Source organism: Paracoccus shanxieyensis, assembly GCF_009711265.1.
Taxonomy (GTDB): Bacteria; Pseudomonadota; Alphaproteobacteria; order Rhodobacterales; family Rhodobacteraceae; genus Paracoccus; species Paracoccus shanxieyensis.
The window spans coordinates 1-102,671 of record NZ_WMII01000016.1 but is presented as its reverse complement, the minus strand read 5'-3'; the positions used below and the strand labels follow the sequence as shown (position 1 = coordinate 102,671).

99 protein-coding genes, 1 tRNA gene and 1 other RNA gene are annotated in these 102,671 nt (G+C 64.4%); 55 read left to right on the top strand and 46 right to left on the bottom strand.

Features of this window, described 5'->3' with window-relative positions:
• The first annotated feature begins 351 nt into the window (after positions 1-351).
• The 9 genes from GL284_RS16090 (at position 352) to GL284_RS16050 (ending at position 6,750) form a co-directional block, all read left to right on the top strand.
• Positions 352-1,431: an AAA family ATPase gene (locus tag GL284_RS16090; RefSeq protein ID WP_155045666.1), complete on the top strand. Its 1,080-nt coding sequence runs from the start codon at positions 352-354 to the stop codon at positions 1,429-1,431.
• On the top strand, positions 1,428-1,679 hold the full coding sequence (locus tag GL284_RS16085; RefSeq protein ID WP_155045665.1) for a DUF2312 domain-containing protein: 252 nt from the start codon (positions 1,428-1,430) through the stop codon (positions 1,677-1,679). Before GL284_RS16090 ends, GL284_RS16085 begins: the two co-directional genes overlap by 4 nt.
• A gap of 153 nt (positions 1,680-1,832) precedes the next feature.
• The gene (locus GL284_RS16080) at positions 1,833-2,093 is read left to right on the top strand and encodes a hypothetical protein (protein ID WP_155045664.1); all 261 of its coding nucleotides are present in this window, start codon (positions 1,833-1,835) and stop codon (positions 2,091-2,093) included.
• Positions 2,094-2,199: 106 nt separating this feature from the next.
• Positions 2,200-2,883, top strand: a complete 684-nt coding sequence (locus tag GL284_RS16075) for a pentapeptide repeat-containing protein (protein ID WP_155045663.1) — start codon at positions 2,200-2,202, stop codon at positions 2,881-2,883.
• Entirely contained in the window at positions 2,880-3,278 is a 399-nt protein-coding gene (locus tag GL284_RS16070; RefSeq protein ID WP_155045662.1) for a hypothetical protein, read from the top strand. Before GL284_RS16075 ends, GL284_RS16070 begins: the two co-directional genes overlap by 4 nt.
• A 298-nt stretch (positions 3,279-3,576) precedes the next feature.
• Entirely contained in the window at positions 3,577-4,716 is a 1,140-nt protein-coding gene (locus tag GL284_RS16065) for a MazG-like family protein (RefSeq protein WP_155045661.1), read from the top strand.
• Complete coding sequence (locus GL284_RS16060; protein WP_341870537.1) at positions 4,662-5,096, top strand: DUF4326 domain-containing protein; 435 nt, start codon at positions 4,662-4,664, stop codon at positions 5,094-5,096. Before GL284_RS16065 ends, GL284_RS16060 begins: the two co-directional genes overlap by 55 nt.
• Positions 5,093-5,359 carry a hypothetical protein gene (locus GL284_RS16055; RefSeq protein WP_155045659.1) on the top strand — a complete coding sequence of 89 codons (267 nt, stop codon included), beginning with the start codon at positions 5,093-5,095 and terminating at the stop codon, positions 5,357-5,359. The genes GL284_RS16060 and GL284_RS16055 overlap by 4 nt, the downstream gene beginning before the upstream one ends.
• A 467-nt stretch (positions 5,360-5,826) precedes the next feature.
• A complete protein-coding gene (locus GL284_RS16050; RefSeq protein WP_341870468.1) occupies positions 5,827-6,750 on the top strand; it encodes a site-specific integrase in 924 nt (307 codons plus the stop codon).
• A gap of 84 nt (positions 6,751-6,834) precedes the next feature.
• Here the strand turns inward: GL284_RS16050 and GL284_RS16045 are convergent.
• Both GL284_RS16045 and GL284_RS16040 read right to left on the bottom strand, forming a co-directional pair.
• Positions 6,835-6,919, bottom strand: a tRNA-Leu gene (locus tag GL284_RS16045).
• Between the two features lie 79 nt (positions 6,920-6,998).
• Positions 6,999-8,459, bottom strand: coding sequence for an NAD(P)H-hydrate dehydratase (locus GL284_RS16040; protein ID WP_230383111.1), 1,461 nt, complete (start codon positions 8,457-8,459; stop codon positions 6,999-7,001).
• Between the two features lie 189 nt (positions 8,460-8,648).
• Here GL284_RS16040 and GL284_RS16035 point away from each other — a divergent pair, with 189 nt between their 5' ends.
• Together GL284_RS16035 and glnA are read left to right on the top strand one after the other, a co-directional pair.
• Positions 8,649-8,987 (top strand): P-II family nitrogen regulator, encoded by a 339-nt coding sequence (locus GL284_RS16035; protein ID WP_155045656.1) that lies wholly within the window; start codon positions 8,649-8,651, stop codon positions 8,985-8,987.
• Between the two features lie 73 nt (positions 8,988-9,060).
• Positions 9,061-10,467 carry a type I glutamate--ammonia ligase gene (glnA, locus tag GL284_RS16030; RefSeq protein ID WP_155045655.1) on the top strand — a complete coding sequence of 469 codons (1,407 nt, stop codon included), beginning with the start codon at positions 9,061-9,063 and terminating at the stop codon, positions 10,465-10,467.
• Positions 10,468-10,523: 56 nt separating this feature from the next.
• Here the strand turns inward: glnA and GL284_RS16025 are convergent, their stop codons facing one another.
• Positions 10,524-11,900: a GntP family permease gene (locus GL284_RS16025; RefSeq protein ID WP_155045654.1), complete on the bottom strand. Its 1,377-nt coding sequence runs from the start codon at positions 11,898-11,900 to the stop codon at positions 10,524-10,526.
• 27 nt (positions 11,901-11,927) lie between these two features.
• On the bottom strand, positions 11,928-13,313 hold the full coding sequence (locus GL284_RS16020) for a GntP family permease (RefSeq protein WP_155045653.1): 1,386 nt from the start codon (positions 13,311-13,313) through the stop codon (positions 11,928-11,930).
• Positions 13,314-13,452: 139 nt separating this feature from the next.
• Here GL284_RS16020 and purB point away from each other — a divergent pair, with 139 nt between their 5' ends.
• Positions 13,453-14,769, top strand: a complete 1,317-nt coding sequence (gene purB / locus GL284_RS16015; protein WP_155045652.1) for an adenylosuccinate lyase — start codon at positions 13,453-13,455, stop codon at positions 14,767-14,769.
• 60 nt (positions 14,770-14,829) lie between these two features.
• The gene (locus GL284_RS16010) at positions 14,830-15,870 is read left to right on the top strand and encodes a flagellar motor switch protein FliG (RefSeq protein ID WP_155045651.1); all 1,041 of its coding nucleotides are present in this window, start codon (positions 14,830-14,832) and stop codon (positions 15,868-15,870) included.
• A gap of 677 nt (positions 15,871-16,547) precedes the next feature.
• Here the strand turns inward: GL284_RS16010 and GL284_RS16005 are convergent.
• Together GL284_RS16005 and GL284_RS16000 are read right to left on the bottom strand one after the other, a co-directional pair.
• A complete protein-coding gene (locus GL284_RS16005; protein WP_155045650.1) occupies positions 16,548-16,802 on the bottom strand; it encodes a hypothetical protein in 255 nt (84 codons plus the stop codon).
• Between the two features lie 74 nt (positions 16,803-16,876).
• A complete protein-coding gene (locus GL284_RS16000) occupies positions 16,877-17,644 on the bottom strand; it encodes an SDR family oxidoreductase (RefSeq protein ID WP_155045649.1) in 768 nt (255 codons plus the stop codon).
• 107 nt (positions 17,645-17,751) lie between these two features.
• Between GL284_RS16000 and GL284_RS15995 the strand changes: the two genes are divergently transcribed.
• Positions 17,752-18,789 (top strand): lysine-2,3-aminomutase-like protein, encoded by a 1,038-nt coding sequence (locus tag GL284_RS15995; RefSeq protein ID WP_230383112.1) that lies wholly within the window; start codon positions 17,752-17,754, stop codon positions 18,787-18,789.
• Positions 18,790-18,879: 90 nt separating this feature from the next.
• On the opposite strand, the gene GL284_RS15990 is transcribed toward GL284_RS15995, so the two are convergent.
• The 7 genes from GL284_RS15990 to GL284_RS15960 form a co-directional block, all read right to left on the bottom strand.
• Positions 18,880-19,719, bottom strand: coding sequence for an ATP-binding cassette domain-containing protein (locus GL284_RS15990; RefSeq protein WP_155045648.1), 840 nt, complete (start codon positions 19,717-19,719; stop codon positions 18,880-18,882).
• Complete coding sequence (locus GL284_RS15985; RefSeq protein WP_155045647.1) at positions 19,716-20,558, bottom strand: ABC transporter ATP-binding protein; 843 nt, start codon at positions 20,556-20,558, stop codon at positions 19,716-19,718. Before GL284_RS15985 ends, GL284_RS15990 begins: the two co-directional genes overlap by 4 nt.
• A gap of 4 nt (positions 20,559-20,562) precedes the next feature.
• On the bottom strand, positions 20,563-21,465 hold the full coding sequence (locus tag GL284_RS15980) for an ABC transporter permease subunit (RefSeq protein WP_155045646.1): 903 nt from the start codon (positions 21,463-21,465) through the stop codon (positions 20,563-20,565).
• The gene (locus GL284_RS15975; protein WP_155045645.1) at positions 21,462-22,469 is read right to left on the bottom strand and encodes an ABC transporter permease subunit; all 1,008 of its coding nucleotides are present in this window, start codon (positions 22,467-22,469) and stop codon (positions 21,462-21,464) included. The genes GL284_RS15980 and GL284_RS15975 overlap by 4 nt, the downstream gene beginning before the upstream one ends.
• A 73-nt stretch (positions 22,470-22,542) precedes the next feature.
• Positions 22,543-24,147: an ABC transporter substrate-binding protein gene (locus tag GL284_RS15970; RefSeq protein WP_155045644.1), complete on the bottom strand. Its 1,605-nt coding sequence runs from the start codon at positions 24,145-24,147 to the stop codon at positions 22,543-22,545.
• Between the two features lie 366 nt (positions 24,148-24,513).
• Positions 24,514-26,349 (bottom strand): dihydroxy-acid dehydratase, encoded by a 1,836-nt coding sequence (gene ilvD, locus GL284_RS15965; protein ID WP_155045643.1) that lies wholly within the window; start codon positions 26,347-26,349, stop codon positions 24,514-24,516.
• A 94-nt stretch (positions 26,350-26,443) separates the two neighbouring features.
• Entirely contained in the window at positions 26,444-27,241 is a 798-nt protein-coding gene (locus GL284_RS15960; RefSeq protein ID WP_155045642.1) for a DUF72 domain-containing protein, read from the bottom strand.
• A 35-nt stretch (positions 27,242-27,276) separates the two neighbouring features.
• On the opposite strand from GL284_RS15960, the gene GL284_RS15955 reads away from it, so the two are divergent.
• From GL284_RS15955 to gap, 4 genes are all read left to right on the top strand, one after another.
• On the top strand, positions 27,277-27,438 hold the full coding sequence (locus tag GL284_RS15955; protein WP_155045641.1) for a hypothetical protein: 162 nt from the start codon (positions 27,277-27,279) through the stop codon (positions 27,436-27,438).
• A gap of 294 nt (positions 27,439-27,732) precedes the next feature.
• Complete coding sequence (locus GL284_RS15950; protein ID WP_155045640.1) at positions 27,733-30,282, top strand: family 16 glycosylhydrolase; 2,550 nt, start codon at positions 27,733-27,735, stop codon at positions 30,280-30,282.
• Positions 30,283-30,353: 71 nt separating this feature from the next.
• Positions 30,354-30,497 (top strand): hypothetical protein, encoded by a 144-nt coding sequence (locus GL284_RS21345; RefSeq protein ID WP_196216790.1) that lies wholly within the window; start codon positions 30,354-30,356, stop codon positions 30,495-30,497.
• A gap of 154 nt (positions 30,498-30,651) precedes the next feature.
• Entirely contained in the window at positions 30,652-31,653 is a 1,002-nt protein-coding gene (gene gap, locus GL284_RS15945) for a type I glyceraldehyde-3-phosphate dehydrogenase (RefSeq protein ID WP_155045639.1), read from the top strand.
• A gap of 95 nt (positions 31,654-31,748) precedes the next feature.
• Here gap and GL284_RS15940 read toward each other — a convergent pair whose 3' ends face one another.
• Positions 31,749-32,051, bottom strand: a complete 303-nt coding sequence (locus GL284_RS15940; protein WP_230383113.1) for an antibiotic ABC transporter — start codon at positions 32,049-32,051, stop codon at positions 31,749-31,751.
• Between the two features lie 135 nt (positions 32,052-32,186).
• Between GL284_RS15940 and pyrC the strand changes: the two genes are divergently transcribed.
• The 8 genes from pyrC to GL284_RS15900 all read left to right on the top strand — a co-directional run bounded on the left by pyrC (position 32,187) and on the right by GL284_RS15900 (position 40,884).
• Positions 32,187-33,230 carry a dihydroorotase gene (pyrC, locus tag GL284_RS15935; protein ID WP_155045637.1) on the top strand — a complete coding sequence of 348 codons (1,044 nt, stop codon included), beginning with the start codon at positions 32,187-32,189 and terminating at the stop codon, positions 33,228-33,230.
• Positions 33,227-33,898: an orotate phosphoribosyltransferase gene (locus GL284_RS15930; RefSeq protein WP_155045636.1), complete on the top strand. Its 672-nt coding sequence runs from the start codon at positions 33,227-33,229 to the stop codon at positions 33,896-33,898. Before pyrC ends, GL284_RS15930 begins: the two co-directional genes overlap by 4 nt.
• A gap of 228 nt (positions 33,899-34,126) precedes the next feature.
• Positions 34,127-35,626: a replicative DNA helicase gene (locus GL284_RS15925; RefSeq protein WP_155045635.1), complete on the top strand. Its 1,500-nt coding sequence runs from the start codon at positions 34,127-34,129 to the stop codon at positions 35,624-35,626.
• Complete coding sequence (locus GL284_RS15920) at positions 35,623-35,985, top strand: DMT family protein (RefSeq protein WP_155045634.1); 363 nt, start codon at positions 35,623-35,625, stop codon at positions 35,983-35,985. Before GL284_RS15925 ends, GL284_RS15920 begins: the two co-directional genes overlap by 4 nt.
• Positions 35,986-36,038: 53 nt before the next feature.
• Positions 36,039-37,235: a multidrug effflux MFS transporter gene (locus GL284_RS15915; RefSeq protein WP_155045633.1), complete on the top strand. Its 1,197-nt coding sequence runs from the start codon at positions 36,039-36,041 to the stop codon at positions 37,233-37,235.
• A 63-nt stretch (positions 37,236-37,298) separates the two neighbouring features.
• Positions 37,299-38,693, top strand: coding sequence for a helix-turn-helix domain-containing protein (locus tag GL284_RS15910; RefSeq protein WP_341870451.1), 1,395 nt, complete (start codon positions 37,299-37,301; stop codon positions 38,691-38,693).
• Between the two features lie 399 nt (positions 38,694-39,092).
• A complete protein-coding gene (locus GL284_RS15905) occupies positions 39,093-40,385 on the top strand; it encodes a M23 family metallopeptidase (RefSeq protein ID WP_155045631.1) in 1,293 nt (430 codons plus the stop codon).
• Positions 40,375-40,884 carry a bactofilin family protein gene (locus GL284_RS15900; RefSeq protein ID WP_155045630.1) on the top strand — a complete coding sequence of 170 codons (510 nt, stop codon included), beginning with the start codon at positions 40,375-40,377 and terminating at the stop codon, positions 40,882-40,884. The genes GL284_RS15905 and GL284_RS15900 overlap by 11 nt, the downstream gene beginning before the upstream one ends.
• 65 nt (positions 40,885-40,949) lie before the next feature.
• Here the strand turns inward: GL284_RS15900 and coaD are convergent, their stop codons facing one another.
• The 3 genes from coaD to GL284_RS15885 form a co-directional block, all read right to left on the bottom strand.
• Positions 40,950-41,444 carry a pantetheine-phosphate adenylyltransferase gene (gene coaD / locus GL284_RS15895; RefSeq protein WP_155045629.1) on the bottom strand — a complete coding sequence of 165 codons (495 nt, stop codon included), beginning with the start codon at positions 41,442-41,444 and terminating at the stop codon, positions 40,950-40,952.
• 96 nt (positions 41,445-41,540) lie between these two features.
• On the bottom strand, positions 41,541-41,978 hold the full coding sequence (locus GL284_RS15890) for a CBS domain-containing protein (protein ID WP_155045628.1): 438 nt from the start codon (positions 41,976-41,978) through the stop codon (positions 41,541-41,543).
• A 73-nt stretch (positions 41,979-42,051) separates the two neighbouring features.
• The gene (locus GL284_RS15885; RefSeq protein WP_155045627.1) at positions 42,052-42,972 is read right to left on the bottom strand and encodes a LysR family transcriptional regulator; all 921 of its coding nucleotides are present in this window, start codon (positions 42,970-42,972) and stop codon (positions 42,052-42,054) included.
• A gap of 118 nt (positions 42,973-43,090) precedes the next feature.
• Between GL284_RS15885 and GL284_RS15880 the strand changes: the two genes are divergently transcribed.
• Positions 43,091-44,590, top strand: a complete 1,500-nt coding sequence (locus GL284_RS15880; protein WP_155045626.1) for a CoA-acylating methylmalonate-semialdehyde dehydrogenase — start codon at positions 43,091-43,093, stop codon at positions 44,588-44,590.
• A 47-nt stretch (positions 44,591-44,637) separates the two neighbouring features.
• Here the strand turns inward: GL284_RS15880 and GL284_RS15875 are convergent, their stop codons facing one another.
• The gene (locus tag GL284_RS15875; RefSeq protein ID WP_155045625.1) at positions 44,638-46,092 is read right to left on the bottom strand and encodes an NCS1 family nucleobase:cation symporter-1; all 1,455 of its coding nucleotides are present in this window, start codon (positions 46,090-46,092) and stop codon (positions 44,638-44,640) included.
• A gap of 223 nt (positions 46,093-46,315) precedes the next feature.
• Between GL284_RS15875 and GL284_RS15870 the strand changes: the two genes are divergently transcribed.
• The 3 genes from GL284_RS15870 to GL284_RS15860 all read left to right on the top strand — a co-directional run bounded on the left by GL284_RS15870 (position 46,316) and on the right by GL284_RS15860 (position 48,712).
• A complete protein-coding gene (locus GL284_RS15870) occupies positions 46,316-47,323 on the top strand; it encodes an enoyl-CoA hydratase/isomerase family protein (protein WP_155045624.1) in 1,008 nt (335 codons plus the stop codon).
• Complete coding sequence (gene mmsB / locus GL284_RS15865) at positions 47,320-48,195, top strand: 3-hydroxyisobutyrate dehydrogenase (protein ID WP_341870453.1); 876 nt, start codon at positions 47,320-47,322, stop codon at positions 48,193-48,195. Before GL284_RS15870 ends, mmsB begins: the two co-directional genes overlap by 4 nt.
• A gap of 259 nt (positions 48,196-48,454) precedes the next feature.
• Positions 48,455-48,712 carry a hypothetical protein gene (locus GL284_RS15860; RefSeq protein ID WP_155045622.1) on the top strand — a complete coding sequence of 86 codons (258 nt, stop codon included), beginning with the start codon at positions 48,455-48,457 and terminating at the stop codon, positions 48,710-48,712.
• Here the strand turns inward: GL284_RS15860 and recN are convergent.
• The 14 genes from recN to GL284_RS15790 all read right to left on the bottom strand — a co-directional run bounded on the left by recN (position 48,709) and on the right by GL284_RS15790 (position 65,547).
• Entirely contained in the window at positions 48,709-50,352 is a 1,644-nt protein-coding gene (gene recN / locus GL284_RS15855) for a DNA repair protein RecN (RefSeq protein WP_155045621.1), read from the bottom strand. The genes GL284_RS15860 and recN overlap by 4 nt on opposite strands.
• Positions 50,353-50,358: 6 nt before the next feature.
• Positions 50,359-51,201 carry an outer membrane protein assembly factor BamD gene (locus GL284_RS15850; protein ID WP_155045620.1) on the bottom strand — a complete coding sequence of 281 codons (843 nt, stop codon included), beginning with the start codon at positions 51,199-51,201 and terminating at the stop codon, positions 50,359-50,361.
• Between the two features lie 152 nt (positions 51,202-51,353).
• Positions 51,354-52,283: a UDP-3-O-acyl-N-acetylglucosamine deacetylase gene (lpxC, locus tag GL284_RS15845; protein WP_155045670.1), complete on the bottom strand. Its 930-nt coding sequence runs from the start codon at positions 52,281-52,283 to the stop codon at positions 51,354-51,356.
• Between the two features lie 236 nt (positions 52,284-52,519).
• Entirely contained in the window at positions 52,520-54,163 is a 1,644-nt protein-coding gene (ftsZ, locus tag GL284_RS15840; protein ID WP_155045619.1) for a cell division protein FtsZ, read from the bottom strand.
• Positions 54,164-54,378: 215 nt separating this feature from the next.
• Positions 54,379-55,713, bottom strand: a complete 1,335-nt coding sequence (gene ftsA / locus GL284_RS15835) for a cell division protein FtsA (RefSeq protein ID WP_155045618.1) — start codon at positions 55,711-55,713, stop codon at positions 54,379-54,381.
• 24 nt (positions 55,714-55,737) lie between these two features.
• Positions 55,738-56,772 (bottom strand): cell division protein FtsQ/DivIB, encoded by a 1,035-nt coding sequence (locus GL284_RS15830; RefSeq protein ID WP_155045617.1) that lies wholly within the window; start codon positions 56,770-56,772, stop codon positions 55,738-55,740.
• Positions 56,760-57,683: a D-alanine--D-alanine ligase gene (locus tag GL284_RS15825; RefSeq protein ID WP_155045616.1), complete on the bottom strand. Its 924-nt coding sequence runs from the start codon at positions 57,681-57,683 to the stop codon at positions 56,760-56,762. Before GL284_RS15825 ends, GL284_RS15830 begins: the two co-directional genes overlap by 13 nt.
• Positions 57,684-57,806: 123 nt before the next feature.
• Positions 57,807-58,727, bottom strand: a complete 921-nt coding sequence (gene murB, locus GL284_RS15820; protein WP_155045615.1) for a UDP-N-acetylmuramate dehydrogenase — start codon at positions 58,725-58,727, stop codon at positions 57,807-57,809.
• A gap of 172 nt (positions 58,728-58,899) precedes the next feature.
• Entirely contained in the window at positions 58,900-60,354 is a 1,455-nt protein-coding gene (locus GL284_RS15815) for a hypothetical protein (protein ID WP_155045614.1), read from the bottom strand.
• 66 nt (positions 60,355-60,420) lie between these two features.
• Positions 60,421-60,681 (bottom strand): DUF2484 family protein, encoded by a 261-nt coding sequence (locus tag GL284_RS15810; RefSeq protein WP_341870458.1) that lies wholly within the window; start codon positions 60,679-60,681, stop codon positions 60,421-60,423.
• Positions 60,678-62,090: a UDP-N-acetylmuramate--L-alanine ligase gene (gene murC / locus GL284_RS15805; protein ID WP_155045612.1), complete on the bottom strand. Its 1,413-nt coding sequence runs from the start codon at positions 62,088-62,090 to the stop codon at positions 60,678-60,680. The genes GL284_RS15810 and murC overlap by 4 nt, the downstream gene beginning before the upstream one ends.
• Complete coding sequence (locus GL284_RS15800) at positions 62,087-63,175, bottom strand: UDP-N-acetylglucosamine--N-acetylmuramyl-(pentapeptide) pyrophosphoryl-undecaprenol N-acetylglucosamine transferase (protein WP_155045611.1); 1,089 nt, start codon at positions 63,173-63,175, stop codon at positions 62,087-62,089. The genes murC and GL284_RS15800 overlap by 4 nt, the downstream gene beginning before the upstream one ends.
• Positions 63,172-64,338, bottom strand: coding sequence for an FtsW/RodA/SpoVE family cell cycle protein (locus GL284_RS15795; protein WP_155045610.1), 1,167 nt, complete (start codon positions 64,336-64,338; stop codon positions 63,172-63,174). Before GL284_RS15795 ends, GL284_RS15800 begins: the two co-directional genes overlap by 4 nt.
• Positions 64,339-64,554: 216 nt before the next feature.
• Positions 64,555-65,547: a TerC family protein gene (locus GL284_RS15790; protein WP_341870459.1), complete on the bottom strand. Its 993-nt coding sequence runs from the start codon at positions 65,545-65,547 to the stop codon at positions 64,555-64,557.
• Between the two features lie 255 nt (positions 65,548-65,802).
• On the opposite strand from GL284_RS15790, the gene GL284_RS15780 reads away from it, so the two are divergent.
• The 8 genes from GL284_RS15780 to GL284_RS15745 all read left to right on the top strand — a co-directional run bounded on the left by GL284_RS15780 (position 65,803) and on the right by GL284_RS15745 (position 73,433).
• On the top strand, positions 65,803-66,666 hold the full coding sequence (locus GL284_RS15780; RefSeq protein ID WP_155045608.1) for an ATPase: 864 nt from the start codon (positions 65,803-65,805) through the stop codon (positions 66,664-66,666).
• Positions 66,666-67,592 carry a homoserine O-succinyltransferase gene (locus GL284_RS15775; protein ID WP_155045607.1) on the top strand — a complete coding sequence of 309 codons (927 nt, stop codon included), beginning with the start codon at positions 66,666-66,668 and terminating at the stop codon, positions 67,590-67,592. The genes GL284_RS15780 and GL284_RS15775 overlap by 1 nt, the downstream gene beginning before the upstream one ends.
• 1 nt (position 67,593) lies before the next feature.
• Complete coding sequence (gene ppk2 / locus GL284_RS15770) at positions 67,594-68,496, top strand: polyphosphate kinase 2 (protein WP_155045606.1); 903 nt, start codon at positions 67,594-67,596, stop codon at positions 68,494-68,496.
• 3 nt (positions 68,497-68,499) lie between these two features.
• A complete protein-coding gene (locus tag GL284_RS15765; RefSeq protein WP_155045605.1) occupies positions 68,500-69,399 on the top strand; it encodes a TPM domain-containing protein in 900 nt (299 codons plus the stop codon).
• A gap of 127 nt (positions 69,400-69,526) precedes the next feature.
• Positions 69,527-70,576 carry an ABC transporter substrate-binding protein gene (locus GL284_RS15760; protein WP_155045604.1) on the top strand — a complete coding sequence of 350 codons (1,050 nt, stop codon included), beginning with the start codon at positions 69,527-69,529 and terminating at the stop codon, positions 70,574-70,576.
• A gap of 200 nt (positions 70,577-70,776) precedes the next feature.
• Positions 70,777-71,131: a transfer-messenger RNA gene (gene ssrA, locus GL284_RS15755) on the top strand.
• Between the two features lie 82 nt (positions 71,132-71,213).
• On the top strand, positions 71,214-72,485 hold the full coding sequence (locus GL284_RS15750; RefSeq protein ID WP_155045603.1) for a glutamate-5-semialdehyde dehydrogenase: 1,272 nt from the start codon (positions 71,214-71,216) through the stop codon (positions 72,483-72,485).
• A 3-nt stretch (positions 72,486-72,488) separates the two neighbouring features.
• Positions 72,489-73,433 carry a hypothetical protein gene (locus tag GL284_RS15745; RefSeq protein WP_155045602.1) on the top strand — a complete coding sequence of 315 codons (945 nt, stop codon included), beginning with the start codon at positions 72,489-72,491 and terminating at the stop codon, positions 73,431-73,433.
• On the opposite strand, the gene GL284_RS15740 is transcribed toward GL284_RS15745, so the two are convergent.
• A complete protein-coding gene (locus tag GL284_RS15740; protein WP_155045601.1) occupies positions 73,430-74,104 on the bottom strand; it encodes a histidine phosphotransferase family protein in 675 nt (224 codons plus the stop codon). The genes GL284_RS15745 and GL284_RS15740 overlap by 4 nt on opposite strands.
• Before the next feature lie 41 nt (positions 74,105-74,145).
• Here GL284_RS15740 and GL284_RS15735 point away from each other — a divergent pair, with 41 nt between their 5' ends.
• From GL284_RS15735 to olsA, 3 genes are all read left to right on the top strand, one after another.
• Entirely contained in the window at positions 74,146-74,322 is a 177-nt protein-coding gene (locus tag GL284_RS15735; protein WP_155045600.1) for a DUF3553 domain-containing protein, read from the top strand.
• A 141-nt stretch (positions 74,323-74,463) separates the two neighbouring features.
• Positions 74,464-75,246: an L-ornithine N(alpha)-acyltransferase gene (gene olsB, locus GL284_RS15730; protein WP_155045599.1), complete on the top strand. Its 783-nt coding sequence runs from the start codon at positions 74,464-74,466 to the stop codon at positions 75,244-75,246.
• Positions 75,243-76,097, top strand: a complete 855-nt coding sequence (gene olsA, locus GL284_RS15725; RefSeq protein ID WP_155045598.1) for a lyso-ornithine lipid O-acyltransferase — start codon at positions 75,243-75,245, stop codon at positions 76,095-76,097. The genes olsB and olsA overlap by 4 nt, the downstream gene beginning before the upstream one ends.
• A 16-nt stretch (positions 76,098-76,113) precedes the next feature.
• Here olsA and GL284_RS15720 read toward each other — a convergent pair whose 3' ends face one another.
• The 4 genes from GL284_RS15720 to ubiE all read right to left on the bottom strand — a co-directional run bounded on the left by GL284_RS15720 (position 76,114) and on the right by ubiE (position 81,149).
• Positions 76,114-77,892 carry an SLC13 family permease gene (locus tag GL284_RS15720; RefSeq protein ID WP_155045597.1) on the bottom strand — a complete coding sequence of 593 codons (1,779 nt, stop codon included), beginning with the start codon at positions 77,890-77,892 and terminating at the stop codon, positions 76,114-76,116.
• Between the two features lie 99 nt (positions 77,893-77,991).
• Positions 77,992-78,810, bottom strand: a complete 819-nt coding sequence (locus GL284_RS15715; RefSeq protein WP_155045596.1) for a TIGR00282 family metallophosphoesterase — start codon at positions 78,808-78,810, stop codon at positions 77,992-77,994.
• 51 nt (positions 78,811-78,861) lie between these two features.
• A complete protein-coding gene (gene ubiB / locus GL284_RS15710) occupies positions 78,862-80,397 on the bottom strand; it encodes a 2-polyprenylphenol 6-hydroxylase (protein ID WP_155045595.1) in 1,536 nt (511 codons plus the stop codon).
• Positions 80,397-81,149 carry a bifunctional demethylmenaquinone methyltransferase/2-methoxy-6-polyprenyl-1,4-benzoquinol methylase UbiE gene (gene ubiE, locus GL284_RS15705; protein ID WP_155045594.1) on the bottom strand — a complete coding sequence of 251 codons (753 nt, stop codon included), beginning with the start codon at positions 81,147-81,149 and terminating at the stop codon, positions 80,397-80,399. The genes ubiB and ubiE overlap by 1 nt, the downstream gene beginning before the upstream one ends.
• A gap of 76 nt (positions 81,150-81,225) precedes the next feature.
• Here ubiE and mutM point away from each other — a divergent pair, with 76 nt between their 5' ends.
• The 6 genes from mutM to recF all read left to right on the top strand — a co-directional run bounded on the left by mutM (position 81,226) and on the right by recF (position 87,524).
• Complete coding sequence (gene mutM, locus GL284_RS15700) at positions 81,226-82,071, top strand: bifunctional DNA-formamidopyrimidine glycosylase/DNA-(apurinic or apyrimidinic site) lyase (RefSeq protein WP_155045593.1); 846 nt, start codon at positions 81,226-81,228, stop codon at positions 82,069-82,071.
• A 105-nt stretch (positions 82,072-82,176) separates the two neighbouring features.
• A complete protein-coding gene (locus GL284_RS15695) occupies positions 82,177-82,953 on the top strand; it encodes an enoyl-CoA hydratase-related protein (protein ID WP_155045592.1) in 777 nt (258 codons plus the stop codon).
• Positions 82,954-83,105: 152 nt separating this feature from the next.
• Complete coding sequence (rpsT, locus tag GL284_RS15690; RefSeq protein WP_155045591.1) at positions 83,106-83,375, top strand: 30S ribosomal protein S20; 270 nt, start codon at positions 83,106-83,108, stop codon at positions 83,373-83,375.
• Between the two features lie 524 nt (positions 83,376-83,899).
• Positions 83,900-85,246, top strand: a complete 1,347-nt coding sequence (dnaA, locus tag GL284_RS15685) for a chromosomal replication initiator protein DnaA (RefSeq protein WP_230383114.1) — start codon at positions 83,900-83,902, stop codon at positions 85,244-85,246.
• A 92-nt stretch (positions 85,247-85,338) separates the two neighbouring features.
• Positions 85,339-86,457, top strand: coding sequence for a DNA polymerase III subunit beta (gene dnaN / locus GL284_RS15680; protein ID WP_155045589.1), 1,119 nt, complete (start codon positions 85,339-85,341; stop codon positions 86,455-86,457).
• A complete protein-coding gene (gene recF, locus GL284_RS15675; protein WP_341870463.1) occupies positions 86,454-87,524 on the top strand; it encodes a DNA replication/repair protein RecF in 1,071 nt (356 codons plus the stop codon). The genes dnaN and recF overlap by 4 nt, the downstream gene beginning before the upstream one ends.
• A gap of 38 nt (positions 87,525-87,562) precedes the next feature.
• On the opposite strand, the gene ade is transcribed toward recF, so the two are convergent.
• Positions 87,563-89,359, bottom strand: coding sequence for an adenine deaminase (gene ade, locus GL284_RS15670; protein WP_155045588.1), 1,797 nt, complete (start codon positions 89,357-89,359; stop codon positions 87,563-87,565).
• A gap of 64 nt (positions 89,360-89,423) precedes the next feature.
• On the opposite strand from ade, the gene recO reads away from it, so the two are divergent.
• Positions 89,424-90,140, top strand: coding sequence for a DNA repair protein RecO (gene recO / locus GL284_RS15665; protein ID WP_155045667.1), 717 nt, complete (start codon positions 89,424-89,426; stop codon positions 90,138-90,140).
• Here recO and GL284_RS15660 read toward each other — a convergent pair whose 3' ends face one another.
• Complete coding sequence (locus GL284_RS15660; RefSeq protein WP_155045587.1) at positions 90,141-90,563, bottom strand: META domain-containing protein; 423 nt, start codon at positions 90,561-90,563, stop codon at positions 90,141-90,143.
• A 78-nt stretch (positions 90,564-90,641) separates the two neighbouring features.
• On the bottom strand, positions 90,642-92,294 hold the full coding sequence (locus GL284_RS15655) for an acyl-CoA dehydrogenase family protein (protein ID WP_155045586.1): 1,653 nt from the start codon (positions 92,292-92,294) through the stop codon (positions 90,642-90,644).
• A gap of 149 nt (positions 92,295-92,443) precedes the next feature.
• On the opposite strand from GL284_RS15655, the gene GL284_RS15650 reads away from it, so the two are divergent.
• From GL284_RS15650 to GL284_RS15630, 5 genes are read left to right on the top strand one after another with little or no spacing between them, the layout of a single operon-like run.
• Positions 92,444-93,217, top strand: coding sequence for a sulfite exporter TauE/SafE family protein (locus GL284_RS15650; RefSeq protein WP_155045585.1), 774 nt, complete (start codon positions 92,444-92,446; stop codon positions 93,215-93,217).
• A 24-nt stretch (positions 93,218-93,241) separates the two neighbouring features.
• Positions 93,242-94,390, top strand: coding sequence for a succinyl-diaminopimelate desuccinylase (dapE, locus tag GL284_RS15645; RefSeq protein ID WP_155045584.1), 1,149 nt, complete (start codon positions 93,242-93,244; stop codon positions 94,388-94,390).
• Complete coding sequence (locus tag GL284_RS15640; protein WP_155045583.1) at positions 94,387-94,803, top strand: GNAT family N-acetyltransferase; 417 nt, start codon at positions 94,387-94,389, stop codon at positions 94,801-94,803. The genes dapE and GL284_RS15640 overlap by 4 nt, the downstream gene beginning before the upstream one ends.
• Complete coding sequence (locus tag GL284_RS15635; protein ID WP_155045582.1) at positions 94,804-95,307, top strand: hypothetical protein; 504 nt, start codon at positions 94,804-94,806, stop codon at positions 95,305-95,307. It abuts the gene before it with no gap.
• 49 nt (positions 95,308-95,356) lie between these two features.
• Positions 95,357-96,736, top strand: a complete 1,380-nt coding sequence (locus GL284_RS15630) for a glutamate--cysteine ligase (protein ID WP_155045581.1) — start codon at positions 95,357-95,359, stop codon at positions 96,734-96,736.
• An 82-nt stretch (positions 96,737-96,818) separates the two neighbouring features.
• Here the strand turns inward: GL284_RS15630 and GL284_RS15625 are convergent, their stop codons facing one another.
• The 6 genes from GL284_RS15625 to GL284_RS15600 form a co-directional block, all read right to left on the bottom strand.
• The gene (locus tag GL284_RS15625; protein WP_155045580.1) at positions 96,819-97,229 is read right to left on the bottom strand and encodes a DUF2852 domain-containing protein; all 411 of its coding nucleotides are present in this window, start codon (positions 97,227-97,229) and stop codon (positions 96,819-96,821) included.
• A gap of 84 nt (positions 97,230-97,313) precedes the next feature.
• On the bottom strand, positions 97,314-97,925 hold the full coding sequence (locus GL284_RS15620) for a TetR/AcrR family transcriptional regulator (RefSeq protein ID WP_155045579.1): 612 nt from the start codon (positions 97,923-97,925) through the stop codon (positions 97,314-97,316).
• 11 nt (positions 97,926-97,936) lie between these two features.
• Entirely contained in the window at positions 97,937-98,227 is a 291-nt protein-coding gene (locus GL284_RS15615; RefSeq protein WP_155045578.1) for an HPr family phosphocarrier protein, read from the bottom strand.
• A complete protein-coding gene (locus GL284_RS15610) occupies positions 98,224-98,649 on the bottom strand; it encodes a PTS sugar transporter subunit IIA (protein WP_155045577.1) in 426 nt (141 codons plus the stop codon). The genes GL284_RS15615 and GL284_RS15610 overlap by 4 nt, the downstream gene beginning before the upstream one ends.
• A gap of 27 nt (positions 98,650-98,676) precedes the next feature.
• Positions 98,677-99,621 (bottom strand): RNase adapter RapZ, encoded by a 945-nt coding sequence (rapZ, locus tag GL284_RS15605; protein WP_155045576.1) that lies wholly within the window; start codon positions 99,619-99,621, stop codon positions 98,677-98,679.
• Positions 99,622-99,681: 60 nt separating this feature from the next.
• A complete protein-coding gene (locus GL284_RS15600) occupies positions 99,682-100,122 on the bottom strand; it encodes an HPr kinase/phosphorylase (protein WP_155045575.1) in 441 nt (146 codons plus the stop codon).
• Positions 100,123-100,337: 215 nt separating this feature from the next.
• On the opposite strand from GL284_RS15600, the gene GL284_RS15595 reads away from it, so the two are divergent.
• Positions 100,338-101,936 (top strand): phosphoenolpyruvate carboxykinase, encoded by a 1,599-nt coding sequence (locus GL284_RS15595; RefSeq protein WP_155045574.1) that lies wholly within the window; start codon positions 100,338-100,340, stop codon positions 101,934-101,936.
• Positions 101,937-102,318: 382 nt separating this feature from the next.
• The gene (locus tag GL284_RS15590; protein ID WP_155045573.1) at positions 102,319-102,570 is read left to right on the top strand and encodes a hypothetical protein; all 252 of its coding nucleotides are present in this window, start codon (positions 102,319-102,321) and stop codon (positions 102,568-102,570) included.
• Positions 102,571-102,671: the final 101 nt, after the last annotated feature.

The window sequence follows — 102,671 nt, the reverse complement described above, 5'->3', positions numbered from 1 at the left end:
TGAGCCTTGAAACGCTCGCCCGTGTGACCGACAATCCAACCGTCAGGCTGCCCGCCGTGGCCACCTGAACAAGCCCTGACCTCTCCGAGGGTCGGCGCTCCTACACCACGCCGCGGGGCACTATCAGCGCACAGCGCGCGCTCGCGAAATGTGGGCCCATTGCCTCCGCGTCGGCCAGTGGCCTGGATACCCCCTCGAAATTGTCCAGTTCGACCTGCCTGAATTCTATCAGGCCCGATGGCTTGAGCGCGAAACCTATGAAGCCGCAATCAAGCAGGAAACCGGACGTGACGTCCTTGAAACTGCCTATCTCTGGCAGGCCCCCGAAAATCATGGAGAAAACCCGTGGGCATGATCCGCTTTATCCCGGTAACTGAAATCCAAGACCCGCTGACGCTGTCCATCGGCCTCAGCGGCGGGTCCGGCACCGGAAAGACTTATACCGCTCTGCTCATGGCTCGAGGCATCGCCGAAACGATCACCGGCAAGCCCGGCGCCCCGATCGGCTATGTCGATACCGAGAACAAGCGCGCCTTGCATTACAAGGCCGCTTTTCCCGAGATGATGCACTACGACTTCACCGCCGTCGATGACAAAGGCGATCTGGTCGGCTTTGGCCCGGAACGCTGGATCGCGGTCATTGATGCGGCGGAGGCTGCTGAACTGCCGGTTCTCATCCTGGACAGCTTCTCGCACGCGTGGGAAGGCGTGGGGGGCGTTCTGGACCTGCACGCCACGACGCTAGAGCGGATCACCGGGGGCAAGAGCGAACTGGCCGACAAGCGCAACCAGTTGGCGTGGGCCGAGGTCAAGCCGCGCTATCGTCGCCTCATTGACCGGATCGTTCGCGCCAAGACGAACATCATCATCTGCACCCGCGCCAAGCCGGTGATGCAAAGCGGGTTCGGCAACAATGCCAAGAACGCGCGCAAGACCAAGACGCGCCGCGAGGATGTGCCGTGGGATCCCGCAAGCGATGCCGATTTGATGTTTGAGATGACAACCATGGTCATTCTCGACCCCAGCGCGCCGGGCTGCCCGGTCCACCAGATCAAGGTGGCCGACCAGTTCAAGAACCTGCTGGACCCGCGCCGCACCATGGGCGTGGAGACGGGCCGGGCCATGGCCGCGTGGGCCAAGGGTCAAGGTGATGCGCAGAAGCAGAAGGAGATCCTCGACGCTGCGCGGTCAGAAGCCCGCAAAGGAACCGATGCGTTCCGCGGCTGGTGGCAGTCGAACCCGGAGGATCGGTCGATCGCACGGTCCATCCTCGCTGAGCTGCAATCTCTGGCCGCTGACGCCGACCGGGACGCATCGCGCGACGACGAGGATCCGTTCGCCGATGACGCACCCCCGCAGATGACCCCCGATCAGCGCGCCGAAATGGAAGCCGCTGAGGCCGCATTCCGCAATGAAGGAGCCGACGCATGAGTGACGACAACGCCTATGGCATCGCAGCCGGAGAACTGCGCCAGTTCATCGAGCAGTTCGAGCAGCTGGAATCCGAAAAGAAGGACGTGGCCGAGCGCCAGAAAGAGCTGATGGCCGAGGCCAAGGCGCGCGGCTATGACACCAAGGTGATGCGCAAGGTCATCGCGCTGCGCAAGCGCGACAAGGACGACATCGCCGAGGAGGAGTCGATCCTCGAGATGTATCGCGCCGCCCTCGGCATGGGCTGACCTTCCCGGCTGGTGTTTCTGATCGTCCGCCAGCCCACTAGCCCAGCCGTCTTGCAGTGCCCGATGGCTGGGCCTTTTCCCCCGTCTTTCGGTCGGCCCACGCAGGACGCGGGCCATCCTGAACACGGATATAGCGCAGGAGGCGCTGAGATAATGACGACCACAGCAGAAATGATCGCCGTGATGCAAGCGCATGTCGAAGGGCGCACGATTGAGGAAAAGATCAATGGCGCCTGGGTGAAATGTGAAAACCCCCGTTGGGGATGGGTGTGTCACCAGTATCGCATTCGCCCTGCGCCGCGTGAGTTTTGGATCACGGTGCATGGATACGGGCTGACGGCGCACGAAACGCTGAAAGCGGCGCAGTCCGTTCATAGCAGAAGCGTCATCCATGTCGTTGAGGTGCAGAAATGACCGCGCTTGCCGACATGAAGCGCCTCGCTGACGCGGAGGCTAACCAATGACCACACAAGCAGGCGGGGCGGCTGACATGACGGCGCCCGCTCGAAAGGATCACCCAATGGGTAAATTCCAAATCAAATCCCGATGGTCCGACCGGATCTTGTTTGAGTGCGATCTGCCTGTCGGCGACAAAATGTCTTTCCGCGTCCGGATGGGCATGGCCGTCAAGGCGGCAGTTGAAGCGAAAGCCGACCTGCGCGGTGCCGTCCTGATCGGTGCCGTCCTGCGCGATGCCGACCTTAGCGGTGCCGTCCTGCGCGGTGCCGACCTGCGCGATGCCGACCTGCGCGGTGCCGTCCTGCGCGATGCCGACCTGAGCGGTGCCGTCCTGATCGGTGCCGTCCTGATCGGTGCCGTCCTGCGCGATGCCGACCTGCGCGATGCCGACCTGAGCTATGCCGACCTGCGCGGTGCCGACCTGAGCGGTGCCAACTGGATTCCCAAGATCGAAAACATCCACACTAAGGTCTATGACGCGGCTTCTCGCGATGGCGCTCTGGACATGAGATCTTGGCATCAAGACGGCTACTGCGGGACGACCCATTGCCGCGCCGGTTGGGTGTGCGTCTTGGCTGGGGAAGGTGGCAAAGTCCTTGAGGGCGCTTACGGCACCGCTGCTGCCGCTGCCCTGATCTACCAAGCCAGCGACCCGTCACTCGAAAAAGTCCCGGATTTTTATTGCGGCAACGATGCAGCGCTGGCCGACATGAAGCGCCTCGCTGACGCGGAGGATCGCCCATGACCCAGATCGAGAATGGCGGGGCGGGTGAGATGACGGCGCCGGGGCCGTGGCGCGTTAAGGCACCGCACCCCATCAACGCCTGCGCTTATGTCGGTAAGCAAGATGGATACGTCGAAGTCGCCACCTGCTATGGCGGGGACGATGACACACCCCAGCCGAAAGATGGCGAGTCTTGGGGTGATCAGCCTATCCGTGACGCCAACGCCCGCCTAATCGCCCTCGCCCCGACGATTGCCGCTGAATTGCTCGACGCTCTGACGAGGATCGCCACGTTGCAAGCGCGGGTGTCGGAGCTGGAGGGGGCGCTTAAGCGCATCGCTGAACTCTATCAAGTGACGCACTGCCACGCAGCAGCCCGCGCCGCCCTCAACACGACCGAGGGGGGCGAGGGGTGATACGGCTGCCGCAAGCTAAACCGCACAATCCAAAATGCTCATGCGTCAAAGACCAGTATGAATGCTGGCACTGCCGCAAGCCAAAGCTGGAAGCCATCGAACGAAACCTGACACCTGCACAGCGGGAATATGACCTGCTGGCTATGGCTGGATGGCGCAGAGATGACGAAGACGATGGGCGCGGGCCGGAATGCTGCTCATGCCACATCAGCGCGCCCTGCGGATATTGCACATCTCATTGCATCGACTGCGGTGAGCACAATGACGATTGCACCTGCAACCCCGAGGCAACCCAACCATGACCAATGACACCCCGCCCCGCGACGATGCGCCGGAGACGATATGGGCCACAGGAGACGGACGCAACGGATCTTGGACACATCAGGAGCCAAGCCGCTCTTGGGATGCTGACGCTGTCAAATACCGCCGCGCCGACCAGCCCGCCCGCGTGGGGGCGCTGACCCTTTCAGCGCTGCAAGCCGCCCACGCCGCGCGTCAGGATGAATGGCGCCCGGATCAAAAGCCCGACCTGTCGTTTCGGGGCAATGAACTTGGCGGTGAATGCGGCGAGGCACAGAACGTCATCAAGAAGCTGGAACGGGAACGCCACGGCTGGCGCGGATCCCGCGATACCGTCGAGCATCTGGGCGAAGAACTGGCCGATGTGATCCATTGCGCCGTTCTGGTCGCAATCACCGCAGGCATCGACATTGAGGCGGCGACAGTCGCCAAATTCAACGCGACCAGCCTGAATAACGGCCTCGCCGCACTGCTGCCGACCGAGGCGGGGGCAAAGTCGGAAGACTGGCGCAACGGCTTTGAGGTTGGTTGGGCCGAACGGCTGAAACAGGAACGCAGCAACGCAGAAGTTGCAGCATCTCGCGCCACACCACCCACCGCTTCCCCGGATGCGGCGCTGGTGGAGGCATTGGAACAGATTGCAGCAGAGGAACCCGTTCGCATCGGATACGATCAATCTGATGTTGGTTATGTCCCGCGTTTGACCCTCGCTGAAATGCAGCGGGTTGCGCGTGACGCCCTGAAAGCACAGGTGGACGCGCTGACGAAGGAAGGCGATAGGCTTGAAAATCAATGCTTCAAACAGGGCCAGCAAATCTCGGCCCTATCCGCCGCCCTAGCCCGCGAAGGCGCTGCGGCTGCGGAGGTGCGGGAGCGGTGTGCCATGGTTATTTTGCAGCCCTATCACAAAGGCGAAAAGGTAGGTCAGCCATTTGGTCTCGGGGACCAGTTCAAGCAGGCCATTCGTCGAATTGACCTCCCCACCGACGCCGCAGCCGCGCTGGAACGTGTCAAGGATGAGGTGATCGAGGAATGTGCAATGGTGCTGGAACACCACCATACCGATGAAGCTGACAGCATCCTATGCCGGATCTGGCAAGAGGGCATCCGCGCCCTGAAACGCAGCGGGAAGGAGTGAGGGGGATGGTTGAGCGTATCCGATTGAGCCGCGCCAAAGGGTGGCGAATGCCCCCAAACGCGGTCAAGGTAGACAGGTCAACGCGCTGGGGGAACCCTTTCAAGGTCGATGACTGCCGGAAAGCAGGATACCGTGGCACAGATGAGCAATTTGCTCAAAGGTGCGTCGAAGCTTTCGAGGCATGGCTAGGGCCATTCTGGCGCACGAATTGGGATGGGCCTGAAAGCGATGCAGCACGGACTCGCATCCTCGAAGGCATTGAACAATTGCGAGGCCGCGATCTGGCCTGCTGGTGCAAGCTGGATCAGCCATGTCACGCTAATGTTCTCCTGCGCCTTGCGAACGCGCCCACCACCCGCCAGCAGGAGCAACCCCGATGACCGACCACGCTGAACTGATCGAGCGGCTGACCCGCGAGAACGCCGACTTGCGCGCAGAGGTGGAGAGGCTGAGGGGGGCGGTGAAACCGTTCTTCGGTGATCCGGTCATGGAAGGGCTTCTGTGGTCCGACGCAACGCCAGACAGCCTTGTGACCATCCGCATTCAGAAGCGGATATATGACGGAGCCCGCGCCGCCCTCTCACCCCAGCGCCACGACAGCACGACAGCGGGGAGCGGGCGGGATCAGGGAGGAGAAGGGTGATGGTCGAAGCCAAGCCAGCAGAACAAAAGCGGTGCGACGGATGCGGGCAACCCACCGGGGGCATGTGCTGGACAGATTGTGGGATGAGCCTTTGCGGCGCACCGTTATGCAGCAGGTGCGAGCATGTCGATAAGCCGTTCGGCTGGGATCACAAGCCCCGCGCCACCGGACAGCAGGAGGGGCGGGATGGGTAGGCATGAGCCGATCTGCGTGCGAGAGAAGACAGCCGCCGCTATGCTGGATATGCAGCCGTGCGAATTTCGGCGCTTGGTAGATGCTGGCCACCTGCCCCGCCCTCGCCACATCGGCGGGTTGCCGCGCTGGGATACTGGTGAATTGCGGCGAATAGTCACCGGAGAGGCTGCCAGCGACGAGTTCGAGATTTGAGAAAGACTAGTCTCCCCTATCTGGATTTTGTCACATCTCACGGACGCACCTATGTCTATTTCCGGCGCGGTAAGCAGCGAGTGCGTTTGCCGCAGGATACGGAGAGTCGTGAATTTGCGGATGCATACTGGAAATGCCGCAGCGGCAAGGCAAAATCGAGCAAGCACAACTGGAACTTGCTGATCGTCAGCTATTACGCCAGCCCGGCGTTCAAAAAGCTATCGGCCGGCACACAAGCCAATTATCGCCGCCATTGCGAGGCGATTCGCGAAAAGAACGGCACCAAGGATATGCGGACTTTTCGTCGAAAGCACGCCATTGCAGTGCGGAATGCGCTGCAAGACACATGGAGCAAGGCGAACGAGCGGGTGGCAGTTCTGTCGGTCCTGTGCAAGCACGCCGTGGATCTGGAGTGGATCGACCGCAACCCGGTCGAGGACGTGGAAAAGCTGAAAGGCGGGGAATATGAAGCATGGCCAGACGCTAAGTTAAACGCTTATGAGCGATTGGCTTCGGGCGTGGCGCGAACCGCTTATGAGCTGGCGATCGGAACAGGACAACGGATCGGTGATTGCGTCGCGATGCAGTGGGATGATTTCGACGGCGAATATATGGCTGTGGTGCAGGAAAAGACCGGCGTGAAAATCTGGATCTACTGCCCTGCCCGGCTGCGCGCCTATCTCGCCGACCTGCCGCGTCAGGGGCGGCACATACTTGCGCGGAACCTGACGCAACCGCTGGGCAAACGGGCCGTGCAGAAAGCGGTGGAGGATGTGCGGGAGTCTATAGGCGTGATGGGCGGAAAAGACCGCCTTGTCATCCATGGCTGGCGTTACACCGCCGCACGACAACTAGCCGAGGCCGGGTGCTCTGATTCTGAGATTCAGTCCGTCACGGGACACAAAACCTTAGCGATGGTCCAGAAATACCGCGCTCAAGCCAATCAGAAAAAGGCATCAAAGGCTGCTCAAAACCGAAGGGAACAGAACAAGGACAGAACGTGAAAGTGCCAAAATAAGTGCCAAAAACCTCAAGACGGGGCTTTGTACATCAGGTACTTGTAAGCCAATTATCCATTAAAAACAGAGTGGTGCGGGTAGAGGGACTTGAACCCCCACGCCTTGCGGCGCCAGAACCTAAATCTGGTGCGTCTGCCAATTTCGCCATACCCGCATGATCCGTGGCGCAGGCCTGCGGATCTGCGGCCTCGTAGCAAATCCCTTTGCGCGGTGCGAGCGGAAAATGCTGGTTTTCAGCCGATGCCGCGAAACACCGCGGGCAGTTGGTCGGGCAGATCCTCGGCGATCAGGCCGGGACCGAACCGACGCGCGGCCTCGGCATGCAGCCACGCGCCGGATGCGGCGGCCGCAAGCGGGGGCTGCCCGCGCGCCAAAAGACCGGCGATGATCCCGGCCAGCACGTCGCCCGACCCCGCCGTAGCCAGCCAGGGCGCGGCGTTTTCGCCGGTCGCGGCGGCGATCCTCGCCTGCCCGTCCGGCGCCGCGATCACCGTGTCCGGCCCCTTCAGCAGCACCACCGCCCCGGCGCGCTGCGCGGCCGCCCGAGCCGCCTCCAGCCGCGAGAAGCCCGGCCTGTCGCGATCCATGCGCCGGGCCAGATCCGGGAACAGCCGCGCGAATTCGCCGTCATGCGGGGTCAGGACGCAGCGGTCGTGCAGCGCGGCAAACAGCGTGTCGGGCGTCTCGGAAAACGCCCCCAGCGCATCGGCATCCAGCACAGTCGCCCGACCAGCCGCAAGGGCTGCGGGCAGCATGGCGCGCGCCAGATCATGCCCCAGCCCCGGCCCCAGACAGATCGCGTTCAGCCTGCGGTCGCGCAGCATCTGCGTCAGTGCCGCCGCGTCGGGCAAGGCGCGCAGCATGATCGCGTCCAGCCGCGCGGCGTTTTCCGCCAGCGCATCGGCGGGGCATCCCACCGTCACCAGCCCCGCGCCCACCCGCAGCGCGCCACGCGCCGCAAGCCGCGCGGCCCCGCCGCGACCGGGACCGCCCGCAAGAACCAGCAGATGGCCGTGGCTGTATTTATGCCCCTGCCGTTTCAGGACCCCGGCATCCGCATGGGCCAAGGTGACGCAGGCTCCGGCGGCGGGCTGATAGGGTTCAAGCCTGATGTCGCAGATCTCCAGCCGCCCGCTGAGTTGCCCGCCTTGGGCCAGAACATGCCCCAGCTTCGGCCGGTGAAAGCTGACTGTCAGATCGGCGGCAGGCAGTTCGACATCGCCAAGCGCCCGCCCGCTGGCCGCGCAAAGCCCGCTGAGGATATCGACGGCCACCAGCGGCACGCCCGCCGCAGCAATCGCCCGCAGCAATCCCGCAAGATCCGCGGCCAGAGGGCGGTTCAGGCCGATGCCGCAAATCGCGTCAATACAGATGTCGACGCCTTGACCGGCCGCCAGTACCGGACCGCCCAGCGGCACGACCGGCCCACCCCATGCCCGCGCGGCAGCCTGCGCCTGCGGCCCCGATGGCAGCGCCAGCGCCACGACGCGCACCTGCCAGCCCCGCGCGGCAAGATGGCGGGCAATGACATAGCCATCGCCGCCATTATTGCCCGACCCGCACAGAATCAGCGCGTTTTCCGCATCCGGCCAATGCGTTGCGATCCGTTCCGCCGCCGCCTGCCCTGCCGCCTCCATCAGGGCCGTCGCAGTTGTCGCATCGCCCGCGATGGCCGCGTCTTCAACGCGCCGCATCTGATCCGGGGTCAAAATCTCACATGGATTGGCCATAAAATTTGCATATCCCTTGGGCTTCATGCACAAATATCATGCAACATACCCGGTTTCGGCGTTTCCATGCTGCTTTCCTTATCATGCCGCATGGACGCGCCAGATCAAACCGTCCAATCAGGGCGCAGGCAAGTCGCGAAGAAGGATCAGGCGATGAAGAAAGTCGAAGCCATCATCAAACCCTTCAAACTGGATGATGTGAAAGAGGCGCTGCAAGAAGTCGGTGTCCAGGGCCTGTCGGTCACTGAAGTCAAAGGCTTCGGTCGTCAGAAAGGCCATACCGAGCTTTATCGCGGCGCTGAATATGTCGTCGATTTCCTGCCCAAGGTGAAGATCGAGATGGTCCTGCCCGACGATCTGGTCGAGGCCGCCGTCGACGCCATCGTCTCGGCCGCCCGGACCGAGAAAATCGGCGACGGCAAGATCTTCATCATGCCGGTGGAACAGGCTATTCGCATCCGGACCGGCGAAACCGGCGACGACGCGGTCTGATTCTGCGACACACAACAATTGTGCCACCTCCCGGCCGCGGCGGCCGGGGCGACTGACTGGAGGAAGGATCCCAATGAAAGTCAAGGAAGTTATGGATCTGATGAAGGATGAGGACGTCGAATATGTCGACATCCGCTTCACCGATCCCAAAGGCAAGCTGCAGCACGTCACGCTGGTCGCCGATCTGGTCGACGAAGATTTCTTCGAAGAAGGCTTCATGTTCGACGGCTCGTCGATCGCCGGCTGGAAGTCCATCGACCAGTCCGACATGAAACTGATCCCGGATGCCGCTTCGGTCTATATCGACCCGTTCTATGCTGAAAAGACGCTGTGCGTGCATTGCAACGTCGTCGAGCCCGACACCGGCGAAGCCTATTCGCGCGACCCGCGCGGCACCGCCGTCAAGGCCGAGGCCTATCTGAAATCCTCGGGGATCGGCGACGTGGCCTATTTCGGCCCGGAAGCTGAATTCTTCCTGTTCGACGATGTGAAATACCAGATCTCGCCCCAGAAGGTCTCGTTCGAGATCGACGCGGTGGACGCGGCCTGGAACACCGACCAGTCCTATGAGGACGGCAACCTTGGTCACCGCGCAGCCCATAAGGGCGGCTATTTCCCGGTGAACCCGGTCGATGCGGCGCAAGACATCCGCGGCGAGATGCTGTCGACGATGAAGCGCATGGGCATCAAGGTCGACAAGCACCACCACGAGGTTGCCAGCGCGCAGCACGAGCTGGGCATGATCTTTGGCGGGCTGGTCGAACAGGCCGACAACATCCAGAAATACAAATACGTCATCCACAACGTAGCTGCCGCCTATGGCAAATCGGCCACCTTCATGCCGAAGCCGATGAAAGGCGACAACGGCTCGGGGATGCACGTCAACATGTCGATCTGGAAAGACGGCAAGCCCTTGTTCGCAGGCGACAAATATGCCGACCTGTCGCAAGAGGCGCTGTATTTCATCGGCGGCATCCTGAAGCACGCGAAGGCGTTGAACGCGCTGACGAACCCGGCGACCAACAGCTACAAGCGCCTGATCCCCGGCTTCGAGGCCCCGGTTCTGCGCGCCTATTCGGCCCGCAACCGCTCGGGCTGCGTGCGTATTCCGTGGACGGAATCGCCGAAAGCCAAGCGCGTCGAGGCCCGCTTCCCCGATCCGGCAGCGAACCCCTATCTGGCTTTCGCAGCCCTGCTGATGGCCGGTCTGGACGGCATCAAGAACAAGATCGATCCGGGCCCGGCTTCGGACAAGGATCTGTACGATCTGCCGCCGGAAGAACTGGCGGAAATCCCGACCGTTTGCGGCAGCCTGCGCGAAGCGCTGGAAGAGCTGGAAAAAGACATGGACTTCCTGCTTGCCGGTGACGTGTTCACCCGCGACCAGCTGGAAGGCTATATCAAGCTGAAGTGGGAAGAAGTGTATGCCTATGAGCACACCCCCCACCCGATCGAATACGCGATGTATTACTCGGTCTAAGTCCGGCAGGGACAGATGATGGAAAGGCGCCCCTTGGGGCGCCTTTTCTTATTGGCTCAGAAGATGATCCAGCCGATCAGCGCCAGCGCAAATCCGATGAAGCCCATCAGCGTCATCATCACCGTCCATGTGCGCAGCGTCGTCGCCTCATCCATTTTCAGGAAACGCCCGACCAGCCAGAAGCCGGAATCGTTGAAATGGCTCATCGCGGTCGAGCCGCTGGCGATGGCGATGACCAGAAAGCACAGGTCCAGCTCGCTCAGGCCCTGCGTCGCGGCGACGGTCGGGGCCATCAGCCCGCCCGTGGTCGTCAGCGCCACCGTGGCCGATCCCTGCGCCACACGCAGCGCCAGCGCGATGATGAAGGCCGCGACGATCAGCGGCATCCCCACGCTTTCAAGGCTTGAGGCCAGCGCCCCACCGATGCCGCTGGCCCGCAGCACGCCGCCGAACATGCCGCCCGCGCCGGTCACCAGAATGATGACGCAGATCGGGGCCAGCGCGTCGTTCATCAATTGCTCGACCCGTTCCTTGCCCCAGTCGCGGCACAGCAGCCACACGGCGACCAGCAGCGTGATCAGCAATGCGATGGGCGTCTGACCGATCAGCAGCGCAAGCTTGACCCACAGCGCATCCTCGCCGACGACACCGGCGGTTTGCAGCGTCGCCAGCCCGGTATTCAGGAAGATCAGCACCAGCGGCAGCAGCAGCACCGTCATGACCTTGGCCAAGGACGGCGGCGCGGTCTTGGGTGCACCGGGCGTGTCGGCCTCGACCAGATCCGGGACCGGCAGCGAAAAGCGCTGCCCGGCCCAAAGCCCATACAGATAGCCCCCCAGATACCAGGTCGGCAGCGCCAGAATCAGGCCCACCAGCAGCAAAAGCCCGATATCGGCCCCCAGCAGATCGCCCGCGGCGACCGGACCGGGATGCGGCGGCACGAAGGCATGCATGACCGCGAACGCGCCCGCCGCCGGGATGGCGTAAAGCAGGACCGAGCCGCCGAAGCGCCGCGCCACGCTGAAGATGATCGGCAGCATCACGACGAAACCCGCATCGAAAAAGATCGGGAAGCCGAACAGCAGCGAGGCGACGCCAAGCGCAAAGGGTGCGCGTTTTTCGCCAAAGACGCCGATCAGCCGGTCCGCCAGCACCTGCGCGCCGCCGCTGACCTCCAGCATGACGCCGATCATCGCGCCAAAGCCCACCAGCAGCGCCACCGTGGCCAGCGTCGAGCCGAAGCCCTGCAACAGCGTCGGCACGATGTCGGGCAGCGGGATGGCCGTGGCGATGGCCGTCAGCAGGCTGACGATGACCAGCGACACGAAGGCGTGCAGCTTCAGCCGCATGACCAGCACCAGCAGCAGCGCCACGGCTGCGACGGCAATCAGCAACAGCGTCGTCGTGCCATAGACAGGTTCGATATTCTGCATGTCCCCTCCTCAGGATGTTTCTTCTTCTCAGCCCAGCAGCGCGCCAAGCAGGATCACCACGACCGTCGCAAAGACCGGGATCGCCACCGCGACCACGAAGATGTCGCTATAGCTTTTGCGATGCGTCATGCCGGTGATCGCCAGCAGCGTGATGACCGCGCCGTTATGCGGCAGCGCGTCGAACCCGCCCGAGGACAGCGATGCCACACGGTGCAGCAGCCCCGGATCAATGCCCTGCTCGCGGCCCATCTGTGCGAATTGCTCGCCCAGCGTGTTCAGCGCGATGGACAGCCCGCCCGAGGCCGATCCCGTGATCCCCGCCAGCGCGTTGACCGCGACCGCGAGCGACGCAACCGGGTTTTGCGGAAACAGCCCCAGCACCGCATCGCGGATGATGGCAAAGGCCGGAAGCGAGGCGATGACCGCGCCATAGCCCACCTCGGACGCGGTGTTGAAGATCGGCAGCAAAGACCCCATCGTGCCGGCGTTCACCGTCTCTTTGGCATCGGCAAAGCGGCTCCAGTTCAGGGCCAGCGTCATCACGATGGCGATGGTCAGCGAAATGATGATCGCCCACAGACCCGCCAGACTGGAGAGGCTGGTTCCGCCATATTCCGGACGTTGCAGGTAGCTGGCATCCATGCGCGGCAGGATCAGATAGGTGAAGATCGCATTCAGCACGATCACCGCGACCACCGGCGCGATGGCCACGGCAAAGCTGGGCAGCCCCGCCTCATCGCTGAATGAGCTGTCGGCACTGGTCGGCTTGTGCTGACCATAGCCTTCGGTCCGGGCGGCGGCGGCGGCGGCGCGGCGGTTCAGCCACAGCGTGCCGCCGACCATCATGATCATCCCCGCCAGCGTGCCCAGCAGCGGTGCTGCAAAGACATTGGTGCCGAAGAACGGGATCGGGATGGCGTTCTGGATCGCGGGCGTGCCGGGAAAGGCCGTCATCGTGAAGGTGAACGACCCCAGCGCGATGGCCGCGGGCAGCAGACGCTTGGGGATGTCGGCGCGTTTGAACAGCGCATTCGCGATGGGATAGATGGCAAAGGCCACCACGAACAGCGACACGCCGCCATAGGTCAGCACGCCGCAGGCCAGAACCACGGCCAGAATGGCACGCTCGGCGCCGACCTTGGCGACGATTCCCTCGGCAATGGCGCGGGCGGCGCCGCCATCCGCCATCAGCTTGCCAAAGATCGCCCCCAGCAGGAACAGCGGAAAATAGGTGATGACATAGCCGCCAAGCGCCGGCATGAACACCTGCGTATATGTGGCGACGATGGGCAGATCGCCCTGCATGACCACGGCCAGCAAGGCCAGTATCGGTGCAAGGATCAGGACGTTGATGCCGCGATAGGCCAGATACATCAGCAGACCCAGCGACAGGACTATTCCAGCGAATCCCATGGTTCCTCCTCCTGGAAATCGTTTTCAATGTGCAGACTGCAGCCTCTTGCCCCAAGGTCAATGGTGACGCTGCAGTCGCAGCAAAACTTGCGGGCCGGGGCCGGTCTGGGTATTGACCCCCAAACCCAAGGAGTTTCCGATGATCCCGCGCTATTCCCGCCCCGAAATGGTTGCCATCTGGTCGCCCGAGACGAAGTTCAAGATCTGGTATGAGATCGAGGCCTATGCCTGCGATGCGCAGGCCGATCTGGGCGTGATCCCGCGCGAAAACGCCGAAGCGGTGTGGAAGGCGCGCGATGTGGAATTCGACGTGGCGCGGATCGATGAGATCGAGGCCGTGACCAAGCATGACGTGATCGCCTTCCTCACGCATCTGGCCGAACATATCGGCAGCGATCAGGCGCGCTTCGTGCATCAGGGCATGACCAGTTCAGACGTGCTGGACACCACGCTGAACGTGCAGCTTGTGCGCGCCGCCGACATCCTGCTGGCTGATATGGACCGGCTGCTGGCCGCGCTGAAGACGCGCGCCTATGAACACAAGGACACCGTCCGCATCGGCCGCAGCCATGGCATCCATGCCGAGCCGACCACGATGGGCCTGACCTTCGCGCGCTTCTATGCCGAGATGGACCGCAACCGCACCCGTCTGGCCGCGGCACGCGAAGAGGTCGCGACCGGCGCGATTTCCGGCGCGGTCGGCACCTTCGCCAATATCGACCCCGCGGTCGAGGAACATGTCTGCGCCAAGCTGGGTCTGCGCCCGGAACAGATCAGCACGCAGGTCATTCCCCGCGACCGGCACGCGATGTTCTTCGCCACGCTGGGCGTCATCGCCAGCTCCATCGAGAACGTCGCCATCGAGATCCGCCACATGCAGCGCACCGAAGTGCTTGAGGCCGAAGAATTCTTCAGCCCCGGCCAAAAGGGCTCGTCGGCGATGCCGCACAAGCGCAACCCGGTCCTGACCGAGAACCTGACCGGCCTTGCCCGGCTGGTCCGCATGGCGGTCGTCCCCGCGATGGAGAACGTGGCCTTGTGGCACGAACGCGACATCAGCCATTCCTCGGTCGAACGCGGCATCGGGCCCGACACCACGATCACGCTGGACTTTGCGCTGAACCGTCTGGCGGGCGTCATCGAAAAGCTGGTCGTCTATCCGGAAAACATGCTGAAGAACATGAACAAGTTCAAAGGGCTGGTCATGTCACAGCGGGTTTTGCTGGCGCTGACGCAGGCCGGCGTCTCGCGTGAGGATGCCTACCGTCTGGTGCAGCGCAACGCCATGAAGGTCTGGGAACAGGGCGCGGATTTCAAGACCGAGCTTCTGGCCGATGCCGAAGTGACCGCCGCGCTGTCGCCCGCCCAGATCGAGGAAAAGTTTGATCTTGGGTATCACACCAAGCATGTCGACACGATTTTCGCGCGGGTTTTCGGCGAAAACGGCGCGCATTAACCGCCTGTTCTCCTTTTGCTGGCAGATTGCCCCCGAAGAGACGGATTCGGGGGCTTTCTCATGTCGATGGCCGCATTGCCAGCACCACACCTGACGGCCCGCCAAAAGGCCGCCATCATCGTCCGGCAGGTGCTGGCCGAAGGCGGCGACATGGATCTGGCGCAATTGCCGCCCGCCTTGCAGGCGGAACTGGCGCAGGAAATGGCGCTGATGGGCCTGATCGACCGGGACACGCGCAATGCCGTGATCGACGAATTCTGCGACAAGCTGGAAGCCGTGGGCCTCAGCTTTCCGGGCAGCATCGATGGCACGCTGGATCTTCTGGACGGGCATCTGTCGCCCGACACCTCGGACCGGTTGCGGCGGATGGCAGCGCTGAACGGGACGGGCGATCCCTGGGACCGGATCGCGGCGCTGTCCACGCATCTGCTGGCCGAACTGGCCCGCACCGAAGCGGTCGAGATTGCGGCCGTGATGTTTTCCAAACTGCCCGTGCCCCGCGCGGCCGAGGTTTTTGCCCTGCTGGACCCGGAACGCGCGCGCCAGATCGCCTATGCCATGTCGCTGACCGGCATGATCGAAGCCCCGGCCCTGCGCCGCATCGGGCAGGCGCTGATCCAGGCCGCCGATGCCGTGCCGCGTTCCGCGATCGAAGGCAAGGCGGTGGACAAGGTGGGCGCGATCCTGAACTTTTCGCCCTCGGCCACGCGCGACACGGTGCTGGCGGGTCTGGACGACGACGATGCAGGCTTCGCGGGCGAGGTGCGCAAGACGATCTTTACCTTCGCCCATATCGCCAGCCGGATCGACCCGCGCGACATCGCCCGCCTGACCCGCGAGGTCGAAGGCGCGGTGATGATCAAGGCGCTGGCTGGGGCCAAGGGCGCCAATCAGGCAACGGCGGATTTCCTGCTGGGGGGGCTGTCCTCGCGTCTGGCGGAATCCATGCGCGAAGAGATGGAGGCCTTGGGCAAGGTCTCGGGCAAGGATGCCGAGGACGCGATGGATCAGGTCGTCGCCGCGATCCGCCGGATGGAGGCGGCGGGCGAACTGGTGATGATCGCGCCCGACCCCGACGAGGAAGGCGCGACCGCGGCATAGGCAGAGAAAGCGGATTAAGCCCGGCAAGGCGTGCGGCTTAGTCGTTGTTCGGTACCGCCATGCGCCGCGCTCAGCAAAGCCAGCGCAAGGATCGCTGAGTTATGACAACCCGACGGGGTGATGCCCAGAGGGAAACAACGCGGGGGCAACCGGCAGTGTGCTGCAGACCCCGCACCTGTCGCATAACCGCTTGCGGTTTGAGGATGGCCAGATGGATGAAGCGCTTCGTCCCATCCCATGCACGAAGACTAGATCATCTGCGGATGGGGCGCTGCGATCAGGTCGCCCCTTGGCTACGGCATCGCACGCAGGCCGGGGCAAGGGCGCGTTTCCCGCCCCTGCCCCTGACGCGATCAATCGTCGCCGTCGTAATCCTGATCTTCGCCACCCTCCCGGTCATACACGCGCCAGCGGACCGGATGGCGGCCGTCGTCACCTGACCAACCATCCTTTGATTGCGTCATTACCCCCAGGCTGAAGCAAGGACGCTTTTCCCGACCCTGCCCCTGACGCCATCAATCATCGTCGTCGTCATCCTGATCGTCGTCACCCTCCCGGTCATGCCCGCGCCAGCGGACCGGATGGCGGTGGTCGTCACCCGACCAACCATCCTTTAGTTGCGTCATTACCCGCAGGCCGGGGCAAGGGCGCCTTTTCTGCCCCTGCGCCTGACGCCATCAATCATCGTCGTTGTCATCCTGATCGTGGTCACCCTCCCGGTCATGCCCGCGCCAGCGGACCGGATGGCGGCGGTCGTCGTCGTCATCCGACCAGCGATAGTGCGGCGGATAGCCCCAACCCGGCAGCCCGTGCAGGAACAGGCGCTGGATTGCCTGATCGTCGCTGCGATACCGCCTGTCGTCGTCATCTGCCATGGCCAGCCCCGGCAGCGCCATGACCGCCGTGGCCAGCAAGATGCGAAATCCCGTCATCTGTCATCTCCTCCGTTCGCAACGCAGCACCTGTCGGCTGCGATGGGATTACGGCGGGATCCGGGGTTTATTCCCTAAAGCACCGCAGCGATGCCGCCATCGGCCATGATCAGCTGGCCGTTGACATAGTTCGACGCGTCCGAGGCCAGAAAGATCGCGACCCCGGCCAGCTCCTCGGGTTTGCCCCAGCGCCGCATCGGCACGCGGTTTTTGACCCAGGCGTCGAATTCGGGATTTTTCACCAGCGCCTCGTTCATGTCGGTCAGCATGTAGCCGGGGCCGATGGTGTTGGTCTGGATACCCAGCTCGCCCCATTCCGCCGCCATGGCGCGGGTCAGCATCTTGATGCCGCCCTTGGCCGCCGTATAGGGACCGATGGTCGCGCGTGCCAGCTCCGAGGTCAGCGAGCCGATATTGATGATCTTGCCGCGCCCGCGTTCGGCCATGCGCCGCGCCGCCTCGCGCCCGATCACGAAGGCCGAGGTCAGATCCGCCTCGATCACGCGCCGCCAGTCTGCGGTCGCCAGTTCCATCATCGGCTGACGGTGCTGGATGCCGGCATTGTTGACAAGAATGTCGATCTGAATGCCGTCCTGATCCAGCTTCTGGAATGCTGCAAGCACCGCGGCCTCATCCGTGACATCGAAGGCGGCGGTCAGCACGTCGAAACCTGCGGCGCGCATGTCGGCCTCGGCCTCGGCCAGCCGGTCCGGGCTGACGCCGTTCAGCACCACGCGGGCCCCCGAGGCGGCCAGACCTTCGGCCATGGCCCGACCCAGACCGCGGGATGACCCGGTGACCAAGGCGGTGCGGCCCGACAGATCGAAAAGTTTGATGCTCATGCAGCTTTCTCCTTCTCTTGCTGCGGTCAATGTATACATTGCGGGCGAACGCGCCATTGCAAAACGCGCGAAGGCGGCAGATAAGTCCGGGCCTGCCGGATCTGATGATGACCATGCCAAACCGCCCCCGCCCGCTGACCACCGTGCCCGATCTGATCGGCGCCGGTCTGGCTGCAGCTGGCGATCCCCGGCTGGAGGCGGTGGCGCGCGAATTCCGCATCCGCATCACCCCCAACATGCAAAGCACCGCCCCCGGCATTGCCGCGCAATTCGTCCCCGATGCGCGCGAGCTGGTGACGCGCCCCGAGGAACTGACGGACCCCATCGGCGATGACGCGCACAGCCCGGTGCCGGGGCTGACCCATCGCTATCCCGACCGGGTCATCTTGCACATCACCAAGACCTGCGAGGTCTATTGCCGCTTCTGTTTCCGGCGCGAAACCGTGGGCGATGACGGCACGCTGCCGCCCGCGCATCTGGAGGCCGCGCTGGCCTATATCGCGGATCACCCGGCCATTCACGAGGTCATCCTGACGGGCGGCGATCCGCTGGTGCTGTCGGCGCGCCGCATCGGCGTGCTGATGGACCGGCTGGCGGCGATCCCGCATCTGGATATCGCGCGGTTCCATACCCGCGTGCCTGTCGTTGCGCCGGGGCGGATCGACGCGCCCCTGATCCGGGCGCTGCGGCCGGGACGGCTGGCCGTCTGGGTGGTGGTGCATACGAACCATGCCGATGAGTTGACGCCCGAGGCCATTGCGGCACTGGCGCGGCTGGCGGATGCCGGCATTCCTTTGCTGTCACAGACCGTGTTGCTGCGCGGGGTGAATGCGGATGCGGGCACGCTGGCCGATCTGTTCCGCGCCCTGATCCGCAACCGGGTAAAGCCCTATTACTTGCACCACTGCGATCTGGCGCGCGGCACCGGGCATTTCCGCACCACCATCGCCGAGGGTCTGGCGATCATGCAGCATCTACGCGGGCGGATTTCCGGGACATGCCTGCCGACCTATGTGCTGGATCTGCCGGGCGGGCATGGCAAGGTGGCTTTGGGACCGAGCCATGTCGAGGAGCTGAGCCCCGGCCATTACCGCATCCGCGATTGGCAGGGCGGGCTGCACATGTATCGCGATCCCGCCGCGTGACGAAAGCCGGGGGCTTTGCCCCCGGACCCCCAGAGTATTTTCAGAACAGAGAAACCCGGACGCGCCATTACCTGCGCGTCCGCAAGGCCGTCAGGCGGTGGCGCGCATGGCACGGCGGCGGGCGACGCGTTCGCGGATCGCCTGCACATCGGTGATAGGAGTCGCCGCGAAAAGCTCGCGGGTATAGGGATGGGTCGGGTTGGCGAAGACCGCCTCGCGCGTGCCTTGTTCCACCGCCTCGCCCTTGTGCATCACCAGCACGTCATCGGCGATGTAGCGCACCACCGACAGGTCGTGGCTGATGAACACATAGGCGAGGTTGAATTCCTCTTGCAGGTCGGCGAGCAGGTTCAGCACCTGCGCCTGCACCGAGAGATCCAGCGCCGAGACGGGTTCGTCCAGCACCAGAAGCGTCGGTTTCAGCATCAGCGCGCGGGCGATGGCGATGCGCTGGCGCTGGCCGCCCGAGAACATATGCGGGTAGCGGTTGAAGACCTCGACCGGCAGGCCGACCTTGACCAGCATCTCCTCGGCCCGGCGGCGGCGCTCGGCGGCGGGGGTGTCGGTGTTCAGCGCCAGAGGCTCCATCAGCACGTCGCCGATCTTCTGGCGCGGATTGAGTGAGCCATAGGGGTTCTGAAATACCATCTGCACCTTCGAGCGCATCTCGCGCGTCAGGCGCTGGCTGGCGATATCGACGGGCTGGCCTTCTATGCGCAGTTCCCCGCCCGAGGCCGGGTCGATCAGCGCAACGATGCGGGCCAGCGTCGATTTGCCCGAGCCGGATTCGCCGACGATGGCCAGCGTCTTGCCGCGTTCCACCGCGAAGCTGATGCCGTTCACAGCACGCACGGTTCTGGTCTTGCGCGTCAGCGAACCGGGCACGAGATAGTCGCGCGTCAGGGCGCGGCCTTCGACAATGGCGGTCATGGCGTCACCTCGGGTTCCACCATGAAGCTGGAGACGGTCGGCAGCCGGTCGCCGGTGGCGTTTTCCGGCAGCGCCGACAGCAGCGCCTTGGTATAGGGGTGCTTGGGCGCCTCGAACAGCGACAGCACGTCGGCCTCTTCCATCTTCTTGCCCTTGTATTGCACCTGCACGCGGTCGGCGGTTTCGGCCACCACGCCCATGTCATGCGTGATCAGGATCAGCGCCATGCCGGTCTGTTCCTGCAGCGTCATCAGCAGATCAAGGATCTGCTTCTGGATCGTCACATCCAGCGCCGTCGTCGGTTCATCCGCGATCAGCAGCCGCGGCCCGGTGGCGATGGCCATGGCGATCATCACCCGCTGGCACTGCCCGCCCGACATCTGATGCGGATAGGATTTCAGCTTTTCTTCCGGATCGGGAATGCCGACCTGCTGGAACAGTTCCAGCGCGCGAGCGCGGGCGGCGCGTTTCGAAAGACCCGCATTATAGCGCAGCACCTCTTCGATCTGATAGCCGGTGGTAAAGGACGGGTTCAGCGAGGCGATGGGTTCCTGAAAGATCATCGTGATCTCGCGCCCGATGATCTTGCGGCGGTCGCGCGCGCTCATGGTCAGCAGGTTCTGGCCGTCGAAGGTCATCTCGTCGGCCGTCACCGTGGCGGTGTCGGGCAAAAGCCCCATCGCCGCCAGCATCGACACCGACTTGCCCGAGCCGGATTCGCCGACGATGGCCAGCACCTCGCCCTTGTCCACGCGCACGTCGATGCCGTCGACGGCGGTGAAGCTGCCGGTCGAGGTGGCAAAGCGCACGGTCAGATTGCGGATGGTCAGAATGGACATGGCCTCAGCTCCGCTTCAGTTTCGGGTCAAGCGCGTCGCGCAGACCGTCGCCCATCAGGTTGATCGCCAGAACCGAGATCAGGATGGCAAGGCCCGGGAAGGTCACGACCCACCAGGCGCGCAGGATGAATTCGCGTGCCTCGGCCAGCATTGTGCCCCATTCCGACGCGGGCGGCTGTGCGCCCATGCCCAGAAAGCCCAGTGCGGCGCTGTCCAGAACCGCGCTGGAGAATGACAGCGTGGCCTGCACGATCAGCGGCGCAAGGCAGTTGGGCAGGATCGTCTTGAACATCAGGCGCAGGTTCGACGCGCCCGCCACCTTGGCGGCGGTGACGTATTCGCGGGCCTTTTCCGACATGACGGCGGCGCGGGTCAGCCGGGCGAAATGCGGCTGATAGACGATGGCGATGGCGATCATCGCATTGGTCAGGCCGGGGCCGAGGATCGCCACCAGCACCAGCGCCAGCAGCAGCGACGGAAAAGCCAGAATGACATCCATCACGCGCATGATGACGGTATCGACCCAGCCGCCGAAAAACCCGGCGATCAGCCCGATGATGATGCCGCCGGTCAGCGCGATGGCAACGACGACAATGCCGATGAACAGCGAATATTGCGCGCCATAGATCAGCCGCGACAGCATGTCCCGGCCCACCGCATCGGTGCCAAGGATGAAGCCCGCGCGCCCGCCCTCGTCCCAGATGGGCGGCAGCAGCAGCGCGTCGCGATATTGCTGGGTCGGGTCATGCGGCGCGATGACCGAGGCGAACAGCGCCGTCAGCACCAGCAGGACAAAGACCACCAGCCCGGCGACGGCGCCGCGGTTCTGGCTGAAATAGAACCAGAATTCGCGCAGCATCCGCCCGCGCATGGCCGAGTTCGAGATTTTGACAGTTGTATCGGTCATTTGTGGCGGATCCTCGGGTTGATAAGACCATAGGTCAGGTCCACGATCAGATTGACGATCATCACGATGCCCGCGATCAGCAGCAGGCCGGATTGCACCACCGGATAGTCGCGGCGGCTGATGGAATCGATCATCCATTTGCCGATGCCGGGCCAGCTGAAGATCGTCTCGGTCAGGATGGCGCCGGCCATCAGCGTGCCGATCTGCAGGCCGATGGTGGTGATGACGGGGATCATCGCATTGCGCAGCGCATGGACGCCGACGACGCGGCGCATCGGCAGACCCTTGGCCTTGGCGGTGCGGACGTAATCCTCGCCCATCACCTCAAGCATGGCGGAACGGGTCTGGCGGGCGATGACCGCCAGCGGGATCGTCGCCAGCACGATGGCGGGCAGGATCAGGTGGCTGACGGCCGAGGTGAAGGCACCCGCCTGCCCCGAAATCAGGCTGTCGATCAGCATGAAGCCGGTCACCGGCGGGAAGAAATACATCAGGCCGATGCGGCCGGACACCGGCGTCCAGCCCAGCGTGCCGGAAAAGAAGATGATCAGCAGCAGGCCCCACCAGAAGATCGGCATGGAAAAGCCCACCAGCGCGCCGGTCATCGAAATCTGGTCGAACCACGAGCCGCGCTTGATCGCGGCGATGACACCCACGGGCACGCCGATCAGCGTGGCGATGATGATGGCCACCAGCGCCAGTTCGACCGTTGCCGGGAACAGCGCCAGAAACTCGGTCAGGACGGGCTTTTTCGTGACGATGGAATTGCCCAGATCGCCCTGCAGCAGATTGCCCAGATAGGTCAGATATTGCTGCCAGATCGGCTGGTCATAGCCAAGCTGCGCCGAAATCTGGGCGTAACGCTCGGGCGAGACGCCGCGTTCGCCCGCCATCAGCAGCACCGGATCGCCCGGCAACAGCCGGATGAAACCAAAGGCCACCATCGTGATCCCCAGCGCCGTCGGGATCAGATAAAGAAGTTTTGCAAGGATGAATCTCAGCATCAGTCCCTAAGCCTCAAGGGCCGTGCGAGGGGATGCCCCCGCACGGCCGCACGAGTTGGAGATCGGAACGGCCTTACTCGGCCAGATCCACGGTATCGAAGGCGTAATCGCCCAGCGGCGATTGCACGAAGCCGGTGACGTTCTTGGCCATCGGCACATATTGCGTCGAATGGGCAAGCGTGGCCCACGGCGCCTGATCCTTGAAGATCACCTGCGCCTGTTCATAAAGCTTGGTGCGCTCGGCCTGATCCGAGGTGGTCTTGGCCTTGGCCAGCAGCTCCGAGAATTCCTCGTTGCACCAGAAGGCACGGTTCGCACCGCCCTCTTTCGCGGCCGCGCAGGACAGAAGCACGGTCAGGAAGTTGTCCGGGTCGCCATTGTCGCCGGTCCAGCCCAGAATGACGGCGCCCTTGCGGCCTTCCTCCATCGACTTCTTCAGGTATTCGCCCCATTCATAGCTGACGATTTCCACGTTCACGCCGACTTTCGACATGTCGCTTTGGATCATCTCGGCGGTGCGGCGGGCGTTGGGCATATAGGGGCGCTGCACCGGCATGGCCCAGACTTCCATCGTCAGGCCCGACACACCTGCGGCCTCCAGCGCGGCCTTGGCGGCTTCGGGGTCGTATTTGTCGTCCTCGATGGCGTCGTTATAGGACCACATGGTCGGCGGGATCGGGTTCTTGGCGACCTCGGCATCGCCCTGATAGACGGCATCGACAATGGCTTTCTTGTCGATGGCCATGTTCAGCGCGCGGCGCACCTCGGGCTTGTCGAAGGGCGCGACGGTGGTGTTATAGGCCAGATAACCGACGTTCAGACCGGCCTGTTCGTCCAGTTTCAGGTTCGGGTCGTTGCGGATATCGGCGATATCTGCGGGCGAGGGATAGGGCATCAGGTGGCATTCGCCCGCCTTCAGCTTTTGCAGACGCACCGAGGCATCGGGGGTGATGGCAAAGATCAGATCGTCGATCTTGGGCGCTTCGCCCCAGTAATCGGCGTTCTTCTGATAGCGGATCACCGCGTCCTTCTGATAGGCCACGAACTTGAACGGGCCGGTGCCGATGGGGGCGTTGTTCAGGTCTTCCTTGGTGCCTGCGGCGTCCAGCGTGTCGGCATATTCCTTGGACAGGATCGACACGAAGGGCATCGCCACGTTGGCCAGGAACGGCGCTTCCGGCTGGTTCAGCGTGAATTTCACGGTGGTGTCGTCGACCTTCTCGATGGACTTGATCAGCTTGTCCATCTCCATCGACGAATAATATTCATAGGTGATCCCGGCGATATACTGGTGCCACGGATCATCGGCGCTGGCCTGACGGTTGAAGGTGAAGATCACGTCATCGGCGTTGAAATCGCGCGATGGGGTGAACTTGTCGTTCGAGTGGAACTTGACACCGGGGCGCAGGTGGAAGGTGTATTCCAGCCCGTCCTCCGACACATCCCAGCTTTCGGCCAGACCCGGCTCGATTTCGGTGGTGCCGGGCTTGAACTGCACAAGGCGGTTATAGATCGCATGCCCCGAGGCATCGAAGGTCGTGCCCGAGGTATAGGGCGCCGGATCGAAGCCTTCGGGCGAACCTTCCGAGCAATAGACAAAGGTCTTGGCGCTCAGCGGCGTGGCCGCTGCCAAGGCCAGCGCCGAGACGGCCAGGAAACGGGTAGAGAAGATCGACATATTGCCTCCCATGTCGCGTTTTTGTTTTTCGATCTGCCGATGCAAACGAAACTACAGTTCAGGTCAAGACCCCTGCCCTATCAGGATGGCCATTTGCCAAGATGACGCAACGGAATCTGTCAGACTGACTTACAGTTTCGTCAATCCGTCACCCCGCGGCGGATTATCATTCCCCAGTCTTCCGGCTCGCAGCGAACCGTTTCCCGGAATCCATCCAAATTGCAAAATAGCTGCCCGGCTGGCTGCGGTCTGTCCTGATGAAAGCGTCTGCCTTGGCAATGCGGCTGTCAACAGCGGCGCGTGGTCCGGACACAAAAAAGGCCCGCACCTTTCGGGCGGGCCTTGATGGGCAAAAGGACCGGACGCTTATTCCGGCAGGATGCGCACCGCGCCCTTGTCGGCGGATGCGGCAAAGGCGGCATAGGCCTTCAGCGCGGTCGTGACATTGCGCTTGCGCGGCTGCGCCGGTTTCCAGCCCAGCCGGTTCTGCTCAGTGCGGCGGGCGTCCAGTTCAGCCTCGGGGACGGCAAGGTTGATGGTGCGGTTCGGGATGTCGATCTCGATGATGTCGCCATCGCGCACCAGACCGATCAGCCCGCCCTGCGCCGCCTCGGGCGAGGCATGGCCGATGGACAGGCCCGACGTGCCGCCCGAGAACCGCCCATCCGTCACCAGCGCGCAGGATTTGCCCAAGCCCTTGGATTTCAGATAGCTGGTCGGATACAGCATCTCTTGCATCCCCGGCCCGCCTTTCGGCCCCTCATAGCGGATGACGACCACATCGCCGGCCTTGACCTTGTTGCCCAGAATGCCGCTGACCGCCGCATCCTGACTTTCATAGACCACGGCGGGGCCGGTGAATTTCAGGATCGATTCATCCACGCCCGCCGTCTTCACGATGCAGCCGTCCAGCGCGATATTGCCTTTCAGCACCGCCAGACCGCCATCGGCGGTAAAGGGCGAATTGACCGAGCGGATGACCCCGTTCTGGCGGTCCAGATCCAGCGTCTCCCACCGGGCGTCCTGACTGAAGGCGGTCTGCGTCGGAATGCCGCCGGGCGCGGCGCGAAAGAAATTGTGGACGGTTTCGCTGTCCGTGCGCGAGATGTCCCAGCGGTCGATGGCATCGCCCAGCGTCGGCGCATGGACGGTGGGCGTGTCGCGATGGATCAGCCCGCCGCGTTCCAGCTGGCCAAGGATCGCCATGATGCCGCCGGCGCGGTGCACGTCCTCCATATGCACGTCCTGCTTGGCGGGCGCGACCTTGGACAGGCAGGGCACATTGCGCGACAGCTTGTCGATATCGGTCAGGTCGAAGTCGATCCCGCCCTCATAGGCGGCGGCAAGGATATGCAGCACGGTATTCGTGGACCCGCCCATGGCGATGTCCAGCGACATGGCATTTTCAAACGCCTTCTTGTTGGCCACATTGCGCGGCAGCACCGACATGTCGTCCTGTTCGTAATGGCGGCGGGTGATGTCGACGATCAGATGCCCGGCCTCGATGAACAGCCGCTTGCGGTCGGCATGGGTCGCAAGGGTCGAGCCATTGCCCGGCAGCGACAGGCCCAGCGCCTCGGTCAGGCAGTTCATCGAATTGGCGGTGAACATGCCCGAACACGACCCACAGGTCGGACAGGCCGAGCGTTCAATGACCTTCACGTCCTCGTCGGACACGCTGTCATCGGCGGCGGCGACCATGGCATCGACCAGATCCAGCGCATGGGTCTTGCCGTTCAGCACGACCTTGCCCGCCTCCATCGGTCCGCCCGACACGAAGACCGACGGAATGTTCAGCCGCATGGCCGCGTTCAACATGCCGGGGGTGATCTTGTCGCAATTGCTGATGCAGACCATCGCATCGGCGCAATGCGCATTGACCATATATTCCACGCTGTCGCAGATCACCTCGCGCGAGGGCAGCGAATACAGCATCCCGTCATGGCCCATGGCGATGCCGTCATCGACCGCGATGGTGTTGAATTCCTTGGCGACGCCGCCCGCCGCCTCGATCTCGCGCGCGACAAGCTGGCCCAGATCCTTCAGATGGACATGGCCGGGCACGAATTGCGTGAACGAGTTGACGACGGCGATGATGGGCTTGCCGAAATCGCCGTCCTTCATGCCGGTCGCACGCCAGAGGCCACGGGCCCCTGCCATGTTCCGTCCATGCGTGGTCGTGCGAGAGCGATAGGCTGGCATTTTGCTAATTCCCGTATCGAGCTTGGACCGCAGCGGGTCCATCGGATTTGACAGGACTATACCCATGCAGCCTGCGATTCCAGTGCAAGCTGGGTCAGTCCTTCTGACCCAGCAGGTCGATCAGCGCCATGGCCGCCTGCGGGTTTCGCTCTTTCGCGCCGCTGATGACATACAGAAACACATCGCGCGGCAATTCGGGCGCGGGACTGCCGCAATAATGCAGCCCGTCCGGACTGCCGCCATCCGCCCATTGCCGGGCGCGGTCGGCCCATTGTTCCAGCGCCTTTCTGGAATAGCCCTGCGGGCGCTTGGCCTCGGTTCCCATGATCCGGGCATAGATGAACCCGGCGGTCGGATCGGCGATCTGCGGAAATTCGCCATCACCCGCGACGACGATCGCCACGCCATGGTCGCGGCACAGATCGACGAATTGCGGCACGCGGAAACTGTCATGGCGCACCTCGACCGCGTGGCGCAGCGCAAGGCCGCCCGCCTCGGCCGGCAGAAGCTTCAGGAAGGCCGCGAAATCTGCCGCGTCGAATTTCTTCGTGGCCATGAACTGCCAGTTGATCGGCCCCAGCTTGTCGCCCAGCAGCACGACGCCGCTGTCGAAAAACCGCGAGATGCTTTCGCCCGCCTCGGCCAGGACCTTGCGGTTCGTGGCAAAGCGCGGGGCTTTCAGGGAAAAGACGAAATCGGCGGGCGTCTCATCATGCCATTTGCGAAAGCTGTCGGGCTTTTGTGAGCCGTAATAGGTGCTGTTGATCTCGATGCTGGTCAGCTGGCGGCTGGCATGTTGCAGCTCTCGCTTCTGGGCCAGCCCCTCGGGATAGAAGACGCCGCGCCATGGTTCATAGGTCCAGCCGCCGATGCCTATGCGTGTATTGCCCATCCCGCTTTCTCCGCTGAAGCGCATGAAGCCGGAGCATGACAGAGACCACCGCCAAGGCAAGGCGCGGCATGATTACCATCCGCCACAATATGCGCTTGAGCTTTTGGGTTCACCCCAACGGCATCGTGCTGGCCGGTGGCAGAGGTGCGGCAACGGCGAAAAGCGGCCGCCAAGGGAAGGATACGCTGGCGGACTAGCTGGTCGGCAATGACAGAACACCTGTTGATCTCTCGGCCCCATCAGGGCCCGGTCATCGCGCCGGGTCCTTGTCTTGCCAATGCGCAATTCCTGGCCAATTCGCGATGCAATTGCCGTCAGGCCCGCGTGACTTCGGTTTTTTCGCAGTCAGCGACCACGGAACAGGCAGAAGGGGCCCCGGTCTTGCGCGGCTTTTTGCGAACGCGATATTTTAGTTTTACAATTTCAGGTTGTTTTGCTTGCATGATTCAAGGGCGGCACCGTTGCCCCATTCCAGCGCAAGAGCCATACCCATGCCCGATCTGTCCCGCTATGAGCTTGTGTTTCGCGACGATTTCGACAGCCCCGACCTGAACGCCTATCGCGGTGGCAAGGGGCTTTGGTCAACCTCGTCCCGGCGCGACGACATCATGACCAACGGCCCGCAATCGGTGTTTCTTTCCGATGCCACCACGACCGAAGACGGGCGCAAGGTCGGTATCGACCCGCTGACGATCTCGGATGGCAAGCTGAACATCGGATCGGGGGTCATTCCCGATCACAAGCGCGATCTGGTGGACAGCGCGCTGGCCAATGTCGGCCGAGAAGGCGATGCGCAGAATGTCAGGTATTATACCGGCATGGTCTCGACCGCCGATACATGGGCGCAGGCCTATGGCTATTATGAAATCACCGCCGAGATCCCGGTGGGCAACGGCCATTGGCCCGCCTTCTGGCTGGCCCCGGCAGGCACGGGATGGCCGCCCGAAATCGACATCTTCGAGGCTTATGGCCAAAGCGTGGGCGACCGGAACACGCCGCCGGGCGGGCGCTTCACGGTCGCGTCCTTCTTTGACAGATACGATCTGGACGGCAACCCGACGCAATCCGTCGATGTGACCAACCCCTATGATCTGGACGAAAACGGCAACCCCGCCGCGCCGATCGTGCGCCAGCAGCAGGGCGGCACGCAATACATGTTCCGCGACACCGTGGATGTGGAACGGGAATTCGGCGGCAACCTGCATGACGGGGCGTGGACATGGGCCGTCGAATGGACGCCCGACTATATCGCCTTCTATTTCGGGCGCGACCGCGGGTCGCTGGTCGAGGTGTTCCGCACCCCCACGCCCCAGGACCTGACCACGCCGATGTATACCATCATCAACGACCAGATCAGCTCGACCTGGGGCTGGAACCCCGAAGCGGGGCTGGACCATCTGACCTTTGCCGATGGCAATGAATTCAGCATCGAGTCGGTGTCGGTCTATGCCATGCGGCCCGACAGGCAGATCACGGCACAGGGCGTCGGCGCGACCATCATCGACGATGCGCGCGGTGCAAGCATCACCGGCTCGGTCGGGGATGACATCATCGTCACGGGTGGCGGCGCGGGACAGGATTTCATCGACCTGAACGGCGGCAGCGATATCGTGCATGTCATGCGCGGCACGGGAAATGCCATTCTGTCGGGCTTTGGCGCGGATGATCATATCGTGCTGGAGGGCTTCAATCTTGACGGCGCGCAGGACGCTCTGGCGCGGCTGACACAGGTCGGCAACGATGTCTGGCTGTCGAACGGCGCCTATCCCGCCGATCCGCAGACCGTGATTTTCCGCGACACCCGCGTCGCGGATTTCCGGTCCGAGCAATTCGTCATCCGCTGGTCGGAAACGCCCGATGTCTGGTCCAGCCTTGCCGTGGACGACCGCTGGCTGACCGATACCGACCGCGACGGGCGCGTCACCGCCCATGCCGATGGCAGCCGGCTGTCGGACGGGCTGGCCAATCATCCGGGCGGGGTGACATTGCAGGGCGGGGTCAGCGGCGATCAGCATTACGTCTATCGCCCGAATACTGTGGTGCGCGAGGCGGCGGGCGGCGGGGTCGATACCGTTTACACCTCGCGCAGTCACGTTCTGGCCGCGCATGTGGAAAACCTGATCGCGCTGCCCGGCGCGCAAAACGCCACCCTGACCGGAAATGACGGCGACAACCGGATCCAGGGCAATGCCCATGCCAACACGCTGGCGGGTGGCAGGGGCGCGGATCTGATCGTCAGTCTGGGTGATGACCGCATCCTGCACCAGTTCGGCGACGGGCATGACGTGGTGCTGGGTTTTGATGGCCATGACACGCTGCAGCTGCGCGGCTATGCCATCGACGACCTTGAGGATCTGCGCGCAAGGCTGGTGCAGGATGGCGGTGACGTGCGGCTTGATCTGGGACAGGGCGACAGCATCACGTTTCGCGATACGGCGCTGTCGGTGTTCGATGCCGACAGTTTCGACATTCTGCGCGGCGACAATGCCTTTGGGGCCAGCGCGCCCGATCCGTTCACCCGCCCCTCGACCGAGGTTGCGGGCACGGTCGGCGGACCCGGTCCGCAGCAACCCGAGCCCCAGCCGCCTCCGGCGCCGCACATCCTGAACGGCACGAAATGGCGCGACACGCTGGACGGCAGCGATCAGGACGACCTGATCCGGGGCCGCAATGGCGATGACGTGCTGCGCGGCCATGCCGGCAACGACCGGCTGCTGGGCGGGCACGGAACAAACCGCATGGATGGCGGCAGCGGCAATGACACGCTGAATTCGCAAGGGCGCGGCGACACAATGTTCGGCGGCGCGGGCGACGACCTGTTCTATATCGGCCGCCACTCGACCGATGCACGGATCATGGATTTCGCCGCGGGCGACCGGCTGGACATCTCGCGCTTTACCGGCGGGCCACAGGACGTGCTGCTGACGCGCCATGGCGGCTGGACGGCGGTCGCGGTCGCGGATGGCGACGGCTGGAGCGAGCTTTTGCGGGTGCGGGGCGTGACCCCGGCGGAACTGTCGGACTGGCTGATCACCGGCTAGGGCGGCTGCCCCTTGCCCTGCGCCTGTGGCTGGCCTAGCACATCGACGACGCAACCTGCGGGACCGACCTGATGACCAATCGCATCGCCCTTGTGCTGGGCCTGATGATCGTCGCGCTGTTTCTGGCCGATGCCGTCTTCATGTCGGGACAGTTGCCCGTGTTTCTGGGCAAAGAGATGGCCTCGCTGATCGAGTATCTCAGCTTCTGGCGCTAACGGCCCAGAACCACCGGGCCACCGCCCGCAACTGTCGGCGCTAACATTGAAAATTCCGGTTTTTTCCGGCAAATTCGTGCTTTTGGGGATTTGCATTCCCCCCGGAAATGCGGTCTACCCGACAGCGAAACTCATTCAGCGTCGGAGGAAAACCATGGCTGTCAAGGTTGCGATCAACGGCTTTGGCCGGATTGGACGGAACGTGCTGCGCGCCATCATCGAATCGGGCCGCACCGATATCGAGGTGGTGGCGATCAACGATCTGGGTCCGGTCGAAACCAACGCGCATCTGCTGCGCTACGATTCGGTGCATGGCCGCTTTCCGGCCAAGGTGACCGTGTCGGACGAATCCATCGACGTGGGCCGCGGCCCGATCAAGGTGACTGCGATCCGCAACCCGGCTGACCTGCCCTGGGGCGATATCGACGTCATCATGGAATGCACCGGCATCTTCACCTCGAAGGAAAAGGTGCAGCCGCACCTGTCGACCGGCGCGAAACGCGTGCTGATCTCGGCCCCCGGCGACAATGCCGACAAGACCATCGTGTTCGGCGTGAACGACAGCACGCTGACCAAGGACGATCTGGTCGTCTCGAACGCAAGCTGCACGACGAACTGCCTGTCGCCCGTGGCCAAGGTGCTGAACGATTCGATCGGCATCGCGCGCGGCTTCATGACCACGATCCACAGCTATACCGGCGACCAGCCGACGCTGGACACGATGCACAAAGATCTGTATCGCGCCCGCGCTGCCGCGCTGTCGATGATCCCGACCTCGACCGGCGCGGCCAAGGCCGTGGGTCTGGTGCTGCCCGAGCTGAAAGGCCGTCTGGACGGCGTGGCGATCCGCGTGCCGACGCCCAATGTCTCGGTCGTCGATCTGGTGTTCGAAGCAGCCCGCGACACCTCGGTCGCTGAAATCAACGCGGCAATCAAGGCCGCCGCCGATGGCCCGCTGAAAGGCATCCTTGGCTATACCGAGGAACCGCTGGTCTCCAGCGACTTCAACCACGACCCGCACAGCTCGGTCTTCCACATGGATCAAACCAAGGTGATGGAGGGCAAACTGTGCCGCATCCTGACCTGGTATGACAACGAATGGGGCTTCTCGAACCGCATGTCGGACACGGCGGTGGCGATGGGCAAGCTGATCTGATCAGCCGCCCCCTTGCAAAGACACGAACGCGCCCCGAATCGGGGCGCGTTTCGCATTGCGGGCGACATGATTGCCGCTGACCTGGCTGGGCCAGATCACCTTTTGCGCGTCAGCCGCTTCACATTGGCCTTGGTGCGTTTCCGATATGGCCGCAGCGCCGCCGACATGACCTGATCGGCCCGCGCCCCGCGCCCGGCTGCATGCAACGCGGCAAACATCGCCTCGGTCGCCGCATCGGCTTTTTCCATAACCATTCGCGTGGGTTCGGTCACGTCCTGCTGGACCATGCCCATCATCCCTGCGGTCCGCAGCACAATGATCATCTGCGCTTCCCATGCCATTCTGGCCATTTGCTGCCACAGCACGAAAGGCGCTTGTGCGGCTCTGACGTCGAACATCGCGTACCCCATCACAAACTCCGATTATCACAAGCTAAGAATAACTGCACCCGAAGCGCCTGGTTGCCAAGCCATCCTTTGGCACAATTGCCGACGGCTATTTCCATGCCCACGCGCGCAGTATAGAGGAAAACCATGACGAAATCCGTAACGCTTCGACGCCCCGACGATTGGCACCTGCATCTGCGCGATGGCGAGATGCTGGCCGCAGTTGCTGCATATTCCGGTCATTTCGGCCGTGCGATCATCATGCCCAATCTGGTGCCGCCGGTCGTCACCGGCGCGCAGGCGGCGGCGTATCGCGACCGGATTCTGGCGGTTCTGCCGGAAAATGTGACGCTGCGTCCACTTATGACGCTGTATCTGACCGAAACCACCGATGTCTCGGATCTGGTCAATGCGCATCGCGATGGAATCATCTCGGCAGTCAAGCTTTACCCGGCAGGCGCGACGACGAACTCGGCCTCGGGGGTGCGGGATTTCGACAAGGTGCGCGGCGTGCTTGAGGCGATGGCCGACGCGGGCATCCCGCTGTGCATGCATGGCGAAGTGACCGACCCCGAGGTCGATATCTTCGACCGCGAGGCCGTGTTCATCGACCGCGTGCTGGACCCGATCCGCCGCGCGACGCCCGGGCTGCGTGTGGTCATGGAACACATCACCACCTCGAACGGCGTCGATTACGTCAGCAGCCAGGACAATATCGGCGCGACAATCACCACGCATCATCTGGTCATCAATCGCAATCACATCCTCGTGGGCGGCATCCGGCCACATTATTACTGCCTGCCGGTGGCGAAACGCGAAAGCCACCGCCTTGCGCTGCGCCGCGCCGCGACCTCGGGCGATCCGCGCTTCTTTCTGGGCACCGACTCGGCACCGCATCCCGACACGGCCAAAGAAAGCGCCTGCGGCTGCGCGGGCTGCTTCACCGCGCCGAATACCATGTCGATCCTTGCACAGGTCTTTGAAGACGAAGGCGCGCTGGACAGGCTCGAAGGCTTCACCTCGCTCAACGGCCCGGCCTTCTACCGCCTGCCGGTGAACGAGGACATGATCCGTCTGGTCAAGCGCGACACGCCTGCGACCTATCCCAGCCATATCGACGCCGGCCGCGAAACCGTCACCGTCTTCGATCCCGGCTTCCCCCTTCTTTGGCATGTCGAGGATCCCGCATGACCCTGCCCTTCCCCCCGGCCGATGAAATCGCCCGCCTGACGGCCCGGATGCTTCTGGAAATCGAGGCCGTGCATTTCAACGCGGCCGAGCCCTTCACCTATGCCTCCGGCCTGAAGGGCCCGACCTATATCGACTGCCGCAAGCTGATCTCTTATCCCCGCATCCGCTCGACGCTGATGGATTTCCTGTCGGCCACCGTGCTGCGCGACGCGGGCTTCGATGCCTTCGACAATATCGCGGGCGGCGAAACCGCGGGCATCCCCTTTGCCGCACTGGTCGCCGAACGGCTAGAACTGCCAATGACCTATGTGCGCAAAAAGCCCAAGGGTTATGGACGTAATGCCCGTATCGAAGGCGCCATGACCGAAGGCCAGCGCGTCCTGCTGGTCGAGGATCTGACCACCGATGGCGGCTCGAAACTCAGCTTCGTCGATGCGATCCGCGACACCGGCGCCACCTGCGGCCACACGGCGGTTATCTTCTATTACGGGATTTTCCCCGAAACGACGCAGCGCCTTGCCGATCACGGCGTGAAACTGCATCACCTCTGCACCTGGTGGGACGTGCTGGCCGAAGCAAAGGCGCAGGGCTTTTACGACGAAGCCACCCTGTCCGAGGTGGAAAGCTTCCTGACCGACCCGCGCGCCTGGCAAGCCGCGCATCCCTGAAAAACCCGACCCGCTTGCGGCGACGCCGTATGAGTATTTGTTGAACAGAGAAACCACGCCGCAATGCGCTGGCGTTTCTTCGTTCTTCAAATACTCATGCGACAGCGATCACAGGCGGTGGCGGGCGGATTTTCTCTCCACAGCTTATCCACAGGATATCCAGATGGACCCAAGCGGCCAGAAGGTGGATAAGAGCCTTCTGTCCAAACCATCCGGGAGCTTTCGGTGATGAGCGAGCTGCGCGCCGTCGAAATCAGGAAACCCAGCGAAATCGCCGAGGCCGCGGCCGCGCAGGCCGTTCCCTTTTCGATCGAGGCCGAGCAGCAGCTTCTGGGCGCGCTTCTGACGAATAACGAGGTCTATGACCACGTGTCGCGCGTCATTCAGGGCAAGCATTTCTACGACCCCGTGCATCGCCGCATCTATGAAATCTGCGTCGAACGCATTGCCAAGAACGCGCTGGCCAGTCCGGTGACGATCAAGGCCTATATGGAAAACGACGCGGGGCTGAAGGAACTGGGCGGCCCGGCATATCTGGCGCGCCTGGCGGGGGCGGCGATCTCGTCCCATGCGGCGCGCGATTATGCCCAGATGATCCGCGAATTCGCCATGCGCCGCGAGCTGATCCAGCTTGGGCAGGATATCTCGTCGCGGGCGCAGACGGTGACCGTCAGCGACAGCGCAGAAGACCAGATCAAGGAAGCCGAGCAGACGCTTTACAAGCTGGGCGAACAGGGCGTGGCCGAACGCGGCTTCCAAAGCTTTCTTGCTGCCGTCAGCGGCGCGCTGAATGCGGCCAATGCCGCCTTCAGCCGGGGCGGCGGGCTTTCGGGGATTTCCTCGGGGCTGATCGATCTTGACGGCAAGATGGGCGGTCTGAACCGTTCGGACCTGATCATTCTGGCCGGGCGTCCCTCGATGGGCAAGACCTCGCTGGCAACCAACATCGCCTTCAACGTCGCCAAGGTGCACAAGATGGGCGAAATGCCCGATGGCAGTCAGGGCAGCGTCGCGGGCGGCGTCGTGGGCTTTTTCAGCCTCGAGATGTCGGCCGAACAGCTTGCCGCGCGGATCCTGTCGGAAGCCGCCGAAGTGCCCAGCGAATCCATCCGCCGCGGCGACATGACCGAAGATGAGTTCCGCCGCTTCGTGAAGGCCGCGCATGATCTGCAGAACTGCCCGCTTTACATCGACGACACGCCCGCCTTGCCGATCAACCAATTGGCCGCCCGCGCCCGCAAGCTGAAACGCACGATGGGGCTGGATCTGCTGATCGTCGACTATCTGCAGCTTCTGCGCGCGGCTTCGGCCAAGGACAGCCGCGTCAACGAGGTCTCCGAGATCACGCAGGGTCTGAAAGCCGTCGCCAAAGAGCTGGACATTCCCGTCATCGCCCTGTCGCAGCTGTCGCGCGCCGTCGAAAGCCGCGAGGACAAGCGCCCGCAACTGTCAGATCTGCGCGAATCCGGCTCGATCGAGCAGGACGCCGATATCGTGATGTTCGTGTTCCGCGAGGAATATTACCGCGAACGCGAAAAGCCCGCCGATCATGAGCTGGACAAGATGGCGACATGGCAGCAGATCATGGAATCCTGCCACGGCAAGGCCGAGGTCATCATCGGCAAGCAGCGCCACGGCCCCATCGGCACGGTCGAGCTGTCCTTCGAGGGCCGATTCACCCGCTTCGGCAATCTTGAAAAGCACCGCAGTTGGGACCGGCAGGAATGACCCTGCCGGTTCCGGTCCTGACCATCGGGCTGCTGATCGCCTCGAACATCTTCATGACCTTTGCCTGGTATGGCCATCTGAAGTTCAAGGCCGCGCCACTGGTGACGGTGGTTCTGGTCAGCTGGGGCATCGCCTTTTTCGAATATCTGCTGCAGGTGCCGGCCAACCGCATCGGTTACGGCCATTTCAGCGCGGCCCAGTTGAAGACCATCCAAGAGGTCATCAGCCTTTCGGTCTTTGTGCTGTTTTCATGGCTCTATCTGGGCGAAAAGATCACCTGGAACGTCGCGCTTGGCTTTGCGCTGATCTGTCTGGGGGCGTTTTTCATCTTTCACCGCTTCGGCGGCAGCGGTTCCTGAACTACCATACAATAGCGATTGCCTTTGCCCGCAGGCCGGGCGATGACGTTGCCATGACCGCCGCCATCCGAAGACCCAGCCTGCTGACCCTTGTGTCCATTACCGGGACCGGGGCCTTGTCAATGAACGTGTTCCTGCCCTCGTTGCCCGGCATGGCGCGGCATTTCGACGTGCCTTATGCCACGATGCAGCTGTCGGTCTCGGGGTTTCTGGCGGTCAGCGCGGTGCTGCAACTGCTGTGCGGGCCGATCAGCGACCGCTTCGGGCGGCGTCCGGTGATCCTGACCGCCTTCGCCATTTTCGTGCTGGCGACGCTGGGCACGCTGATGGCGCCCTCGGCGGGATGGTTTCTGTTCTTCCGCATGGTGCAGGCCGTCATCACCGTGGGCTTCGTGCTGAGCCGCGCCGTGGTACGCGATATCTATCCGGCCGAGCGCGCGGCCAGCATGATCGGCCTGGTGACCATGGCCATGTCGCTGGTTCCGATGATCGCGCCCACCATCGGCGGCGTTCTGGACGAGGGTTTCGGCTGGCGCGCCAGCTTCATCACCATGGGTATTGCCGGGATGGCGGTCTGGATCCTGTGCTGGTTCGACCTGACCGAAACCGCACGCGGCGGCGGCGTCCCGCTGCGCCAGCAGGTTGCGACCTATCCGATCCTTGTGCGGTCGCAACGCTTCTGGGGCTATGCGCTGGCCGCGACGCTCAGCGCCGGAGGGTTCTATGCCTTTCTGGGCGGCGCGCCCTTCGTGGGCCAGAACGTCCTTCACCTGACGGCGGCCCAGACCGGCTATTGGTTCGCCGCGCCTTCGATCGGCTATGCGCTGGGGAATTTCATCTCGGTGCGCTGGTCGACGCGGCTGGGGATGAACCGGATGATCCTGATCGGCGCGCTGACCTGCACCATCCCGCTGACGGCGGCCTTGCTGATCGACCTGCTGGGCGGGCGGGCGCCGCTGATCTTTTTCGGCTCGGTCGCCTTCATGGGGATGGGGAACGGCATCCTGCTGCCCAATGCCAATGCCGGGATGATGAGCGTGCGTCCCGAACTGGCCGGAACCGCCAGCGGTCTGGGCGGGTCCATGTCGGTCGCGGGCGGGGCCGGACTTGCGGCGCTGGCGGGGGCGTTCTTGCATGACGGCGCGGGCGCGGCCCCGCTGCTGGCGATCATGGCGGCCGTCTCGGCGGGCTCGATCGTGGCGATCCTTTGGGTCATGGCGCGGGCAAGGCGGGTGCTGGACGCGGGCTGAGCCCTTGCGCGACCGGCTTTGCAAAGCTTAGACATGACTTTGCAAAGCAAAGGACGCAGCCCCGTGGCCACGCAAAAGATCTATGCCGGTGTTGCCTTGCGCGACACCCGCGGCAGGGCCGGGCTGACGCAGCGCGCCTTTGCCGACCGTCTGGGCGTGTCGCTGCCCTATCTGTCGCAGATGGAAAACAACCACCGCCCGGTATCGGCGGGGGTGCTGCTGCGGCTGGCCTCGGAATTCGCGGTGGATCTGGGCGCCATCGCCATGGGGGACGCGGAACGCATGGTCATGGACATGACCGAGGCGCTGGCCGATCCGGTCTTCGACGCGCCGCCGCCCCGCGCCGATCTGCGGTTGGCTGCGACCAATGCGCCGGCGCTGGTGCGGGCCTTTCTGGACCTTTACCGCGCCCATCGCGACGGGCAGGAACGGCTGGCCGCGCTGGATGAGGCGCTTGGGGCAGGCGGGCAGAACGCCACCGCCTCGCCTTGGGAGGAAGTGCGCGACTTCTTTCATTACTGCGACAATTACATCGACGCCGTGGACCGCGCGGCGGAACGTTTTGCCCGCCAGCACACGGGCAGCCCGCCATTGCAGCGCGCCATCACCGGGCTGGCGCGGCAGGGCATCACCGTCAGGATGGCGGAACTGCAGGGCGGCGCGGTCTATCTGCGCAATGGCGATCTGGTGACGCTGAACGCCAGCGCGGGCACGGCGACGCAGGCCTTCCAGCTTCTGCATCTGCTGGCCTTGCAGACCCATGCCGATCTGCTGGAGGCGACGCTGGAACTGGGCCGCTTTCGCAGTGCCAGCGCCCGCGACATCGCCCGCCTTGGGCTGGCCAATTACTTTGCCGGGGCCGCGATGATGCCCTATGGCGATTTTCTGCGCGCGGCGCGTGCGGAACGCCATGACCTTGAACGGCTGGCGCATCTGTTCCACGCCTCGCTGGAGCAGGTGGCGCATCGGCTGTCCACCTTGCAGCGCGGCGGCGACCGGGGCGTGCCGTTCTTTTTCGTCCGCGTCGATCAGGCGGGCACCATCACCAAGCGCCATTCCGCCACGCGGATGCAATTTGCCCGCTTCGGCGGGGCCTGCCCGCTGTGGAACGTGCATCAGGCCTTCGAGACGCCGGGCCGCTTTCTGCGCCAACTGGCGGAAACGCCGGACGGCAAGCGCTACCTGCTGCTGGCCCGCGACGTGTCGAAACCCGCCGGGGCCTTCAACGCGCCGGTGCGCCGCTTTGCCATCGGTCTGGGTTGCGAGATCGGCCATGCCCGCGATCTGGTCTATGCCGACGGGCTGGATCTGGGCAATCCGCAGTTGTTTGAACCCATCGGCGTGTCCTGCCGGATCTGTCCGCGCACCCGCTGTCATCAACGCTCGGTGCCGCCGATGGACAGACATATTCGCATCCCGGACGACAGGCCCGGACCCCTGCCCTATGAACTGGCCTGAGGCCGCGTGAACGCAAAGCCCCGCAGGCGGTTCCCGGAAGGTCGGGCGAATCTGTCGCTAGACCTGATACATTTGCCCAATGATCGAGCAAATATCCGAATGTCGTTTTCTACAACCCAGCCAGCGAAGAAATCCGCCCCGACCGGCCGATTTTCGCCTATTCCATCATGGGTTGTCCAAGGTTTCCTCGACTTTCGACCTGTCCCGGCAACTCGCCTTATACGGGAAATCAGGCGGCAATCCTCCTGCGGGAAAGCCGGGGATCGGCGTCAATCCGCCCAGAACCCATGCTTATATTTCAGCAATGTTGCGCTTTCGTCACAGCTCGGATTTATCAGGCATCAGCCGCGCCTGCCTTTCGCCCGGCGGACGCGTCGCAAACAAAATGGACCAGGGACATTGCGCATCACTCATAGCCTGAATTCAGTGCTCGAGCGCTGGCTGCCCGAACAGCGCCTGTTCCTGAAATCGGACGATACGACCCGGTTCGTGCGGCTCAGCCCCTCGACCCAATTGGTGGCGCTTGGCGGAACGGCGGTGGTGTTCGGATGGGCGATCATTGCAAGTTCGATCCTGGCCATTGATGCCGTCACCGCGCATGGGACGCGCGATCAAAGCCGCCGTTCGCAAGATGCGTTTGAACAGCGGCTGACCGATCTTTCCGCCGAACGCGACAGCCGCGCCGCCGAAGCCGTGGCCGCACAGGCCCGCTTCGCGACGGCGCTGAATCAGGTGTCGTCGATGCAATCGCAATTGCTGGACAGCGAGGCGCGTCGGCGCGAGCTGGAAACCGGCATGGGCGTGGTGCAATCCAGCCTGCAATCGGCGATCAAGGAACGCAATCTGGCGAACCAGCAGATGGCTGCCGCAGGTCAGGAAACCCCTGCCGCGCGCACCGCAGAACTGCAGGCGGCGCTGGATATCGTGTCGAACGAACTCAGCAAATCGGCCAAGGACCGCGCCGATGCCGTGGCCACCGCCGCCGAGGCGACGCGCGCCGCGCAGGCCGTTACCATCGAACGTGACCAGATCATCGCCCGCAACGATGAAATCCTGACGCAGGTGGAAGACGCCGTGTCGATCTCGGTCAAGCCGCTGGACCAGATGTTCCGCGGCGTCGGCATGAACCCCGACGAGGTGCTGAGCACCATCCGCAAGGGCTATTCCGGCGAGGGCGGACCGCTCAGCCCGATCAGCTATTCCTCCAGCGGCGATGCCGACATCACGCAGGGCGAGGCCAAGGCCAATGAGATCCTGATCACGCTGGACAAGATGAATTCCTATCGCATCGCGGTCGAAAAGATGCCGCTGGCGATGCCGGTGCAGTCGGCCTTCCGCTATACCTCGCCCTTTGGCCGCCGCTGGGGACGGATGCATGCCGGGATCGACATGGCCGCGCCCGTGGGAACCGAAATCTTTGCCACCGGCGATGGCGAGGTGATCTTTGCGGGCTGGCAAAGCGGCTATGGCAACCTGATCAAGATCAAGCATGAGCTGGGCACCGAAACACGTTATGGGCATCTGTCCAAAATCAAGGTGAAGGTCGGCCAAAAGGTATCGCGCGGCAGTCTTATCGGTGCTATGGGCAACACAGGCAGATCGACCGGCCCGCATCTTCACTATGAAGTCCGCGTGAATGGTAACGCCGTGAACCCCATGACCTTCATCAAGGCGGCCCAAAATGTTTTCTAAGACCCGCGTGACCGAACCCGGACCCCGGACCCAACCGGCAGCCGAGCCCGAGGCTCCGCGCAGCTTCGATGCGGGCTTTGACGCCCCCGCCGCGTCCGCAACCGCGCCGCGTGCGCGCACCGCGCCCTCGGTTCTGGCGGCGGATCTGACCGTCAGCGGCAATATCAAGACGCAAGGCGATATTCAGGTCGAAGGCACCATCGAAGGCGACATCCGCGCCCATCAACTGATCGTCGGCGAAAGCGCCACCATCCGCGGTGAGATCGTGGCCGAAGAGGTCGTCGTCAATGGCCGCGTCGTCGGTCGCGTGCGTGGCCTGAAGGTGCGCCTGACCGCCACCGCGCGGGTCGAGGGCGACATCATCCACAAGACCATTGCCATCGAATCCGGCGCGCATTTTGAAGGCTCGGTCCAGCGTCAGGAAGACCCGCTGGCCAATGGCGTGACGCCGAAGCTTGCGCCCCCCGCTGCCGCGAAACCCGCCGCGTCCGAGGAATAAGCCCGCGCACCCATACGACAATGAAAGGCGGCCCCGGTGGCCGCCTTTTGCATGTCTGGCGGCTGTCAGGCCGAATAGCGCGCGATCAGCGCGTCATTCACCGCAGGCGTCACGAATTTGCTGACATCGCCGCCCAGCCGGGCGATTTCCTTGACAAGCTTCGATGCGATGGCCTGCCGCCGCGCATCCGCCATGAAGAACACCGTTTCGATATTGGCATCCAGCGCGCGGTTCATGCCGACCATCTGGAATTCATATTCGAAATCCGCCACCGCGCGCAGGCCGCGCACGATGACCGAGGCGCCCACGTCGCGCGCGCAGTCGATCAGCAGGTTTTCAAAGGGATGCACCAGAATTTCGCCGCCGACGCGATCCGCGATGGCGGCGCATTCGCTGCGCACCATCTCGACCCGTTCATCCAGCGAAAACAGCGGCCCCTTGTCCCGATTGATCGCGACGCCGATCACCAGCCGGTCCACCAGCGCCATGGCGCGCTGGATGATGTCCAGATGGCCCAGCGTGATCGGATCGAATGTTCCGGGATAAAGTCCGATGCGCATGGCGGTTCCCCCTTCCCTCAGCGGCTCGCGCAGCGAAACAGGTTTTGCCCCGCAATTGCAAGGGGGTAAGGCTTGGGTCGCGGCCGCGACGGTGGGTCAGTTCCCCATGATCATCCCGGTCAGGGCTTCCTTTTCGGCGGCCAGTTCCTTCAGCCGCGCGGAAACCGCATCGCCGATCGACACGATGCCCAGCATATGCCCCTGTTCGTCCACGACCGGCAGGTGGCGGAAGCGGCCCTGCGTCATGCGGTTCAGGATCTCCAGCGCGTCCTCGCCGGTGGAACAGGTCATCAGCTTGCGCGTCATCAGATCGCTGATCGGCTGGTCCAGCACCGCAGCGCCGCGCCGGCCCAATTCGCGCACGATGTCGCGTTCCGACAGGATGCCCAGCGGCACCTTGCCGTCATCCGAGACCACGATCGCCCCGATGCGCTTATCGGACAGCAGCTTCGCGGCATCCGCCACGGTCACGTCCGGCGCGACGGTATAGATGTCGCCGCTGGCCTTCATCGACAGGATCTGGTTCACGAGCATCTGCGGTCTCCTCCTCCTCAGGTGGCAATCATGGGCTGCCCATGGCTTAGCGTTGCCTTGTTCCCCGCTTGCGTCAAGTGCGCCGTTCCGCCGATCCTTCCTGCGTGGCAAGCTGTGTCTCCAGCCGCGCGACCTCGGCCCGGATGCCCTGCCCGAGCGCATCGGCCAGCCGGTTCATGCGCTGCGAGCGGCGGTCGTCGGCATGGCGCAGCAGCCAGAAACTGCGCCGCAGCGAGATCGCCCCGGTCAGCAGCCGCCGCACACCGGGATGAAACGGCACCGCAAAATCATGCACGATCCCCAGCCCCGCCCCGGCCCGGATCGCCTGCATCTGCACCGAAACCGAGTTCGAGGTCAGTTGCGCGTGATGCGCCCCGGTTTCCGTCAGATAGTCCAGTTCGCGGTCAAAGATCATGTCGGGAATATAGCCGATCAGGCGGTGATGCTGCAGATCCTCGATCCGGTGGATGGGCGGGTGGCTGGCCAGATAATCCTCATGCCCGGCAAGGTGCAGGCGGTAATCCGTCAGCCGCTGCACGACCAGCCGACCGGCCTGCGGCTGCGACACGGCGATGGCGATATCCGCCTCGCGCCGCGACAGGCTGAACATGCGCGGCAGGGCGACGATCTGCAATTCCAGACCGGGATGGGCGGCGCATAGCCGGGCACAGACCTGCGGCAGCAGGTAATTGGCGCAGCCATCCGGCGCGCCGATGCGCAACTGCCCGGACAGATCACCCGGCCCCGACACCGCCTCGGCCGCGGTGCTCAGCGCCTGTTCGGCGGCCTCCGCATGGGGCAGAAGCCGTTCGCCCTCGGGGGCCAGCGCATAGCCCTGCGGGGTTTTCACGAACAGCTTGGCCCCCAGCACCTGTTCCAGCCGCGCGATCCGCCGCCCCACGGTCGAGGCGTCGATGCCCAGCCGCCTGCCCGCCCCCGACAGGCTGTCGGCGCGCGCCACGGCCAGAAAGATGCGCAGATCGTCCCAGTCCATCCTTGGTCCTTGCGAGGCAATCCTTGCAAAAATGCAAAACGCCTTTGCCAGACTTCCCCTTTTTTCGGCAAGGATGCAACGCTATGGTCACGGCAACGCAATGCTTCAGGAGGTTGTCATGGAAGAGCTTTCGCACTGGATCGACGGCAAGGAAGTCAAAGGCACGTCCGGCCGCTTCAGCGATGTCTATAACCCCGCCACCGGCGAGGTGATCGCCCGCGTGCCGCTGGCCACCCCGGCCGAGCTGGACGCCGCCATCGCCAGCGCCGCCCGCGCGCAGGTCGATTGGGCCGCCACCAACCCGCAGCGCCGCGCCCGCGTCATGATGAAGCTGGGCCAGCTGATCAACGAACATATGGACGAGCTGGCCGAACTGGTCTCGCGCGAGCATGGCAAGACGCTGCCCGACGCCAAGGGCGATGTGCAGCGCGGCCTTGAGGTGATCGAGGTCTGCATGGGCGCGCCTGCGATGCTGAAGGGCGAATTCACCGATAATGGCGGCCCCGGCATCGACCTTTATTCCATGCGTCAGCCGCTGGGGGTCGTTGCGGGCATCACGCCGTTCAACTTCCCGGCCATGATCCCGCTGTGGAAGATGGGCCCGGCACTGGTTTCGGGCAATGCGATGATCCTGAAGCCGTCCGAGCGCGTGCCCTCGACCTCGATCATGCTGGCGAAGCTGGCGCAGCAGGCCGGGCTGCCCGATGGCGTGTTGCAGGTGGTGAATGGCGACAAGGAAATCGTCGATGCCATTCTGGATCATGAGGTGGTGCAGGCCGTGGGCTTTGTCGGATCGACCCCGATCGCGCAATATATCTATGGCCGCGCGGCGACGAACGGCAAACGCGCGCAATGCTTCGGCGGCGCCAAGAACCACATGATCATCATGCCCGATGCCGATCTGGACAAGGCGGCGGATGCGCTGATCGGCGCGGGCTATGGCGCGGCGGGCGAACGCTGCATGGCGATTTCCGTCGCGGTGCCGGTGGGCGAGGCCACGGCCGATGCGCTGATCGAGCGGCTGGTGCCGCGCATCGAAAAGCTGAAGGTCGGCCCCTATACCGGCGGCGATGACGTGGATTTCGGTCCGGTCATCACCAAGGCCTCGCAAGAGCGGATCAACCGGCTGATCGCCTCGGGTCTGGATCAGGGCGCCGATCTGGTGGTCGATGGTCGCGATCTGAAGATCCAGGGCTATGAGAACGGGTTTTTCTGCGGCCCGTCGCTGTTTGACCGCGTGACGCCCGACATGGAGATCTACAAGGAAGAGATCTTCGGCCCGGTGCTGACCACGGTGCGTTCGGGCAGCTATGACGAGGCGCTGAAGCTGGTCATGGACAACGATTACGGCAATGGCACCGCGATCTATACCGCCGATGGCGACACGGCGCGCGATTTCGCCAGCCGGGTGAATGTCGGCATGGTAGGCATCAACTTCCCGATCCCGGTGCCGCTGTCCTATTACAGTTTCGGCGGCTGGAAGAAATCGGCCTTCGGCGATCTGAACCAGTATGGTCCCGATGCCTTCCGTTTCTATACAAAGACCAAGACCGTGACGGCGCGCTGGTTCTCGGGGATCAAGGACGGGGCGGCGCTGAACTTCAAGGCGATGGACTGACCCGAAAGGCTGGGGGGCGCTGCCCCCCAAGACCCCCCGGAGTATTTTCAGAACGAAGAAGCCGTGCCCGCCCGGCGGTCTCCGGCGCGCAGGATATAATAGCAGCCGCCGCCGATCAGCACACCGAAGAACCAGCCGTAAATCCCCCACCACGACGGCAGGATACTGGTGAAGGTCGGCAGGATCGACGAAAAGATCATGCCGATCACCAGAGCGACGAAGGCCTTCTTGTGCCAGCCGTTCTGGAAGCGGAACTCTCCGTGTTCGTCATAGAGTGCGGCGACGTTCACCACGCCTTTGCGGATCAGGTAGTAATCGACCATGATGATGCCGAAGATCGGTCCCATGGTCGAGCCGATGAAGTTCACGAAATGCGTGGCATTGGTTTCCCAAGGCGCCCATGGATACAGGATCAGCGCGATCATCGCCGCGATGAAGCCGCCGCGTTTGAAGCTGATATGTTTGGGCATGGTATTCGAGAAGTCGAAGGCGGCCGAGACGAAATTCGCCACCACGTTGATGCCCAGCGTCGCCACCGCGAATGTCGCCGCCGCCAGCAGGGCCAAAAACCAGCTATCGAATTTCGCGCTGATCGCGTCGGGATGCAGCAGCACCTCGCCATAGACGTGGAAGGCGGCGGTGGTGGTGACGCCCGCCACAAGGCAGAAGGCCAGCAGGTTCACCGGCAGGCCCCAGGCGTTGCCGATCCGCAGGTCGCGTTCGCTTTTGCAATAGCGCGAGAAGTCGCAGAAGTTCAGGTACAGCGCCGCGAAATAGGTGATCCAGGTCGCGGCCACCGCCATCAGCGTCCAGAAGCTGCCCGGCAGGCCCGGCACGCCCGCTTCGCGCGTGGCCTCCAGCAGCACCTCTTGCGGGATTTCATCGCCAAAGCTGAAGGTGCCGGATTTGACGACCAGATAGATGGCAAGGATCAGCATCATGATCCAGACCGCAGGCCCGGCCCAGTCCTGAAACTTGCGCACCGTCTCCATGCCGTTCTGGATGATCAGCAGTTGCGCCACCCAGACCGCCAGATAGCAGATCACCTCAAGCGTGGAATGGCCCAGCATCTGGCTGGTCTGGTGAAATTCCAGCATGGCGGGGTTGCGCAAGAGCAAGGCGACGATCGCGCCCGAGGCGGCGGCGCTTTGCGCGCCATACCAGAAGCAGGCCACCACGGCCCGGATCAACGCCGGCACATTGGCGCCGAAGGTGCCGAAGCTGGCGCGTGCCAGCACCGGAAACGGCACGCCCGTGCGCACGCCCGCAAGCCCGACCATCTGCATCAGCGCATAGATCACCAGCGAGCCCAGCCCGATGGCCAGCACGAAATTCACCAGACTGCCGCAGAGCAGGAACAGGCTGGCGGCCAGATAATAGCCCCAGAGGCTGTGCACGTCCGAGGTCCAGACGTTGAAGATGGAAAACGCACCCCATTTGCGATCCTGAGCCGGGGCCAGATCTTCGTTGTAAAGCTTGGGAGAGGGATTGTTGACTTGCATGACGACTCCGCGTTCATGACACCCCGCGCTTGCTGGCGGTGCGGAAATGCTACGCCCGCCCCGGAAACCGGCGAAGGAAATTCGCGAAATCGTCATCGCGATGTCGCATGTGATGCAAATTCCGCGCAACACTTGCAGGATGCCTGTGCCATTCGGCAAGAAACCGCAGGCCGTGCAACGGGTTGATCCCGACGTGCAGCGACAGGGAAGGACAAAAGACCCGATGGCCGATCTGATGACCCGCAGGGACCGCAAGGCCGGTCGCATCACCTTCACCCGCCCGCAGGCGCTGAACGCGCTGGATCATGACATGGCGCTGGCCATCCATGCCGCTTTGGCCGACTGGCGCGACGACGATGCGGTGGCGCTGGTCATCATCGATGCGGAAGGCGATCGCGCCTTTTGCGCCGGAGGCGATATCGCGGCGGTCTATCGTGCCGGGCTGGCCGGGGACCATCAGGTCGGGCGCGATTTTTTCCGCGACGAATACCGGATGAATGCCCGCATCGCGGATTACCCCAAGCCGGTCGTGGCCTTCATGCAGGGTTTCGTCATGGGGGGCGGCGTCGGCGTGGGTGGCCATGCCAGCCACCGGATCGTCGGAGACAGCACGCAGGTCGCCATGCCCGAAACCGGCATCGGCCTGATCCCCGATGTCGGCGGAAGCTGGCTCTTGGGCCATGCTCCGGGCCGGTTGGGCGAATATCTGGGGCTGACCGGCGGACGAATGGGACCGGGCGATGCGATCTTTGCCGGGTTCGCCGATACCTATCTGCCGGAAGCCGCATGGCCCGATCTGATCGACCAGCTTGCCGAAACCGGCGATCCGGGCCGAATCAAGGGCAAGCCGCGCCCCGATGCGCCGCTGGAGGGCGCAGACCTGCAAGCCTTTGGCGGGCGCACCGTCGGCGACATCATGGCGGCGCTGGAGGCTGCGGGCGATGAGGCCACATTGAAGGTGCTGCGGCGCAACTCGGGCCTGTCGATGGCCGCGACGCTGGCGCTGGTGCGGGCGGCGCGCGGCGATCAAAGCCTGCGTGACAGTCTGGCGCGGGAATACCGCTTTACCTATCGCGCCACCGCGGAAAGCGATTTTCTGGAGGGCGTGCGGGCGCAACTGATCGACAAGGACCGCAAGCCGGATTGGCAGGCCGATGCCTCGGACGCGCATGTGCGGGCGATGCTGGCGCCTTTAGGCGACGATGATCTGAAATGGGAGGAGAGCCGGTGAGGATCGCGTTTATCGGAATGGGCAATATGGGCGGGCCGATGGCCGCAAATCTGGCGCAGGCGGGCCATGAGGTGACGGGGTTCGACCCGGCGGCGGCCCTGCCCGCCGCTGTGCGCGCGGCCCCCGATGCCGCTGCCGCCGTGGCGGGGGCGCAGATCGTCATCACCATGCTGCCGAATGGCGACATCCTGCGCGCGGTCGCGGCGCAGGTGATCCCCGCCATGTCGGCGGGGGCGGTGCTGTGCGACTGTTCGACCGTCGATATCGACAGCGCCCGCGCGGTGGCCCGGCAGGCGCAGGCCGCCGGGCTGGGGTCGCTGGATGCGCCGGTCTCGGGCGGGATCGGCGGCGCGGCTGCGGGCACGCTGACCTTCATGGTGGGCGGCGCGGATGCCGATTTCGCCACGGTCGCGCCGCTGTTTCAGATCATGGGGTCGCGCGCGGTGCATTGCGGGGCCGCAGGGGCCGGACAGGCGGCGAAGATCTGCAACAACATGATCCTTGGCGTCACCATGCTGGCCAGTTGCGAGGCCTTTGCGCTGGCCGATGCGCTGGGGCTGGACCGGGGCAAGATGTTCGATGTGGTGTCGACCTCATCCGGGCAAAGCTGGTCGATGAACAGCTATTGCCCCGCACCGGGCGTCGGGCCGCAATCGCCGGCGGATCACGATTATCGACCGGGCTTTGCCGCCGATCTGATGCTGAAGGATCTGCGGCTGAGCCAGCAGGCCGCCATGACCGTGGGCGCCACGACGCCGATGGGCCGCAAGGCGGCCGAGCTTTACGCGCGCTTTGTCGAAGAGGATGGCGGCAGCGGGCACGATTTCTCGGCGGTTCTGCCCTGGCTTGCGTCGCACCCCACCATCACATGATGCCGGAAGGTCACGCTTCGCGCAGGCGGCGAACAAAAGCCCGTGACGAGGGATCCCGGCCTTGGAGCTTATCGTTATCTTTGCGAACCAACCTCACCGCAAGACAACCTTCAGCCCCGCAAGACCAGCCCCAGCCCCCGCCATGTCACAGCAGCTTCGCATCACCATCGCCACAATCGCCATCGCCGCCGCCACCGCGGCCATTGCCCAGCAGGCACTTTTGCCTCAGGCCTAGGCGCCGCCCGTCCGGCAGGCGAATATGGATCCGGAACCGCTGGCGGCGCCCACACCCGATCAGCGGCTGGGCATCGCGAAGCTGGACGGGCTGCCGCAGGTCGGCCAGCGCATCGACCCGGACGCGCTGCACCGTATCAAGCGCCCCGGCCTTTACGGCGTGGGCACCTCGGTCGACGGCAGCAGCAATTACGGCATTCTTGAGGGGCGGCTGATCCGTTACGATCCCGACACGCTGCGGGTGCAGTCCGTCATCCGCGAGGTGGACCAGATCCTGGATTAACCGTCCAGCAGCGCACGAGCGGCATCGCGCGCGGCCGGGGTGATGGCCTCGCCCGAGATCATGCGGGCGATTTCATCTACCCGCTGACCGGCATCCAGCGCCGCCACATTGGATGTGGTCATGCCCTTGGCCACGGATTTCGCCACGCGGAAATGATTGGCCCCCAGCGCCGCCACCTGCGGGCTGTGGGTCACGACCAGCACCTGCGCGCCTTCTGCCAGCCGCGCCAGACGACGGCCCACGGCATCTGCGGTCGCGCCGCCGACGCCCCGGTCGATTTCGTCGAAGATCATCACCAGCGCGTCATTGCCCTGCGCCAGACAGACCTTCAGCGCCAGCAGGAACCGGCTGAGCTCCCCGCCCGAGGCGATGCGGTCCAGCGCCCCGGCGGGCGCGCCCGGATTGGTGGCGACGGTAAAGGCCACGGCATCGCGCCCGTCCGGGCCGGGCTCGGCGGCGGTCAGTTCGGTGGTAAAGACCGCGCGCTCCATCTTCAGCGGCGCAAGCTCGGCGGCCATCGCGGCATCCAGCCGCTTGGCCGCCGTGGCGCGCCGGTCGGTCAAGGTGGCGGCGTCCCTGTCATACGCCGCGTCGGCCGCAGCAACGGCGTCGGTCAGCCGCGCCAGATCACCCGCACCGGCATCAAGGCGCCCCAGACGCCCGCGCAGATCATCGGCCAGCCCCGCCAGATCATCGGCCAGCACGTCATGCTTGCGGGCCAGCGCGCGCAGGGCAAACAGCCGCTCTTCGGTGGTCTCCAGATCGCGGGGGTCGAATTCCATGGCGTCCAGCGCGGCCTCGACACCGGCTGCGGCATCGCCCAGCTCGATCAGCGCGCGTTGCAGCGCGGCGCTTGGCGCTTCCAGCCGCCCCTCGGCGCGGTCGGCGGCATTGTCCAACCAGCGCACGGCGTCCAGCATCGCGCCTTCGGCCCCGTCCGGCCCCAAGGCCTGCGCGGCACGGGCGACATCCTCGCGGATGCGTTCGGCACCTTGCATGGCACGGCGGGCGGTATCCAGCGCGGCTTCCTCGCCGGGTTGCGGGTCCAGCTTGTCCAGTTCGGCAACCGCGTGGCGCAGGAATTCCTCTTCGCCGCGTGCGGCGGCCAGCGCGGTCTCGGCCGCGGTCAGCGCGGCGCGCGCCTCGCGGCGGGCAGACCATGCGCCGCGCACCGCCGACAGATCGACGCCGGCAAAGGCATCCAGCAGCAACCGATGGCCGCGCGGGTTCAGCAGCCCGCGATCATCGTGCTGGCCGTGCAGTTCCACCAGCGTTTCCGACAGCGCCCGCAACACTTCGCCCGAGGCGCGGCGGTCATTGATCCAGCCGGTCTTGCGCCCGTCCCCGGCATTCACCCGGCGCAGGATCAATTCATTCGATACCGGAAAGCCCGCATCGGCCAGCAAGGCGCGGGCCGGATGAGCGGCGGGCAGATCGAAAACGGCGGTGACTTCGCCCTGCGTGGCACCCTGACGCACCAGATCTGCGCGCCCGCGCCAGCCCAGCACGAAACCCAGACAATCCAGCAGGATGGACTTGCCCGCCCCGGTTTCGCCGGTCAGGACGTTCAGGCCCGGCTGGAACTCAAGCTCCAGCCGGTCGATCAGCAGCATGTCGCGGATGTCCAGATGCCGCAGCATCGGCCGTTACAGCCACTTGCCCTGAATGACCTGACGATAGACATTCGTCAGCCAGCTGTCGCCCCGCGCCTCGGGTTCCAGACCGCGACCGCGAAGCTGCCGGAAGGCATCCTGATAGAAGGGCGAGGACTGGAAGTTATGGCCAAGGATTGCGCCCGCCGTCTGGGCCTGATCGTTCAGCCCCAGCGCCAGATAAGCCTCGACCAGTCGCATCAGCGCCTCGGGCGTGTGGGTGGTGGTCTGGTAATCCTCGACCACGACGCGGAAGCGGTTGATGGCTGCGGTGTAATGCCCGCGCTTGAGGTAATAGCGCCCGATCTCCATTTCCTTCGCGGCCAGATGGTCGAAGGCCAGATCGAATTTCAGGATCGAGCTGCGGGCATATTCGGTGTCGGGATATTCTTCGATCACCTCGCGCAGCGATTGCAGCGCCTGGAAGGTCAGCCCCTGATCGCGGCCCACATCGTCGATCTGATCGTAATAGCTGAGCGCCAGCAGATATTTGGCATAGGCCGCGTCCTCATCGCCCGGATAGGTGTCGATGAAGCGCTGCGCCGCGCTACGGGCCTCTTCGTAATCCTTGGCACGGTGATAGGAATAGGCCTGCATGATCAGCGCGCGCTTGGCCCATTCCGAATAGGGGTAAAGCCGCTCGACCTCGGAGAAATAGCGGACGGCATCGGCGGGCTTGCGGCTGTTTTCCAGCTCATATTCGCCGCGCTTGTAGATTTCTTCGGCGGTGAAGCTCTCCAGCGATTCGGGGGCCCGGCTGCCCGCCCCGCCGCAGCCGGCCAGCAGACCAATGGACAGCACCGCCGCGACCAAGGAACCCGATCTGATGCCCGCCATATCTACCTGCCCGTCCGAAATATTTTTTCCGCCCCGCGGCTGATTTTCCGCGCAGCCCGCACGTCCTAGCACAGAAATTCTGGCGGCGCAAAATGCCAAAACGCGGAATTTTCGAGGGGAATGGTCACGAAGCCGAAGGACCGCCGCCCGGTTCAGGCGACGGCAAGCTGATGCATGGCCCGCATGTCGGCAGGCACCACGCCAGCACCCGGCAGATGCTGCTGCATTTCCGGCGTCACGGTGACCCATTCCCAAGCGTCCGGGGCGGCGAAAAGCGCCCGCAGCAGCTTGTTGGTCATCGCGTGGCCCGCACGGTGGCCGGTATAGCGCGCCAGCAGCGGCGCACCGGCCAGCGCCAGATCGCCCATGGCGTCCAGCATCTTGTGGCGCACGGCCTCATCCTTGTGGCGCAGGCCGCCGGGCGACAGAACCTTGTCGCCATCGACCACGACGGCGTTCAGATAGGTGCCGCCAAGCGCCAGACCGTTTTTCTGCATCTGCACGACATCGGCCTGACGGCAGAATGTGCGGCTGTCCATCAGCTCGTGCACGAAGCTGCCATTGGCCATATCCAGCCGCTTTTCCTGATGACCGATCGCGGCATCGGTAAAGTCGATGTCGAAATGGATCTGCAGATGATCGGCGGGCGACAGGCGGGCGAAGGCCTCGCCCTGCTGGACCTCGACCGGGCGCAGCACGCGGATGGCGCGCAGCGGCGCGTCCTGATGGCGGATCCCCGCCTCCATGATGCCCAGCACGAAGGGCGCGGACGAGCCGTCAAGGATCGGCACTTCCGGTCCGTTCACCTCGACCAGCGCATTGTTGATGCCGGTCCCGGCCAGCGCCGCCATGACATGTTCGACGGTCGACAACGTCACACCGTCGCCATTGTCCATCAGCGTGCACAGCTGCGAGGGCGTCACCTGATCCCAGCGCGCCGGGATGCGGACGCCGCCAAGGTCGCTGCGGCTGAACACGATGCCATGATCGACCGGCGCAGGCAGGATCGCAAGCCGAACCGCTGCACCCGAGTGCAGCCCGACACCGCGGAACTGAGCTTTCGTAGCAATGGTGGTCTGCATCGTCTTGCCTGCCTTCATCGAATCGTCATGCGCGTGGGAACAACCCTTTTGCGCTATGGTCATGAGGTAGGTGCAGGGCGGCCTTCACTCAATTAACGAATTGTAACCGCATGAAACAATGCCGCCCGCCAACAGGCGCAGATCCGCCGCACCGCAGCAAACCCCTGAAATCGCCAGTAAAAAAGGACCGCCGAAGCGGTCCTTTCCTGAAACATCGTGCAAAACTTGTGATCGGATCAGTTGGCCTGACGGCGCAGGAAGGCCGGGATTTCGACATTCTCATCGGTGCGGTCCGGGCTGGCCAGATCGTCGAAACCCGCGTCGAAGCCGGTATTCTTGCGCGCGGCCACCCGCTCATTCACGCGTTCGGCGAGGGTTGAGGCGGCGGGCTTTTGCGCCGGTTGCGCCTGTTCGCCATGGCCCGAGATCCGCTCCAGCATCCGGCTGAGGCCACCCATGCGGCTTTGCACGCGGCTGGCCACATCCGAGGCGGGCTGCTGCTCGGGCGCTTGCGCGGCCGGAGCCTGCTGACGCGGCGGCGTGGCGGGTGCGGCCTGCTGACCGGGCGCGCGCTGCACGGCTTGCGCCAGACGCTGCATCACTGCATCGGTCGGCTGACCGGGGGCGGCGGCACGTCGCGGCGCCATGAAACCGGCGCTGTCGCCTTGCAGCGCGTCCGCCTGCGAGGGGGCCGCCGGGCGGGCCTCGGCGGGCTGATAGGCCGGGCGCGGCATGTCTTCGTCGTCATTGCGCGCGGGCTGCATCCGGGCGGTGGGCGCTTCGGCCTGATCGGCTGCGGTCACCACGCGGCGCGGCGGGATCTGCGGCTCGTCGTCCTTTTGCGCGATGGACGGCGTCTGGGTCAGCGGATCCTTCATGCCACGGCGCGGTGCGGGCAGTTCGGCCGCCGAAGCGTCGATGCCGGTCGCGACGACCGACACGCGGATCGAGCCTTCCATCGACGGATCCAGCGTCGAGCCGACGATGATATTCGCCTCGGGATCGACCTTCTCGCGGATCTTCTCGGCCGCCTCGTCCATTTCGAACAGGGTCAGGTCGTAACCGCCGGTGATGTTGATCAGCACGCCACGCGCGCCGTTCAGGCTGATTTCGTCCAGAAGCGGGTTGGCAATGGCCTTTTCGGCGGCCTGCACGGCGCGGTTCTCGCCCGAGGCTTCGCCCGTGCCCATCATCGCCTTGCCCATCTCATCCATCACCGCGCGCACGTCGGCGAAGTCGAGGTTGATCAGGCCCGGACGCACCATCAGGTCGGTCACGCCCTTGACGCCCTGATACAGCACGTCATCGGCCATGGCGAAGGCTTCGGTGAAGGTGGTCTTTTCGTTGGCCAGCCGGAACAGGTTCTGGTTGGGAATGATGATCAGCGTGTCGACGACCTTCTGCAGCGCCTCGACGCCCTCGGCGGCCTGACGCATCCGCTTGGTGCCTTCGAACTGGAAGGGCTTCGTGACGACGCCGACGGTCAGGATGCCCATCTCGCGGGCGGCCTGCGCGATGATCGGGGCCGCGCCCGTGCCGGTGCCGCCGCCCATGCCGGCGGTGATGAAGCACATATGCGCGCCCATCAGGTGATCGACGATATCCTCGATGGTTTCCTCGGCGGCTTTCGCGCCGATCGAGGGCTTGGCACCAGCGCCCAGACCTTCGGTCACTTTCGGGCCGATCTGGATGCGGGCCTCCGCTTTCGAGGATTGCAGCGCCTGCGCATCGGTATTCGCCACGACGAATTCGACGCCCTCAAGCTGCTTGTCGATCATGTTGTTGACCGCATTGCCGCCTGCGCCTCCGACGCCGAAGACGGTGATGCGCGGCTTCAGTTCTTGTTCGTCGTTCAGCATCAGGTGGATCTGCCGTTCCATGTCTCGCCTGCCTTGTTTTTGCGCCGGACATGGCGTCCGGTCGAATCCCCGTGATATGTCCAAGCCTAGCCAGATTCCGCTTGAACGTCACCCGAAAAACACAGTCACGCCACAAAATATGGCGGTCTGTTAAGGGTGTTTCGGCGGTATCTTGCCCACGCGACTGCATCTGGTGGGGCAGAAAGCCGCCGCCACCTGATACAGAGCGGATGCAACTACCAGTTGCTTTTGAACCAGCGGTAGGCGCGCTTCAGGCTGCGTGCGGGATAAGCCTCTGCGGGCATTGCGAAATCCCACCATTCGTCTTGCGGATGCGCCGTCAGCAGCGCCAGCCCGATCGCCGATGAGAAACTGGGCGCAGTCGCGTTATGCGGGAGCCCCTGGATCCGCAGCGGACGCCCGATGCGCACGTTCTGGCCCAGCATCCGCGCCGCCAGCACGTCCAGACCGGGGATCTGGCTGCCGCCGCCCGTCAGCACGATCTGGCGCGAGGGCATGAATTCAAAGCCCGCCGCATCCAGCAGCTCGGCGACCTTTTCCAGGATCTCCTCGACGCGGGGGCGCATGATGCCGATCAGATCGGCGCGGCTGATGCTGCGGCGGTCGGTTTCCCAATCGCCGGTCTCGCCGCCCAGTTCGATCATCTCGCGGTCGTCGCGGCCCGTCGCCTCGACGCCGCCATGCAGGGTCTTCAGCCGCTCGGCCACGGCATGGCTGACGCGCAGTCCCTTGGCGATGTCCATGGTGATCAGATCGCCGCCGAAGCGCACGGCATCGGCAAAGATCATGTGCTTCTTGATAAAGACCGACACGCCCGTCGTCCCGCCGCCCAGATCGACACAAGCCGCGCCCAGTTCCTGTTCGTCCTCGACCAGCGCCGCCAGCCCCGAGGCATAGGAGGCCGAGGCCACGCCCGCCAGTTCCATGTCGCAGCGCCGGATGCAATGCACCAGATTGCCCGCCGCATCGCCGTCGATGGTCAGCACATGCATGTCCACGGCCAGCCTGTCGCCGGTATGTTCGCGCGGATCGTTCAGACCCGAACGGCCATCCACGGCGAAGTTCACCGGCTGGGCGTGCAGAACCTCGCGCCCGCGCCCGAAATCCGGCACGTCGCAGGCGCCCAGAACGCGGGCGATGTCATCTTCGGCGACCTTGCCCGCATCCAGCCGGATCTCTCCGGCCAGCCCATAGGATTGCGGCCGCGCGCCGGAAACGCAGGCGATGACGTGATCGACCCGCACCCCGGCGACTTTCTGCGCCGACTGGATCACTGTGCGGATCGCGCGCTCGGTCTCGGCCATATTGTCGATCTCGCCGAAGCGCATGCCACGCGACCGGGTATGCGCCGTGCCGATGACGCGGAAGTTGGACTGACCGGCCATGGGGCCCACGCCATCGGTTTCGCGGAACTGGCCGGGACCGTCGAATTGCAGCACAAGGCAGCCGATCTTCGAGGTGCCAATGTCCAGCACCGCAATGACGCCGCGCTGCATCGCTTGCCGGCGCATGTTGCGCATCGCCCGCTGGCCTTGGTACAGATCCCTCATTTATCCAGCTCCATCAATGACCTGTCAGGTCTTCTTCACGCGGCTTGCAGTCTTTGTCGTGCTTTTCCCGGCGGCATCCGTCCCCGGCTCGATCGGCTTGCCGTCCGGGCCGATCTGGTCCTGACCACGGGCGCGGCGGATGGCGTTCTGGGCGTCCAGTCCGATCTGCACGACCGGGCGGCCCTCTTCGCGCAGGTCCACCACGGCGATGTCGCGGTCCAGCATGTGCTGGGCCTTGTCCATCGCGATGACATGTTCCAGCGCGCGCAAGGCACCTTCGGCGGGCAGCTTGATGCGCTGGCCGCGATCCAGCACCACGTCCCAGCGCCGTTCGCCCATCCGCTCCAGCCCGCGCAGGCGGGGCAGGATCGGGCCAGCGGCGTCGATCAACGCCATCGCCTCGGCGGCGGCACGGTCAGCCCCCTCGCCCGCGATGATCGGCAGATCGCCCCGCACATCGCGCGATGTGGCCGAGGCGACGCGGTGCCCGGTCTTGTCCAGCAGTTCGATCCCACGGGCATGACGCCACAACACGGCAGGCACACGCTCGGTCACGGTTGCCGACAGCACACCGCCGGGCAGGATGCGCAGATCCACCGCCTCGACCGCGTCTAGCTTCAGCACCCTTTCCCGCAGTTTTTCCAAGTCAATTTCAAAGCTCGACGCCGGCAGGTCCACTGGCAGCATCGCCCGCAGCCCCTTGTCCACGACAGCCGAGGCGCCGTGGATTTCCATGCTGTGCACCATGAAGGCCTCACGGTGCTGGATACGGTCGACCAGCCCGTCGATGCTGCTGGACAGATTGGCGCGGCGCGTGTCGTCCGACAGCCAGATCCCCACCACCATCGCCGCCAGAAAGGCGGGAATGCCGATCCGCACCAGACGGCGGATCAGCGGGCGCAGCATCATGCGGTTCAGCCGATAGGCCAGACGCGATGGCGCCGGATCGCGGCGCGGCGTCGCGGTCTTGGGCTGCGGCGCGGGGCGCATCGGCGCGTGGCGCACCGGCGCGGGACGCCCGGCATCGGCGCTGCGACCGAAGGGGTTCAGGCCCTGCATAGCGCCTCCTTCACGATCCAGTCGCACAGCGCCGGGAAATCCATGCCGACATGCGCCGCCTGTTCGGGCGCAAGCGAAGTCGGCGTCATGCCCGGCTGGGTATTCACTTCCAGCAGGATCAGCCCGTCCAGCCCGCGGCTGTCATCCCAGCGAAAATCGGTGCGCGACAAGCCGCTGCATCCCAAGGCGGCATGGGCGCGCACGGCATAGTCGCGGCAGGCGGCGTCGATTTCGGCGGGGATCTCGGCGGGGATCACATGGCGCGAGCCGCCGGGCTTGTATTTCGCATCATAGTCATACCAGCCCGAGGTGACGATCTCGGTCACGCCAAGCGCCCGGTCGCCCAGCACGGCGGTCGTCAGCTCGCGCCCCGGCGCATAGGTTTCGACCATCACGCGGGCGGGCATCTTGTCGGACAGCTGCGGCGGTGCATTGGCCCCGTCATGCACGATATAGACGCCCACGGACGAGCCTTCGTCATTCGGCTTGACCACATAGGGCGGCGGCATGACATGGCGCTGGCGCACCTCGGCGGCATCGGCGATCAGGCTTTCCATCACCGGCAACCCGGCTTCGCGGAAGGCATGTTTGGCGCGGGTCTTGTCCATGGCCAGTGCCGAGGCCAGCACACCCGAATGGGTATAGCGAAAGCCCAGCCAGTCCATCAGCCCCTGCACGCAGCCGTCTTCGCCCCAGCGGCCATGCAGCGCATTGAAGACCATATCCGGCGCAGCAGCAGCCAGTTGTGCGGGCAAATCCCTGCCCGCGTCGATTTCCGTGACCTCATAGCCCGCCTGCCGCAGCGCAACCGCGCATTCGTGGCCCGATGACAGCGACACCTCGCGCTCAGCCGAGGGTCCGCCCATCAGGACTGCGACTTTCGGGGCCGAACTGCTCGCCCTGCCCGCCAATTTACTGCCTCTTCGCCCCGGTTGATCCGGGTATTTCTATGCAGAGAAGGATAGCCGCTGAATGGTCATCGCAAAAGGGGATTTTCGCGTTCCGGGCGAAAATTCGCTAGGCAACGGGCGGGCTTAGGCCTCGCCCACCCGGATGACCTCCCATTGCAGGTCATGGCCCGAGGTTTCGCGCACCCGGTCGCGCACCAACTCGCCCAGGGCTTCCAGCTCGGCTGCGGTCGCGCCATCGGCGTTTGTCAGGAAATTCGGATGTTTTTCAGACATTTGCGCGCCGCCCAGCCGGTGTCCGCGCAGGCCCGCCGCATCGATCAGCGACCATGCCTTCAGATCATGCACATCATCCGCCCGCCCGGTCGAGGAAAAGCCCGCCGGATTGCGGAAGGTCGAGCCCGCCGTGCGGTCCCGCGTCGGTTGGCTAGCATCGCGGCGCTGAAGCTGGTCGTCCATTTTCGCGGCCAGATCGGCGGGATCGCCCGCCTCGGCGCGGAAACGCGCCTCAGTGATGACCCAGCCCTCGGGGATCTCGGCATGGCGATAGCTCAGGCGCAGATCGGCGGCCGGGATCTCGACCGCCTGCCCCCCGCGCGTCACCGCCCGGACCGAGATCAGGTGATCGGCCACATAGGTGCCATAGCAGCCCGCATTCATGCGCACCGCGCCGCCGATGCTGCCGGGGATGGTGCGCAGAAAGGTCAGATCGCGTCCCGCCTCGGCGGCCTTGCGGGCGACATGCGCATCCAGCGCGGCCGCGCCTGCGGTCACGGTGTCGCCGTCGATCTGAATGGTGTTGAAGCCCCGGCCCAGCCGGATCACCACCCCCCGGATCCCCCCGTCGCGCACGATCAGGTTTGACCCCACACCCATGGCAAACACCGCCATCCCCGGATCCAGATCCGCCAGAAACTGCGCCAGATCATCCGCATCGGCGGGCTGGAACAGATAATCGGCAGGCCCTCCGACACGCAGCCATGTCAGATCGGCCAAAGGGCGGTTCGGCGTCAACGCGCCACGGGGCGTGGGAAGGGTCTGGGTCATGGGTGGGTTGGTTAATCGCCGTTACGCGGGGCGTCAATCGGGCACGCGTTGCCGGAGGAACGGCAAAGAGGCATCAAGTTGCGGATCTTCAGCAAATGTTTCGGTTTTGGCCGCGACATGCGCGCACTGAGTACCCACAGTTGCCGCATGGGATGCGGGTGGTGAGGGGACGCTAGCGGAGATTTAACATCTCATAGATGATGCGTTGGGCATCTTTGACAATCGGATTGCCGGCGAGAAACTGCATGGCCTCCAGCAACTCCGCGCCTTTGGTCAGGGCGCGGAAGGTCAAACCAGCCCCTATGGCGATTGCAGCAGTGAACCGTAGGATGCGAAGCAGGCGACCGGATAGGCGAAACGACGCACTGCGTCGTTCTGCCGGATCGCTATTCGGGTCGGTCGCGATGGCAGCATCCTGAGGCAGCGTCTCGGCCAAACGCCCCTCAAGCAGCGGCGCTACCGTTGCGACTACTTCGTTGATGGTGTCACAGCCTTTGATTAGCTCGTCATTGTCGGTGATGGCTTGGCGGCGTTCAAGCACCCGGCGGGCCTCAGCATTTGAGCCCAGAATATCGGCGCCAGCATCGCGCAGGCGATTGCGATAGTCCGCCAGCAGGGGGTCGCCGTCGACGGGCGGGCATTCGCCCTGCTCGGCGCGCAGCGCAAGCCGAAGCAACGCGGACGAACACGCGTCGTAGAGTTCGACTGGCAGGTTCTGCGCATCCTCGACCGCACACTGCAGCATCGCAAGATCGGGGGTAAGCGCACGATAGGATTGCGGCAGCGGTTGCTCGAATACGGCGATGGCCTTGAGCATCTTGCGTCGGACATAGATGCCCATTTCTTCAGGAAGATCAGCGGTCGGGACCAGGCGCAGCTTGCCGGTTTCCGGGTTGATCTCGACAGTTTCGCCGTTTTCGGTCATAGCAATCGAGAGATCATCGACCGCGTCGTCTATCGCTTTGTCGAGCGTCGCGGCGCCCTCTTCCCACGCGGCATCGTCTATCTGGGCGATGCGGTTAATTAAACTCCAATTTGGCGCCGTGCCGGCGATCACGCTTTGATACCACTTGTTCCAGAACGGGTGCAGATGCCGGCCTTCTTGTTCCGGCACGAGACCTGAAGTGTGCTCGGGTGTAAGGGGCAGTATCTCGGGCAGTTCCGTCGGTGCTTTTTGCCAAGCATCAGCCGCGCTTGCCCTGATTTGCCGTATGTCATCCAGAATGAAATGACTCTCTGGGACCAAATTAGAAATTCCCGTGGAGGCAATGACCATACTTGGCGGACCAAAGCCTGCACCGTCGTTACCGACTAAACACTTGCACATATCGTTTGCAGCACGGTCAACAGCTGGCCGGTCGCTTGACGTGCTCCAATAGCCATCAAAGCTCGGTCGGGTCGCGTTCGCCGCGCGCTCCAGCGTGGTGATCTCTGCGCGGCCAGCCATGAAAAGTTGCGCGACGAGCGCCTGCCGCAAAACACGGATACTGTTATTTGCGTGTAGCCTGCGAAGGCCCTGGGGCAGCATCCTTATGATGCTGCGCCACGCGAGCGCAGCTTTTTGGTCTGATGTCAGCTGTGCATATTCACGAGGGAAGCGTTCAAAATTCTCATTGTGCTGTACCATGGGGACCCTGCTTGCCTCGTCGCCCGACCATGCGACGAAAGCTTTACAACCGCAAAGCCTTATCCCTTAGGCCTCACCCCGTTTCCGGCGCATCGCCCCGGCGGGGGGCCAGACGAGGATAGAGATTCCCAGCGCCAGAAACAGCACGCCGAAACCCGGTCCGCACAGATAGGTCAGCCAGCCCAGCACCGGCACGCCGATCACGATCAGCCCCCAGATCGCCGCGTGCTGGCGCGCGGGGCGGACCAGCGGCAGCAGGCAGGCCAGCACGGCCCAAAGCACCGCAATCAGGGCGGCGGCGCCGGGATGGTTGGCCAGTTCGCTCACGCGGCTTTCTCCGACAGTCTGTCCGGCAGGCCATTGGCCCAGGTCGAGATGGTGCCTGCGCCAAGGCAGACCACCATATCGCCGGGGCGGGCCTGTTCGCGAACCAGACGGGCAAGGTCATCCTCGCCCAGAACGGCGCGGGCGTGGCGGTGGCCATGGGCGATCAGCCCGGCGACCAGATCGTCGCGCGACGCGCCGGGGATCGGGTCTTCGCCTGCGGAATAGACCTCGGCGATGGCCACGACATCGGCCTCGTTGAAGCAGGTGCAGAAATCGTCGAAAAGGTTCGACAGCCGCGAATAGCGATGCGGCTGATGCACAGCGATGACGCGGCCCTTGGTGGCCTGACGCGCGGCCTTCAGCACGGCGGCGATTTCCACCGGGTGGTGGCCGTAATCGTCGATGATGGTGACGCCATTCACCTCGCCCACGCGGGTGAAGCGGCGACCGACGCCGCCGAACTTGGCCAGCGCATCGCGGATCTGCGCGCGCTTCATGCCCAGATGGCGGGCGACGGCGACAGCGGCCAGCGCGTTCGAGACGTTGTGATCGCCGGGCATCGGCAGGGTGCAGCCCTCGATCACCGGGCTGCCCTCTTCGCCCTGCAGGGCCACGTCGAAATGGGCGATGCCGTTTTCATAGCGCAGATTAATCGCGCGGACATCGGCCTGTGCGTTGAAGCCGAAGGTCACGACGCGACGGTCGGTCAGCTTGCCCACCAGCGCCTGCACCTCGGGGTGGTCGGTGCAGCAGACGGCAAGGCCATAGAACGGGATGTTCGAAACGAAATCGTGGAACCCCTTGCGCAGCGCGTCGAAGCTGCCCCAGTGCTCCATATGCTCGGGGTCGATATTGGTGACGATGGCGATGGTCGCGGGCAGGCGGTTGAAGCTGCCATCGGATTCGTCGGCCTCGACCACCATCCATTCGCCGGCCCCGGCGCGGGCATTGCTGCCATAGGCATGGATGACGCCGCCATTGATGACGGTCGGATCCAGCCCGCCCGCATCCAGAAGCGTCGCCACCATGGTCGTCGTCGTCGTCTTGCCATGCGTCCCGGCAATCGCCACGTTCGAGCGCATGCGCATCAGTTCGGCCAGCATCTCGGCGCGGCGGACCACGGGCAGGCCACGGCGGCGCGCTTCCTCAAGTTCCGGGTTGCCCTTCTTGATCGCGGTCGAGATCACCACGACGCCCGCATCGCCGATGTTTTCGGCGCGCTGGCCTTCAAAGACCGCCGCCCCCAGCTTTTCCAGCCGGTCGGTGATCTTGGACCGCTTGGCGTCCGAGCCCTGCACCGAATAGCCCAGCGTCATCAGAACTTCGGCAATGCCCGACATGCCGATGCCGCCGATGCCAATGAAGTGGATGGGGCCAAGCTCGCCCGGAAGTTTGGTCGCTGCGTTCATTGGTGAAGTTCCGTTACAAGTTCTGCAAGACGGGCGGCCGCATCGGGTCGCCCAAGGGACAGGGCCGTCGCGGCCATGCGGCTGGCCAGCGCGCCGTCGGAAAGGATCTCTTGCATGTCGCGCCGCAGGCTTTCGGCGTCAAGCATGGATTCGGGCAGCACCAACGCCGCGCCGCTGTCGGACAGGGCCTGCGCATTTGCGGTCTGGTGATCGCCGGTGGCGGCGGCAAAGGGGATCAGGATCGCCGGGCGTCCGATCACGGTGATGTCGGCCAAGGACGAAGCCCCGGCCCGGCTGATGACCAGCTGCGCCTGCGCGATGCGCTGGGGCACGTCGTCGAAGAACGGCTGCACGGTGGCCCGGATGCCCGCCTGCGCATAGGCCTCGGTCACACGCGCGGCATCCTCGGCCCGGGCCTGATGGCTGACGCGCAGGCGCGGGCGCAGGGCATCGGGCAAGGCCGCGATGGCCAAAGGCACCACATCGGACAGGACGCGCGCGCCCTGACTGCCGCCGATCACCAGCAGGTTCAGCAGATCGTCGGCGGGCGCGGCATAAGGCGCGCCCGCCTGATCCAGCACCGCCTTGCGGACTGGGTTACCCGTATGGATGCCCGTGACGCCGGGCGGCAGCGCCGTGGGCCATGTGCCGCAGGCGACCTTGTGGACGCGGCGGGCAAAGGCGGAATTCACCCGACCCATGATGCCGTTCTGTTCGTGGATCATCCGCGGAATGCGCAGGGCAAAAGCCGCCGACATCGCCGGAATGGTCGGATAGCCGCCAAAGCCCACCACCACGGCGGGCCGGTCGGCGCGCATGGCGGCGATGGCCGCGACGATCCCCGCGCCGATGCGCGCGGGCACGATCAGCTTGTCCAGCTTGCCGCCGCGCGCGGTCGTGGCCGAGCTGACCACCTCGCGCGTGACGGCATCGGGAAAGCCGCCCGCATAGCGCGCGCCGCGGTCGTCGGTGGACAGCTTGACGCGCCAGCCATGCGCCAGCAGCACCTCGGCCAGGGACTGCGCGGGGAACATATGGCCGCCGGTGCCCCCGGCGGCGATCAGGCACAGGGGTCCGTCGCTCATCCCCGGCGCCCCAGCAGATCGCCCATCCGGCCCTGCGGAAGGGCGCGGGTCAGCGCCAGCAGCATCCCCACCGCGATCCCCGAGGCGATCACCGATGAGCCGCCATAGCTGACGAAAGGCAGCGTCATGCCCTTGGCGGGCAGCAGGCGCACGGCAACGCCCATATTGATCAGCGCCTGCACGCCGAAGGCGCAGGCAAGGCCGGTCCCGGCGATGCGGGCGAACGGGTCGCGTTCGTCGCGCAGCCGCATCAGTGAGCGCACGACGACCGTCATGTACAGCGCGATGATGGCCAGCACCATGATCAGGCCGTATTCCTCGGCCGCGACCGCGATGATGAAGTCGGTATGCGCATCGGGCAGCGACCATTTGACCGAGCCCTCGCCCACGCCGACGCCGAAGAAGCCGCCTTCCTGAATGGCATTGGTGGCATAGCCGATCTGGGTGCGCGGATCGACCTCGGCGGCCAGAAAACCGTTGATCCGGCGGGCGAAGTGTTCCGAGGCGTTATAGGCGAAAAAGCCGCCCGCGACCGCCGTGCCCAGCACCGAAAACAGCAGCATCAGCGGCGCGCCCGCGATGAAATACATCACGCACCACGAAAACAGCACCAGCGAGGCCTGTCCGAAATCGGGCTGCAGCGCCAGAAGGATCACCACCGCCCCCGCGACGCCTGCGGAATAGGCGCGACCGGGCGGCCCGCCCACGGACTGGCCTGCCGCCATGAACCATGCGCAGATGGCCACGAAACAGGGCTTCAGGAATTCGGAGGGCTGCACGGACATGCCGCCGGGCAGACGCAGCCAGCGCACCGCGCCCTTGCCGAAATCCGTCCCGACAAAGGGCAGCGCCAGCACGACGGCAAAGGTCACCAGAAAGCCCAGCACGCCGATCCGGCGCACCTGCTTGGGCGAAAAGGTCGAGATGACCAGCATCGCCACCATTGCCGCACCGCCAAAGATCGCCTGCCGCGTGACGTAATAGAACGGCGTCAGGTTGTTCTTTTCCGCCAGCGGCACCGATGCCGCCAGACCAAGAAGCAAGCCGATCGCGAAAAGCGCCAGCACACAGGCAAGGGACCAGCGGTCCACCGTGCGCCACCAGCGTGGAAGAATAGGATCACCAGCCCGAACGGGCGTGGTGCCAAAGACCATCTCGGTCATGGAAAAACCGCCGTCACTGCCTCTGCCAAATGCCCGCTTGCGGGCTGCCCGGTTCTCCGGGTCTGGGGGCGACTATAGCGCGGATGTGGCGCTCGCGCTACAGGGGATTGCTGGATGCGCCGCCAAAGCTTGCCAAAACGCAAACGCGCCCCGCAGGGCCGGCAAAGCCGGGTGCGGGGCGCGCGCATCGACCCAGGGGCCGGGGCTGGTTTGTCGTTATTTCCCGGTCAGTTCCTTGGCGTCCTGACCTTTGGTGCGCCACAGCGAATAGGCGACGCCCGCACCCAGAATGGCGAAGGTGATGCCAAGCGAAATCGCGGGCGGGAACTTCTCCATCCCCATCAGATCGGCAAGGAACACCTTCGAGCCGATGAAGATCAGCAGCACCGCCAGAGCCTGTTTCAGATATTCAAAGCGGTGAATGATCGCCGCCAGCGCAAAGAACAGCGCGCGCAGACCCAGAATGGCGAAGATGTTCGAGGTATAGACGATATAGGGGTTCGTCGTGATGGCAAAGACCGCGGGCACCGAATCGACGGCAAAGATCACGTCGGCAATCTCGATCATCACCAGCGCCAGCAATAGCGGCGTGGCAAAGCGGCGGATGCGGCCGGTCTTGGGATCGGGCTGCTTGACGATGAAGGAATGGCCGTGCAGTTCGTCGGTCAGCGGCATGCGGCGGCGCAGGAACTTCAGGATCGGGTTGTCGGCCATGTCATGTTCTTTGTCGCCGACAAACAGCATCTTGATGCCGGTCAGGATCAGGAAGCCCGCAAAGATATACAGGATCCAGCCATATTCCGCGACCAGCGTGGCGCCCAGACCGATCATCAGGCCGCGCAGCAGGATCACGCCCAGAATGCCCCAGAACAGCACGCGGTGCTGATAGCGGCGCGGGATCGACAGCGTGGCAAAGATCAGCGCGATGACGAAGACGTTGTCCATGGCCAGCGTCTTTTCGACCACGAAGGCGGTCATGTATTCGGCAGCCGCCTGACTGCCCATCTGATACCAGACAAAGCCGCCGAAAAGCACGCCCAGCGTGATGTAGAACGCCGAGAGCTTCAGGCTTTCGGCCACGCCGATCTCGTGTTCCTTGCGGTTCAGGACGCCAAGGTCAAAGGCCAGCAACACGCCGACCAGCCCCAGAAACAGCAGCCACAGCCAGATCGGCGTGCCCATGAAAAGTGTCAGATAAAAAGGTTCCACGTCAGGCTCCACATGATGAAGGATGCCGGGTGCATGACCTGGAAGGGAAAACCGGGCTGGCACCGAGCAGGCTCGATGCGGTCCGACATCACGACAATCGCCGTCAGAGGGGCCCGGTCCGCACCAAGCCACATAGGAACTGCCAAACCGATTGCAAGCCCTTCGCGCCCGATCATGTGCATCGCCGCCCGCGCTGCCCCTTTTCATGGGGCGCGCATGGCACTAACTATCGCCTGCCCTGACGAAGGAACGGCGATGCTTTACTCAACGGCAAGCGAATGGCTGGCGGCTCCGCGCAAGCGGGTGCTGTTCTTTGGCATGTCCGGGCTGGGCAAGACCTTCCTTGCCACCATGCTGCGCGGGGCGGGCGACTGGTTTCACTACTCGGTCGATTACCGCATCGGCACGCGTTACATGGGCGAGCTGATCGCCGACAACTTCAAGCGCGAGGCGATGAAAGTGCCGTTCCTGCGCGAATTGCTGCTGTCGGATTCGGTCTATATCGCCAGCAACATCACCTTTGAGAATCTGGCGCCACTGTCGACCTATCTGGGCAAGCCCGGCAGCGAGACGCGCGGCGGGCTGCGCTTTGACGAATACATGCGCCGTCAGGACCAGCACCGCATGTCCGAGATTTCGGCCCTGCTGGACAGCGGCCATTTCATCCGGCGCGGGCAGGACATCTATGGCATCCCGCATTTCGTCTGCGACTCGGGCGGCTCGATCTGCGAGGTGGTGGACCCGTTCGCGCCGACCGATCCGGTGCTGGACGCGCTGGAACGCGACATGCTGATGATCTGGATCAAGGGCAGCGACGCCCATACCGCCGAACTGGTGCGCCGCTTCGACCGCGCGCCGAAACCGATGTATTACCAGCCCGAATTTCTGGACCGCGCCTGGACCAGCTACCGCGTGGAAAAGGGCCTGAACGAAGATGAGGTCAATCCCGACGACTTCATCCGCTGGACCTATGCCCGCGCGCTGGCCCATCGCCAGCCGCGCTATCAGGCGATGGCCCGGCGCGGCGTCACCCTTCTGGCCGAGGAAGTGGCCGAGGTGAAAACGCCCGAGGATCTGAACCAGCTGATTGCCACGGCCATCGCAAGAAAGGACGCGTAATGCCGATTACCCTGCCCAATGACCTGCCCGCCTTCGATATTCTGTCGAATGAAGGCGTCATGGTCATGTCGCCGGGTCGCGCGGCGATGCAGGATATCCGGCCCTTGCGCATCGGGCTTCTGAACCTGATGCCCAAGAAGATCCAGACCGAAAACCAGTTCGCCCGCGTCATCGGCGCGACCCCGCTGCAGATCGACTTCCAGCTGATCCGCATGTCCGATCACGAAAGCCGCAACACCGCCGCCGACCATCTGCAAAGCTTCTATCGCACCTTCCGCGAGGTGCAGGCGACGGGCGAGAAATTCGACGGGCTGATCATCACCGGCGCGCCGATCGAACATCTGCCCTTCGATCAGGTGACCTATTGGGACGAATTGCAGCAGGTCTTCGACTGGACCCAGACGCATGTGCATTCGACCTTTGGCGTCTGCTGGGGCGGCATGGCGATGGCATGGCATTTCAACGGGCTGGAAAAGCACGCGCTGGACCGCAAGGCCTTCGGCTGCTTCCGGCATCGCAACATGGCCCCCGCCAGCCCCTATCTGCGGGGATTTTCGGATGATGTGCTGGTGCCGGTCAGCCGCTGGACCGAGGTGCGGCAGGATCAGGTCGATGCCATCCCGGCGCTGCGCACGCTGATCGCCTCGGATCAGGCGGGGCCGTGCTTGCTGGAGGATGCCGGGCGGCGCGCGCTGTATGTGTTCAACCATTTCGAATATGACAGCACGACGCTGAAGGATGAATACGACCGCGACGTGGCCGCAGGAAAGCCGATCAACGTGCCGGTGAACTATTATCCCGATGACGACCCCGGCCAGCCGCCCAGCAATCGCTGGCGCAGCCATGCGCATCTGCTTTACGGTAACTGGATCAACGAGATCTATCAGACCACGCATTACGACATGGCCAAAATCGGGAGCGAGTGACATGGGCAAGGAAAAGGCACTGACGCAGCATCATCCCGACCTGCCCTATGTCGGCGCGATCACCCGCTTTCTGGAAGATGGCGCCCCGGACGACATCCGCCGCGCCGTCAAATCCGCCGATGGCAAGAAGATCCTGAACCCCGATTATCCCTATGACGCCGAGATGAAGGGCAAGGATTACGACGCCCATCTCGAGGCGCTGCAATTGCAGCTTGTCCATCTGATGCGCGACGTGATCCATACCGGCAAGCGCATCATCGTGCTGTTCGAGGGCCGCGACGCCGCAGGCAAGGGCGGCACCATCGAACGGGTGCGCGAAAACCTGAACCCGCGTTCCGCCTATATCGTCGCGCTGCCCAAACCCAGCGAGCGTGAGGCGGGCCAGTGGTATTTCCAGCGCTATACCGACTGGCTGCCCGGCGCGGGGGAAATCGCGCTGTTCGACCGCAGCTGGTATAACCGCGGCGTGGTCGAAAAGGTCTTTGGCTTTTCCACCGATACGCAGCGCGAGACGTTCTTCCGCCAATTGCCGCATTACGAAAACATGCTGGTCGATGACGGCATCGTGCTGGTCAAGCTGTGGCTGAACGTGGGTCGCGCCGAACAGCTGCTGCGGTTCCTTGACCGCGAGGCCGACCCGCTGAAGCAGTGGAAGCTGAGCTCGATCGACGTGGACGGTCTGGCGAAATGGGACGACTATACCGATGCCATCCGCGACACGCTGGCACGCAGCCATTCGGGCATCGCGCCGTGGACGGTCATCCGCTCGGACGACAAGCGGCGGGCGCGGATCGCGGCGATCCAGACCATCCTGCGCGCGGTGGATTTCGCCGGGCGCGACGATGCGCTGATCGGCATGCCCGACCCCAAGATCGTCGGCGGCCCCGAGATGCTGGCGGGCTGAGCCATGCGCCACCTGCTGGCCGCGCTGCTGGTGATGCTTGGCCTTGCGGCAGGGGCTGCGGCGCAGAACCTGCCCGAGTGGCAATCGACCACGGTCAATGACCTCGCGGGCCTGCTGAGCCCGGCCGATGCCACGGCCATCGACCGCGCGCTGGCCGAGCTCAGCCGGTCGACCGGCGTGCAGGGCACGGTGGTCACCCTGTCTGATCGGGCGCGCTATGGCGGCGCGGATGGGCTTGAGCCCTTTGCCACGCGGCTTTTCAATCACTGGGGCGTGGGCGATGCGCAGCGCAATGACGGCTTCATGCTGCTGGTGCTGCGCGACGACCGCGAGGCGCGGATCGAACTGGGCCGGGGCTATTCGCCCGAGGCCGACATTCTGGCGCAGGACATCATGCGCGGCACGCTGCTGCCCGCCATGCGCGGCGATGCGCCGTCCCAAGGCATCCGCCAGACGACCGAGGATATCATCCGCCTGATCGTCCGCCCGGTGGCCGCGGGCGCGCCGCTGGCCCGCGAACGCTCGGATGGCTGGGTCGGTCTGGTGATCTTCGGCGCGTTCGGCGCGATCTTCGCCGCCATCGCGCGCAAGGCATGGACGCGGCGGCGCTGCCCCGAATGCAGCCGCAGCGGCGTCACCACCACGCGCCAGCCGCATCGCGAAGCCCAGCCCGACGGCGGCTATCTTGTGGCGCAACAGGAAATCATTCGGCGCTGCCCGCATTGCGGCTGGCATCAGACCCGCCTGTCGCCCAACCCGCAGATGATGTGGTATGGGGCCACCGGAGAGCTTCTGCGCCAGCAACGCAACAACGACTATCGCGGCGCGCCGGGCCAGCGGGGTCCGGGCGGCGGTTTCGGCGGTGGATCATCGCGCGGCGGCGGCGCATCGGGGCGCTGGTAACCCCTGCCCTTTTGTCAGGCAGTGCCAAGAGAACGTGCAGGCCGGGGCGTCGCGAATGCTTGCGGGGCTGCGTCGCTGTCGCTAGCGTCAAACCTATGCTGCCACACTTCACCAGATAAGGTCACAGATGAAACTTCTGCGCTCCTCTGCCATTGCGCTGGTCATTGGCTCTGTCGCCGCGCCCAGCTTCGCCGCCGATCCCGAACTGACGGTCTTTGACTGGGCCGGGTTCGAGGAACCTTCGATCTTTCAGGGCTATGTCGACAAATACGGCGACAGCCCGACCTATGCCTTCTATGGCGATGACGATGAGGCGTATCAGAAACTCGCCTCGGGCTTCAAAGCCGATGTGGCGCATCCCTGTTCGCAAATGGTGTCGAAATACCGCGATGCCGGTCTGATCGAGCCTTGGGACACCAGCAAGATCCCGGCTTTCGACACCATCGCGCCGCGCTTTCTGGACAGCGAGATCTTCAAGGATGACCAAGGCGTCTGGTATATCCCGACCGACTGGGGCGCGACCGCCATCGCCTATAACAAAGAGGTGGTTCCGGCCGAGGACGTGGCCAGCCTGAACGTCTTCATCAACCCGAAATATCAGGGCCGCACCAGCCTGCCCGATTCGGCGGATGATGTCTGGGCGCTGGCCTATCTGGCCACCGGCACGACCGACTGGACAAAGGTCACGGACGAGCAGTTCAAGGCCGCCGCCGACTGGCTGCGGCAGGCGCATCAGAACGTCGCCGCCTATTGGGCCGATCCGTCCGAACAGGCGCAGCTGATGGCTTCGGGCGCGGTGGATATCGCGTGGTCGTGGAATGACGGCGTGGTGCTTTTGGAAAATGACGGCTTCCCGGTCGGCTTCCAGCGCGCCCCGACCGAGGGCAGCTCGATGTTCTTCTGCGGCTTCATCAACCTGAAGAACGGGCCGGGCAAGGAAGAAAAGGCCTATGACTTCATCAACGCATGGCTTGCCCCGCCCGCGGCCAAGGCGCTGCTGGACACCATCGGTTACGGCCATACCTCGACCGTGGCGATGGAGACGATCAAGGACGAACCGGCGGTGAAAGAGGGCCTTGCCGATGTCGATGCCCCGATCCTGTCCCAGACCCCGAACGACCCGCAACAGCGCGAACGTCAGTTGCAAGAGTTCGAAAAGATCAAGGCCGGCTTCTGATCGGATCACAGCGGCGGGCCGGTCCCGCCGCAGGGTCTGAGGCCAGGGCGGGATGTTCCCGCCAGCCCGACCAGCAAACGCAAGGGGAACGCGCGCAGCGCTCCCCTTTTTTGTTCTCTTTCTTCGCCTTATGGTTGCTTAACTGAAACGATCAGGCCAAACCATGAACGCCAAGGCAACATCTGCAACAAATGTTTGCCCGCCTTGCGTCCCTGTCACCGCCCCCCTATATTCGCCCTGTTCGGGTTCGCCCGGGCTATGGACATAAACGCGCATGGAATAAGCGGATCGGACCCGGGGGCGGTACCCGGCGACTCCACCAAACCACCCTCGTTGGGGGCAAATGGGGTCGAAACAGGATCGACGAACGTCTAAAGATGTTAGCTTTGTCTCGGTGAGCTACCACCGATATCGGTGCAAATTGTACAGTTGCCAACGACAACCGTGCTCCGGTCGCTCTGGCTGCGTAAGCAGCTCGGGTAACCGAAACTTAAGTCCTGTCGCTTAGCCGCGGCAGGCGGGGTCGGCAGGAACCTGGCAACAGAATCCTGCATTTTCCCTTTCTCGCTGGCCCTTTATCGCTGGTTTTTCAGCACGCGCGCCCCTATCTCTGCGGCACGTTCAAGGGAATGCCACGATGAAAGACCTGACCCAGCAAGATGCCGATGCGCTGATCGCCCGGATGGGCCGCGATGCGCGCGACGCCGCAAGCGTGCTGGCCGAAGCAACGGCCGAGCGCAAGCAGGCCGCGCTGAACGCTGCCGCCGATGCCATCCATGCCGCCGAAGCCGCCATTCTGGACGCCAATGCGCTGGACATGGCGCAGGCACGGGACAAGGGTCTGTCGCCAGCCATGCTGGACCGGCTGATGCTGGATCCCGCGCGCGTGGCGGCGATGGCGGACGGGTTGCGCTCGGTCGCGGCCCAGCCCGATCCCGTGGGTCAGGTGCTGGCCGAATGGGACCGCCCGAACGGTCTGCACATCCAGCGCGTAGCGACGCCTCTGGGTGTGATCGGCGTGATCTATGAAAGCCGCCCGAACGTCACCGCGGATGCGGCGGCGCTGGCGCTGAAATCCGGCAATGCGGTGATCTTGCGCGGCGGCTCGGAAAGCCTGCACTCGGCCGAGGCGATCCATGCGGCGCTGGTGCAGGGCGTGACGCAGGCGGGTCTGCCCGCCGCCGCCGTCCAGATGGTCCCCACCCGCGCGCGTGAGGCGGTGGGCGCCATGCTGCGCGCGCAGGGGCTGATCGACGTGATCGTGCCGCGCGGCGGCAAGGGGCTGGTCGGGCTGGTGCAGTCCGAGGCCCGCGTCCCGGTCTTTGCCCATCTTGAGGGCATCTGCCACGTCTATGCCGATGGCGATGCCGATCTGGACAAGGCGCGCCGCGTGGTGCTGAACGCCAAGACCCGGCGCACGGGGATCTGCGGCGCGGCGGAATGTCTGCTGATCGACCGCGATTTTCTGGCCAAGCACGGCCCGGTTCTGGTGCAGGACCTGCTGGAGGCCGGGGTCGAAGTCCGCGCCGAGGGCGATCTGGCGCAGGTCGCAGGCACCATCCCGGCGCAGCCGGATGATTTCGGGCAAGAGTTTCTGGACAAGATCATCGCCGTGCGGCTGGTCGATGGCGTCGAGGGCGCGATTGCGCATATCCGCCGCTATGGCTCGAACCATACCGAGGCGATTTTGACCGAAAACGATGCGACCGCGAACCGCTTCTTCCGCAGTCTGGACAGCGCGATCCTGATGCGCAATGCCTCGACCCAGTTTGCCGATGGCGGCGAATTCGGCATGGGCGCAGAAATCGGCATCGCCACCGGCAAGATGCATGCGCGCGGCCCGGTGGGGGCCGAGCAGTTGACCAGCTTCAAATATCTGGTGACCGGCGACGGCACGATCCGCGGCTGAGCCTTGCGACAGGCCGAATGTCTGCATCAGGACGCGCGCCACCGGGTGACGCTGTTTCGCGCGCCCGAAGGCAGCCGCCGCGCCGTGGTCTGCTTTGAGCCGGGCCGCGACCGGATGCAGGGGTTCGAGCCGACATCCTGCCCGCGCTTTGCCGAACGGCAGGGGATCGATGCGCTGACGGTGCAGACGGCGCGGCGCGACTGGTTCGTCTCGGGGCGCAGCGCAGCGCTGGCGCGCGCGTTGACGCAAGCGACCGCCGGATATGACGAGGTGACGGCCACCGGCTTTTCCATGGGCGGATATGGCGCGCTGCTGTATTCCAAGGCCGCGCATGTGTGCCGCGCGCTTGTCGTGTCGCCGCAATATTGCATCGACCCGCAGGTCGCGCCCTATGATCCCGGCCGTCACGCGAAATTCGCCCGCATCGGCCGCTCCATGCCGTTGCCGGAATCGCAGGGGGATACGGGCCTTGGCGGCGTGCTGCTGTATGACCCCGCCATCCCGGAAGATCGCGCACATGCGGCGCGGATCGGCGCGGCCTTCCCGCATCTGCGGCTGATCGCTTTGCCGCATGGCGGCCATCCCGCCACAGGCGTCATCGGGGACGCGAACGGCATCGGCGCGATCTCAACCATGCTGATCCGGGGACAGTTGAACGCCGCGCGCATCCGCAGCCTGCACCGGGACGCGCGGCGCGGCTCGGTCCGCTATCGGCTGAGCCTTGCCCATGCCGCCCTGCCCCGCCATCCTGACCGGGCGCTGGCGATGCTGGCGCAGATCGCCCGGACCGCCCCGCCGCAGCAACGGCTCGAGGCCTGTTTGACGCTGCTGCCGCTGGACCCGGCCACGGGCACGGCGGCGCTCAGCAAGCTGCTGGAAGACGTGCCCGACCCGCCGCCCGGCTGGGCGCGGCGCATCGGGCGGGCATTGGCCGAGGTGCCGGATTAGAACGAGATCTCGCCGCCGCTGTCGTCCAGTTCCCATGCCAGCGGACGGCCCTCCTGCGCGGCGAATGCGGCCAGCAGGGCGAAATGCACCTCGCCGGGGGCGGGATCGGGACGGTCGCGCGACGGGTCGCGGTCCAGCCATGACCACAGCGCCGGATCGGCCTTGCTGCGCGTGGTTTCGGCCACCAGACGCCAGCCCGACGCGCCGCGACAGACCAGCACGCTGCCGCCCCATGGCAAGGCGGTTTCCAGACACATCAGCGCCAGCAGGATCATCCGCGCCTCGGTCCGGGGCAGATCGCCCTGCGCGTCCAGCCGCACGCGGATGCGCCCGCCCTTTTCGACATCGCCCAACAGGCTGCCCAGATCGTTCTGCCCCATGCGCTGATCGGCCGAGGCCGCGCCAAAGGCCACGCGGAAGCAGCGGATGCGCGCCCGCGCCGCCTCGACGCTTTCGGAAATCAGCATCAGTTCGGGGCTTTTGGCGATGCCGGGAAATTCGCCCGACATCTGCAGCAGCTCAAGCCCGTTGCCAATGGCCCCAAGGGGCGAGACCAGATCATGACACAGCCGCGCCCCCACCAGCGCCGCCAGCCGTTCCGGCGGCAGCGCCCGGTTTGCCTGTTGGTCCTGTCCGGAGGATGAGTTGCGGTAAAGACCTAGATCGTCCATGAAAGCCTTGCCTTGATTGCGCGCTGTGAAAGGTCGCGAAGATGAATGAAATACTTGAACCGGGTATGATCGTCCGCCACCCCGGAGCCCCGGATTGGGGCACGGGTCAGGTGCAGTCGCGCATCGGGGACAAGATCACGGTGAACTTCGCCAATGCGGGCAAACAGGTGGTCGATGGCCGCCATGTGCGGCTGGAACTTGTCACGGGTCACTCCTGATGCAGACAATTCAAGCTTATTTCAACTTTTAATTGTGTCAATGTCTTACGGCAGTGCCACTCGTGCCGCATGTTGCAATGTGCGGGCTGCACGCCTAAACCGGGTCGGAACCGCCACTTTGCACAGGGTCTGCGCCTTCAGATGACTCCCGAAAGCTCGTATTTTGAAACGCGGCTTGCCACGGACAAGGCGGACCTGCTGGCGGCACAACGCCTGCGGTATCGCGTTTTCGTTGAGGAATTGGGCGGAGACGGCCCGCTGGTCGACCACGAGGCGCGGCTGGAATGCGACGAATTCGACCCGGTGGTCGATCATCTGGTGCTGGTGGACAACCGCCGCTGCGCCAGCACGCTGGATCATGTGGTGGGCGTCTATCGCCTGTTGCCGGGCGAACGGGCCGCGACATTCGGTCGCTTCTATTGCGATGCGGAATATGACCTGACGCCGCTGCGCCAGTCGGGACGGCGCTTGCTGGAACTGGGCCGGTCCTGCATGGATGCCGATTTCCGCGGCGGCTCGGGGATGTTTTTGCTGTGGAACGGTCTGGCGGAATATGTGCTGAGCCAGGGGATCGAGCTTTTGTTCGGCGTCGCCTCGTTCCATGGCACCGATCCCGCGCCGCTGGCCCAGCAACTCAGTTGGCTGCACCATCACCATCTTGCGCCCCAAGGACTGCGCTGCCGCGCCCTGCCTCAGGGCTTTCAGCGCATGGACCTGATCGCGCCCGAGGATCTGGACCGGCGCGTCGCCATGGCCGCGATGCCGCCGTTGATCAAAGCCTATCTGCGCATCGGCGGCTTCATCGGCGAAGGCGCCTATCTGGACCGCGAATTCAACACCACCGATGTGTTCCTGATGATGGACACCGCCACGATGTCGGCCAAGCATCGCAAGTTCTACGAAACCCGCTGGCTGCCGGAATGACCGATCAACCGGCCGAGGCCGCCGCCGGGTCCGGCTTTCGCGGCGCGTGGCATGGCGACGGCCCGCCCCCCGCGATCCCGCGTCCCGGCCTGCTGGGCTGGTGTCTGGTCGCCACGCGCGGCTTCGGCATCATCTCGGTTCTGCTGATCGGCGTGATCCTGATCCTGCCGCTGCGCTGGTCCGAGCGTCTGTTCACCGGCCCGCGCCGCCCGCTGACCGGGCCATGGGTACAGGGCGTCTGCCGCATCTGCCTGTGGATCATGGGGCTGCGCTGCGACCGTGTGGGCCAGCCGATCCGGGGGCCGGGCGCGGTGGTGGCCAATCACTCAAGCTGGCTGGACATCTTCGTGCTGAACGCGGCGATGCCGGTGTTTTTCGTGTCGAAATCCGAAGTGGCGGGCTGGCCGGGCATCAACATCCTGACCCGCGTCACCGACACGCATTTCGTGACCCGCGACCCCAAGCTTGCCCGCGCGCAGGCGTTGGAGTTTGCCGCCCGCACCCGTGCCGGGCATCGCCTGCTGTTCTTTCCCGAAGGCACCAGCACCGATGGCCGCCGCGTGCTGCCCTTCAAGCCGACGCTGTTTCAGGGCTTTCTGGACCCTGCCTTGCCCGACGCCTTGGCGATCCAGCCGATGACGGCGGTCTATCAGGCGCCGCCCGGCGCGGATCCGCGCTTTTATGGCTGGTGGGGCGACATGGCGCTGGGGCCGCATCTGCTGGCTGTGCTGGCCCGCCCGCGTCAGGGCCGCGTCACGGTGCATCTGCACCCGCCCATCCCCGTCGCGGGCCAGACGCGCAAGACGCTTTCAGCCAAGGCCGAAGCTGCCGTGCGCGCCGGGTTCGACTAGACGGGGTTCGACCAGATCACAGCGGCCAGAACAGCGGGATCGTCAGGCAGGCCACGATGCCGCAGATGATGTCCAGCGGCACACCCACCCGCACGAAATCCGAGAATTTGTAGCCGCCCGGACCATAGACCATCATATGCGTCTGATAGCCGATGGGCGTCGCGAAGGCGACGGTGGCCGAAAACATCACCGCCACGACATAGGCGCGCGGATCGTGGCCCAGCGACTTGGCCAGCGCGATGGCGATGGGGGTCAGCAGCACGGCGACGGCGTTGTTCGACAGCACCTCGGTCATGATCAGACCCAGAAAATAGATCGCGATCAGCGTGAAGAAGGGCGGCATTCCCTGCAGATAGGGCGAGACGAAATCCACGATCAGATTGACCGTGCCGGTATGTTCCAGCGCCTCACCCACGGCCAGCATGGCAAAGATCATCGCCAGCAAGCGGCCATCGACGAATGAGAACGCCTCTTCGGCATCGACGCAGCGCGTGATCAGGATGACCGCCGCCGCGATGAAGGCCAGCGCCTGAATCGGCGCCACATCCAGCGCCGCCAGCGTCACCACCGACAACAGGCAGATGATCGCGATGGGGGCCTTGCTGCGGCGATAGGCCCGCGCCGCCGGGCGCGACACGTCGACCAGTTCCATATCCGAGGCAAGCCGCGCAATATCCTCGGGCGCGCCTTCCAGCAGCAGCGTGTCGCCGACGCGCACGACCAGATCGTCAAGCTGACGCCCGATATTCTGGCTGCGGCGATGGGCGGCCAGCACATAGACGCCATATCGCCGACGCAGCCGCATATCGCCCAGACGCCGCCCGACCAGACGCGCCCCGGGCGAGATCAGCACCTCGACCGTCTCGGTGGCGACGGAACTCAGCTTGTCGACCATCTGCAGGTTCTTGTTGCCCTGCATCTCCAGCAGATCCGCCATTTCCGAGCGCAGCACCACACGGTCGCCCGGCTCCAGCACCACCTCGGACAGGTTGCGCCGCAACGAGGCATCGCCGCGCAGCACGTCGATCAGCCGCACGGCCTCGCGCTTGAACATGGCGATGTCGGTGACGTTCTGGCCGACAAGGCCGCTGTCTTCGGGAATGGCGATCTCGGTGAAATATTTCATCTCGCGCTTGGTGCCCAGAAACCCCGCCAGCGAGGTGCGGTCGGGCAGCAGGTGCTTGCCCAGCAGCGCGAAATAGACAATGCCCGCCAGCGTGATGGCGATGCCGACCGGCGCGATTTCAAAGATGGTAAAGGGCGCCATGCCCTGCTCGCGCGCCACGCCATCGACCAGCAGGTTGGTCGACGTGCCGATCAGCGTCATCATCCCGCCCAGAATGGTAAAATAACTCAGCGGCATCAGCAGCTTGGATGGCGCGATGTTCAGGCGCAGCGCAAGCTGGATAAAGATCGGGATCATCACGGCGACGACCGGCGTGTTGTTCATCACCGCCGAGGCGACGATGACAAAGCCGAACAGCGCGCAGATGGTGAACAGCGGGTTCGTGTCCGCCCGCGCCGTCACCACGCGCGACATCAGTTCCAGCGCGCCGGTGCGCAGCAGCCCGCCCATGATCAGGAACATGAAGGCGATGGTCCATGGCGCGGCATTCGACAGCACGCTGCCCGCATCCTTCACCGGCAAAAGCCCCAGCAGCATCATCGTCGCCGCCGAGCCGATCGCCACGACCTCGGGCGGGTGCTTTTCGCGAATGAACTGGATGAAGGTAATGGTCACGACGACAAGCATCGCGAGCGCCGCGTTATTTCCGGTCAGTTCGAATCCAAGCATGAAGTCCTGTCCCGAGACGCCGCTAAATCACGGCTCACTTGATGGGAGATAGAATTATTTTCTACAGCGCCGCAAGCAAAAGCAGATCTGCAACCGCGATCATGCGGAAAGATGCGTCTGTTGCAGCTTGCCTCCGGCGCGCACCGCCTCGATTGCGGTGGCCTTGCCCGTGCGGTCGTCAGTGGTGACCAGAACACCGGCAAGCGTCGCCTCGCCCTCGGCGGGGGTGAAGCGTTCGCTGGACATGCCGGTCAGGAATCGCCGCAGCGGCTCGGCCTTGTCCATGCCGATCACGCTGTCGTAATCGCCGCACATCCCCGCGTCCGACTGATAGCCCGTGCCGCGCGGCAGGATCATGGTGTCGGCGGTCGGCACATGGGTATGCGTGCCCACGACAAGGCTGGCGCGCCCGTCGCACCAATGCCCGATGGCCATCTTTTCGCTGGTCGCCTCGGCATGGATATCGACCACGGCGGCCTGCACCAGCCCGCCCAGCGGATGCGCCTTCAGCACCGCCTCGATGGCCGAGAACGGATCGTCGAAGGGGCGTTTCATGAAGACCTGACCCAGGATCTGCGCGACCAGCACCTTGCGCCCGCGCGTGGCCTCGAAGACGCGCGCGCCGCGACCGGGCGCGGCCTTGGAATAGTTCAGCGGCCGGATGATGCGGGGTTCGCTGTCGATATAGGACAGCATGTCCTTTTGATCGAAGGCATGGTCGCCCAGCGTGATGCAATCGGCCCCGGCCTCCAGCAGCAGCTTGGCGTGACCCGCCGTCAGCCCCATCCCGCCCGAGGCGTTTTCGCCATTCACCACGGTGAAATCCGCCCCCAGCCGCTGTTTCAACGGTGAAAGCCCATCCGTGATCGCGCGCCGTCCGGCGCGGCCCATCACATCGCCAAGATATAAGATCCGCATGAGGCCAGCGTTATGACAAAGCCATGACGCGCTCAAGCGTTTTAAGCCGGGCTAGCCCAGCCAGGCACCCACGGCCATGCCCAGAAGGCTGATCCCCGCTCCCAGCAGCAGCCCCGTCACCAGACCGCGACGCCGCGACGGCACGGGCGCGGGCGGAGTCTCACGCAGCAATTCGGGCATCCGGCGTTCAAGGAATTCGGGCAGAAGCGGCGCGAAGCGCGCCAGCACCTGCGCCGAGCGGCCCAGATCGCGCGCGGCGGCCTTGGGGCCCAGATTGTCGCGGATATAGCTTTCCACCACGGGCCGGGCGACTTCCCACATGTTGATCTGCGGGTCGATGGACCGCGCCACGCCTTCGACCACGACCATGGTGCGCTGCAACAGGATCAGTTCGGTGCGTGTGGCCATGCCGAAACGTTCGGTCACTTCGAACAGATAGGCCAGCAGGTTCGCCATGCTGATGCGGCTGGCATCGGCGCCGAAGATCGGCTCACCCACGCCGCGCAGCGCCCGCGCGAATTCGGCCATGTCGCGGTCGCGCGGGACATAGCCCGCCTCGAAATGCACCAACGCCACGCGCATGTAGTCGCGGCGGATGAAGCCCATCAGGATCTCGGCATAGACGCGGCGGGTATATTCGTCGATCTCGCCCATGATGCCGAAATCATAGATGACGATATCGCCATCCGCCGCGACCTTCAGATTGCCCTGATGCATGTCGGCGTGAAAGAAGCCGTCGCGCAGCGCGTGCTGCAGGAACAGTTGCAGCACCCGCGCCGCAAGCTTGGGCATGTCATGCCCCGCCGCTTGCAAGGCCGCGACATCGCCCATGGGCAGGCCCTCGGCCCAGTCGCTGGTCAGCACGCGCCGCGCGCTGAGATGCCAATGCGGGCGCGGCACGCGCATATCGGCGTCATGTTCGGTGTTTTCCGCGAATTCCGAGGCATTCGCCGCCTCGCGCCGCAGGTCCAGCTCGCCGGTGACGACAGATTCGAAATGGCTGACCACATCGCGCGGCCGCAGACGCCGCGTCGACGGCGAGACAAGCTCGATGGCCCCCGCCGCGAAGTGGAAGGCGTCGATATCACGGCGAAAGCCCGCCTCGACCGAAGGGCGCAGCACCTTGACCGCAACCTCGCGCCCATTGTCGGCGCGGCGCGCGCGGTGCACCTGCGCGATCGACGCCGCGGCGATGGGCTGCGAGAATTCGGAGAACATCGCCTCGACCGGCTGGCCCAGATCCTCGGCGATGATCCGGCGGGCATCGTCTTGCGAAAACGGCGGCAGACGGTCCTGCAGCATCGACAGCTGCTGTGCCAGTTCCGGGCCCACGACATCGGGCCGCGTCGACAGGATCTGGCCGAACTTGATATAGGCAGGCCCCAATGCGGTGATCGCCCGCGTGACCGGCGGCAGGTCCGGATCGCCCTGATAGCCCAGCCATGCGAAGGGCCAGCCCAGCACGCGCGCCGCCAGCCGCAGCCGGGCGGGCGCATCCACCGCATCCAGCGCGACGCCCATGGCGCCGGTGCGCTGGAATGTCGCGCCCGTGCGGATCAGACGCCAGATATTGTGCGGCCCCCGCATCAGACCTTCCAGCCGGAATGCAGCGCGGCAATGCCCATGGACATGTTGCGATACTGCACACGCCCGAACCCGGCATGGCGGATCATGTCTGCAAAGGTCTTCTGGTCGGGGAATTTGCGGATCGATTCCACCAGATACTGATAGCTGTCGCGGTCATTCGCCACCACCTGCCCCATCGCCGGGATGACGTTGAAGCTGTAGCGGTCATACAGCCATTGCAGCATCGGCACCGGCATCTGGCTGAATTCCAGCACCATCAGGCGACCGCCGGGCTTCAGGACGCGCCGCGCCTCGGCCAGCGCGTCGGGGATACGGGTGACGTTGCGGATGCCGAAGCTGATCGTATAGCGGTCGAAGCTTTCATCGGCGAAGGGCAGCTTCATCGCATCGCCCGTCACCCATGCCAGACGGTCCGACAAGCGTTCGGCCTCGGCGCGCTTGCGGCCCTCGACCAGCATGGATTCGGTCATGTCGCAGACGGTGACGCGCGCACCCGAGGCGCGCTCGAGAAAGCGAAAGGCGATGTCGCCCGTGCCGCCCGCCACATCCAGCAGGTGCTGGCCGTCGCGCGGGGCCAGCCAGTCCATCATCGCGGTTTTCCAGATGCGGTGGATGCCCACGCTCATCAGATCATTCATCACGTCATAGCGCGATGCCACGCGCGAAAAGACGCCATGGACCAGACCGGCCTTGTCTTCCTCGGCGACGGTGCGGAAGCCGAAATGGGTCTCTTTGCGCGGATCCTGGGTCATCTTGCTTGTCCATTCTGTCATTCGCGCCCAGATAGACCGGATACGCGCGGCGCACCATGCGACGAATGGAAAAGAAATGCCAGAACTGCCCGAGGTCGAAACCGTCCGTCGCGGACTTGCCCCCCATCTGGAGGGCCGGGTCATCACGCGGGCCGAGGCGCGCCGCCCGGATCTGCGCTGGCCGCTGCCGCCCGATCTGGTGCAGGTGGCGACGGGCGCGCGGGTGACGGGGCTGCGGCGGCGGTCGAAATACATCCTGATGGATCTGGAAAACCGCGGCAGCATCCTTTTGCATCTGGGCATGTCGGGCCGCATGGTGATCGAGGGCGCGGTGATGGGCGAATTCCTGCGCGACCCCGCGATCCTGCCCCGCCACGACCATGTGGTGTTCTGGACCGATCAGGCCACGCAGATCACCTTCAACGACGCGCGGCGATTCGGCATGGTCGACCTGATCGCGCCCGGTGCCAGCCATCCGCTGCTGGCGCATCTGGGGCCCGAACCCTTGTCCGGGGATTTCACCCCCGAAGTGCTGGCCCGCGCCTTTGCCGGTCGCCGCACGCCCGTCAAGGCCGCGCTGCTGGATCAGCGCATCGTCGCGGGTCTGGGCAATATCTATGTCTCGGAGGCGCTGCACCGCGCGGGCATCGACCCGCGCCGCCTGACCGGCCAGATCGCCGCCGCCGAACTGCCGCCGCTGGTCGGCCATATCCGCGACGTGCTGACCGAGGCGATTGCGGCGGGCGGATCCTCGCTGCGCGATCACCGGCAGGCCAGTGGAGAGCTGGGCTATTTCCAGCACGCCTTCCGGGTCTATGGCCGCGAAGGCGCGCCCTGCCCCACGCCCGGCTGCCCCGGTCAGATCCGCCGCATCGTCCAGTCGGGGCGGTCGAGCTTTTTCTGCGAGCTCTGTCAGAGCTGACAGGTCGCGACGTGAGTATTTGGAGAACAGAGAGGCCGGCGCTGGTCTAAGGGTCCAGCATTTGCTAGGAGTTTGGCCAAGCAGATGTGCAGAAGGCTAGGATTGATGGCTTACCAGACCCTTACCGTCGAGATCGAGGACTATGTCGCACTGATCCGGCTGAACCGGCCCGAGGCATTGAATGCGCTGAACTCGCAACTGATGGGCGAGTTGGCCGAGGCCACCGCCGATGCCGACCGCAACGAAAAGGTGCGCTGCATCGTGCTGACCGGCAGCGAAAAGGCTTTTGCCGCCGGGGCGGACATCAAGGAAATGTCCGAAAAATCCTTTGTGCAGGTCACGACCGAGAATATCTTCAGCGCCGAGATCGACCGCATCACCTCGGTCCGCAAGCCCATCATCGCCGCCGTATCGGGCTATGCGTTGGGGGGCGGCTGCGAACTGGCCATGGCCTGCGATTTCATCATCTGCGCCGATACCGCGAAATTCGGCCAGCCCGAGATCAATCTGGGCGTCATCGCCGGGATCGGCGGCACGCAGCGTCTGACGCGTTTTGTCGGCAAGTCGAAGTCGATGGACATGCATCTGACCGGCCGTTTCATGGATGCGGCCGAGGCCGAACGCTCGGGGCTGGCCAGCCGTGTGGTGCCTGCGGCCAAGCTGATTTCCGAAACCATGGCAATTGCCCGCAAGATCGCCGAAAAATCGCTGATCGCCACCGCCGCCGCCAAGGAAGCCGTCAACCGCGCCTATGAAACCACGCTGGCCGAAGGCATCCTGTTCGAGCGCCGCAGCTTTCAGGCCCTGTTCGCGACCGAGGATCAGAAGGAAGGCATGAACGCCTTTCTGGAAAAACGCGAGGCGCAGTTCCGCGACCGTTGATTTTCGCTTGGCTTTTGGCACGGGTGGCTGTATAGGCCCTGCCTTACATGCGCGTGGGCCCGCTTAAAGGCAAGAATCGTAACCGTTCCGGCAAGGAACGGTGCCGGGGCTTTTGCGTGATCAAGATGAACAAATAAAGAGATAACGCACCCATGGCAAATTCGCCCCAGTCCAAGAAGCGCGCCCGCCAGATCGAGCGCGTCACCGCCGTCAACAAGGCCCGTCGTTCGCGCATCCGCACCTACCTGCGCAAGGTCGAAGAAGCCATCGCCTCGGGCGATGCTGCGGTTGCTGCCGAAGCGCTGAAAAGCGCACAGCCTGAACTGATGCGCGGCGTGACCAAGGGCGTCGTCCACAAGAACACCGCCTCGCGCAAGATCTCGCGCCTGGCATCGCGGGTGAAGGCACTTGCCTCGGCCTGATCGGCTGAGACATTTACGCAACTGACAGTTGGTAAAGGTTAAGGGCGCACCCGCAAAAGGGTGTGCCCTTCGCCTTTTTGCGACGGACGGCAACAGGCCGTAATTCACTGAAATTCCTGATTTTTCGCCCTATGCGGTGCGAAATCGGGCAAATGAGATTCGATTTGGCAAAGTGAGTGTCAAGCGCGAAGATCTGTTGTCGGCAGAGCGCGCTTCTTGCTAGCTTCGGTCCTGCGATTCACTTCGCACCTGGGGGACATGCCCGCCGAACCGGCTCTGCCGCCGGACCGTGGGCAAGGCAGCATGATCGGGGGACGATCAGCTACCGATGAAGAAGCAGGACCGGCTGCCACCGGGCCTGTCATTCATGTCTGGACGTTGGGCCGCAGGATGGCTATTGCGCTGCACTTCGCGGCGTAGGCCTTCTGTTTCCTTTCGACCTGTCCATCCGGGCGCCGAATGCCGAATCAAGCACGCCGGGTGAACACCGGCGGGACAAGGGCAACGGAACGGATATGGGCGAAATGGACAAGATTTGGGGGCAGGCGCGTGAGGAACTTCAGAAAATCGTCGGGGCCGACAGCTTCGCGACCTGGATCGAGCCGCTGAAGCTGACCGAGGTCGAGCAAGGCAATGCGATCATCGCCTGCCCGACGCGCTTCTTGTCCGACTGGGTATCGCGCCATTACAGCGACGACATCCTGCAGGTGCTGGACCGTCTGGGCGCGCCGGTGTCGCGGCTGACCTTCGAGACCCGCAGCCAGACCAGCCGTCAGGTGCAGGCCGCAGCCGAGGCCCCCAAGCGCCCCTCGCGCGTGCATGCCGAGGAAGAGCTGACCGCGCCGCTGGACCAGCGTTTCACCTTTGACAATTTCGTCGTGGGCAAGCCCAACGAGCTGGCCCATGCCGCCGCCCGCCGCGTCGCCGAAGGCGGTCCGGTGACCTTCAACCCGCTGTTTCTTTACGGCGGCGTCGGGCTGGGCAAGACCCACCTGATGCACGCCATTGCCCGCGAAACCCAGTTGCGCCAGCCCGATGCCCGCGTGCTGTATCTGTCGGCCGAGCAGTTCATGTATCGCTTTGTTCAGGCGCTGCGCGACCGCACCGTGATGGATTTCAAGGAACTGTTCCGCACCGTGTCCGTGCTGATGGTCGATGACGTGCAGTTCATCGCCGGCAAGGACAGCACGCAAGAAGAATTCTTCCATACCTTCAACACACTGGTCGATCAGGGCAAGCAGATCGTGATTTCCGCCGACCGCGCGCCGGGCGAGATCAAGGACATGGAAGAGCGCATCAAGTCGCGCCTGCAATGCGGCCTTGTCGTCGATCTGCACCCGACCGATTACGAATTGCGGCTGGGCATCCTGCAATCCAAGACCGATGCCTTCCGCGTGCAGTATCCGGGCCTGCAACTGGCGCCGGGCGTGCTGGAGTTTCTGGCGCATCGCATCACCTCGAACGTGCGCGTGCTGGAAGGCGCGCTGCAGCGGCTGTTCGCATTCGCCAGCCTGATGGGGCGCGAGATCACCCTGGACATGACGCAGGAATGTCTGGCCGATATCCTGCGCGCCAATGACCGCAAAGTCTCGATCGAGGAAATCCAGCGCAAGGTCGCGGAACATTACAATGTGCGGCTGGCCGATCTGATCGGTCCCAAGCGCGTGCGCACCGTGGCCCGTCCGCGCCAGATCGCGATGTATCTGTCCAAGCAGATGACCTCGCGCAGCCTGCCCGAGATCGGGCGGCGCTTCGGCGGGCGCGATCACACCACCATCATGCACGGCGTCCGCAAGATCGAGGAATTGCGCAGCGCCGATCGCAGCCTTGCCGAGGATATCGACCTTCTGCGGCGTCTGCTGGAAGCCTGATCCGCTTGACCCGGCGGGCAAATCTGCCACATTGCCGGTCGACCACCCGGGCGATAATCTGGCCCGCCGCGCCCAGGATGTAAGGACCGACCATGAAATTCGCGATCGAACGTGCCGATCTGGTGAAAGCCGTTTCTCAGGCGCAATCCGTTGTCGAGCGGCGCAACACGATCCCGATCCTTGCCAATGTGCTGATCGAGGCCACGGCGGATGGCGTCAGCTTCCGCGCCACCGATCTGGACACCGAAATCGTCTATCGCACCACGGCGCAAATCCAGACGCCGGGTGCCACGACCGTATCGGCCAGCATGCTCAACGACATCTCGCGCAAGCTGCCCGATGGGGCGCTGGTGCAACTGACGCTGGACGGCGCATCGCAGCGCCTGACGGTGCAGGCGGGCCGGTCAAATTTCAGCCTGGCGACGCTGCCGCGCGAAGATTTCCCGGTCATGTCCTCGTCGGAATATTCGGCGAATTTCGCCGCGCCCTCGGCCACTCTGCGGCGGCTGTTCGACAAGTCGAAATTCGCGATCTCGAACGAAGAGACGCGCTATTACCTGAATGGCGTCTATATGCATGTGGCGCAGGGCGAAGACGGCCCGGCGCTGCGCTGCGTGGCGACCGATGGTCACCGTCTGGCCCGGATCGATGCGGGCCTGCCCGAGGGTGCCGCCGACATGCCCGGCGTCATCGTGCCGCGCAAGACGGTCACGGAGCTGCGCAAGCTGCTGGATGACGATGATACCGAAATCGCCGTGTCGGTCAGTGAAACCAAGGTCCGCTTCGCCACGCCCACGATCACCCTGACCTCGAAAGTCATTGACGGCACCTTCCCGGATTACAGCCGCGTCATCCCCTCGGGCAATACGCGCAAGCTTGAGGTGGATGCGGGCGATTTCGCCAAGGCCGTGGATCGCGTGGCCACCGTCAGCAGCGAACGGTCGCGCGCCGTCAAACTGGCCTTGGATGAGGACCGGCTGGTGCTGTCCGTCAACGCCCCCGACAGCGGCGCGGCGGATGAGGAGCTGCCCGTGGCCTATGCCGATGAGCCGCTGGAGATCGGCTTCAACGCCAAATACCTGCACGAGATCGCGGGCCAGATCGACCGGGAAAATGCGGTCTTTCTGTTCAATGGCTCGGGCGATGCGGCGCTGATCCGCGAAGGCGGCGACACCTCGGCCGTCTATGTCGTCATGCCGATGCGCGTGTGACGCTGAGCCACCTGCATCTGGCCCAGTTTCGCAGCTGGGCCCGTCTGGACATTGCCCTTGATCCCCGCCCGGTGGCCATTCACGGCCCGAATGGTGCAGGCAAGACGAATATTCTGGAAGCGATTTCGATGCTGGCGCCCGGTCGCGGGATGCGCGGCGCGGCCCCCGGCGATCAGGCCCGCAAGGGGCCGGATGTCGGCTGGCAGATCCGCGCGACCATTGCAGAGCATCAGATCCAGACCCGCGCCCTGCCCGGCCAGCCGCGCGAGGTTCTGGTCGATGACAAGGCCAGCCCGCAGGTCGCGCTGGGTCGGCTGGCGCGGGTGATCTGGCTGGTGCCTGCCATGGACCGGCTGTGGACCGACGCCCCCGAGGCGCGCCGCCGCTTTCTTGACCGGGTGACGCTGAGCTTTGTCCCCGGCCATGCCGAGGACGCGCTTGGCTATGACAAGGCGATGCGCGAACGCAACCGGCTGCTGCGTGACGAGGTTCGGGACGCGGGCTGGTATCGCGCGCTTGAGGTGCAGATGGCGGATATGGGCGCGGCGATCACCCGCAACCGGCTGGATGCGCTGGCCCGGATCATGGCGGCGCAGGACGGGGCCCGGACCGCCTTTCCCGCAGCACGGTTGCAGCTTCTGGCGGGCGATGGCTTTGCCGACGATCCCGATCCGTTGACGATGGCCGAGCGGTTTGCCCAGATGCGCCCGCGCGACATGGCCGCCGGGCGCACGCTGAGCGGGCCGCACCGCGCCGATCTGGGCGCAAGCTGGGGGCCGCAGGACATGCCTGCGGCGCTGTCCTCGACCGGAGAGCAGAAGGCGCTGCTGCTGTCACTGATTCTGGCCAATGCCCGCGCCTTGGCGGATGAGGCGCCGATCCTGCTGCTGGATGAGGTCGCGGCGCATCTGGATGCCGACCGCCGCGCCGCACTTTACGATGAGATCTGCGCGCTGTCGGCGCAGAGTTTCCTGACCGGCACCGGGGCCGAGCTGTTCGAGGCGCTGCGGGATCGGGCGCTGTTCCTGGCCGTGCAGCGGTCGGGCGAGACATCGGCCCTGGCATGAGTATTTGAAGAACGAAGAAGCCGCCTGAGCGCCGCGCCTCAGGTTTCGTTCGGCACGTGCAGGTCCACCAGCTTGAACTGCGTGACATCGACGATGCCCAGATCCGAGATGCGCAGTTCCGGGATGACCACCAGCGCCAGCAGGACATGCTGCATCACGGCGTTGTTCAACTGACAGCCGCAATCCTGCATGGCCCGGACGATGCCCTGCGCGGATTGGGCGACCTCATCCGCCGGGCGGTCGGACATCAGGCCCGCGATGGGCAGGGCCACGGTCGCAAGTTCCTTGCCGTCGCGGAAGACGGTGATGCCGCCGCCGATCTGGCCCAGATGGTTTGCCGCCGCCGCCATGCTGTCGCGGCAGGTGCCGACGACGATCATGTGGTGGCTGTCATGCGCCACGGTCGAGGCGATCGCCATGCGCCCCTGATAGCCGAAGCCCGACACGAACCCGTTGACCACGCCCCCCGTGCCGCGATGACGTTCGACCAGCGCGATATGGCAGATGTCGCCCTGCGCCGCCACCATGCTGTCCCGCACCGGCAGATCGGCACTGAGCGCGCGGGTCGGCGCCTGATTTTCGACCACGCCGATCACCCGGACGCGGGCGGTGGTCGAGGCCGTATCGGTGGCTGCGACCGCGAAATCGGGCGCGTCGAGCATCCGGCCCAGATGGACGGAATTGCGCGCCTGATCCGGCCAGTCGATCCGTGGGCAATCGGCCAGCAAAGCCCCGTCCTGCGCCACCACCTGCCCCTGCGCGATGACGGTCTGGACCGGAAGCGCGTGCAGGTCCGAGGTCAGGATGATATCCGCCCGCCGTCCGGGGGTGATGCTGCCCAGTTCACGTTCCAGCCCGAAATGGCTGGCCGGGTTGATCGTGGCCATCTGGATCGCCACCAGCGGATCGCAGCCGCAGTCGATGGCATGGCGCAGCACGCGGTTCATATGCCCGTCATGGACCAGCGTGCCGGAATGGCTGTCATCGGTGCACAGGATGAAAAAGCGCGGATCGAGGCCCTTTTCGGTGATCGCGGTGATCTGGCTTTCCACATCATACCAGGCCGAGCCCAGCCGCATCATGCAGCCCATGCCCTGACGCACCCGCGCGATGCCCTGCGCTTCCGAGGTGGTTTCATGATCGTCCGCCGCACCGCCCGCCACATAGGCGTGAAAGGGCCGGCCCAGATCCGGGCTGGCGTAATGGCCGCCGACCGTCTTGCCCACCGCGCGGGTCGCGGCGATTTCGGCCAGCATCTGCGGATCTCCGGCGGCGACACCGGGAAAGTTCATCATCTCGCCCAGACCGATGATGCCGTCCCAGCCCATGGCCTGCGCCACCTCGCCTTCGGTGATCGGCTGGCCGGTCGTTTCCAGACCGGGGGCCGAGGGCGCGCAGCTGGGCATCTGGGTGAACATGCTGATCGGTTGCAACAGCGATTCGTCGCGCATCAGCCTCACGCCTTCAAGGCCCATGACATTCGCGATTTCATGCGGGTCGTGAAAGATCGTCGTGGTGCCATGCGGGATGACGGCGGCGGCGAAGCCTGCGGGGGTCAGCATCCCAGATTCCACATGCATATGCGCGTCGATCAGACCGGGCAGCATGAAGCGGCCACCCGCGTCGATCACCTGCGTGTCAGGGCCGATGCAGGGTGCGGCGTCGGGGCCGACATAGGCGATGCGGCCATCGGCCACGGCGATGTCGGTGGCGGGGATCACCTCGCGCGTGTGGACGTTCACCCATTGCCCGCCCCGGATCACCAGATCGGCGAAGGCGCGGCCCGCCGCGATTTCGACCAGTCTTGCTTGTGATTGGATCCAGGGTTTCAGCATGGCGCGCTCCTTGTGGGTTGCCACCAAGCTGCGGCATGGTGGCGGCAAAGGAAAGGCGCTTTACATGGAATGGCACGGAGAGGCCAGCGTGGTGCAGACCCGCAGGCATGGCGAAAACGCCGTGATCCTGACGGTGCTGGCCCGCGATGCCGGGCTGATTTCGGGGCTGGTGCCGGGCGGGGCCAGCGCCAAGCGCGCCGCGATGTTGCAGCCAGGCGGGCGGGTCAGCCTGCGCTGGCGGGCCCGGCTGGAGGACCAACTGGGCACGTTCACCGCCGAGCCGGCCCGCGCCCGTCCCGGCCTTCTGGCCAATGCCGATGCGCTGGCCGGGGTCAATGCGGTGACGGCGCTGTTGAGCTATGCGCTGCCGGAACGCGATCCGCACCCGCGCCTGACCGACGCGACCGAGGCGTTGCTGGACCAGATGGATGCGGATGATCCCTGGGCCGAGGCCTATCTGCGCTGGGAGATGCGGCTTCTGGACGATCTGGGGTTCGGGCTGGATCTGGGCAGTTGCGCCGTCACGGGCAGCCGTGACGGGCTGGCCTATGTCAGCCCGCGTTCGGGCCGGGCGGTCAGCGCGCAGGCGGCGGGCGACTGGGCGCCGCGCCTGCTGCCCCTGCCCGCGCTGCTGGGCGGTCGCGGCAATGGCGGTGTTGCGGATGCGCTGGCCCTGACCGGGTATTTTCTGGAAACCCGTCTGGCCGAATTCCACGCGGGCAAGCCCTTGCCGCCCGCGCGGGGTCGTCTGGTCGCGCGCCTGCTGGCGCGCGAGGCGTGATTACTGGTCCTTGCGGTAGCCCGGCTCGAAGGTCAGATAGGTCGGGCCGGTGATGGCCAGCACGCCGCCTTCGTATTTGATGCCGTTCGCCTGTGCCAGCGCGGCGAAATAGCGATTCTCAAGCTCGGCGGCGCGGCCGGAACAGGCCATGCGGGTATTCGTCACCGGGCTCAGCGCGAAGGCCGGCGGCTCGGCGGTCTGGGTGGCGGTGTAATGGTTGCAAGGCGCCTGACCCGAGATCGAGCCATCGGCATTGATCGTCAGCCCGACATTGCGCTGCGGCACGGTGTCAGAGCCGATGCCGACCAGCACATATTGCCCCGTCGGGATGTTATGGGCCGGATCCGAAGGCGCTGCGGGTTCACAGGCGGCAAGCGCGGTCACGGCGGCAAGCGCGGCAGAAAGGGTCAGGATACGGGTCATGTTGGGCCTCTGTTCTGTCATGTTGGGGCCATAATGCCCGAACGCCCCCGACTGTCCAGCCGCGCAGGGAATTTCGCGTCAGCCCAGTAACCTGCGTGCAATAACCTGAGCCTGAATTTCCGCCGCCCCCTCGAAGATGTTGAGGATGCGCGCGTCGCACAGAACCCGGCTGATGGTATATTCCAGCGCAAAGCCGTTGCCGCCATGGATCTGCAAGGCATTGTCGGCCGCCGACCACGCCACCCGCGCGCCCAGAAGCTTGGCCATGCCTGCCTCAAGGTCGCAGCGGCGGCCATGGTCCTTTTCCCACGCGCTGAAATAGGTCAACTGCCGCGCGATCATGATCTCGACCGCCATCATCGCCAGCTTGTCGGCAACGCGCGGGAACGCCACCAGCGCACGCCCGAACTGCTTGCGGTCCAAAGCGTATTGCAAGCCGATCTCGCAGGCGGACTGCGCCACCCCGACGGCACGGGCGGCGGTCTGAATCCGCGCAGATTCAAAGGTTTCCATCAACTGCTTGAAGCCACGTCCGGGTTCGGCGCCCAAAAGATCCTCGCCCCGGATGCGGAAGCCGTCAAAGCCCAGCTCGTATTCCTTCATGCCGCGATAGCCCAGAACCTCGATCTCGCCTCCGGTCATGCCGGGGGTCGGGAACGGGTCATCATCGGTGCCGGGGGTCTTGCGGGCCAGAAACATCGACAAGCCGCGCCAGTCGCTGCTGTCGGGATCAGTGCGGGCCAAAAGCGTCATGACATGGCTGCGCTGCGCATGGGTGATCCATGTCTTGTTTCCCGTGACCAGCCAGTCATCGCCGTCGCGCACCGCACGGGTGCGCAGGCTGCCAAGGTCGCTGCCGGTATTGGGCTCGGTAAAGACCGCCGTGGACAGGATCTGACCCGAGGCCAGCCCCGGCAGCCACTCCGCCTTTTGCGCCTCGGTTCCGCCGCACAGGATTAGTTCGGCGGCGATTTCGCTGCGCGTGCCAAGGCTGCCCACGCCGATATAGCCGCGCGACAATTCCTCGGTCACCACCGCCATCGAGGCTTTCGACAGCCCCAGCCCGCCATATTCCTCGGGGATGGTCAGGCCGAAGACGCCCAGCTCGGCCAGTTCGTTGATGATCTCAAGGGGGATCAACTCGTCCTTCAGGTGCCAGCCATGCGCATTGGGGATCACCCGTTCATCGGCATAGCGGCGGAACTGGTCGCGGATCATCTCCAGCTCATCGTCCAGACCCGAGGCGCCGAAGGTCGCACGGCGGTTGTTGTCCTGCATCAGCCGCACCAGCTCGGCACGGGCTGCCGGGCTATTGCCCGCCATCAGGCGGCGCAGGTCGTCATCAGGCTGCCAGTCCAGCCCCAGATCGGACAGACGGGCGAATTCGGTCTGGCTCATCGGGATGCCGCCCGCGATCTGGGTCAGGTATTCGCCGAAGCCGATCTGCAGGATCAGCGCCTCGGTCCGGCCAAGCGCGTCCTCGGCGGCCAGACGGTCGGCCCAGCCCGCAAGCTGGCGCAGCGCCTCGATATAGGTCGCAAGCCACGAAAGCGCGTGCACGGCGTGCTGATGTTCGTCCAGCAGGGCCGCATCGGGCTTGCCATCGGGCGCGACACGGTGGCGCAGGGCCTGGGTCGCCTCAGTCAGCAGCGTCTGAAGCGCCGGGTCGGCGGCCTTCACGGCCTGAAGCAAAGCGGTTGGCTGATCGGCCATGGCAGGCGTGTCCTTCATCGGCATGTCCCTTATGCGGCATTGCAGCATTTCTAGCCAATCGCAGATGTCAAAGCAACTATCATGCGCATATGACCACCATATCGAACTAAAATAACCAAGCAATATGCGTCTTGCGCCCGCGTCGGCAAAGGTTAGGACTGGCGGTCATGTTCGGCCTTGATCCTTTCCATTTCTGGACGGCTATCGCTGTCACCGTCGCCGCCGGCTTTGTGAAAGGCGCAATCGGCTTTGCCATGCCGATCATCATGGTCTCGGTCCTTGGGTCGTTCCTGACGGCGCAGCAGGCGCTGGCCGCGGTGATCCTGCCGGTGCTGATCACCAATATCCATCAGGCGCTGCGGCGGGGCTGGCGTCCGGCATGGCAGGCGGTGCTGGATTATCGCTGGCATATCGGCGCGCTTCTGGTCGTCATCCCGCTGAGCGCGGGGCTGGCGACCGTGGTGCCGCAATGGCTGATGTATGGGCTGTTGGGCCTGCCGATCACCGCCTATGCGCTGTGGCAACTGGCCGGGCGCAGCATGGTCATCCCCGTCCGCCATCGCCGCGGGGTCGAGATCGGCAGCGGCATCATCGGCGGGCTTTACGGCGGCATCGCGGGCATCTGGGGGCCGCCGCTGATCGTGCTGCTGCTGTCGATCAACGCGCCAAAGGAAGAACAGATGCGCGTGCAGGGCGTGGTGTTCTTTCTGGGCGCCGCGATCCTGACCGTCGCGCATCTGCAGACCGGCGTGCTGAATGCCGACAGCCTGCCCTTTTCGGCCATTCTTGTGATCCCGGCGGTCATCGGCATGGCGCTTGGCTATCTGGCGCATGACCGGCTGGACATCGTGCAGTTCCGCCGCTGGACGCTGATCCTGCTGACGCTGACCGGGCTGAACCTGATCCGCCGGGCGCTGGAGCTTGGCGGCCTGCCGGTGTAAACCCCTGCCAAGACAGGAGGCCCCATGACCCGATCCCCAGACCCTGCCGAATTGACGGCGCAACTGATCCGCTGTCCCTCGGTCACGCCGGAAGAAGGCGGCGCGCTGCTGCTTCTGGCGGATGTGCTGACGGCGGCGGGCTTTAGCTGCACCCGCGTCGACCGCAACGGCACGCCGAACCTGTTTGCGCGCTGGGGGGCCAAGGGCGCGGCGCGCAGCTTCGGCTTCAACGGCCATACCGATGTCGTGCCTCCGGGCGATATTGCGGCGTGGACGCATCCGCCGTTTTCGGGGCATCAGGCCGATGGCTGGATCTGGGGGCGCGGCGCGACCGACATGAAATCCGGCGTGGCCGCCTTCGTCGCCGCCGCCATCGCCCGCGTGACCGAGGCCCCGCCCGACGGCGCAATCCTGCTGGCGATCACCGGGGATGAGGAAGGCCCGTCCCGCGACGGCACCCGCGCGCTGCTGGACTGGATGGACCAGACCGGCGAGCGGATGGATGTCTGCATCGTCGGAGAGCCCAGCAACCCCGACCGCATGGGCGAGATGATCAAGATCGGGCGGCGCGGCTCGATGACGCTGGAGATCGAGGCGCAGGGCGTTCAGGGCCACGCCGCCTATCCGCACCGCGCCAAGAACCCGCTTCATGCGCTGCTGCGGCTGCTGCATCAGCTGACCGATCAGCCGCTGGATCCGGGAACCGCGCATTTCGACCCCTCGGGGTTGCAGGTCACGACCATCGACTGCGGCAATCCGGCCAGCAATGTCATCCCGGCCAAGGCCCGCGCGACGGTGAACATCCGCTTCAACGACGCGCACCGCTCGGAGGGTCTGGATGCGATGATCCGCGACAAGGCGGCGGCGATCGCGGCCGAAACCGGGGTCGGCTTCGACATCCAGACGCAGGTTTCGGGCGAAAGCTTCCTGACCCAGCCCGGCCCCTTCGTCGATCTGGTGGCCGATGTGGTGCGTCAGGCGACGGGGCTGGATCCGGTCCTGTCCACCTCGGGCGGCACCTCGGATGCGCGTTTCGTCAAGGATCACTGCCCGGTGCTTGAATTCGGCCTTGTCGGTCATTTCATGCATCAGGTCGATGAACGCGTGCCCGCAGATCAGGTGCGCCAGCTTTCGGCCATCTATCGCACCATTCTGGACCGTTATTTCGCATGATCGAAAAGACCGACGACATCGCCGCCTGCCGCGCCATCCGCCACGAGGTCTTCGTGATCGAACAGCACGTCCCGGAAGCCGAGGAATGGGACGGGCGCGACGGCGAGGCGATCCACCTGATCGCCCGCGACGACAGCGGCGCGCCCATCGGCACGGCGCGGCTGCTGCTGGAGGGCGCGACCGGCAAGATCGGTCGCGTGGCCGTGCTGAAAGCCGCGCGTGGCAGCGGGACCGGCGCGGCGCTGATCCGCGCCTCGTTGCAGGAACTGGCGGGCATTCAGGGCATTACTCGCGCCAAGCTGGGCGCGCAGACCCATGCCATCGGGTTTTACGAAAAGCTGGGCTTTTCCGCCTATGGTCCCGAATATCTGGACGCGGGCATTGCGCATCGCGACATGACACAGGAGCTGTGATTGATCCGCCCCGAACTGCGTCCATGGGCTGAAACCGTTGCCGCCTTGGCCGCGACGGGTTTTGGCATCTGGGTGTTTTCGCTGGGCGGCTGGATCCTGTGGCCGGTGGGCGCGCTGATTGCTGCCGCCTCGGGCGCATGGGCGCTGGATGCGCGGCGGCGGATGCGGTTTCGCAGCAATGCCTCGGCCCCCGGCGTGGTGGAACTGGACGAAGGCGCGATCCGCTATCTGTCGCCCGACCGCGTGCTGGGGGGCGAGATCCCGCTGCGCGATCTGTCGGAAATCCGGCTGATGCGACTGGACGGGCGCAGGCATTGGCGGCTGAAAAGTCTGGATCGGCAGGCGCTGCTGATCCCGGTCGATGCCAGGGGGGCCGAAGGGCTGGCCGATGCCTTTGCCGCCCTGCCCGGCGTCGATATGGGCCGCATCGCCCATGCGCTGTCCGGTGACGGCCCCGCGATCCAGACCGTTTGGACCAGGACCGACCGCGCGCGCTTGACTTGAGCGCCGCAGATTGCCACCTGTGGCGGATGAAGGCACAGAAAGGCCACCGATGTCCATTCCTCAACAGGGCGGCGGCCCGATCGAACGTCCCGAACAACTGGCGGAATATATCGCTTCGGGCGAAAAGCCCCGCGACCGCTGGCGCATCGGGACCGAGCACGAAAAGTTCGGCTATCGTCACGCCGATCTTGCGCCTCTGCCCTATGACGCGCCCGAAGGTCAGGCCAGCATCAAGGCCATGCTGGACGGCATCGGCGCGCGCTATGGCTGGTCCCCCGTCCGCGAGGGCGAGCATATCATCGGCCTTGAACGCGACGGCGCGAATATCAGCCTTGAACCCGGCGGGCAGCTTGAACTGTCCGGCGCGCCGGTCGAAACCATTCACCAGACCTGCGATGAGGTGAACCAGCATCTGGCCGAGGTGAAATCCGTCGCCGATGAGATGGATGCAGGTTTCATCGGCCTTGGCGCGGCGCCGATCTGGTCGCAGGATCAGATGCCGATGATGCCCAAGGGCCGCTATCGCCTGATGACCGACTATATGGGTCGCGTCGGCGAGTTGGGCACGCAGATGATGTATCGCACCTGCACGGTGCAGGTTAATCTGGATTTCGGATCCGAGGCCGACATGGTGCAGAAGCTGCGTGTGGCGCTGGCCCTGCAACCCGTCGCCACGGCGCTGTTCGCCAATTCGCCGTTTCTGGACGGCAAGCCCAATGGCATGAAAAGCTGGCGCGCGCATATCTGGCAAAACCTTGACGATGCCCGCACGGGCCTGCTGCCCTTCGCCTTTGAAGACGGCATGGGCTATGAACGCTGGGTGGATTACGTCTTGGACGTGCCGATGTATTTCGTCTATCGCGACGGCAAATATATCAACGCCTTGGGCCAGAGCTTCCGCGATTTCATGAAGGGCCGGCTGCCCGCCCTGCCCGGTGAGATCCCGACCCTGTCGGACTGGGCCGACCACCTGACCACCGTCTTCCCCGAGGCCCGCGTCAAGAAATTCATCGAGATGCGCGGCGCCGATGGCGGGCCGTGGCGCAGGCTTTGCGCCCTGCCCGCGCTGTGGGTCGGGTTGATCTATGACCAGTCGGCGCTGGATGCGGCATGGGATCTGTGCCGCGGCTGGAGCGCCGAACAGCGCAACGGTCTGCGGGTGGCTGCGGCGCGTGACGGGCTTGCGGGGGAATATGACGGGCTGCACCTGCATGACATCGCCCGCGACGTGCTGGAAATCGCCGAACATGGCCTGAAGAACCGCGCCCGCCCCGGTCAGGGCGGTCTGGTTCCCGATGAAACGCATTTCCTGAACGCGCTGCGCGAAAGCGTCGATACCGGCAAGGTTCCCGCTGATGAGTTGCTGGCGAAATACAAGGGCGAATGGGCGGGCGATCTGTCCCGCATCTATGGCGAATATTCCTACTGAGATCCGCCAGTCTGCAAAGCGAAGCGCCCCAAGACGAATGGCTGCAAAACGAAGGGCCGGGGAAACCCCCGGCCCTTTTGCGTCACGCCTGAACGTCGCGCGGTTCCTTGCGGTTCTGCATGAACTGGTCGAATTCGGCCTTGTCCTTGGCCTCGCGCAGCTTCTGCAGGAAGTCCACGAATTCGTTGTGCTCGTCCTCAAGCCGCTTCAGCGTTTCGCTGCGATAGGCGTCAAAGGCCGAATTTCCGCTGGACTGAAAGCGGTCCGCGTTGCGGCTGCGGCGGTCGGTGCGGGGACGGCAGGAAAACATGCGTTTGCTCCAGATCATATATCCAAGGATGGCAAGGCCGACCGGCCAGACGATAACGAAGGCGGCGATCATCGCGATGATCCACGCGCCCTTGCCGCGTTCATCCAGCCAGTCGCGGACCGCGATCAGAGCCGATCCGATCCGGTCCATGACCGAAGGTCGTGCGGCGGGGTAAGTGTTCATGTGGCTCCCTTTCTGATGTGAATGTTAATCACATTTACATAAATGGAGATCCCGCCCCGTCCTTCAATGGGTCACAGGCAAAATTTATGCGGAAATCACGCCAAGGCCGCGCAGATAGATCAGCGTTCCGCTTTCCAGCATATCCTCGGGCGAGATCGGCGAACGTCCACCGGGTTTGCCGCGGCTGAACAGCTCGACCACGCCATGGCTGAGCGCCCAGATATGATCGGCCACCATCCATGCAGGCGGGCGCTGGTCGCCGGGTGCGGTGCGAAACAACTCCTCGGCCGCCGTCACCAGAACGCCGCGCGCCCGGTCCGCTGCCTGTGTCAGCGCGGAATTCGAGGTGATCGAGATGCCGGATTCAAACATCGCGATGTAATAGCCGCGCCGTTCCGCCGCAAAGGCCAGATAGGCTTTGCCCATGTGAAACAGCGCCGAAAGCGGTGTAGGCTTGCCACCAGAAAAGGCGGTTTCAAGCCGCTGCGAGAACTCTTCAAAGCCATGCCGCGCGACTTCTTCCAGCAACTCGTCACGACCAGCGAAATGGCGATAGGGGGCGGCGGCGCTGACACCCGCCTGACGCGCGGCCTCGGCCAGAGTAAAGGCCTGCGGGCCCTTTTCCTCGATCAGATGCACGGTCGCCTGAACAAGCGCCTGCCGCAGATTGCCGTGGTGATAGCTTTCGCGGGCCATGTGAGCGGCCCTTACATGCCTTCGCCGAAATAGTCGCCGACAAGCGCGGTCAGCGCCTCGGCCAGTTCGCTGGCCTGCGCGCCCTTGGTCGTGACGGAAATGGTGCTGCCGCGCGGGGCGGTCAGCATCAACAGCCCCATGATCGAATCGCCAGACACGCTCATCCCGTCCTTTTCGACGGTGGCGCGGGCGTCGAAGCGTTCGACGGTTTCAACGAATTTGGCACTGGCCCGCGCGTGCAGGCCCTTTTCGTTGATGATCTTCAATTCGCGCGTGATCGGCGCAGGGCTTATGTCATTCATGAGGCAGCGCGGCTTGGGACGGGGATGATATCGGCAGGAAGCACATCATAGCTGTTGATGTATTTCCGTCCCGCGTCCTTGGCCAGCGAAACCGCGTCGGCGACAGGCAATTTGCGCGATTTGGCCAGCTTCACCAGCATCGGCAGATTGGCCCCGTAAAGGATCGAGCGATTGCGCGCATGACAGGCCATCAGCGACAGATTGGATGGCGATCCGCCGAACAGATCCGTGACCACCACGACCCCGTCCCCGGTATCCACCGAATCGGCTGCGTCGCAGATCTCGGCCTGCTTCGCACTCCTGTCATGATTTTCCTCTATCGTCACGGCGCGGATGCCCGCCTGTGGCCCGACGACATGTTCGACCGCCGAGAGATATTCCCGGGCAAGTCCACCATGTGCCACGATGACAATTCCGATCAAATTTCCCCACCACGCATGGTCATGCCGCTAACCGACCGACGCCACGCGGGGGCCAGAGGACTGGCCATCATCCGCAGGTGCCGGCGCCTTTTGACGGCGTTCAAGTTCCCGATGTCTAGTTGACACTTGCCAGCCTGCTTTCGCAAGCGCATCTGCCATTTTTTCGGCCATTGTGACCGAACGATGTTGCCCGCCGGTGCAGCCGAAGCCGATCACCAGATGGGCCTTGCCCTCTTCCAGATGTGCCGGAAGGACGAAAAGCAGCAGATCAAGGATCCGCTGGAAGAATTCGGCGAATCGCGAATCGGCCGCCACATAATCCTGAACCGCCGCATCGCGCCCGTCCAAGGGCCGCAGCGCCGGTTCCCAGTGCGGGTTCGCCAGAAACCGGCAGTCGAACATCGTATCGACACCGCGCGGCACGCCCCGCTTATAGGAAAACGACTGGACCGAGACGGTCAGCCGCCGCCCCTGATCGGTATCGAACCAGCGCGCCAGTTCCGCCTTCAGATCATGCGGCGACAGTTCGGACGTATCGACCAGCACATCGGCCCGCGCCTTGATCGGCGCCAGCATGTCGCGTTCGGCAAGGATCGCGTCCAGCGGCGCGCCCTCGGCCCGCAGCGGATGGCGGCGGCGGGTTTCGTTAAAGCGGCGCAGCAACTGTTCGGTGGCGCAGTCCAGAAACAGCACCTCGGGTTCATAATCCGGCAACCGCGTCAGGCGGTCGATCAGTTCGATGACATTGGCCGCCGAAAAGTCGCGGTTGCGCACATCCAGCCCCAAGGCCAGCGGCACGGGCCGCGCGGGCCCGTCCAGAAGGCGCGGCACCAGCGACAACGGCAGGTTGTCGATCGCCTCATATCCCAGATCTTCCAAGACGTTGATCGCAGTCGAGCGTCCGGCACCCGAGGGGCCGGTGATCAGGACAAGTCTTTGCGTCTGGTCGTCGGGTTTGGCGTCTTGTGTCATGGCGACGGGCTGGATCAGGGTTGGCAGATGACCTTTTAAGGCGGCGACACGGCAGTCGGGTCAAGCCCCGGCCCCGTCCGCGCGTCCGGCAGTCAGATATTGCAACAGCACTGGTGCAAGATGGCCACGTCCCTGCCCCAGCACAAGGGGCAGCCCAATGCCAAGAAGATCAAGTTTTCGGTGATCGGGCAGACGGTCAGGCTCGGAGCGGTCCAGATCGACGGCCAGCGCCAGCGGCGCCTCGGGCAGCGCCTCGGCGGCCAGAATGCCCACGCCCCGCGCCTCGATCCTGCCGCAAATCGACGGCGGGCATGTCGCAATCAGCAGGTCGCCGCGGCGGGCGACCCAGATGCGGTCATCGCCGACAAGCCGCGCGCCATAGGCCATGAGTTGCAAGGCCAGAGTCGATTTCCCCGAACCGGACGCGCCGAGAATCAGTAGCCCGCGATTCATCCATGACACGCATGAGCCATGCAGCAGGACAGGGTCTTTATCTTCCATGGGCAGAAACAGCTTCGCGGATTTGATGAAGAAACACAGGAATATCGCCTTGGCGCCTTAACCAATTTTTACAAATCGCCGTTTGTTTGCGCGAACAATGCATGGTTGCGCTAAACCTATCCATATGTCCGCTTTCGTCATAGACTTGCCATGCTATAGCACAGTCGAAATGTCGGGCAGCCAACACCCGACGATCATCAGGAGCTGAGCAGGACATGTCCGAACCGCGCGTCAACCCCAATTGCCGTCTCGAAGATCAAGGGATCACCGGTCTTGGCAATGTCTATTACAACCTGCTGGAACCTGCGCTGATCGAAGCCGCTCTTCAGCGCGGCGAAGGCAAGCTGGGCCTTGGCGGCACGTTCCTTGTCTCGACCGGCGCGCATACCGGCCGCTCGCCCAAGGACAAGCATGTGGTGCGCACCGCCTCGGTCGAGGAGTCGATCTGGTGGGACAACAACAAGCCCATGGCCCCCGAGGCATTCGACGCGCTTTATGCCGACATGCTGGCCCATATGAAGGGCAAGGATTATTTCGTGCAGGACCTGTTTGGCGGTGCCGACCCGGCGCTGCGTCTTGACGTGCGCGTCGTGACCGAGCTGGCATGGCACAACCTGTTCATCCGCCACCTGCTGCGCCGCCCCGAGGCGTCCGAGCTGGCAAGCTTCGCCCCGGAATTCACCATCATCAACTGCCCCAGCTTCAAGGCGGATCCCGTCAAGCACGGCTGCCGCAGCGAAACCGTGATCGCGCTGAACTTCGATCGCAAGCTGATCCTGATCGGCGGCACCGCCTATGCGGGCGAAAACAAGAAATCCGTGTTCACGCTGCTGAACTACATCCTGCCGGAAAAAGGCGTGATGCCGATGCATTGCTCGGCCAACCACGCCATCGGCAACCCCGATGACAGCGCGATCTTCTTCGGCCTGTCGGGCACCGGCAAGACCACGCTGTCGGCGGATCCGTCGCGCGTGCTGATCGGCGATGACGAACATGGCTGGTCGGATCACGGCATCTTCAACTTTGAAGGCGGCTGCTACGCCAAGACGATCAACCTGTCGGCCGAGGCAGAGCCGGAAATCTTTGCGACCTGCAGCAAGTTCGGCACCGTGATCGAGAACATGGTCTATGATCCCGAAACGCTGGTGCTGGATTTCGAGGACAACTCGATCACCGACAACATGCGCTGCGCCTATCCGTTGGACCAGATCTCGAACGCATCGGTCGACAGCCTTGGCGGGATGCCCAAGAATGTCATCATGCTGACCTGCGATGCCTATGGCGTGCTGCCGCCCATCGCGCGGCTGACCCCGGCGCAGGCGATGTATCACTTCCTGTCGGGCTTCACCTCGAAGACGCCGGGGACGGAAGTGGGCGTGGTCGAGCCGACCCCGACCTTCTCGACCTGCTTCGGCGCGCCCTTCATGCCGCGCCGCCCGGAAGTCTATGGCAAGCTGCTGCAGGAAAAGATCAAGGCGACCGGCGCGAATTGCTGGCTGGTGAATACCGGCTGGACCGGCGGCGCCTTCGGCACCGGCAAGCGCATGCCGATCAAGGCGACGCGCGCGCTGCTGACCGCCGCGCTGGACGGTTCGCTGAACGATGCGCAGTTCCGCAAGGATCCGAATTTCGGCTTCGAGGTTCCGGTCTCGGTGCCCGGCGTCGACGAGAAGCTGCTGGACCCGCGCCAGACCTGGGCCGACGCTTCGGCCTATGACGCGCAGGCGGCCAAGCTGGTCGGCATGTTCAGCGACAACTTCGCGCAATATGCCGACAAGATCGACGACGACGTGCGCGCCGCGGCCATCGGCTGAGGCTTGCGTCCCGCGACGCGGGGGCTCTGCCCCCGCACCCCCGGAGTATTTCGGGAACGAAGAAGATGAAGCGGTCCGGGGCGGGCCGCTTTTTTTGTTTTGCGGCGCGACTTGCTGACAGAGCGGACCTTGGCTGTCATCCTTGAGACGCCGCATGGACCGTTCAAGCTTGGATGAACACTTGGATGAACACTTGGATGAACACTTGGATGATATACTTGAGCCATTTGGCTGGACGGAAATTCCCAAAACATTGTTTTACAGCTGCTAGCTTGCCCTGCGGTTCGAACTTGGGGACCGTCACGTTCTTGGGCCAGCCAGATTTCTGCAGAGCATAGATCGCGCAAGACACATCGCGTCGACGGTTTTCACTGGGGCAAGCATGCTGACAGTCGCGATCCCTGACGGCGTGCGCTTTCAGAGCAGCGCGGTAAAGGAGGCCGGCTTTGTGGGACAGTTCAAACCCATCAGGCATCTGTCCTCAATGAACCGTGCCGCCGGAAAGCGCATCGGTTGGGCTGCCGAGTTTCCTAATCAGCAAGATGAATTGGCGGTGCTTCTTTGGGCGCCTATTGCGAACGAGATGGGCGTAAAGCCGACCCTCGGCTGGATAGTGCCCCGCGGCGTGGTGTAGGAGCGCCGACCCTCGGAGAGGTCAGGGCTTGTTCAGGTGGCCACGGCGGGCAGCCTGACGGTTGGATTGTCGGTCACACGGGCGAGCGTTTCAAGGCTCAT

Excerpts from the sequence above, each read along its gene's own strand:
- glnA (WP_155045655.1), top strand. The coding sequence starts at position 9,061 with ATGAAAGTCAAGGAAGTTATGGATCTGATGAAGGATGAGGACGTCGAA.
- GL284_RS15885 (WP_155045627.1), bottom strand. The coding sequence starts at position 42,972 with ATGGACTGGGACGATCTGCGCATCTTTCTGGCCGTGGCGCGCGCCGAC.
- GL284_RS15900 (WP_155045630.1), top strand. The coding sequence starts at position 40,375 with ATGTTTTCTAAGACCCGCGTGACCGAACCCGGACCCCGGACCCAACCG.
- GL284_RS15630 (WP_155045581.1), top strand. The coding sequence starts at position 95,357 with ATGTCCATTCCTCAACAGGGCGGCGGCCCGATCGAACGTCCCGAACAA.
- GL284_RS15880 (WP_155045626.1), top strand. The coding sequence starts at position 43,091 with ATGGAAGAGCTTTCGCACTGGATCGACGGCAAGGAAGTCAAAGGCACG.
- ftsA (WP_155045618.1), bottom strand. The coding sequence starts at position 55,713 with ATGAGGGATCTGTACCAAGGCCAGCGGGCGATGCGCAACATGCGCCGG.
- mutM (WP_155045593.1), top strand. The coding sequence starts at position 81,226 with ATGCCAGAACTGCCCGAGGTCGAAACCGTCCGTCGCGGACTTGCCCCC.
- GL284_RS15915 (WP_155045633.1), top strand. The coding sequence starts at position 36,039 with ATGACCGCCGCCATCCGAAGACCCAGCCTGCTGACCCTTGTGTCCATT.
- GL284_RS15655 (WP_155045586.1), bottom strand. The coding sequence starts at position 92,294 with ATGAAGGACACGCCTGCCATGGCCGATCAGCCAACCGCTTTGCTTCAG.
- olsA (WP_155045598.1), top strand. The coding sequence starts at position 75,243 with ATGACCGATCAACCGGCCGAGGCCGCCGCCGGGTCCGGCTTTCGCGGC.
- GL284_RS15660 (WP_155045587.1), bottom strand. The coding sequence starts at position 90,563 with ATGACCCGTATCCTGACCCTTTCTGCCGCGCTTGCCGCCGTGACCGCG.
- GL284_RS16070 (WP_155045662.1), top strand. The coding sequence starts at position 2,880 with ATGACCCAGATCGAGAATGGCGGGGCGGGTGAGATGACGGCGCCGGGG.
- GL284_RS15620 (WP_155045579.1), bottom strand. The coding sequence starts at position 97,925 with ATGGCCCGCGAAAGCTATCACCACGGCAATCTGCGGCAGGCGCTTGTT.
- GL284_RS15890 (WP_155045628.1), bottom strand. The coding sequence starts at position 41,978 with ATGCTCGTGAACCAGATCCTGTCGATGAAGGCCAGCGGCGACATCTAT.
- GL284_RS15990 (WP_155045648.1), bottom strand. The coding sequence starts at position 19,719 with ATGACCGCCATTGTCGAAGGCCGCGCCCTGACGCGCGACTATCTCGTG.
- GL284_RS15930 (WP_155045636.1), top strand. The coding sequence starts at position 33,227 with ATGACCCTGCCCTTCCCCCCGGCCGATGAAATCGCCCGCCTGACGGCC.
- murB (WP_155045615.1), bottom strand. The coding sequence starts at position 58,727 with ATGACCCAGACCCTTCCCACGCCCCGTGGCGCGTTGACGCCGAACCGC.
- GL284_RS15795 (WP_155045610.1), bottom strand. The coding sequence starts at position 64,338 with ATGACCGAGATGGTCTTTGGCACCACGCCCGTTCGGGCTGGTGATCCT.
- GL284_RS16010 (WP_155045651.1), top strand. The coding sequence starts at position 14,830 with ATGTCGATGGCCGCATTGCCAGCACCACACCTGACGGCCCGCCAAAAG.
- ilvD (WP_155045643.1), bottom strand. The coding sequence starts at position 26,349 with ATGCCAGCCTATCGCTCTCGCACGACCACGCATGGACGGAACATGGCA.
- olsB (WP_155045599.1), top strand. The coding sequence starts at position 74,464 with ATGACTCCCGAAAGCTCGTATTTTGAAACGCGGCTTGCCACGGACAAG.
- GL284_RS15860 (WP_155045622.1), top strand. The coding sequence starts at position 48,455 with ATGGATCCGGAACCGCTGGCGGCGCCCACACCCGATCAGCGGCTGGGC.
- GL284_RS15650 (WP_155045585.1), top strand. The coding sequence starts at position 92,444 with ATGTTCGGCCTTGATCCTTTCCATTTCTGGACGGCTATCGCTGTCACC.
- gap (WP_155045639.1), top strand. The coding sequence starts at position 30,652 with ATGGCTGTCAAGGTTGCGATCAACGGCTTTGGCCGGATTGGACGGAAC.
- recO (WP_155045667.1), top strand. The coding sequence starts at position 89,424 with ATGGAATGGCACGGAGAGGCCAGCGTGGTGCAGACCCGCAGGCATGGC.
- GL284_RS15740 (WP_155045601.1), bottom strand. The coding sequence starts at position 74,104 with ATGGACGATCTAGGTCTTTACCGCAACTCATCCTCCGGACAGGACCAA.
- GL284_RS15940 (WP_230383113.1), bottom strand. The coding sequence starts at position 32,051 with ATGTTCGACGTCAGAGCCGCACAAGCGCCTTTCGTGCTGTGGCAGCAA.
- dnaA (WP_230383114.1), top strand. The coding sequence starts at position 83,900 with ATGGACAAGATTTGGGGGCAGGCGCGTGAGGAACTTCAGAAAATCGTC.
- GL284_RS15815 (WP_155045614.1), bottom strand. The coding sequence starts at position 60,354 with ATGGTACAGCACAATGAGAATTTTGAACGCTTCCCTCGTGAATATGCA.
- GL284_RS16005 (WP_155045650.1), bottom strand. The coding sequence starts at position 16,802 with ATGACGGGATTTCGCATCTTGCTGGCCACGGCGGTCATGGCGCTGCCG.
- dapE (WP_155045584.1), top strand. The coding sequence starts at position 93,242 with ATGACCCGATCCCCAGACCCTGCCGAATTGACGGCGCAACTGATCCGC.
- GL284_RS15975 (WP_155045645.1), bottom strand. The coding sequence starts at position 22,469 with ATGCTGAGATTCATCCTTGCAAAACTTCTTTATCTGATCCCGACGGCG.
- murC (WP_155045612.1), bottom strand. The coding sequence starts at position 62,090 with ATGAACGCAGCGACCAAACTTCCGGGCGAGCTTGGCCCCATCCACTTC.
- GL284_RS16035 (WP_155045656.1), top strand. The coding sequence starts at position 8,649 with ATGAAGAAAGTCGAAGCCATCATCAAACCCTTCAAACTGGATGATGTG.
- GL284_RS15590 (WP_155045573.1), top strand. The coding sequence starts at position 102,319 with ATGCTGACAGTCGCGATCCCTGACGGCGTGCGCTTTCAGAGCAGCGCG.
- coaD (WP_155045629.1), bottom strand. The coding sequence starts at position 41,444 with ATGCGCATCGGACTTTATCCCGGAACATTCGATCCGATCACGCTGGGC.
- GL284_RS16075 (WP_155045663.1), top strand. The coding sequence starts at position 2,200 with ATGGGTAAATTCCAAATCAAATCCCGATGGTCCGACCGGATCTTGTTT.
- GL284_RS16060 (WP_341870537.1), top strand. The coding sequence starts at position 4,662 with ATGCCGGATCTGGCAAGAGGGCATCCGCGCCCTGAAACGCAGCGGGAA.
- GL284_RS15800 (WP_155045611.1), bottom strand. The coding sequence starts at position 63,175 with ATGAGCGACGGACCCCTGTGCCTGATCGCCGCCGGGGGCACCGGCGGC.
- recN (WP_155045621.1), bottom strand. The coding sequence starts at position 50,352 with ATGCTGCGGCATCTGGACATCCGCGACATGCTGCTGATCGACCGGCTG.
- rpsT (WP_155045591.1), top strand. The coding sequence starts at position 83,106 with ATGGCAAATTCGCCCCAGTCCAAGAAGCGCGCCCGCCAGATCGAGCGC.
- GL284_RS15640 (WP_155045583.1), top strand. The coding sequence starts at position 94,387 with ATGATCGAAAAGACCGACGACATCGCCGCCTGCCGCGCCATCCGCCAC.
- GL284_RS16020 (WP_155045653.1), bottom strand. The coding sequence starts at position 13,313 with ATGGGATTCGCTGGAATAGTCCTGTCGCTGGGTCTGCTGATGTATCTG.
- pyrC (WP_155045637.1), top strand. The coding sequence starts at position 32,187 with ATGACGAAATCCGTAACGCTTCGACGCCCCGACGATTGGCACCTGCAT.
- GL284_RS16080 (WP_155045664.1), top strand. The coding sequence starts at position 1,833 with ATGACGACCACAGCAGAAATGATCGCCGTGATGCAAGCGCATGTCGAA.
- GL284_RS15980 (WP_155045646.1), bottom strand. The coding sequence starts at position 21,465 with ATGACCGATACAACTGTCAAAATCTCGAACTCGGCCATGCGCGGGCGG.
- GL284_RS16000 (WP_155045649.1), bottom strand. The coding sequence starts at position 17,644 with ATGAGCATCAAACTTTTCGATCTGTCGGGCCGCACCGCCTTGGTCACC.
- GL284_RS15715 (WP_155045596.1), bottom strand. The coding sequence starts at position 78,810 with ATGCGGATCTTATATCTTGGCGATGTGATGGGCCGCGCCGGACGGCGC.
- GL284_RS21345 (WP_196216790.1), top strand. The coding sequence starts at position 30,354 with ATGACCAATCGCATCGCCCTTGTGCTGGGCCTGATGATCGTCGCGCTG.
- GL284_RS15925 (WP_155045635.1), top strand. The coding sequence starts at position 34,127 with ATGAGCGAGCTGCGCGCCGTCGAAATCAGGAAACCCAGCGAAATCGCC.
- GL284_RS15870 (WP_155045624.1), top strand. The coding sequence starts at position 46,316 with ATGGCCGATCTGATGACCCGCAGGGACCGCAAGGCCGGTCGCATCACC.
- GL284_RS15625 (WP_155045580.1), bottom strand. The coding sequence starts at position 97,229 with ATGAACACTTACCCCGCCGCACGACCTTCGGTCATGGACCGGATCGGA.
- GL284_RS15780 (WP_155045608.1), top strand. The coding sequence starts at position 65,803 with ATGCTTTACTCAACGGCAAGCGAATGGCTGGCGGCTCCGCGCAAGCGG.
- GL284_RS15995 (WP_230383112.1), top strand. The coding sequence starts at position 17,752 with ATGACCATGCCAAACCGCCCCCGCCCGCTGACCACCGTGCCCGATCTG.
- ade (WP_155045588.1), bottom strand. The coding sequence starts at position 89,359 with ATGCTGAAACCCTGGATCCAATCACAAGCAAGACTGGTCGAAATCGCG.
- GL284_RS15760 (WP_155045604.1), top strand. The coding sequence starts at position 69,527 with ATGAAACTTCTGCGCTCCTCTGCCATTGCGCTGGTCATTGGCTCTGTC.
- GL284_RS15695 (WP_155045592.1), top strand. The coding sequence starts at position 82,177 with ATGGCTTACCAGACCCTTACCGTCGAGATCGAGGACTATGTCGCACTG.
- GL284_RS15955 (WP_155045641.1), top strand. The coding sequence starts at position 27,277 with ATGACAGAGACCACCGCCAAGGCAAGGCGCGGCATGATTACCATCCGC.
- GL284_RS15765 (WP_155045605.1), top strand. The coding sequence starts at position 68,500 with ATGCGCCACCTGCTGGCCGCGCTGCTGGTGATGCTTGGCCTTGCGGCA.
- GL284_RS15950 (WP_155045640.1), top strand. The coding sequence starts at position 27,733 with ATGCCCGATCTGTCCCGCTATGAGCTTGTGTTTCGCGACGATTTCGAC.
- dnaN (WP_155045589.1), top strand. The coding sequence starts at position 85,339 with ATGAAATTCGCGATCGAACGTGCCGATCTGGTGAAAGCCGTTTCTCAG.
- ftsZ (WP_155045619.1), bottom strand. The coding sequence starts at position 54,163 with ATGGAACGGCAGATCCACCTGATGCTGAACGACGAACAAGAACTGAAG.
- GL284_RS15875 (WP_155045625.1), bottom strand. The coding sequence starts at position 46,092 with ATGCAAGTCAACAATCCCTCTCCCAAGCTTTACAACGAAGATCTGGCC.
- ubiE (WP_155045594.1), bottom strand. The coding sequence starts at position 81,149 with ATGACCCAGGATCCGCGCAAAGAGACCCATTTCGGCTTCCGCACCGTC.
- ubiB (WP_155045595.1), bottom strand. The coding sequence starts at position 80,397 with ATGCGGGGGCCGCACAATATCTGGCGTCTGATCCGCACGGGCGCGACA.
- GL284_RS16025 (WP_155045654.1), bottom strand. The coding sequence starts at position 11,900 with ATGCAGAATATCGAACCTGTCTATGGCACGACGACGCTGTTGCTGATT.
- GL284_RS15750 (WP_155045603.1), top strand. The coding sequence starts at position 71,214 with ATGAAAGACCTGACCCAGCAAGATGCCGATGCGCTGATCGCCCGGATG.
- GL284_RS15970 (WP_155045644.1), bottom strand. The coding sequence starts at position 24,147 with ATGTCGATCTTCTCTACCCGTTTCCTGGCCGTCTCGGCGCTGGCCTTG.
- lpxC (WP_155045670.1), bottom strand. The coding sequence starts at position 52,283 with ATGCAGACCACCATTGCTACGAAAGCTCAGTTCCGCGGTGTCGGGCTG.
- GL284_RS15920 (WP_155045634.1), top strand. The coding sequence starts at position 35,623 with ATGACCCTGCCGGTTCCGGTCCTGACCATCGGGCTGCTGATCGCCTCG.
- GL284_RS15775 (WP_155045607.1), top strand. The coding sequence starts at position 66,666 with ATGCCGATTACCCTGCCCAATGACCTGCCCGCCTTCGATATTCTGTCG.
- GL284_RS15850 (WP_155045620.1), bottom strand. The coding sequence starts at position 51,201 with ATGGCGGGCATCAGATCGGGTTCCTTGGTCGCGGCGGTGCTGTCCATT.
- GL284_RS16055 (WP_155045659.1), top strand. The coding sequence starts at position 5,093 with ATGACCGACCACGCTGAACTGATCGAGCGGCTGACCCGCGAGAACGCC.
- ppk2 (WP_155045606.1), top strand. The coding sequence starts at position 67,594 with ATGGGCAAGGAAAAGGCACTGACGCAGCATCATCCCGACCTGCCCTAT.
- GL284_RS16040 (WP_230383111.1), bottom strand. The coding sequence starts at position 8,459 with ATGCGGCGCGTTGAAGACGCGGCCATCGCGGGCGATGCGACAACTGCG.
- GL284_RS16065 (WP_155045661.1), top strand. The coding sequence starts at position 3,577 with ATGACCAATGACACCCCGCCCCGCGACGATGCGCCGGAGACGATATGG.
- rapZ (WP_155045576.1), bottom strand. The coding sequence starts at position 99,621 with ATGACACAAGACGCCAAACCCGACGACCAGACGCAAAGACTTGTCCTG.
- GL284_RS15830 (WP_155045617.1), bottom strand. The coding sequence starts at position 56,772 with ATGCAGGGCCTGAACCCCTTCGGTCGCAGCGCCGATGCCGGGCGTCCC.
- GL284_RS15615 (WP_155045578.1), bottom strand. The coding sequence starts at position 98,227 with ATGAATGACATAAGCCCTGCGCCGATCACGCGCGAATTGAAGATCATC.
- GL284_RS16085 (WP_155045665.1), top strand. The coding sequence starts at position 1,428 with ATGAGTGACGACAACGCCTATGGCATCGCAGCCGGAGAACTGCGCCAG.
- GL284_RS15600 (WP_155045575.1), bottom strand. The coding sequence starts at position 100,122 with ATGGAAGATAAAGACCCTGTCCTGCTGCATGGCTCATGCGTGTCATGG.
- purB (WP_155045652.1), top strand. The coding sequence starts at position 13,453 with ATGATCCCGCGCTATTCCCGCCCCGAAATGGTTGCCATCTGGTCGCCC.
- GL284_RS15985 (WP_155045647.1), bottom strand. The coding sequence starts at position 20,558 with ATGTCCATTCTGACCATCCGCAATCTGACCGTGCGCTTTGCCACCTCG.
- GL284_RS15595 (WP_155045574.1), top strand. The coding sequence starts at position 100,338 with ATGTCCGAACCGCGCGTCAACCCCAATTGCCGTCTCGAAGATCAAGGG.
- GL284_RS16090 (WP_155045666.1), top strand. The coding sequence starts at position 352 with ATGATCCGCTTTATCCCGGTAACTGAAATCCAAGACCCGCTGACGCTG.
- GL284_RS15735 (WP_155045600.1), top strand. The coding sequence starts at position 74,146 with ATGAATGAAATACTTGAACCGGGTATGATCGTCCGCCACCCCGGAGCC.
- GL284_RS15720 (WP_155045597.1), bottom strand. The coding sequence starts at position 77,892 with ATGCTTGGATTCGAACTGACCGGAAATAACGCGGCGCTCGCGATGCTT.
- GL284_RS15960 (WP_155045642.1), bottom strand. The coding sequence starts at position 27,241 with ATGGGCAATACACGCATAGGCATCGGCGGCTGGACCTATGAACCATGG.